Consider the following 113380-nt stretch of genomic DNA (forward strand, 5'->3'; position numbering starts at 1 on the left):
AGGTCACTGACGTTGCGCCGCAGCGTATGCTCGGCGTAGGCGCCACCGTCGATGTAATGGAACAGAAAGGGCGGCAGGCGGCGCTGGGCTACAGCGCGATAGTCGGTGCAGGCCGAAATGATCATCTGGGGGCATTCTCTGGGGTCATTAACTGCTTCACTTGGCCCAGTCTAGCGGCAACGACCCATGTCGGACCAATCCGGCTTTTTGAGGCGGCGATACCTTTTGGTTATGCCACTGCCCGGCAATCACCGCAGGTGAATGCCGGGCCGCAAGGCTCAGGGTTTTGCCGGGGGCTGATCGCGAGCTTCCTGGCCACGGTCTTGTTCGCGGAGGATTTTCTGCCGTGCATCACGGTCTTTGCTCTCTTGCTCGTCAATGTCCGGGCTGATCCGGGTCGGTGGCCGTACGCTGCTGCCTGAAGCGTCCATGCCGTTGCCCATCACCGGATCGGTGGGCAGCGAACTGCCTGGCGGCAAGGCGCTGCCCGCCGGTGCGGTTTCGGTGTGGGGAATCGACGATGACTGACCGTCGCCTGGGGACGCAGGTGATGCAGCAAGGGCCGGCACGCTCAGCATGCAGGCCAGCCCGGCAATTGCGAACAGGTTGCTCAGTGAAGTTTTCATGAGACACCTCTTGTTATCAAAAAACAGGGTTAGCAAAAGCAAGGGGTGATCGAAAGCGCGCAGCGCTCAATCTTCGCCCATTACAGGTACGGCACGTGAACGCCGGGAGAAGTTTGTCGGGCGCGACGAACGGCCACTCAGTCGCTGAACAACTCGAACATCAAATCCCGAAACCACTGGTTGGCCGGCTCTTTGTGAAAGCGTGCATGCCAGAACAGGTTGATGGTGATTTCCGGCAGCGGCACCGGCAATGGCAGCGCAACCAGGCCGAACGGTTGCAGGCAGGTCGAGGCAAAGCGCTCCGGTACGGTGGCGACCAGGTCACTGCGCTGGAGGATATGCCCGACGGCCACAAAGTGCGGCACTTCCAGGCGGATATCACGCTGCAGGCCGGCGCGGCGCAGATACTGTTCGACTTCACCGTGGCCGGTGCTGGCGGCGGCCACGTGGACGTGACTCTGCCGGGCAAATGCTTGCGCGGTCATCGCTTGCCCGGCCAGCGGGTGGTCGTGACGGCACAGCACCACATAGCGATGCACAAACAGCCTTCGCTGGTAAAAGCCGCTCTGCAGGTTGGGTTGCAGACCCACAGCCAGATCGATCGCGCCGCTGGCCAGTGCTTCGGACAGCTGAGCGTCGCTGCGCACGGTCGTCACCGACAGCCCCGGCGCACGTTGCAGCAGGGTGTCGATCAACTGCGGCATGAAGTAGATCTCACCAATATCGGTCATCGCCAGGGTAAAGCGCCGCCGGCTGCTGGCCGGGTCGAACGCCGCAGGTCGTTGCAGCGCCTGGTGGAGCAGGGCGATGGCCTGGGCCACGGGTTGTGCCAGCTGTTCGGCGTAGGGCGTGGGTTGCATGCTGCGTCCGCTGCGCACGAACAGCTCGTCGTTCAAGGTGCTGCGCAAGCGTTTCAGAGCGTTACTCATTGCCGGCTGGGTCAGCCCGAGATTGTCGGCGGCACTGGACACCTGACGGTCGATGAGTAGCTGGTGCAGCACCAGCAGCAGGTTCAGATCAAGGTCGCGCAGGTTCATGGGGGCTCCGTCGCCGTGGATGAAGCGCTATTCACAGTGGTGATAGATCCTATGCGATCTGCGTTATTTATCAATACAACCGTGCGCCGCAAGATACAGACATTCCAATAACAACCAGCCCGATGGGGTGTCTTACATGCAGAGCAAATCTCCCTTGCGTATCGCAATCGTCGGCGGCGGTATCGCCGGCGTCGCCCTGGCCCTGGACCTGTGCCGCCATGCTCATCTTCAGGTGCAACTGTTCGAATCCGCTGCTGCTTTCGGTGAGGTGGGCGCGGGCGTGTCGTTTGGCGCCAACGCGGTGCGGGCCATTGCCGGCCTGGGGCTTGGCGAACCTTATCGGCAGATCGCCGACCAGACCCCGGCACCCTGGCAGGATGTCTGGTTCGAATGGCGCCGGGGAGTCGACGCCGGCTACCTGAGCGCCAGCGTCGCGCCGGGTGTGGGCCAGTCTTCGGTGCATCGTGCAGACTTTCTCGATGCCTTGGCCAGCCGCCTGCCAGACGGTATTGCCTGTTTCGGCAAGCGCGCCGTGCAGGTCACCCAGCAGGCTGAGCGGCTGCAGATCCGCTTCAGTGACGGCACTGAGCATGAATGCGATCTGCTGATCGGTGCCGACGGCATCAAGTCATCAATCCGTGATCACGTGCTCCAAGGGTTGGGCCAGCCGCCGGCCGCACCGCAGTTCAGCGGCACCTGTGCCTATCGCGGGCTGATCGACAGCGAAATCCTGCGCGGCGCCTACCGTGAGCGCGGTCTGGACGAGCATCTGATCGACGTGCCGCAGATGTATCTGGGCCTGGACGCCCATATCCTGACCTTCCCGGTCAAGCACGGCCGGTTGATCAATGTCGTGGCGTTCACGACCGACCGCAGCCGGCCCGATCCGCAATGGCCGGCCGACCAGCCTTGGGTGCGTCAGGCCAGTCAGGCCGAAATGCTCGACGCTTTCAGTGGCTGGAGCGAGGCGGCGCAGGTGCTGCTCGAATGCATCCCGACGCCGAGCCTGTGGGCCTTGCACGATCTGGCGGAGTTACCCGGTTACGTGCATGGCCGCGTGGCGCTGATCGGCGATGCCGCCCACGCGATGTTGCCGCACCAAGGCGCTGGCGCCGGCCAGGGGCTTGAAGATGCCTGGCTGTTGGCCAGGCTACTGGGCGACCCGCAACTGCTGGATGCTGAGGTGCCGCTTATGCTGGCCGCCTACGATGCAGTGCGTCGGCCCCGAGCCTGCCAGGTCCAGCGCACCTCGCGCCAGGCCGGCGAACTCTACGAGTTGCGTGATCCGGCAACGGCCGCCGATCAAGCACGCCTGGGCCAGACCCTGGCCCAGCGTTTCGACTGGCTGTGGAATCACGACCTTGCGGCCGATCTGCAGCAGGCCAAAAGTCGCCTGGGCTGGCTGCAACCAGCCTGAGCTGCCTTGAACGACAATAACGACAATAAAAAGAGTCATGCCATGCACAAGACTAACGTTACCGCCCTGCTGGACGGGGCCCGTTTCAATGCCTTTCATGCCCGCGTGCTGCTGTGGTGCGCGCTGATCATCATCTTCGACGGCTACGACCTGGTGATCTACGGCGTGGTGCTGCCCTCGCTGATGGCCGAGTGGGGGCTCAGTGCCCTGCAGGCCGGCGCGCTGGGCAGTTGCGCACTGGTGGGGATGATGATTGGCGCGCTGTTTTTCGGGTCGATTTCCGATCGCATCGGGCGGCGCAAGACCATTGCCTTCTGTGTGACGCTGTTCAGCGGTGTCACAGCGCTCAACGGCTTGGCCAGCAGCCCGGAAATGTTCGGCCTGTGCCGCTTCATTGCCGGATTGGGCATCGGCGGAGTGATGCCCAACGTGGTGGCGCTGATGAACGAATACTCGCCGCAGCGCTCGCGCAGCACCCTGGTGGCGGTGATGTTCAGCGGCTATTCACTGGGCGGCATGCTCTCGGCGGGCCTGGGTATTGTGCTGATTCCACAATGGGGCTGGCAGTCGGTGTTCTATGTCGCGGCGATTCCTTTGCTGCTGTTGCCGCTGCTGATTCGCCAATTGCCCGAGTCGATGGACTACCTGCTGCGCAGCGGCCAGACCGCACGGGCGCAGCGCATCCTCGCCCAGGCCGCGCCCGGTTATCGTCCGGCTGCCGACGAGCAACTGCAGCAGGGTGGTGCGGCGCGGGCCAGCGTGTCGATTGCCGAGCTGTTTCGCGAAGGCCGTACGCTCAGCACCTTGATGCTGTGGCTGGCGTTTTTTTGCTGCCTGCTGATGGTCTATGCCTTGAGTTCCTGGCTGCCGAAACTGATGAACAGTGCCGGTTACGGCCTGGATTCGAGCCTGAGCTTCTTGCTGGTGCTCAACGCCGGAGCGATTATCGGCGCTATTGGCGGCGGTTGGCTGGGGGACCGGGTGGGCCTGGGCAAGGTGCTGTTCGGCTTCTTCATCTGTGGCGCGTTGGCCTTGAGCCTGTTGGCTTTCAAGGCGCCGCTGGCGGTGTTGTACCTGCTGGTGGCAATGGCTGGTGCCTGCACCATCGGCACCCAGATCCTGGCCAACGCCTGCGCGGTGCAGTATTACCCGGCCCAGGTGCGCTCCACGGGCCTCGGCTGGGCGATGGGCATCGGCCGGACCGGGGCGATTATCGGCCCGCTGTTGGGCGGGGCGCTGCATGCTTCGGGGTTACCCTTGCAGGCCAGCTTCCTGGCGTTCGCCTTGCCGGGCCTGGTTGGCGCTCTGGCGGTGCTGGTGTTTTTGTGGCGAGGCTCGCGAGCTGCTCAGCTTGTGGCGCTCAGCCCAAAACCTTAGGGTGCAATAAGGCTGAATCCATCAGCGATGGGCGTCGATCGGCTTTCGGTAGACCATATTCGATGATGGCCTCGATCTCGTCGATAAAGCCTTCGAAGACCTTGACCACGTTCGGGTCGAAGTGTCGGCCGCTTTGTTCGCGTACATGCCCCAGTGCGCGTTGGCGATCCCATGCCTGCTTGTATGGGCGCCTTTGGCGCAGCGCATCGTAGACATCGCACAGGGCCACGATACGTGCTGCCAAGGGAATGGCTTCGGCAGCAAGGCCGTTGGGGTAGCCGCTGCCATCCCACTTTTCATGGTGCGCCAGGGCAATTTGTGCCGCCATGTCAGTCAGTTCGTTGTTGGCCGGGTCTTGCAGGATGGCGTGGCCAATGTGTGCATGGGCTTGCATGCGGGTACGCTCTTCAGGGGTCAGGGCGCCAGGTTTGAGCAGGATTTCGTCGGGGATGCCGATTTTGCCGACATCATGCATAGGTGCTGCCTGGCGGATCAGGTCGCACCACTCTGGTGGCATCCCCATACCATGAGCCAGCATGCCGGCAAATGTACCGATGCGGTAGATATGCTCGCCGGTGTCATCGTCGCGATAAGACGCGGCGCGACCCAGCGCGCGAATCAGCGCTGTGTAGCTTTCAGCCAGTTGCTCGGTGCGTTCCCGGACCCTGGCTTCGAGTTGGCTGTTGACCTGCTTCAACTGCTCGGTGGCTTGTTTGAGAAGCAGGCAGTTCTGGACCCGCAGCATCACCTCGGCCAAGTCAATGGGCTTGCAGATGTAATCATTGGCCCCCAGTTCCAGCCCTTGGCGGCGGCTCTGCGGGTCATTCAGGGCAGTGACGATGATCACTGGCTGTTCGATTCTGTTGCGCTGCCCCAATGCCTGGAGAATGTCATAACCATTGGGCGCAGGCATGTCCAGGTCCAGCAGCAGAATGCCCCAAGGGTTGTGTTCAAGCCAGTGCAGGCCAGCCTGCGGGTCGGTAAAGGTGACAATCTGCTTGATACCGAATGCCTTGAGAGTCGAGCCGAGCAAACGGACATTGGCCGCAACGTCATCGATGATGACGATCGGCGCTTTTAGCTGAAGGTTACGGAACACGTTGGATATCCTCGCACAGGAAAACGGCAGCCAGTTCTCTGAGTTCGTCTGGATCGACAGGCTTGCTCAACAGGCCTTGGCAGTTGAGGTTCAACAGGTAACGCGGAATCTCTTGGGAACTCATCACGATCACGGGTGGACAGCGCGCTTCATAGAGCTCCTGCAGGCTGACCAGCAGTGCCTGAATAGCTGAGCCGATGCAGTCCAGATCAATAAGCAGCAGTTGCACCGGTGCCTGACTCATTTGTTCAAGCACCAGGCGGTCCTCGTCCACTATGCGCACACTGGCGATGTTCTTGAATGCCTGCCTGATCAGCGCGCGCTCGGCGTTGTCCTGTTGCAGGCACAGCACGCTGGCCTGGCGATTGCTGGCAGCAGCAGTTGGCTCGCTTTGCGCGCAAGGCAGTTCAATCCAGAACAGGCTGCCGCTACCCAAGGTACTGGTGACTCCGATTTCGCCGTTCATCCGTTGCGCCAGTTCCTTGCACAGCGCAAGTCCGATGCCGGTGCCGGGGATCGCGGTATTTTCCTGGCCCAGGCGCTGAAAGGGCTCGAACAGCCGTGTACGGGCCTGGCTGTCGATGCCGAGCCCGCTGTCCTCGACATAGATGCGAGCACGGCCGTGCTCATGGCGGCAACTCACGGTGACCGCGCCGCCAGGCCGGTTGTATTTGATGGCATTCGATAGCAGGTTGAGTATCACCTGACGCAGCCGCCGTGCATCGGCAATGATCCCGGGGCCGACCTGAATTTCTCCCAGACTTAACGTCAGCTCTGCCTCTTGAGCATCGCGGCTGACCATGTCAACGCATTCGCGTAGCAGTTGCGTGGTATCGATAGGTGCCAGTTGCAAGCGCGCCTGCTCGGCCTGTACGCTCGACCAGCTCAGCAGATCGTTGACCAATTGGCACAGGTGATTGCTGGCGCGGATGATTTCATCGACCGGCCCGGCGCTACCTGGGTTGTTGTAGCTGAGCAACTGGGCGAAGCCATGAATGGCATTGAGCGGTGTCTTGAGCTCATGGGTCATGCTGGAAATGAAGCGTGACTTGGCCAGGCTGGCGGTCTCAGCCTCCAGCGTCTTGAGCCGCAGGTCGGTTTCGACGTTCTTCAGACCGTTGATGTCCATGCAGGTGCCGGCCAGCAACAGTGGCTTGCCGTTGTCTGGATCACGTGCCAACACTCGCCCGCGGCACTGCAGCCATACGGTTTTGCCGTGATGATCGACAAGGCGCAACTCGCATCCGTTGTGATATCGGCCCTTTTCCAGGTCCTTGATAAAACGGATCAAGGCCTCGCTGTCGGCTGGCTGCAGGCGATCATGCAGCAGCCGGTGGTCGCTGATTTTTTCCGGCAGGTTAAAGCGATGACACAGGCTGCCGCGCAGGTTCAGTTCGCGCTTTGCAACATCGAACTCCCACAGCCCTTCAGTGGAACTTTCCATTACCACCGTTAGACGTTGCTGGGCCACGTGACGTGAGTCTTGTGCTTCATTGAGCTGCTCACCCATCGAGCTGGCGCTTCGCGCCATACTGGCCAGTTCGTCGATGTCGGTCTGCGGCCTGTCGGGTTGCCAGTGCCCCTGGCCGATCTGCGCCATCATCTGCGAAACCCCGGCCAGGGGGTGAACCAGGGCCTGGCTGAGGTGCTTGACCCGCCACCAGATGAACAGGAAAAAACCCAGATAAAAGATCACCAGACCGCCAATGAGCCAATAACCCACTTGGCGATAATGGGTGGCCAAGGTATCGGTGGTGGCCGTAATCGCAGCTTCATCTACCACTGCCAGCAAATGCCAGCCTGTGTTGGCCACCGTATCCCAGGCCACCAGATGCGCACGCCCCTCGAAGCGGGTGGTCAGCACGCCACGTGGTTGGCTTTCGATAGCGTTGGCCAGGGCGTCATGGGCGTCGTTATAACGCAGGTTGAAGGTCTGCGGCTTGAGCATCTCGTTGGACACGGCCTGGGTGTAGGCATGCGCGGTCAACTCAATGAGTTTGAAATCATGCTCACCGGCCTCAGGCATGACCATGATGGTCAGGTCCGGGGCCACAAGCATCAGGTAGCCATCCCAAGGCACCTTGAGTTCGCCGATCTGCTTGAGGATGCCGCTGACCGTGATGTCCAGACCGACCACACCCTCGAGAAAATCGCCGCTATACACCGGGGCGATGGCCGACATCATCCAGCCGTTACCGGCCGGGTCCAGATAAACCTCGGTCCAGCGGCTACTGCGCTGCGGGTTATTGCTGGCATCGGCCAGGTAATAGAAGTTGTACTCCGGGATATTCATGTTGTGGGGGTACTGTTGCAGGATATCGAAGCCCGGATAGATTCTGTTGTAGCTGTCCCAACTGTTGAAGTAAACGCTGGCGATCAGCGGGTTGCGGTCTTTGAGTTGCTTGATCAATGGGTCCAGTGTCGCCAGGCGTGTGACCTTGCCAAGGTCTTGGCTGGCCAGCGGGGTATGGCTGGAATAGAACGATGCCACCTGATCATCAGCACCGTTGTCATAGCGCACACCGTCTGCCGAGGTGGCGAGGATTGCAGGGGCGTGCTGCTCGCCCTGCAGGGCGTGCTCGGTCAGCCGGGCAAACAGGTTGGCGTCGTTGCCCAGCTGGCTGAGTTCGGTATTGATAATGTGGGTATTTTGCCCGACTGATTCGGTCAGGTCGCTAACGGCGGTTTCATGCAGGTAGTCGATCTGCGTGTTGCGGATCGACTGGTTGGTAAACAGATAGATGCCGATCAATACCAGCTCCACGGCGATCAATGGGATCAGGGCAGTACTGGCCAATGCCTTCCACATCCAATGCCGCAGGCTGATAGTCTTGTCGTTCATGGCCGACCTCGTCAGGCGACGAATTGAGGCTGAAGGTGTGGGGGGGCAGAAGTGCTGACAATAGGTGATGTCACTTTGACATCAATCTACACATATTAGTAGGGTTTTACGAAGTATGGCAGGCGCCAATGTTCATGCTTTGGTCGTAGGGGATCGTCGGGTATCAGCGTAGTGCAGGGTATCGTCTTGCGCACAGTAGTAAGCCAGCGGGCCCGCACCACCCCCCGTACAGTCCAGAGCCAGCACGTTGCCCAGTCGCTGCGGCGTGTCGACCCGGGTATGCCCGGTGCACACCCGCCAGACCCCGGTCACGCCATGGTGGTTGCCACGGCGGATGCGCTCGCGGCCCCACAGCGCGGTCTCGCTGACCCGTGGTGCATGCAGGGCGCCGGTAAAGGCTTGCCAGCTCAGTTGCGCCGGCACGTCGGCATGCAGGACGCCGACCATCCCGTTGACGGTGTCGATCTCGATCACAATCGGCAGGCTTTGCAGCTTGCGCACGATCATTGCTTTTGAGTCGTCATCGATATACAGCCACCACTCGGCACCGTGGGCCGAGTAGGGCGCGTGGGGGTTGCGCAGCCAGGCGTCGATGAGCATGCGCTCATGGTTGCCTTGCACCATGTAGAACCAGGGCTCGCCCAGCAGCCTGAGTCCTTGCAGCACGCCAGGGCCGCGGTCGATCAGGTCGCCCACACTGATCAGGCGGTCGCGCTCTGGATTGAAGTCCAGCGCTTCAAGACCTTCGAACAATTCCTGCAGTTTGAAGTGGATATCGCCGACCACCAGGTCTCGGCCCTTTGTGTTGCGGGGCAGTCTGAGAAGTTTCTGATCCATGAACGCGAGCGATCTGCAACTGAGGGGCCCTGAGGGTGCGCCATGTGCTGGCACAGGTCAAACAAGACCGCTCAGTCGGCCTGGAGCAGGGTGATGCGGGTATCGGCCTCGAACTCCAGCAGTGCTTCACGGCGTGCGGTGGTGATCAAGGTCCAGTGCGTGTTGAGCGGTGTCCAGTGTTGCTGCTGATCGCGACCGATCTTGCTGGCGTCGGCCAGCACGAACACTTCGGCAGCCTGCTGCAGCATTTTTTCTTTCAGCCAGGCCTGGTCGGCATTGGCTTCGCACAAACCGCGCCCGGCGACCACGCCGTCGGCGCTGACGAACACCTTGTTGGCAGTCAAACGCTCCAGAGCGGCGAGGGCCGCGGCGCCGAAGGTGGCCATGCTGCCGGGGCGCAGGTCGCCGCCGAGCAGGGTAACCCGCCCTTCGGGCAGCTCGCGCAAGGCCGGCAGGGCAAGAATGTTGTTGGTGATCACATGCAGGCCGCGCCGCTCCTTGAGCAGTTGCGCCAGGGTCGCGGTGGTGGTGCCGCTGTCCAGTACGATGGTGTCGTTATCCTGAATGTGCGCCAGTGCGGTGCGGGCAATCCGGCTTTTTTCCGGGCCGGACTGGATGCTGCGCTCTTCCAGCGAGGTCTCTGGCGCCTGCTTGCCGATATGCGTTGCACCGCCATAGGTACGCATGATCATGCCTTGCCCGGCCAGCGCGGTGAGGTCACGGCGTACCGTGGCTTCGGAGACCTGCATGATCGAGCACAGACTCTCGACGTTCATATTGCCGTGGTTGGCAAGCACCAGCTCCAGAATGGCCTGGCGGCGTTTGGCGACTTTCATGGCGATCCTTCAGGGGGTGAGGCGACACTTTAGCATTTGTTGCCGGGGGCCCATTGAATCATCTTTGGGCGCTCGGCAACGGCTTACAACGACGCCCCTCCACAGATCACCAGGCTCTGGCCGGTAATGGCCCCGGCCTGCGGGCCGAGCAAGAACGCGGTCATCGCGGCGACTTCCTCGGGTTGAATGAAGCGGCCGATCGGTGGTTTGCGCGGCGGCGTGCCTTGCCGGCCGGGGGCGCTGAGCATCGGTGTCGCGGTGGCGCCGGGGGCGACCAGATTGACGGTGATGCCTTGCGGTGCCAGTTCGATGGCCCAGGAACGCACCAGCCCGACCAGCGCGGCCTTGGTCGCTGCGTATTGGCTACGCCCACTGGCGCCGTTCATGGTTCGGCTGCCGATCAGCACAATGCGTCCGGGCACCCGCAGGCGTCCGAGCAGGCTGTCGACCAGTTGCGTGGCGGCGGCGACATGCACCTGCCACATGGCCGCGCCGTCTTTGGCCAGTAGCTCACCCAGCGGTGCAGTGCGCATGAAACCTGCAGCATGCACGATGGCGTCCAGTTCACCGACCTGTTCAAGGGCGTGCTCAAGTGCTTGATTGTCAGCCATGTCAGCAGCGACCCAGCGCAGTTGCGGATGCTCCAGTGCAGGACGGCTACGGCTCAGACCGATGACCTGCCAGCCATCGTCCAGCAGACGGCTGGCAATGGCCTCACCGATACCGGAGCTGACCCCGGTGACCAGGGCGATGGGGGAATTTTCAGGCATTGAAGGGTTCTCCATAAAGTTGGCCTGACGCACTGCCCCGTAGGAGCAATGCCGATCAGTTAAGCGATTAGTGGGTCTGGTTGGGCCCCGTGGGAGGGGCCGGCCGGCGCCCCGGTCTGCTCGCGACAGGGCCAGTAAAACCGGCACATCTGTTGTGGATGTACTTCTGTATTCGCCAGCAGAGCTGCCTCCCACAAAGATCTCAATGCTCTTAACTGATCGGCATTACCCCGTAGGAGCGGCTTTAGCCGCGAAAAGCATCGCTGCTGAAGCAGCTCCTACGGCGGTTTAGACCTCCAGGTCTGCTTCAGCGGATCGCCGCCAGCGGGATGTGCACGTGCTTGATCTTCTGCCGGAAGTAAGTGAACGCGACATGCAGACTGCCGTCACGGGCCTGGATGATGCTCGGGTAGGAGTACTCGCGATTGAGCTTCTCTTTGGAGTTGTTGGTCATGCAAAAGCCGTCTCCCAGCTCGATATCCAGGCGCAGCGGCCAGCTACGGCCTTCATCGCGAGAAATCGCCAGGCTCATCGGCGCCCTGGGGATGCCCCACACCGCGCTGCGCCCGTCGGCGTTGGCGCCGGGGGTGACACGCTCATCACCCTCGTCCTCGATTTCGTCGTACAACGACAGCCGCCGCTGCTCGATGCCTTCGGCGTTGATCGGGTTGTAGACCAGCGCCAATTCACCGCTGGCCAGGCGCACGTACTGGATCGATGAGTTGTTGTTGGGTAGCTCGGTCGGCGCAGGTGCGCTCCAGGTCCGGCCCTGATCGGTGGAGCGGCTGGAATAAACATGATCGGCCCAGCGGCTGCGGAACAGCCCCAGCAGGCTGCCGTCGGCCAGTTCATGGACGTTCATGTGCACGCAGCCGGTGCTGTGCGGCACGTCGTGACGGCTCCAGGTGCGGCCATGGTCGCTGCTGATCATCACCGCGCTGATGTCATGGGTGCCGACCCATTTTTCGCCAGGCAGGGTGATGCAATACCAGACCGGCAATACCCAGTCGCCGTTGCTAAGCACTTCGGGCGGATGGCGCACGAAAGTACCGGCCTCTTCAAATAGGTCAGCGATTGGCCCCCAGGTCTTGCCGCCATCCTCAGACAGGCGGCGGCGTACCACGGCGGTTTCCTGATTACCGGAAATCTGCGCGGTCCAGATCAGCCACAGTGGGCCATCGGGGGCCTGGAACAGGATCGGGTTCTGCTCGGAGCGGGCAGGGTCATCCGACAGTTGCTCGGCCTCGCTCCAGACACCGCTGTGCGGGTCGCGGCGTGACAGCAGCACGAAGATGTCGGCCATGCCTTCCTGGGTGCCGGCAAACCAGGTGCACAGCAACGTGCCATCAGCCAGTTCATGCAGGTTGGCGGCGTGATTCTGCGCGTAAGGGGTCGGCAGGTAGGCGTCCTGGCGTTGCTCAATTGTTGACATTGCTGGCCTCCGAAGACTGGGTAGCGGGCTTGTTGCTGCGTGGCAGCAGACGTTCGATGCAGATGACCAGGGCAGGGGTCACCAAGGCGATGTACATGTTGTCGATACCGTACGGGTTACCCAGTACATACCACAGGCTGGTGGTCACGGTCGCCGCGCCCAGCCCCCAGGTGGCACCGCGACCGGTGGCGAACAGCGGCAGGTAGATGGCGACCAGGGCAATCACGGTGATCGACAGGCGCAGGGCGCGGGTGAAGAACGACAGGCTGAGGATTTCCGGCACGGCGAAGACGAACACCAGCGGCAGGAAACCGATCACCAGGCTGATGAGCTTGGTCATCTTGAATTCGCGTTCAGCCGACGGTTTGCACAGCGGTACATAGAAGTCGCGCACCACCAGCGAGGTGATCGCCAGGGCCACCGCGCTGACGCCGACGAACACCGAAGCCACCAGCGAGATGGTCACGACACCGGCCAGCCAAGGGCTCATCGAATGCAGGAACACCGGCATCGCATACAGGCTGTTCATATCGGGGTGCAGGTACTTGGCGACGACGCCGATCAGCCCCAGAGCAATCGAGATCGGCAGGCACAGCAGGCCCGCCCACAGTGCTGAATTGCGCGCCGCGTTGGGGTTTTTGGTCGAACTGATCGCCTGCATGATGTACTGGGTGGAGAAGATCGCGCCCACCGTACCGATGATCCAGGCCATGACCTTGGAGCCGCCGATGGCGCCGGTCCAGGTGAAGTAGTGCTCTGGCAGGCCCTGATGGACCTTGTCGAAACCGCCGGCGAGCTTGACTGCCACCCACAGTACGATCATCACCCCGGCATACTTGACCACGGTGTGCAGGACACTGATGTAAGCCACGCTCTTGAGGCCGCCAAAGGCGTAGTAAAGGGTACTGACGACGGCAGTGATAAAGGCTGCGGTGGGCAGGTTGATGTGCATCACCGTGGAGATCGCCGCCGCGCCGCTGATGTAGTTGCCGACGTTCACCAGCAGCAGGGCATAGATCATGATGATCGACACCATCAGTTTGGCCGAGTAGCCGTATTTGCGCTCAATGAACCCGGAGATGGTGTATTCGCCTGAGCTGTAGAGCTTTCTCGCCATCAGGATGCCGAACAACGGAAAGCCGATCGCCGCCGCCACCACTGCCCAGGCAGCGGCCATGCTACTTTCGAAGGCGGCCTGCGCGGTGCCGATGGTGGACTTGGCACCGATGTATTCGGACATCATCAGCACGCCAACGATAAACGCCGGCATGCTGCGCGCCGCCACCATGTACTGCTCGCTGTTCTTGCTGCGCATGCGCAGGGTCAGCCAGGTGGTGAACAGGACGTAGACGACAACCATCCCGACGATGATTAACGTCGCTTGAGAGTCAAAAGTTTCCATCATTCGCTCCAATTGTTGTTATTCAGGGCTTGCTTGAGGAAAAGATGCATTGAGGTTCAGGCGTGCGCGGGTTGCTCCAGGGTGCGTTTGCGGGTCGCCAGCTCGACCGCCTGACGCAGTGCCTCGATCAGGCTGCGCTCGTCGGCGATGCCCTTGCCGGCGATATCGAAAGCGGTGCCGTGGTCCACGGAGGTGCGGATCACCGGCAGGCCGACCGTGACGTTGACCCCGGCTTCCAGCCCCATGACCTTGACCGGGCCGTGGCCCTGGTCGTGATACATGGCCACCACCGCATCGAAGTCGCCGCGCCCGGCGCGGAAAAACAGCGTGTCGGCCGGCAGCGGGCCTTCGACGCGCCAGCCACGGGCGCGCAGCTCGTCAATCGCCGGCTGGATCTTGGTCGCCTCTTCGCCGTAGCCGAACAGGCCGTTTTCACCGGCATGCGGGTTGATGCCGCACACCGCGATCAACGGGTTGTCGATCCCGGCGCGGCTCAGGGTTTCATGGGCACGTTCGATGGTGCGGCGCACCAGACCTGGCTCGATGCGCGCAATGGCGTCGATGATGCCGATGTGGGTCGTGACATGAATGACCCGCAGCGTCGGGGTCATGAGCATCATCGACACCTCTTCGATGCCGGTCAGGTGCGCGAGCATTTCGGTGTGGCCGGGGAAGATATGCCCGCCGGCGTGCAGTGCTTCCTTGTTCAGTGGCGCGGTGCATATCGCGTCCAGGGCACCGGCCTCGGTCAGTTGCACGGTGCGCTCGATATAACGAAAGGCCGCATCACCGGCCACCGCCGACAACTGGCCGTAGGGCAGGTCATGGGGGATCAGCCCCAGATCGATACAATCCACCACGCCTGGCTGAAAGCGGGCCTGCTCGGGCTGTTCGATGGCGTTGACTTGCAGCGTGCCAGCGACGATCCGATTGGCATCGACCAGCCGCTTGGCATCGCCAATCACCAGCGGCCGGCACATGGCATAGACGCTGTCGTGTTGCAGGGATTTCATGATGATTTCCGGACCGACGCCGGCCGCATCACCCATGGTGATGCCGATCACAGGACGCTCAGACATGCTGGGGTTCCTCGTTATTAGGTGGTGTGGGCTCAGAGCGTGAGTCGCGGGCCTGGCACAGATGCGCCCAGGCCTGATAGAGGGTGTCGGGCTGGCCGAAGCCGCCGGCCTTGGTGACGACAGGTAACGTGCGGCCCTGATGGGGGGCGCTGGACAACACCACCCCAGGCGCCAGTTCGCCATGCAGTTGCAGCGCATTGAGCTCAGCGACAGTCAGCAGGGCGCGGGCGGTTTCACCGCCGGTGGCGATCAGCGCAGCGGCCTTGGCGGGCAGGGCAGCCAACAGCCCGGCCAGCGCCTGGCTGAGCTGCGCGGCCTGTTCAGGGGCACGCTGCGCCTGATCAAGGCTGACCAGCAGGTCGCTGCCGCTGTCCAGCACACTGGCCAGATGAATTGCCAGCGCCTGCCGTTCACTGTGGGCACTGCCATCGAGCAGCAGCCGTGGTTCGACCCGCGCCCAGCGTTGCCCGGTACGCTCGGCCAGCAAAGCTGCCTGGGCCTGGGAGTGACGCGACATGCTGCCGACCACGGTCAGGATCGGCCCGCCTCGTGCTGCCTGCGGCCGGCAAGGCTCGCCTGCGGCGGGTAACCCGAGGGCGGCAGGCAGGTGCAGGGCCAGCCCGGCCGAGCCGACCCAGAACAACCGGTCGGCGAAAGCGGCCGAAGCCAGTGCCAGGCTGTGCAGGTCAGCATCCTGCTCGGCATCGCAGATCAGCACCTGGGTACCGTCGAGCAAGTGCTGGTGCAGCTGCCCGGCCAGATTACCGCCACGCACCTGCAGCAAATCCAGAGCCGCACAGTTCAGACCCTCGCCGCTGAACAGCTCCAGCAGGTTGGCGGTGCCGGTCAGACCCTCGTTGCGCCACACATCACTATCGTTGACCGGTACACCGTCGAGGTACTGAATACTGTCGCGGGTGGTCCTGCGCAGCGCCGGGAACGCCGGTGCTACCAGAGCCAGGCCATGTTCCAGCAGGGCGCTGACCTCGCTCGGCAGGTTGCCGCGCAGGGTCGAGTCAATTTTCTTGTAAAGGTAACGACCGCGCAGGGCCGGGTTGCCGAGTACCGAGCGATTGAGCCGGGCAGCGGGCTGCGGCGCCAGGCGGCGGGTGTCGAGGTCCAGCGCAATGACCGGGCAGCCTGAATGATCGGCGGTCTGCTCGAGCAACACGCGGGTCGGCAGGTGGCGGGCGAAGCCGGCGGCGCAATCGGCCGCACCGGACAGATCGTCGGCGATGACCAATAGCCCGGCCTGGCGAGCTTCGGTACTCATGGCAGCAGGCACCGGTACAACTGCTCAATATCATCCAGGCTCAGGGCCTTGGGGTTATTGATCATCAACCGGGTGACTTTTGAGGCAGCGACCGCCATGTCGGCCAGATGCTCTTCGGCCACCCCGAAGTCGCGCAGGTTCTGCGGAATCTCCAGGACCCGGGTCCATTGCTTGATCTGCTCGATCAGCTTGCCGGCCGCGAGCGTGTCGCTGTCGCCGGGGTGCGCGATGTCGCACACGCAGGCCGCCCGCTTCAGGCGTGCTGCGCAGCTGTCCATGTTGAACGCCATGACATGCGGCAACAGCATGGCATTGGCCACCCCGTGGGTGACATGGAACTTGCCGCCCAGCGGATAGGCCAGTGCATGCACCGCTGCAGTGCCGGCCGCGGTCAACGCCAGGCCGCCGTACATCGAGCCAAGCAGCATGTCGCTGCGCGCCTGCACCGAGCCAGGCTGCTGATAGGCCTCGACGATGCTGCCGGCGATCAGCCGCATCGACTCCAGAGCAAAGGCGTCGCTGATCGGGTTGGCCTTGGTCGAGATAAACGACTCCAGCGCATGGGTAAAAGCGTCCATACCGGTCGCAGCGGTAATCGGCTTGGGCAGGCCCAGGGTCAGGTTGGCATCGAGAATCACCAGGGTTGGCAGCAGATGACGGCTGACCACGCCGATTTTCAGTTCTTCGTCGGGCAGGGTGACGATGGCATTAGGGGTGACTTCCGAGCCGGTCCCGGAGGTGGTGGGGACCAGCACGGTCGGCCTGCCGGGGTGGGCAACCTTGTCGATGCCGAGCATGTCCTTGAGCGGGGTGTCGTTGCTGAGCATCACTGAAAACAGCTTGGCGGCATCCAGCACACTGCCGCCGCCAATGGCGATCAGCGCATCCGGCGCGGCAGGGGCGATGGCGCTGCGGAACACCCCTTCGATATTCTCCAGGGTCGGCTCAATCTCGACGTTATCGATCACGGTGACCGCAATCGACTGCGCTTGCAGTTGCGCGACCACCTGTTCGGTGACGCCCAGGCGATGCATGGCGTCTTGGGTGACCAGCACCACACGCTTGAGCGGGGTGTCGAGCAGGTGCAGGCGCTCGCCCAGGCTGGCCAGGCTGTCGGGGCCGTGGATGACATGCTTGACGGTTTGAAAGTGGTACATGGTGATCCTCCGGCTCAGGCGCGGTAGACAGACAGCAGACCTTCGAGCTTGTGTACGGTCTGCGCATCGAGTTCGGCAGTCGGGGCGCGGCATGGGCCGACGCGCACGTTGAGCAGGTCGGTGGCCTTTTTCAGCACCGAAGGCATGGTCCCCAGCGCAAAAGCATCGCGCAGTGGCCGCAGGGCTTCCTGGGCCGCGCGGGCGCCATCGTGGTCGCCGGCCTGGAAGCGATTCCAGATATCCATCACCACCTGCGGTACCGCGTTGGCGGTGGCTGCCACCGCACCGTCGCCACCGGCCAGCAGGTTCCAGTAGATCAGTGAGTCGGTGCCGGCAAACACCGCGAAGTCGTCACTGCGGTAGCGCAGCATCTGCACCAGGCTGTCGAAGTTGCCGGCGCTGTCTTTGATGCCCTTGATTTGCGGATGCTGCGACAGGGTGGCGACTGCCGGGATGCCGATCGACATGCCGGTTTTGGCCGGGATGTTGTAAAGCATGATCGGCAGTGGCGAAGCATCACCAATCGCGCTGTAGTGGTTGATCAGTTCGGCCTGGCTGACCGCATTGAAAAACGGCGTAATGACCGACAGGGCCTGAACGCCCACATCAGTCATTTTTTTGTTCAGTTCAATCACATCGCGGGTGGCGAAGGCGCCGGTTCCGGCAATCACCGGTACCCGGCCGCGGGCCGCTTCCACGGTGAGCCGGGCGATGCGGACTTTCTCGGCCTCGCTCAGGGCAAAGAACTCACCATTGGTGCCCAGCACAAAAAGCCCGTGAACACCGGCGTCAATCAGGCTTTCGATCAGGTTGCCCAAGGCCTGCTCGTCGATTTGCTGACGGGCATCGAAGGGGGTCACGAGGGCTGGAACGATTCCAGTGAACTTCATCGGTGATCTCCATGTTATTGGTCTTGTCATCATCATTGAATGATTGAATCGATCATTAATGGCGATCCTATACGCAAAATTCAGCGCTTAAAAGTATTTTTTCAATCAAAATATCGCTTTGGTCGTGACTGATTCGTTCATTTTGCGGGTGCAGGGCAAGCGCGGTTGCGGGTCAACCGGTACAAGCCCTAGCATGAACGCCTTTTCAAGGAGGAACCCTTCATGCTCGCTTCGCTGTTTGCGGTATTGGCCCCAGTGTTTATCGTTGCGGCCATCGGCTATGGTTGGGCGCGCAAAGGGCATAGCTATCCGACCGACTTTATCGCCCGGGTGGTGATGACCATCGGCACGCCAGCGCTGGTGCTCTCGACCCTGAGCCGGACCCAGCTTGACCCGGCAGCCTTTACCAGCATGGCGCTGGCCTGCGTATTGAGCATGTTTGCCATGGCCATGATCGGTCTGCTGCTGAGCAAGGTGTTTCGCCAGCATTGGCGCGTACTGGTCCCGGCGTTCATGTTTCCCAACACCGGCAACATGGGCCTGCCGATCAGCCTGTATGCGTTTGGCGACCAGGGCCTGGCGCTGGCAGTGGCGTTCTTCCTGACCCTGTCGTTGTTTCAGTTCACGTTGGGGCTGGCGCTATCAGGGGGCGCCGCTTCATTCAAAGACCTGCTGCGCAATCCGATCATCATCAGCCTGGCGCTGGCCATGCCGATCATTTTCTTTGGCCTGCAACTGCCGCGCTGGCTGATCAACACCGTCGATCTGCTCGGCGGCATGACCATCCCGTTGATGCTGCTGACCCTGGGGGTGTCGCTGGCCAGTATCCGCTTGCATCACGTAGCCAGTGGCATGCTGCAGGGTGGTCTACGAATTGTGCTGGGTGCGGCGGTGGGCTGGCTGATCGGTCTGGCATTGGGCATGCAACCACTGGCCCACGCGGTGCTGGTCGCCCAATGCTCGATGCCGGTGGCGGTATTCAATTACCTGTTGGCCATGCGCGCCAATCAGTCGCCGGAGAAGGTGGCGAACCTGGTGATGTGTTCGACCGCGCTGTCATTTGCATGGTTGCCGGTGGTGCTGGCGGCGTTGATGTGACTAACTGCGCAGGCGCAATATTTTTTGCCAGCTAGATAAGCGACGCCGGATGATGCATTCCCAGATCTGCGCAGCGGCCAAGCCCTATGGTGTCCGTCACCATTTCCAGACTTCTTCCCGGTACGTTGTTACCTCAGGCAGTACAGTGCGCAAGAACGCCAGGTACTGCTCGAACAGCGCCTTGTTTGGCAGGCGGGCTTCGAAGCCTATGGTCAGGTCTGTTCTGTGGATCACGATGATGCGGTAACGGCGGTCTACGGTGACGGCGTTGTATTTCTCCCAAACCATACTGGTTTCCAGTTCGCAGGGCGGTGGCTTCCATTCCATGATGTTCAGGGCAGATATGATCATGAGGGCCACTGGCCCCAGTAGAAATAGTAATGAGCCGACGAAGGCTGCCAATCCGAGTAGAACGATGATGGCTATTATCGCAACGCCGTTAAATACGTGTTTTGTGTATTTTGCGTAGTAAGGCTGAACGTCTACTTCTCCGCATTCTGGATAGATACGGTAATTGAATATTGAGGGGCGTAGCATGAAGTATAGATAGTAAAACTCTGCTGTAAGTGCACCTCCTAAAACGCAGTAAAAAGTAATTGGGTCAGTATGAAAGGAATCCCGGGCAAGAACTCCTAAAGAAACGGGCCATATTGACAAGATGAGCGGGATTAGCCATATATTTTTTCTGCGAAGGTTGATGCGCTTCACTACCCATTGAAAAATTGGCTCGCTGTTTCCCTGTCGTGCAGCGGGTGCAGTATCCAGTATCGGGGCGTAATCGTCGGTTTTTGAAGGCATATTATCGGGCGTCCGAGCAAGAAGGCTAGTACAAGACAGAGGCGGCTTGGGTTTGCGCTGGCGTCATTCTTAGGATGTAAAAAATATTTGCCTGGCTTTGTCACGGTCTGAATTTTTCACCAGCAACTCGGTTTCGCTTAGCCCATCAGAACTCTCGGTGCCGGATACCTTGAGATCAATTTGATAAAGATATCCGGTGTCAGTCGGTGATGGATGTGCAACATCAGCTGGATACCAAATTTGTAACTCTAGATAGGCCGCCTCTTTATCCAGAGGTATCCAGGTGTGCCAAATAATATCCTGGCCCTCTTTTATTTCTGGAATGAACGCCAGGGGTGCGCTTTGGGAAGGACGCTGATTGTCAATTTTTCCCCACTCGCTGATGGGTTGATAAGTTCCATTTTTGACAAAATCTTCTTGGATTGACGTGTCTACTTTTACCGTTGTGAAGAGCTGTAGCCGTTTTCGGCTACTGATGATATCAAAGAGGACGCTATTGCCTCTGACCCTCTCGGGAAACCGAATCTGTACCCACGCACCGTTTTGCGTGACGTGTGGAATATAGTTTCTGCCCATCTGGATGAATTTGAAGGTTCGTGTGCTCTTCACCAGTATGTGTGGGCATAACTGAATTTCCATAAAGCTGCGTAATTCCTCCTGTTGCCCCTCGAAGGTATCAGGGTAGCGGTTCTCTAAGGTGACAGACCAGTAGCAGCGACGTAGCCAGATGCCGATATTGTCTTGCTTTCGGTAATTAATAAGTTTGCTGGCCAGCAAGTAGATCAAACCTCCTATTACGGTAATGACGGCAGCCCAGCCGCCGAGTGCCAAGGTGGCTGTGCCTATTGCAAGACTGCCGGTAAGCAATGCAGATAGGATTGGTGCTGCTGCAACAAACCCCATAAGACTTGCACCGAAGGTCTTGATTCGCAGAAGTGTTCTATCTGTCGGCGTCTTGGTTTTTTCTATTTCATCTATTAGCTCCCATACTTCTAATGCGGCTCCCAGTCCCCCAGCCACACCCGCTGCAAAAGCCCTAATGCGAAAACCACGAACTGCAGTAGCCCAATCGGGTTTTCCCTGCGCTTTCCAATACGCAGCCGATCTGCCCATTATGGATATGCTTTTCGTATTGATAACGACCGGCTTGGCATTCCTCACCACCTCCCAAGGCGCTTCCAGATACAGCACCATCATCAGGTTGAGGCTGTACCCCATGTTGTAACCCAGCTTCCTCAGGTCTTTACCGTCAATCTTCCCGTCACGAGTGATATCGCTCCAGACAAAGGCGGTGTTGAAGAGGTTGAGGGTGATCACCGTCCAACTGATACCGGCGCCATGAATGCCCAGGCGCTGGCTCCACTGGCGTACGTGCTGGCTCCAGTCTTTGGCCACGTTTTTGCCGGCCTGGAAGAAGTTGTACATCTCGCGCTTGAACTGCTCGGCATAGCGTTGGTGTCTGAAGTCCAGAAGATCAGGCAAGACCATGGCATGAGCACTAATGCGGTCGGCGTGTGCCTGTAGCTGGATCCCCAGGCTGTGCCGATCATGGCGGTTGGCAGCGTAGTACCAGGCTTGTTGCAGGCTGCGCAGTTGCTGGTCATACAAGGCCGTAAGGCGTTTCCATTCGTTGATGCGCACCATGAACTGGCGGTCGATGGCCAGTCCTTCGGGCGTATTGCCCAACAGCTGGCCGATCAGCAGGTTGCGCAACAGAATCGGCAGGGTCTGGGGCTCTGTTCTGGATAGCTGGGTGTTGGTGATCATGGCGGCGCTGAGCATGCCTTGAGCGATGGCTTTGCCAGCGCCACTGGCCAACTCTTGCATGGCCTTGAGCGTCGCCTGGGCAGTGGCATCGAGCGCTTTGTACCAGGCGCTGTTGGCAAAATCCCGGTGGTTGAGGGCGTTGTTGAGTTCGCCAATGCGCGTACCGAGGTTGGTCACATCGCCCATGCCGGCGAGCAGCTTGTTGGCCTCGGTGTCCAGAGCCGCCTTGATAGCGGGGGAGAAGCCGTAGCGCTGGGTGCCAAACAGGGTGGTGGCTTTATTTTCCTGTGCGGTAAGCCATTTGAGGGTCTCCTTGTCTTGCTCCAGGATGGTGGTGAGGTTTTCCTTGATGGTTTGCAGGTACAGCAGGGTCTTTGGATAACCGGTATCTATGAACAGGGCGTCTGGCTCAAGGCCAATGTGTAGTGCCCAGTTTTGAATATCCGTGCGTGTGTCGCGCACTCGCTGCAGCAATTGCTCATGCACAGGCTGCTGCTGTTGCAGGCACTGCCGCGCTGCCTTGAGGTCAATCTCGCGGCGCCACTTGCTGCGCTCCAGCCAGGTATCAATATCTGCCTGATTCGGTGCCTTGCCGTATTTCTCTATCAGGCCCTGAAGCAGTGTGGCGCTGCGTCGGTTTCGGTGGTGGGGGCCTCTGAACATCTCCACGGCTTCAGGGGCCACGGTGGCGTTCTCTTCGTAGATACGCTCTTCCAGCTCGTATTGTTCCAGGTAGCCTTCGGCGTCTATCAGGTATTGCTGCGCGAGATAAGGATCTGCCTCTTCGGCTTTCGACAAGGCAGCTGTATTACCGCACAGGTGTATAACGTCCCCGGCAATCTTCAACCGATGCTCATACTCAGCCTCCCAGTGCTGCAAGGCGGCGATGTCGCCTGCCATCTGCATGCCCAGATCACGGACCAGTGTCAGCGGATCGTCCAGGGCAATCAGCAGGGCGCTGTCCTTGTCCGGCACGCTGCCCAGCCAATGCACGTCCGCGCCCAGCGTCACCCACTCGTCCTGGGGCGGTTCTTCAGGTGTGCGGTCGGGTTCTCGGGAAGGAATGGCCGTGTCGTCGAAGCGCCCGTCATCGGTGACCTGGCCGGCATCAATATCGGCCACGGCGGTGGCCAACTCGCCCAGCGGCAGGGTACCCGGCTCATTCATGGTGAGGCTGTAACTGCCCAGGTCCAGGCGCTTCATCCAGCGCTTGCGGCTGTCCTCGTGCGAGCGCAGATGTTCGCAGATGCGCCAGGTCCATTGGATTGGCGCAAAGGCAATGTGCAGCACATGGTCGCGCGGGTAGGAGAGGTAGGGCTGCCCGGCATCGCTGCCGCTGCGCTCGTTCTGGCCTATGTGGGCGCTGCTCCACTTGATGCGTTGCAGGTGTGCATTGTGTGCGCTGTAGGCGTACTCGTGCAGCGTGCGTGCGGTCTCGTCGAACACGTAGACAAAACCCTCGTGCAACTGGCGCAAGGTGTAACTGCGGCTTTTCAGCGGCGGCAGGCGTGCCCATCGAGCGTTCCGGGCCAGCGGTTTAAGCACATTGGGATTGACGTCATAGCGCGAGCGATCCAGGGCATAGCGCACCGGCACAATGGCAATTTCCGGCCCCTTGAACGGGCAGAGGCTGGTGCCGCTGAGCGGGGTTCTGGAAAATTCGTTGGCGCAGCGCTGGCGTGGGGTGCCGAGTTTCTGATTCATCTGTCCGGTCCTTGGCCCGGCGAATCGCGCCAGGCAGTGGGGCAGACAAACCAAAGAATGTGCCGTAAATAATATTTTTCTTATTTATCAGGTAGATAGATCATTAACGCTGGGGCTTTACAGAATTTTTGTGCAAAAAATCCGCAACAATCGCGCAGCTTGTTGCGTTCTGCCGTGCAGGCGGTTGCGCACCGGGTGGCGTCACGTGATATGGCCTTTAGCAGGGTAAAAGCAGAAATTTTTACGTAAGGGCCGGTCATTCGTTGCGCAGTTTACGATCCGCTGTACCCAAGCGCGGTTTACTCATGAAGGGACAATGAATTTCAATATGCTGATTAGAATCAAGCGTTATGTAGCGCTTCTTTGAGGGACGCGTCATTTCTTCCAAGTACCCGGATCCTGCCGTTGTACGCCCCCTGAGTTACCCGCCTTTGATAGTCATTGGGTGTGGTGCTGACCAGTGCCTTGAAGTCGCGCATAAAGTGCGACTGATCGGTAAACCCCAACTCCAGCGCCAGCTCCGAACACGGCAATGTGCCGTCCGCTGTCAGGCTGCTTAGCGCCGCCTGGCAGCGAATGATGCGGCAGAAGGTCTTCGGGGCAATGCCGGTGTCTTCACGGAACTGACGCTGCAAGGTCCGGCTTGTGTAGCCACTCATGGCTTCAAGCTGGTGGACGCGGATATCGCCGCGTCGGGCGATGATGAACTCGACCAGCTTGCCGCTCAGCCCTGAGGTTCGCCGGGCCAGGGACTGGCCGGCGAGGCGGCTGAAGACGTCGGCCTGGTTGCCCAATGCCGTGGCCTGGGCAATCTGCTCGATCAGTTGTTGGGCGCAGGGCAACACATCACACAGATCCACTTCCTGCTCCGCCAGTTCCCCGGTCAGATTGGCGACGAAGCCGGGAATCACACCGGGCTGAAAACGCACGCCGAAGTAACGATGCCGGTTCAATAACTCGACCCGCTTGGCGCGCAGTGGCGTGCCGCAGACCCTTGCGGTGGGCCGATGGCTGTCGCAATCAAAGAGGATATCGACGCAGCCGTCGGGCACCGCGTAGGTCAGGTCGGCCGGCTGGTCCACCTCCAGCGCATAAAAGTGCGAGATCGCCGAATGCGCGTCATGCATCACCCAATAGCCCGATGAGTTGAGGACGAACCAGGGTTGCTCGCAGGTGCTGGTGGTGGTCGTCATTGATGCTACTCAGACAAGTCTGCTGTCAGGACCGGGCCTGTCCGATTTTTACAATACGCCCTTGAACCCGCTCCCTAGACTCGAAGCCACTTTGTCGCCGTGCTTCGAGATCAACATGACCAATAATACGAAGATCGATTTCATTTACTTGTCTGAGCCGGACATGATTCGCGCTGGCGTCACCGACATGCCGTCTTGCGTCGATACCATGGAAGAGATGTTCGGCCTGCTATACCAGGGCGACTATCGGATGGCCGGGCCGAACAACGACTCCCATGGCGCCATGGTGACCTTCCCGGAAAACTCGCCCTTTCCGAACATGCCCAAGCCCACCGCCGACCGACGCATGATGGCCATGCCGGCCTATCTGGGTGGCAACTTCTGCACCGCCGGGGTCAAGTGGTACGGCTCCAACATCGCCAACCGCGACAAGGGCCTGCCGCGTTCGATCCTGATGTTCACCCTCAACGACGCCGACACCGGTGCCCCTTTGGCCCACATGTCGGCCAACCTGCTGTCGGCCTACCGCACCGGGGCGATTCCCGGCGTCGGCGCACGGCACCTGGCGCGTAAAGACTCGAAGGTTATTGGGCTGCTCGGGCCAGGGGTGATGGGCAAGACTTCTGTCGCCGCGTTCATGGCCGTGTGTCCGCAGATTGACACGATCAAGATCAAGGGCCGTGGGCAAAAGAGCCTGGATGACTTCATCACCTGGGTGCAAGTGACCTTCCCGCAGATCGTCAACATCCAGGTGGTCGAGACCCTCGAAGAGGTGGTGCGCGGTTCGGACCTGGTGACCTATTGCAGTTCGGGCGAGGTGGGCGACCCGGCGCTGTACCCGATGGTCAAGCGCGAGTGGGTCAAACCGGGTGCATTTCTGGCCATGCCGGCGGCCTGCAATATCGATGCAGGCATGGAGCAGGCCGATGTGCGCAAGGTCGTCGACAACACCGGCTTGTACCAGGCCTGGTTCCACGAGTTGCCTAAACCTGCGCACCACTGCGTGCCGGTAATCGGCGTGCGGTTTATGGACATGATCGCCGAGGGGCTGCTCAGGCCTGAGCAGGTCGAGGACATCGGCAAGATCATCGCCGGTGACGCGCCTGGCCGCCTCGATGATGCAGAGATCATCCTGATGTCGGTGGGCGGCATGCCGGTCGAAGACGTGGCCTGGGGCACCGTGGTGTACCGCAACGCCATCGCGCGCGGCATCGGCGTGAAGCTCAACCTGTGGGATACCCCGGTGCTGAGCTGAAAACCGGCTAACGAATATTCGCAGCTAAAGCTGCTCCTGCCGGGATTTCCCGTACCCGGTTCATTAAGGAATACCCATGACACAAATCATCAAGCTCAAAACCGGTTCGAAATTCGAAGAAATGGGCAGCTACTCGCGACTGGTCGCGGTAGACAACTGGATCTACGTGTCCAATACCGCCGGCCGCAATCCGCAGACCAAGCTGATTGCCGAAGACCTGACCGAGCAGACCCACCAAGTGTTCGCCAACATCGAAGCAGCCCTGGCGGCGGTCGACTCCAGCCTGGCCGACGTGGTGTTCTCGCGCGTTTACGTGCAGGAGCCCAAGGATGTCGAAACGGTGATGGGCATCGTCGGTGAGAAATTCCGCGGTATCGACCCGGCAACCACCGTGACCTGCCCGCCGTTGGGCTCCACGGTCTATAAGGTGGAGCTGGAAGTGACTGCGTTTCGCGGCGCAGCCAGTGCACAACAGCAACGCATTACCCAGTCCCGGTGACCGGTGTCTTTCACTTCAAGCGAATTTCTTGCCATGGCTCCCACTATTGCACCCGTGCGTACTTTCACTGAGCTTCCAGCATCGACCACGGTGGTGATCATCGGCGCCGGCATCATTGGCCTGACCGCCGCCCTGACCCTGGCGGAGCGCAAGATTCCGGTGGTGGTGCTGGAAAAGGGCCGGGTTGGCGGCGAGCAGTCGTCACGTAATCTTGGCTGGATTCGCAAGACCAATCGGCACGCCGCCGATTTGCCGATGGCCCAGGCCGCCGACCGGCTGTGGGCGCAAATGGCTGAGCGGGTTGGCGTGGATGTGGGTTACCGGCAGGCCGGGATCATGTTCATTGCTCGCACTGAAGCGCAACTGGCGATGCACGAGAACTGGCTGAAAAGCGTCGAGTCTGTGGGGCTGGATTCGCAGCTGCTGAGCAAGCAGCAGATTGCCCGCCATGTGCCGCACGGGCAGGGCGACTGGCAGGGCGGCATCTATACCCCATCGGACGGTCGTGCCGAGCCGACGCTGGCCTGTAGCGCGATTGCCAATGCCGCCATCGCCAAGGGCGCGGTGATCCTGGAGAACTGCGCCGTGCGTGGCCTGGCCACCAGCGCCGGGCGGGTCAGCGGGGTGGTGACCGAGCGCGGCGAGCTGCGCTGTGAGCAGGTGCTGTTGGCTGGCGGGCTGTGGTCACGGCGCTTGCTTGGCAACCATGGCGTCAACCTGCCGACATTGCCGCTGACCTGTTCGGTGCTGCGCACCACGCCGATGGTGGGGCCCACCGATATCGCGGTAGGCGCGCCGGACTTTTCGTTTCGCAAGCACATCGATGGCGGGTTCATCATCACCCAGCGCGGCAAGCTCGATGCCTTCCTGACCCTGGATCATGCGCTGCTGGGCACCCGGTTCTTGCCGCAGCTCAAGGCGCAGCGGGACTTTTTGCGCATTTCGCTGGGCAAGCACTTCTTCGATGACCTGAAGCTGGGGCGTCGCTGGCGCGCCGACTCGGTCAGCCCGTTCGAGAAGGTGCGGGTCCAGGACCCGGCGGCCAACAACGAGCTCAATAACGATGCGTTGCGTAATCTGAGCGCTGCCTGGCCGATGTTCAAAGACGCGCAAATCGCCCAGGCCTGGGCCGGTACTATTGATGTGACACCGGACTCCAACCCGGTGATCGGTCCGGTGGCCAGGCTTCCCGGCCTGACCCTGGCCAGCGGCTTTTCCGGGCATGGCTTCGGTACCTCACCGGCGGCGGGGCAACTGGCGGCGGATCTGCTGTCGGGGCACACACCGATCATCGACCCGGCGCCGTACCGCTTCGAGCGTTTGGCCTGAGCGCTGAAGAGATGCCGGTATGGCAGGATACTGGCCCCCTGAACGGATAACGCTCCCTATGATGCTCGCCATTTTGAGCCTGGAAGCTGAGCGTTATGCGGTGTGCCCCTTTGTTGATGATGGTTGGAGTACTGATGGGATTGGCCACAACGGCGCAGGCCAGGCCGGTGACCCAGAACCAGGCGCAGATGTGCCGCTGGGGTTCGGAGGTGGCGAAGAATGCCCAGCAGTTCAAGCTTTCCGGCAAGACCCTGTACAGCACGCGCAAAGCAATCGAGAACCGCCAGTATTCCAGACCCTGGATGAAGAAAATGGCGGTGGGCATCACCGAACAGACCTTCGCCAGCCGCAGCCGGATGAACCCCAAGGAAATCAAGGACACCTACTATCAGGGCTGTCTGCGCCATGAAATGGCCCGGCGTTGAGTCTGGGCGATAACGACCGCGCTCGGTGATGCAGCGTTGAATACAGGCTCCGTCAGGCCAATCGGTTGTTCTTGAAGTGCTGCTGGATGCCCTCGTAGATGGCCTGGGCCACCCGGTTCTGATGACGCGGGTCACACAACTGGCGGCAGTCGTTGGGGTTGGAGATAAATCCGGTCTCTACCAGAATCGACGGAATGTCCGGTGACTTGAGCACGGCAAAGCCGGCCTGTTCAACGCGTTTCTGATGAGTACCGGCTACCTGGCCAACGTTATCGAGGATGGTTTTGCCCAGGCTCAGGCTGCTGGTAATGGTTGAGGTCAGCGACATATCCAGGATCACCCCGGCGAGCATCGGGTCTTTGTCCTTGAGGCTCAGCAGGTCGCGGGCGCCGATCAGGTCAGCCTGGTTTTCCCGGTCGGCCAGCCACCGCGCGGTGGTCGAGGTGGCGCCGTTTTGCGACAGGGCAAATACCGAAGCGCCTGAGGCGGTCTTGCGCGGCGCGGCGTCGGCATGCACCGAAATGAACATGTCGGCATTGCGTTTGCGCGCGACCTCGACACGTTTGCGCAGCGGGATGAACACATCGTCATTGCGCACCAGATGGGCTTTGAAGCCGGCCTGGCGATTGAGCTTTTGCGCCAGTAACCGGGCGATGGCCAGCGCCACCTGCTTTTCCTGCTCGCCTTTGGGTCCCAGTGCGCCGGGGTCTTTGCCGCCGTGCCCAGGATCGATCACCACCACAATGTCGCGGCTGACTGATTTGCCAGCCATGGCCGGTTGCTTGAGGCCTGGCACTGCCAGGCTGCGCAGTTCCAGTTGCAGCGACTGACGATTACCCGGCCCTGGTTGCAAGGTGATGCTGTGCAGTTCAACGGCGTCCTGCAGGTCCAGCACCAGACGCATGCCTTGGCCCTGTGCACCACTGCGTATGGCTTTGAGCAAGGTGTTGGGCAGCGGCAAGTCATCGAGCCGGGTCGCCAGTTGCGTCTGCTCCAGGTCGATGATCAGCCGCTGCGGCGCTTGCAGGCTGAAGGTCCGATAGCGACTCGGGCCGCTGAGTTCGAATGCCAGGCGCAGACTGTCCAGACCCGATTCGACGCGGGCGGCCAACAGTTGTTGCGAGGCTTGCGCGCTCAGACTCAAGGGCAGGGTGATGCTGGCCAGCAGCAGTTGCAGGAGGTGGCGTCGTTGCATGGCGTGGGGCCTGGGTAAAAAGGACTAGTGACATTGAATTGTTATAGTGTAACACTTTGGTTCATTGTCCAGGCCATGACTCGCACATGAAATTTGCTCCTGCGCTGTCCACCGTAATCTGTTGTCGAGCCTTGCAATGGGGGCCACAGGGTCGCCCGTTGACGGCGCCGCTTGACCTGGAGGTTGCTTACGGCTCGCTGACCGCCATTGTGGGCGGCAACGGCGTGGGTAAAACCAGCCTGCTACGGGTAATTGCCGGTGTGCAAAAGCCATTGTCGGGAACGGTCACCGTCAACCTGCCGCGGCGCACGCCGGTCGGGTTTGTTCAACAGCAACAGGCGATCGACCGGCAGTTTCCGATCAACCTCGCGCAGTTGGTGCAGACCGGTTGTTGGGGCGGGCGCTTGTCAGGTACTGCGCGGCGGGAACGGCTCGACGCGGCATTGGCGACCTGGCACCTGGAAAGCCTGGCCGGTTACAGCCTCAGTGAGCTGTCAGGCGGACAACTGCAACGGGCGCTGCTGGCGCGCCTGAGTCTGCTGGATGCACCGCTGTTGCTGCTCGACGAGCCGGACGCTTCGCTGGATCAGGCCGGCCAACAGCTGCTCTGGCAGCAGATCCGCGGCTGGCAAACCGCCGGCAAAACCCTGTTGCTGGTCTGCCATGACCTGGCGAAAGTGCGCGACCACACTGACCGCTGCCTGATCATCAATCCTCAGGGCTGTAGCTGGCAGGCAGATACCGATGCTCAGGTTGCTCAGCGGAGGCTGGCATGCTAGATCTGCTGTGGCAGCCTTTTATCGAGTTCGCTTTCATGCGCCGCGCCTTGCTCGGCGGCATGCTGCTGGCGGCCAGTGCCGCGCCGCTGGGGGTATTTCTGATTCTGCGGCGCATGAGCCTGATTGGTGATGCGATCGCCCATGGCATTTTGCCTGGCGCAGCCGTGGGCTTCTGGATCGCCGGTTTGTCGCTGCCGGCATTGACCCTCGGTGGCCTGAGCGCCGGGCTCGGCGTCGCTGGCTTATCGGCGTGGATCACCCGCAAGACCGGCCTGCGCGAAGACGCCAGCCTGGCGGCGTTGTATCCGATTTCTCTGGCGTGTGGGGTGTTGCTGCTGGGGTTGGCGGGGCGGCGTCTGGACCTGCTGGGGTTGTTGTTCGGTTCAGCACTGGCGGTGGACCAGACCACCCTCAACGCCATGCTCGGCGTGGCCTTGCTCAGTACCGTGCTGCTGGCGGTGATTTACCGGGCACTGTGGCTCGACTGCCTGGACGCTGCCTTTTTGCGCAGCGTCAGCCGCGTCGGCCCGTTGGCCCACGGTGTGTTTCTGGCCTTGGTGGTGCTCAATCTGGTGGTCGGCTTTCAGGCTATAGGCGCACTGATGATGGTCGGCCTGATGATGTTGCCGGCCGCTGCAGCACGCTTCTGGAGTCGCCGACTGCTCAGCCAGTTGCTCTGCGCCGCCGCCATCGGCGCGGCAGCGGTGTACAGCGGGCTACTGGTTTCCTATTACGCCGCACTGCCCAGCGGGCCGGCCATCGTTGCCGCCGCCGGTGTGGCTTATCTGTTTTCTGTGGTCGTCGGGCCGGTTCATGGCCTGCTACGGCATTCCACCTCGCCTGTGCCTGTTTAAAGGAGATGTTCGTGCGCCTGATTCTCTGGCTCTGCCTGTTTTTACCTCTGACCCTCAATGCCGCTGAGCCAATCAAGGTGGTGACCAGCTTCAGTATCCTGGCTGATATGACCCGGCAGATCGGCGGTCAGCATATTGAGTTGAGCAATATCGTCGGCCCGGATGCCGATGCGCATACCTTCGAACCCACGCCTGAAGATGCGCGGCACATCCAGCGCGCGGCACTGGTAATCAGTAACGGTCTGCATTTTGAGCCCTGGCTTGACCGGCTGATTAGCAGCACACAGACCAAGGCACTGGTTATCCGCGCCAGTGACGGGGTGATCCCGCGCAGCATGGACGAAGACGGGCAGTTGATTGCCGACCCGCACGCCTGGAACAATCTGGCCAATGCCAAGATCTACGCGTCCAACATCAAGCGTGCCTTGTTACAGGCCGACCCGGACAACAGCGTGGCCTACGAGCGTAACTACCAGGCGTACATCGGCAAGATCGAAGCGCTGCTGGTCGTGGCCCGCCAGACCTTCGACAAGCTGCCGCCCGGCAGCCGCCATGTAGTGACCTCTCATGACGCTTTCGCTTATCTGGGCCAGGCCTATGGCATTCGCTTCTCGGCGCCGCAAGGGCTGTCGACCGAGCGTGAACCGTCGGCGGCAGAAGTGGCCACGCTGATCCGTCAGATTCGCGCCGAAAACATCAAGGCGCTATTTGTCGAGAACATCAAGGATGGCCGGCTGCTCAAGCAGATCGCCGAAGAGAGCGGGGCGCGGATCGGCGGTATTCTGTATTCCGATGCACTGGCTGCCCATGGCCCGGCGTCGACCTATCTGGGCATGTACCAACACAACATCGAAACCCTCGGCAAGGCATTGGGTAACTGATGCATGAGCTGTCGACTCATAATGCCCTTTGTAGAGGCAATCTTGAGCGCCGGATCAATCAAACCTGCAATGACGCAGCAAACCCCAGCATCAGTTCCGCCAGTGCCTGGGGTGTCTGCAAAGGCATCAGATGCCCGGCGCCGGGCATCACCTCAATACGGCTGTCAGGAAAATGCGCGAGGGTGGTCCGTGCCTGTTCCTGCGGCCCCGGCACCTGCTGGTCATCAGCACCGCATACCAGCAGCACCGGGTAGGCCAGGTTGCCGATCAGGTCGCTCCAGTCTTCGCGGCTGCCATGGTCGACCCAGGCGCGCCAGGCGTCCAGGTTGACCTGCCGGGCGTCGGCAATTGCCACCTCGCGCAAGGCATCGGGTAACCGGTGCGCGCTGGACTCATCGATGAAGGCTTCTGCCTGCTGGCGTGTGCACTGATAGCCACGCTGGCGATCGCGGTCCTGCTCGCTCATTGGCTGCGGGCCGGGCGGTGAGGGCGCGACCAGGATCAGCCCGGCGAGATACGCCGGCCGCCGTGAAGCCAGCACCACCGCCACTTTACCAGTCATCGAATGGCCGACCAGAATGCAGCGTTGCAACCCCAGGCTGCGTATCGTGGCATCCAGATGATCGGCCATCTCGCTCACGCTGTAGCCGCTGACCTCGGCGGCATCACCAAAGCCTGGGGTATCGAGGGCAACACAATGATGGTGACGGTCGAGAAACGGTAAAGCCGCTGACCAGGTACGGTGTGAGCCACCGAGAAAATGCATGAGAACCAGAGCAGGAGAGCCCTGACCTTGTCGGCTATGTGGAAGCATATCAATGGCCTTGTCCGGATTATTCATCACAACTGTCTGGATGCTTCAAGGTTCCTGGCGCCAGACCAGTTCGCGGGTGTCATAGCCCTGTTGGCGGGCGATCTCCAGCAAATGATTGCGGGTCTCGTCAGTCACTGCCGGGGTACGTGACAACAGCCACAGGTAGTCGCGGTCGGGATGGCCCACCAGCGCCACGCGATAGTCCTTGTCGTGGTACAGCACCCAATACTGGCCGCGGCTTACGCTGGGGAACAGCCGGCTGAACCAGTTATCGAAAGTCACCCAGAGTTTGTCGGTCTTGCCGGCAACCTGCGGCTCGGCAACGCCTTGGACCTGTTGCGACTGGCCATCGGCGTCGGTGCAGCTATTGGTGACGTCGATCTTGCCATCGGCCCGCAAGCCATACTGGGCTTGGGACTGTACGCAGTTGCGCTGGAAGAACATCGGCAGGCGCGCCAGTTCATACCAGGTGCCCTGGTAGCGCTGCAGATCAACCTGCATGGTCGCAGGCGCATTGTGCTGTTCATCGCCGGACCCCGCGCAACCGGTCAGGGTCAGCAACAGGCAGGAGCAGAGCAGGGTGGTGCGCAGGGTCATGGGAATCTCCTTGATTGATCAGAGCGGGTCTAACAGGCTGTTGCAAAACTATCTGCTGGCTGGGCGCCTTCGGCGCTACGCGCGCCATTGCTGCGTTAAAAACAGGCTGGAACGCCAGCCCGGTCAAAATGCTCATTTACAACTTGTAAAGTCGAGCGCGACTCCGACCGTTTTTCGCCTGTTTTTGCCTTGCACTGGCTGCCTCGCCAACGTTTTTCAACGGCCTGTTAAGTATCGGAGTCGCTAATCGGCCAAAAGTTAGCGCGAACTTGAGTATGGAATTAAAATTCCTGTACAAGCTCTATTGGCTGTACAACTTTGCGGAGCTTTCTCCATGAACCTGAACACGTTGGTCAGCCTGGCCAAGGCTGGCGAGGTCGATGAACTGGAGCTGTACTCGCTGGAGGGTGGCATTTACATGTTGCGGGTCAAATCGCAGTTGGGCAGTCACGACTTGCTCGACGGCCGGGGCCGGGTCATGCATTTGCGTTCCACCACGCATTTGCGTGATTTGTTGCATGACCACCAGTTACCGCCGCTGCCCTGTGTGCTGATCCAGCATGTGGTGCATGACGAAATGTGTGGACGCCGCGACGGTCCGGTCGAGCCCTTGCGCCTGCCATTGAACCTGGAGCGCCAGTGGTAGAGGCGCCTCATACCACGGCGCACCCGAAGCTGGGTCTGATTCTGGGCGATCAGTTGTCCTTCGAGCTTGATCTGTTGCAGACCCTGGACCGGCGCCGTGACGTGCTGCTGATGGCTGAAGTGCGTGACGAGACCCGTTACGTGCCGCATCACCCGCAAAAGATCGTGCTGATTTTCAGCGCCATGCGCCATTTTGCCGAAGCGCTGCGTCAGCGCGGCTGGCAACTGATGTACGTGAAGCTGGACGATGCCGGCAACAGCGGCAGCATTGCCGGCGAACTGCTGCGCTGGCAGGCGCACCTCAATGCCAGCCAGGTGCATGTCACCGAGTGCGGTGAATGGCGGCTGGAACAGGCGCTGCACGACAGCGGCCTGCCGCTGGTCTGGCACAAGGACCGGCGTTTTCTCTGCTCGCGGCACTACTTCGCCGGTTGGGCGGCAGGCCGCAGCCAGTTGCGCATGGAGTCGTTCTACCGGCTGATGCGTCAGCGTGGCGGCTGGTTGCTGGAACCCGACGGCAGCCCGACAGGCGGGGCGTGGAATTTCGACAGCGACAATCGCAAGTCGCTCCCCCGAGGGCTACGCGGCCCCTTTGCCGCGCGGTTTGCCCACGACCGCATGACCGCTGAGGTCATTGGCCTGGTGCGCGAGCATTTCACTGACCACTACGGCAGCGTCGAGGGGTTCGATTATCCCGTCACTCACGGCCAGGCGCAGGAACTGTGGCAGCACTTCATGGATTTTGCCCTGGCCGCTTTCGGCGACTACCAGGACGCCATGGCCGAAGGCGAGCCGTTTCTGTTTCATGCGCGGATCAGCGCGGCGCTGAACATCGGCCTGCTCGATGTGCGCCAGTTGTGCGATGACGTCGAACAGGCCTACCGCCAGGGCCGGGTACCGCTCAACGCCGCCGAGGGCTTCATTCGCCAGTTGATCGGCTGGCGTGAATACGTGCGCGGCATCTACTGGCTGCGCATGCCCGAATACGCCGGGCTCAATGCGCTGGGCAATCAGCGCGGTTTGCCAGACTTCTACTGGACTGCCACCACCGGCATGCGCTGCATGGCCCAGACCATCGGCCAGACCCTGGAGCTGGGTTACGCGCATCACATCCAGCGGCTGATGATTACCGGCAACTTCGCGTTACTGGCCGGCATTGCCCCGTCAGCCATCTGCCAGTGGTATCTGGCGGTGTACATGGACGCCTTCGACTGGGTGGAACTGCCCAACACGCTGGGCATGGTGATGCACGCCGACGGCGGTTATCTGGGCTCCAAACCGTACTGCGCCAGTGGCCGCTATATTCAGCGCATGTCTGACTACTGCGGGGCTTGCCAGTACTCGGTAGAGCGCAGCGTTGAAGAGGATGGCTGTCCGTTCAATGCGCTGTACTGGCATTTTCTGATGCGTCATCAGGCGCAGTTCGCCAGCAATCCGCGCATGGCGGTCATCTACCGCAATCTCGATGACATGGACGAGACACGCAAGCAGCGGCTCTGGCAGCGCGGCGAAAATCTGCTGGCCAGGCTGGATGCCGGGGAGGCGTTATGAAAGGGGTCAGCAAAGCTGACCTGCCGCACAAAATCTGTGTCGTGTGCGGCAGACCGTTCAGTTGGCGCAAGCGCTGGGAGCGTTGCTGGGATGATGTGAAGTATTGCTCCGAGCGCTGTCGGCGGCATGCAAAACCCCGATAACCAGAACTCAATAGCTCTGATACATACAGCGTAAGTCGACTTTTCCTACAGACTTGGCCAGAATTGGCGATTCATTTTGATATTACGCACGAAACGGCCGAGTTATTGCTGCAAAGGTTGCTCCATCGCCTTATGCGTCAAACCTATCTCGCTGATTTTGCATAGCCAGGCAGGCGCTATGACCCACCAGGATTGGTTGAAAAAACACGAAGCGGCATTCGGCGGGCAATTTGAACAATTGTTCGCGCACAGCGTTCTTCCCTTGGTTCCCGGCATTGATTTCTCGACCATCAACGTTCAGTTCCCGTTCAAAGACAGCAACGGCAAGCCGCGATTTTGCGATTTCGTGATCGAGGAAGATGGCGATGTTCGCATCGCGATTGAAGTGGACGGTTATGACAAGCGCGGCACCGGTTCGGGGATGTCGCATGCTGAGTTTGTGGACTGGCAGCGACGCCAGTCATCCCTGACGTCGCAGGGCTGGTTCGTCTTGCGATTCGCCAATCGGGATGTCCGTGACCAGCCAGGCCGCTGTGCCGAGCACATTGGTCTCTTGCTCAAGCGCCAGCGGGCAAAGGCCAGGGACGAAACATTGAACGCTGAGGAACACCGCAGGCTTGAAACCCTGGCGGCGGCTCAGAAAAGTGAAATAGACACGCTTGCAAGGGAAACCTCGATCATGAAGTACTCAATCACGTCGCTCACGGTCCTGGTGGTTGTGTTCATGTTGGCGTTTTTTTTCAAGGACAGCGGCTCCGAAGCTCGTGCCGTAGCGGTCAGTCAGGCAGCTCCTGCGCTGGGCTCGCCCTCAGGGGCTACCTGTGATAGCCCGTTAGACTGGCGAGCGGCTTCCGACAATATCGGTCAGGTCGCCGCCATCACCGGGCCGGTCATCCGCGTTACTCAAAAGGACAACGTGAAAGGCCAGCCAACCTGGATTGAAGTGGGGGCCGCCTACCCGAACAGCTCGCGGTTGGTGCTGATTGTCTGGGGTCCGGACCGCGAAGCATTCGGTTCACAGTTGTCCTCGACACTCGAAGGCAAGGTGGTTTGCGCGATTGGCATGCTTGAGCGTTACAAGGGCGTGTCGCAGATCGAGCTTAAACACGCCAGCCAGCTTCAGCAGCGCTAGAGTTCCCAGCGTTACTTGCAGTTGCCGGCTTTCTTGTAACCCGCGGCCAAGGCTTGCGCTTCGGTTTCGAAATAGACCCGATTTTTTTCCTTGATCGCGCTATAGCTTGGGCAGCCTTCGGGCAAGTGATAGCTATTGCCGTTCTTGCTGGCGATGATCGCGCCTGAAGTGCTGGCTGTTGCCGCAGCCGGCTCACTGACAGTGGCAGGCTTTGCAGCAATAGCACTGACCACGCCATCACCCACCGGTTTGTAGCCGTCTGTCCAGACACGCTCGCCGGTCACGAATGGATTGCTGTGGCCCATGATCGCTGCGATGCGTTGATCACGCAGCTTTTCCCAAGGTTTGACCGGGTGCTCTTTGTTCCAGGCCATCAGCAGTTGCTGCTGCTGGCGCGACATGTTCAGGTTGTAGCGATCGAACATATAGAAAGTGGTCCGGGCTACCAGCCCCTTGACCTCATCACGGGGTTCGGCGACTTTCTGGGCGAAGTCCACTTTGGTCTGGCACTGGCCGTACTGCGGTTTTTTCGAGGTGACCATACCGTAGCTGAAGTTGCCGCGGTCGCCGTTCACTTCACCCACTGCGGGGTAGAGGTTGAACAGGTTGGCTTCCATGACACGGAACACCGGGTCGTCCTTTTCACAAAACTCGCGGCCGCCTTTCTGCCAGCACTGGCGCTGATGGCCGAAGGTCCAGGCGGGGACGATGTGCTCCCACTCGGTGCGTTCGGCACGTTCGTTCTGGTTGCGTGGCTGGTAGCCGCACGCTTTCGGATTGAGTTTGCCACCGGACTTGCCTTCCCACTCCCACTGGCAACCGCAATACAGTTCGCCAAGGGCGCTATTGGCCTGGTCGTTGTAGATCTTTTCCTTGGCCACGACTTTGGCCTCGGAGAAGTTCGAAGGTGGCGCGGCCAGGGCGGGCGCATTGCAGGACAGGACAAGACTCAACAGCAGAAGCAGTTTTTTCATGGGCGTTTATCGGCACCGGGCAGAAGAATGGGCGCGCGATTATACGCAGCTCGCGGCGCCAGGGTGACCGTCAATGCGATTTCCTTGCGCCAAAGCGTCAGAACCCGGTATCCAGAGTCAGGACACCGGGCTGTGCGGGTGGATCATTGCTGCAAATAACGCCACAGCGCATCACTCACGTCGCTCGGCTGGCCGTTACCGAACAGGGTTTGGCCGATCTGCAGGCCCAGTTGCCGATAGCTTTCGAACTGCGCTTCGTTGAAGAACTGGTCCGCAGTGCTTTCGTTGGGAAAGGTCGGATGCGCGTTGGCGTAATTGAACACATCCACCGGCAGGCCAGTAATGACTCTGGGTTTGAGCAGCAGGATGCGTGCGCTGGTAACGCCCTTTTGGTCGAGCACATTGAACAGCATCGCGCAGCGGCGGCTGTCTTCAGGTGCCGTGCTGGCGAAGCTGCCGGCATGGCCGAAGTAGGGCGCCAGCGCAGCGACCCCGTGCACGCCTTGGTCCTCGACGATCTCCAGCGCCTGATCGATGCGGGCCAGGCGGATCAGGTTGGCCAGGTCATTGAACGCGAAGTCCGGATCGGCGCCGCAGTCGCAGGTGACGATCAGCTCGATATCACGCCCTTCGCGGATCAGCTCGTAGGTTGCAGTGTTCTCAAAATGGCCGCCGTCAGACAGATACTGGTAATCGCGACGTACGCCATGAAAATGCGCGCTCAGCTCGTAGAACAGGTAGGTCTGGGTCGCAAACACGCGGCTCCAGCCCTTGTCACGCCAGACGCGGTCATCCCTGGGCTGTTCGCCGGGTTCAAGGAAGTTGCTCGGCCACCAGGTGCCCAGCCGCAGGTTGCTCAAGCCCAGACACAACGAGGTGCCCAGTGTCGTGGCCCGGCCCAGGCCGGTGGAGACCGCCGCCCCCGAGGTCGCCACCCAGTGCGCCAGGCCCAACGGCTGCTGGATCTCGCTGCCCCAACGGCTCTGCTGCGAGCGGGCACGCGGGTAGCCGTCGAGCACATAACTGACACTGTCGGCACCTGCGCGCCCGCTCGGCGCCAGGCACAGGGGCATGCCTTTGCGGTCACGCTGTACCAACTGCTCGGCCGGGTCGACAGTGAGGTTCATGGTCACGTTGATCAGGTGCACCGGCGCGCAGGTGGTGGCGCTGTAATAGTCCTCGATAGCGATATCGTCACCGGGCAGTGCTTCGGCAACACTGAGGCGCTGGCGGCGAATCTTGCCGCTTGCGCCGGCAAAACGCAGGCCGTTGGAGGCGCCAAGGTAGGCCCGCGCCAGGCGGCTGCTATAGAACGACTGCAACGAAGACTGGTTGAGAAAACCGACAAACCGCCCGGCCACCAGGCTCAAGACCAAGGCGACGGCGGCCAGCCCGGTCAGGCGCAGCAGAGTCCCGGACGCTGGACCTTCGGCTCGTACGAACTCCACCAGCAAGCCCCAGATCAGCGCTACCAGTAGAAAAATCGCAAGGCCGGCCACGCTCGCGATCAGCCCCAGTGGCAGACGGCTCAGCCAGCCCAGCACGGCTTTGCCGTCCAACAGCCCGGCCAACCCGCGAACGGCGGCAATCAGTGCCGGCAACACCACCAACGAGGCGCGGTACTCGCTGTCATACAGCGCCTGAGCCAGCCACGGCACCAGCGCGAGAAAGCCCAGCGCCAGGGTCAGGATCAAGGCTTGAGCCAGGTAACGGGTGACCATCACCCGATAGGTGCCCACGCTGCCCCAGACCGGTAAAGCCGGGTCTTTGTTGCGCTTGCAGCGCAGATGCAGTGCGACTGCAACACACATCACGACACCCAGCCAGGACAGCCCGCCACTGCCGAGCAGAACCGCCGACAACGGCGGCGCAAGGCCTGGCGCGAGCAATCCCAGGCCCAGCAGCAACGCACCGGCACCCAGCGTGGCGAGAACCGCCCAATTGCACAGATTTACCGGGTCGTTTTGATTGTCGCGGGCGTAGACCATCCAGAACGCCAGCATCAGCGGTATCACCGCAAGCAGCACGGACCCGGCCGGCAACCACCAGAGCGAATTGCACAGCACTGCGCTCAAGACGCTATTGGCAGCGCACAACGAACTTCCGGCTACGGCGACCTGTAGCAGCGTCGCCATGGCCAGGGCAAACAGCAACGGCATGCCGATGACCAGATGCACGGCCATCAGGTTGCGCAGCGAGATGCCCAGCAAATAGAACAGGTCACCGGCCCCGGTAGGGGTCAGGTAACGGCCGTTTTCCCGCAGCCAGGCCAGCGGCGCTGCACCTGCCGGCGCACGGGCATAATCGGTGCTGGTATGAATACGCCCTGGCGGTTCGTAGTCCAGTACCTCATAAGCCTGTTCGGCCGCTGTGACTGGCGGGTTGGCAGAGGCTTCAGGCGCCTCGTTGCCACGCAGGCGGCCCGGCACGAACAGACTGCCAAAGAACGAGCCCAGATAGCCGCCGCCGCTGACCGTCGACAAGTAATCGAAGCGGCTCAGCAGGCGTTTGCCAGCGCCTGGTTGGCCTGGCGAAGCATCGGGCGCCTTGGCCCTGGCCAGGGCTTGCAGCACGCCAAGGTTGAATGTCGCGCTACGGATCCCGCCACCGGACAGGGCCAGCGCCCAGTAGCGGCCGTTTTTCGGCGCCAGGCCCAGCAGGCGGCGGCGCTCGGTGATGCGCGCGTGCTCGGCGTTGAATTGCGCTTGCTGCTCAGGCGAAGCCGATTGTTGCGCGTCCATGTGCCGTCCCGTTGAATATGAGTGGTGGTCCTTGTTGAGCCGGAAGATAATGCATGGCGGCAGCCATTTGCCAGCATCGAACGGCACGATTCTTCATCGTTCCTGTCAAAGGCACTTGTTGTACCCGTGCCCGAACGGTGCCTGATCGTCTAAACACCCTGCATAGGTAGTTGCAATCCTGAAAGATCTTGACCGTACAGCGCTGGAAGCCGAGGTGATGCGCCTGCGGGCGGCCCTGGCCGAAGCTGGCCTTCACGCCCCGGGTGCTTGCGCAGGCGCGCGCAAGTCCGAAAGCTGCGCGACCGCGCGTGCCATCGAAGAGACTCAGGAGCGCTACCGGCTGGTGGCCAAGGCGACCAACGACGCAATCTGGGACTGGGACCTGCAGGGCAACCACGTGCAGTGGAACGACGCACTGCAACAAGCCTATGGCCATTGCCCTGGGCCTGACGACATGACCGGCGAGTGGTGGATCGCGCAGATCCACCCCGATGACCGCCAGCGCATTGATCACTCGATCCATGCGGTGATCGACGGCAGCGCAACCTCCTGGACCGATGAATACCGTTTTGTCCGCGCCGATGGCTCGTACGCCGAAGTGCTCGATCGTGGTCATGTGATCCGGAATGCTGACGGCCAGGCCACGCGGATGATTGGCGCGATGCTCGACCTGAGCCATATGCGCAGCGCCGAAACCGCCTTGCGCGAGAGCGAAGAGCGCTACCGGACCATTCTGGAAACCATCGAAGCGGCCTTTGCCATCGTCCAGGTGAAGTTCAACGAGCAGGACCAACCGGTGGACTATCGCTTCGTCGAGGTCAACGCGGCCTTCGAACGTCAGGCCGGCGTCAACCTGCGCGGCAAGTGGGTGACCGAATTCGCGCCGAACCTTGAGCCGTTCTGGTTTCAAACCTACGGCCATGTGGCCAAAACCGGTGAGCCGGCCAACTTCGAGAACTTCGCCGAAGCCTTCCAGCGTTGGTTCGACGTACGTGCGGTGCGGGTCGGTGACCCTGCGCAGCGCCAGATCGGGATCTTTTTCAGCGATGTCACCGCGCGCCGCACTGCCCAGGAACGGCTGCGGCTCAGTGAAGCGGTGGCACGGGAAAACGTCGAGCGCGTGCAACTGGCTCTGGCTGCCGGGGCCATCATTGGCACCTGGCACTGGGACTTGCCCACCGATCGGTTCACGGTCGACGAAGGGTTTGCCAAGGGCTTTGGCCTTGATCCGGCGCTGGGCCGGGTCGGGCTGAGCCTGCGTCAGATAATCGACACCGTGCACCCGGACGACACTGACGGGCTGATCGAGGCAATCAACGAAGTGGTCGCTCGCGGCGGGGCTTATGCCCATCAGTACCGGGTGCGCCGCGCTGACGGCAAATATTACTGGATCGAAGCCAATGGCCGGGTCGACCATGCAGCGGACGGCACGCCGCTGAGTTTCCCCGGTGTGCTTATCGACGTGCAGGAGCGGCGCACGGTAGAGGCCGAGCGTGATCGCGCCACCGCCGCTTTGCGGGCCATCAACGACACGCTGGAATTGCGCGTGGCCGAACGCACCGCAGAACTGATGCAAGCCGAAGAAAAGCTGCGTCAGTCGCAGAAGATGGAGGCGGTCGGTCAATTGACCGGTGGCCTGGCTCACGACTTCAATAACCTGCTGGCCGGTATCTCCGGCGCGCTGGAGCTGATGGACATGCGCATCGCCCAGGGGCGGCTCAAGGATGTCAGCAAGTACATCAGCGCCGCTCAGGGTGCAGCCAAGCGTGCGGCCTCACTGACCCACCGGCTGCTTGCCTTCTCGCGGCGTCAAACCCTCGACCCGCGGCCTACCGATATCAACACGCTGGTGGCCGGTATGACCGAGATGATCCAGCGCACCGTCGGGCCGGGCATCGAGATCGAAGCCTTGGGCCAGGATGAACTTTGGCCGACCCTGGTGGATATCAGTCAGCTTGAGAATGCCTTGCTCAATCTGTGCATCAACGCCCGCGATGCGATGCCCGATGGCGGGCGGATTACCATCGAAACGGCCAACCGTGAGCTTGATGCCGTCACGGCCGCTGCCTATGAGGTTGGCGCAGGCGACTATGTCGCCCTCAGCGTCACCGACACCGGTACCGGCATGCCGCCGGAAGTGATCGCCAAGGCTTTCGATCCATTCTTTACCACCAAGCCGATTGGCCAGGGCACCGGCCTTGGCCTGTCGATGATCTACGGCTTTGCCAGGCAGTCTGGCGGCCAGGCGCGGATTTACTCGGTACCCGGACAAGGCGCCACGGTGCGCTTGTACCTGCCCAGGCATCTGGGCGAGGCGCAAAAGGAGGAGGGCGATGCCGAACGCGAGTTCACGGCCACTGCCTCATCCGACGAGGCGATTCTGATCGTCGATGACGAACCCACCGTGCGCATGCTGCTGGCCGATGTGCTTGGCGAACTGGGCTATACGGTCATTGAAGCCAACGACAGCATGGCCGGGCTGAAACTGCTGCGCTCGGATATGCGCATCGATCTGTTGATTACCGACGTGGGCCTGCCCGGCGGGATGAACGGCCGGCAAATGGCCGACGCCGGGCAGGAAGTACGTCCAGGCCTCAAGACCTTGTTCATCACCGGCTACGCCGAAAGCGCCGCGATTGGCTGCGGGGATTTGGGCGAAGGCCGGCTGGTCCTGACCAAACCCTTCACCACCGAAGCCCTGGCCACACGGGTACGCGAGTTGATTGGCTCCTAGCGGCAGCTTTAGCTTTCAATACATTCCCAGCAGATGCTGTGACTTTCCTGGCCCTTTCGCGACCAAGGTCGCTCCCACCGGGGACATACAGTACCTAAGTGACCCGTATTGGCTTTAGCTGCGAACGGTTTCGCATACGCTTCGCCGCTAAAGCGGCTCCTACAGATGCCGTGGCGATGCCTGAGCGACCGATCAGTCCAAAAAGCTGCGATCAAACAGGTACAGACTCTCGGGCCTGAGATTGTCCAGGGTCGCCTGCGGCCGGCCGCCGTCGCCGTTCTTTTTGCGCCCTGATTCACGCAGGTAACCGGCCTCAGTCATTTTCAGCAAACGCTGGCGGATGCTGGTCTTGAGCACCGGGCGTTGCAGCACCAGCGAGAAAATGTTCACCGCCTCCGGCGCGCTGAATTCCGCCCCCAGAAACATCAGCGGCAGGCTGCTGTACATCGATTTGGACAACAGCCGCTCATGACAGCCGGCAACCAGCCTGTTGTGGTCAAAAGGCAGTTTGAAGACCCCGGAGGCAGCCTCTTGCAACGACACAAAGCGTTGCCCTTCGCCCGGTTCAACGCTGCTGCTGACAATCGCCAGATAGTAAGTCGATGAAGACCAGCAACGCGGATCACGAAACGCATCGCCCACGGTGCCGACCTGTTCACTCCAGGCCAGCGGCATGGCGACCTTGCTGGAGCTGCGCAGACGCTCGAGCGCATCGTCCAGAGTGCGGTCTTCGACATCGCCATTGACCACGATACCGGGCAGCGCCCAGTGCCCGGCGTAGGGTTCGTTGTCGCGCTGATTGAGCAGGATCTGCAAGGTCTGGCTGGTGCGACAGTAGCGCAGCACACACAGGTCGATGGTGTGCAGGTAAGCGGCTCTTGGGGGGGTAGGGGCTTGCATGTCAATGTCCGGCAACGGCGTAGTGGCGATAGTTTAACGGATTGAGGCCGGGGGCCAGCCAGTGTTCAGGCAATGCTTCTCCTTGCAACAGGCGTTCACGCAGAAGGCTGCTGCGCACCGGGGCCTGCTCGGCAATGCTGATCACTGCAAACCTGCGCAGTAAGGCTTCGCCCTGGTAGAAACGGGGCAGTTGTTGCAGCACATCCGGGCCGACCACCAGGGCCAGTTGCCGGTCAGCGACGCCCAGGCTGGCGGCCAGGTGGTCGAGTAACGCATAGCTGTAGACCGGCCCTGGTTGATCGGCTGCCAGTTGCTGCTCCACGTCGCTGACGCTGATTGCCGCTGCCTGCAAATGCGTGACGATGCGCTGCAGCCAGTCCACGCGCAATGCGTGATCGGCCATCTGCTTGCCATCCGGGTGCCTGAAGCTGGGCACCACCAACACCCGGCGCGCCAGACGCGCGGCTTCCAGCATGACGTTTACATGGCCGATGTGAGGCGGGTTGAAGGCGCCGCCATAGACTGCGATCTCGTACATGCCTGGTTACCTTTTATGAGTACACGTCATATACCTTATAGCAGTTTCACGCGCTGCGTAAGCCACGCGGATGAAATGAGAACCCTGCCTCAGAATGGAGTTTTTCGCACGCCAAGACTGTGGTGGATGAAAAAACGGATTGCATCAAGAGTACATGACGTGTACCTTTGGCTTCACGAACAGGAGGTACACGACATGAACCGCTCCTTCAGCACTACCGCTTCTTTCGATGTTGACGCCCAGAAGGGCTTCACGCCGCTTTGCCCCGCTGAACTACCGGTAGCCGGTGGTGATCAGATCGCCAGCGATCTGAACTTCATCGCAACCCTGGCCAGCGTGCGGGTCGGCAGCAAGGATGCACACAGCCCCAACGCCCCTTGGGTGGTTAGCGGCCATGAGCAGATGCTGCAACCCACGGGGCTTGCGCATGCCGACCTGACTTGGGTCAGCCACTGCGTACCGGGCACTGAAGGTTTTGACTTGCTCGACGAACTGCCCGCGCCCTATGACTACGACTACTTCGTCTGGAAGGGCGTGGAGCCGGACTTTCACCCGTACGGCGCGCTGTACCACGACCTGCACGGCAAACTGTCCACCGGGGTGGCGCAGTACCTGGACAGCCGGGGGATCAAACAAGTGATTGTCGGTGGCCTGGCTCTGGACTTCTGCGTCAAGACCACCGCGCTGCAACTGGTCGCTGCCGGCTTCAAGGTGATCATTCACCTGCCGGCCTGCCGCGCTATCAGTGAGGCGGGTGCTGCGCAAGCGATCCACGAGATGCAACAAGCGGGCATTGCCATCGGCACCACCCGGGAACAGACCGCCAGACTGGCCAGCGAATAAGGAGCACGATCATGGACAGCGCATTTGACCGCGACACCGGTGTCATCCAGAGCCTGCTGGACACTGACTACTACACCTTCACCATGATGCAGGCGGTGCTGCACCAGCACCCCAATGTGGATGTGGAATACCTGTTTATTGTTCGCTCGCAGGAAAAACTCGGCCACCTGATCCCCGAGATCCGCGTCGAACTGGAGCGTCTGGCCGATCTGCAGATGCGTGAGGGCGAGCAGCGCTTTCTGTTCAACCGGCGCTTTCGTGAATACCTGACCCCGGACTTCGAGCAGTTCCTGGGCCTGTTTCGCTTCAACCTGCGCTACATCCATGTCTCGGAGGTTGATGGCCAACTGAATATCCGGGTTCGCGGGCCGATGCTGCACTGCATCATGTTCGAGCAACCGGTGCTGGCGATGGTCAGCGAACTGCGCAACCGCGACAAATACCCGGATGTCGAGCTGGAAGACGTTACCCGTCGGCTCTATCAGAAATTCGAGTGGCTGGAGAAAAATGCCAGCGCCGATGAGCTGGCCGAACTTCGGGTTTCAGACTTTTCGACCCGGCGGCGCTTGTCGTTCCGTGCCCAGCGAGAAATGGTCGACATCATGCGCCGCGACTTTCCAGGGGTATTTGTCGGGACCAGCAACGCGCACCTGGCTTATGAATTCGACCTGCCGCTGATCGGCACCATGGCTCACCAGTGGCTGATGGTCCACCAGCAAATGGGCCGGTTGCGCGAGAGCCAGAGCGCGGCGCTGGAAAACTGGGTGCGTGAATACCGTGGCCGGTTGGGGATCGCGCTGACTGACTGCATCAGCACCGACTTTTTCCTCAAGGACTTCGACCTGTACTTCGCCAAGCTGTACGACGGCCTGCGCCAGGACTCCGGCAACCCCATCGTCTGGGCCGACAAGGTGCTGGCGCGCTACCAGGAACTGGGCATCGACCCGCGCAGCAAAGACCTGATGTTCTCCGACGGGCTGAATTTCGAAAAATGCCTGCCGATCCTGCGCCACGTGCGGGGCAAGGCCAAAGTCGGCTTCGGCATGGGCACCAGCCTGGCGTGTGATGTTGGAGGCGTAGAGCCGCTGAGCATTGTCATGAAACTGGTGCGGGTGCATGGCGAACCGGTGGTGAAGTTTTCCGACGACCCGGTGAAGAACGTCTGCGAAGACGCCTCGTTCCTGCAATACGCAGCGCAGGTGTTCAACGTCGACCTGAACAATCAGTCAAAGCAGGAGAATCTTTGATGAGCACGCAACTGCAACGCGACATTGCCCTGCAACTGGGTATCGACCGGCAATGGCAGCCTGGCACCGAAGCCAGTGAGATCACCCGGCGCACCGGATTCATCAAGCAGGTGCTGCGCGAGTCGGGCTGCAAGACTCTGGTGCTGGGGATCAGTGGCGGTGTCGACTCGCTGACCGCCGGGCGCTTGTGCCAGTTGGCGGTGGAGCAACTGCGCGAGGAGGGCGTTGACGCCCGGTTTATCGCCGTGCGCCTGCCATACCGCAGCCAGGCCGACGAGCGTGATGCTCAGGCCGCGCTGGACTTCATCCGTCCGGATCAGATCACCACCAGCAATATCGCTGCTGCGGTCGATGGCCTGATGGACTCGATCAGCATTGAAGGCTTGCAGCCGACCCCGGAGCAGACCGACTTCACCAAAGGCAACGTCAAGGCTCGAACACGGATGGTGGCGCAATACGCGATTGCCAACTTCTGCAACGGTCTGGTGGTCGGCACGGATCACGCCGCCGAGGCACTGATGGGCTTTTTCACCAAGTTCGGCGATGGTGCCTGCGACCTGGCGCCGCTGTCTGGCCTGACCAAAGGCCAGGTCAGACAAGTAGCCAAAGCACTGGGAGCGCCAGAGGCACTGGTGTTCAAGGCGCCGACAGCGGATCTGGAAGACTTGCAGCCGGGCAGGCTGGATGAAGCGGCGTATGGCTGTAGCTATGCCGAGATTGATGCTTATTTGATGGGCGAAGAGGTCAGTGCTGACACCCGTGGGATTATCGAGACAGCCTTCAGGCGTACCGCGCACAAGCGAGCGTTGCCGAGGGTGCCTTGACCTTCTCTTGCAGCCATGATGGCTACTGCATCATCGTGGGTGCGAACCGGCTGGTTTTCAGGTCGCCGTGCTGATCCTGAAGACTGAAGCCGGATTACTTCAAGACACTTTGGCATCTGGCTTGCGTTTACGAGGCTTGCCTGCAAGCACCGGGCTTTCCACCTCGCTGAAAGCCTCGATGGCTGCTGCATCGAAGAAATCGCGGAAATTGCCAGAGCGCTGGATGCGCTCAAGTCTGGCAAGCGCTTCGTCCCTGATTTTGAGATTGACATTATTGCTCATATGAATCTGCCTCCCGGTTGTGGCCATCGTATTCCCGGGTCAGGTCGTAGGCAAGACCTATGCCCGGGATGAAGTGAAAGCCCTCTGTCTGATAAGCCCGACGTGCTCCAGGATCGGGATCGTTGACCACGATATACCGCATATCCAGCAGCAGGCCATAACTGCAAACTGCCCGTAGTCCTAATGGAGCAATATAGCCCTTGGTAGGTAATGCGTTATCTGGATTGCGCTCCAGATACAGTACAAAGACTTTTTCTCGGCTTTGTTTAGGTGTCGCCCAGCACAACCCTGCCAGGCGGCCGTCATACCAGATGGCGACGTCAATGGCGGCGAAGTGGGCACTACGCTGCTTCCATTTCAGAACACGTTCCCAGCCGAAGTCATATTGGGTAAGCCAGGTTTCGTATTGGGATATAGCGCATTCATTGATTTCAGTGATATTTAGAAGGTGAGGGTTGTACTGAGCATCTTTACCAATGAATGCCCTGACGGCATGCAAACGAGCTGCCTCCTGTAAGCTTCTGAGTGTTTCAAGATCCATGTGTGATTCCAGTCAGCCGGAGCAGGCTGTTTCCCGAGCGCTATGTTCTGAGTTGATGGTCAGTGACCACCAACAGCGAACTTAGCCATGCCATTTCTCGCTTACAAGCAGGCCAAGGAATATCGGGGAAATTCAGATTTGCCCTACAAGCTGGCGGGAATCTTGAGCATTAAAGCTTCATTAGATCATCTACGAGTAGACTCGAGAGGGCGCTGCCGGTGCCCATTTCAATGGAAGTCGCGGCTGCGGACATCGAGTCCTTCGAGCAAATCGCTCCGGTCCAGCAAATGCCCGGCAATCAGATGCCGAACTCCGGATTCCACTTCAAGCCTGCCCTTGACCTGCAGCAACCGCGAATGGACCAGCGCGGTCCGGTAGCGCTCGGCCAGGTCGCGCCAGACCAGCACATTGATCATGCCGAACTCGTCTTCCAGGGTCACGAAAGTCACCCCCGAAGCGGTGCCGGGGCGTTGGCGGCCGGTGACGATGCCGATCACGGTGACATGGCTGCTGGGCTCTGTGTGGCTCAGGTCGCGGGAGCTTCTGGCCCGCAGGCTACGCAAGGTATCGCGCAGCAGCGCCAGTGGGTGTGGGCCAAGGGTGGTGCCGGTGCGGGCGTAGTCGGCGTACATGTTCTGCACCACACTGGGGGCCGGAATGACCACAGGGTCCTCCGGCACCGGACTGTCGAACAGCGGCAGTGAGGGTTGCACGGCGGCAATAGCCCAGAGCGCCAGGTGGCGGTTGTCGGCCAACTGGCGCAAGGCGTTGGCTTCGGCCAGGCAGTGGCGGGCCTTGTGATCCAGCTGGGCGCGCAGGCACAGGTCGCTGATATCCCTGAAGGCGCTGGCCTTGCGAGCCTGTTCGATCTGCCGGGCGACGGGTTCTGGCAGGCCGCGCACCATACGCAAGCCCAGCCGAATTGCGGGTTGCGGCTGGTCAAGTTGTTCAAGGCTGCAATCCCAACTGCTGACCGTGACATCCACCGGACGTACTTCAATGCCGTGGCGGCGGGCGTCTTGCAGCACTTGGTCAGGTGAATAAAACCCCATCGGCCAGCTATTGATCAGGGCGCAGGCGTAGGCCGCCGGTTCATGACACTTGAGCCAGCAACTGGCGTAGGTAAGCAGGGCAAAGCTGGCGGCATGGGATTCGGGAAAGCCGTAACTGCCAAAGCCCTTGATCTGCTCGAAGATGCGTGCGGCGAATTCTTCGGTATAGCCATTGTTGAGCATCCCTTCACGCAACCGTATCTGGTGCGGCTCCAGCCCGCCGTGGCGCTTCCAGGCGGCCATGGAACGGCGCAGTTCATCGGCCTCGCCGGGGGTGTAGCCGGCGGCAACGATAGCCAGCTTCATCACCTGCTCCTGAAATAGCGGTACACCCAAGGTGCGTGCAAAGACCTCTTTGAGTTCTTCTTTCGGGTAAGTGACCTTCTCCTTATCGTGGCGGCGACGCAGGTAGGGATGCACCATATCGCCCTGAATGGGGCCGGGTCGCACGATAGCGACCTGAATCACCAAGTCATAGAATTCGCGTGGCCGCAAGCGCGGCAGCATGGCCATCTGCGCCCGGGATTCGATCTGAAACACGCCCAGAGTATCGGCCCGGCAAATCATGTCGTAGGTGGCGCTGTCATCGGGCGGGATCTTCGCCACGGTCAGATCGCGACGGCCACTTTCCTTCAACAACGCCAGGCAACGGCGAATCGCACTGAGCATACCCAGCGCCAGCACATCGACTTTCATCAGCCCCAGGGCGTCGATGTCATCCTTGTCCCACTGGATGATGGTCCGGTCGGGCATTGCCGCATTTTCCACCGGCACCAGCGTCGAGAGTGGCTGCTGCGAGATCACAAAGCCGCCCGGATGCTGCGACAGGTGCCGAGGAAAACCGATCAGTTGTTCGGTCAATGCCAGGACCATGCGCACCTGGCGGTTCTGCGGGTCGAAGCCGGCCTCAATGAAGCGCTCCAGCGGCGGCAGGCTGTCACTCCAGCGGCTGCAGCATTTAGCCAGGGCGGCGATCTGATCGGCAGGCCAGCCCAGCGCCTTGGCCACATCCCGAATGGCTCCGGTGACATGGTAAGTGCTGGCCACGGCGGTGAGGGCGGCGCGTTCGCGGCCGTAGCGATTGAACACGTACTGGATCACCTCTTCGCGGCGTTCGTGCTCGAAATCCACGTCGATATCCGGCGGTTCATTGCGCTCGCGGGAGATGAACCGCTCGAACAGCATCTCCATGCGCGTGGGGTCCAGTTCGGTGATGCCCAAGGCGTAACAGACCGCCGAGTTGGCCGCCGAGCCACGCCCCTGGCAGAGAATGTTCTGGCCACGGGCAAAGTGAACAATGTCGTGCACCGTGAGAAAGTAACTCTCGTATTGCAGTTCGATGATCAGCTCGAGTTCTTTGTCGATCTGTTGACTGATCGGTTCAGGTACGCCGGCTGGCCAACGCCATTGACAGCCGTTCCAGGTCAGCTCGCGTAACCAACTGGCAGCGGTCTTGCCCTGCGGCACCACTTCATGGGGATACTCGTAACGCAGCTCATCGAGCTGAAAAGTGCACTGCGCGGCGATTTTGACCGACTCGTCCAATAATGCCTGAGGGTAAAGACTCTGCAGCACCGGTACTGCCCGCAGGTGGCGTTCGCCATTCGGGAACAGCCGATAGCCGGCCTCGCTGACCGTACAGTGCTGGCCGATGGCAGTCAGGGTGTCTTGCAGCGCCCGCCGGCCGCGGGCATGCATATGCACATCGCCGCTGGCCACCAGCGGCAGTTGCAGTCGCGCCCCCAACTGCTGCAGGTCGGCCAGTTGCCGCGCATCATCTGCGCCGTGGTGCAGTTGCACACTGATCCAGCAAGCGTCAGGAAACATCGACGCGACCCATCGTCCGTGTGCCTCACAGGCCCGCGGGCCTGGCACCCACAGCGCAATGATGCCCTCAGTGGTCGCGGCAAAATCGGCCTGGCCCAGTGCATAGCAGCCCTTGCGGCTACGCCGCCGGGCCAGCGTGACCAGCTTGCAGATGTTCTGGTAACCGGTCAGGTCACGGGCCAGCAGCACAAGCTTGATGCCTTCGCTGAGTTGCACTTCGATGCCGGTGATCAACTGCACGCCACTGGCTTTGGCCGCCTGCCAGGCGCGCACAATACCGGCCAGTGAACACTCATCGGTAATGGCCAGGGCCTGGTAACCAAGCTGGGCAGCCCGCTCGAACAGCTCTTTGGCAGTGGAAGCGCCACGCTGAAAGCTGAAGTTGGACAGGCAGTGCAGCTCGGCATAGCGGCTCATGAAAACCAGCCGTGCAGTTGCAGCGGCCCCTCACAGCCTGCGTCACGAAAAGCCCAGCCACGCTGGCCATCGCGGGTTTGCACCACGTAATAGTCGCGGCGCACATCGCCGCCGTCCCACCAGCCGGACTCGATACGTTCAGGGCCGGCCAGGATCTGCACGCTGTCATCGTTCAGGGTTGAGGGTTCGCTAAGCAGCCAGCCAGGACGCGGCGCATCAATGGCTGAGGGCAGGGCGCCCGGTTCGACAGACCAGGCATGCTCGGGACGATGATCGGCGCGCGGGTGCAGCTCCCGTACCGAGCCGTCGCCAAGCCGCGCCCGTAGCCGCTCGCGCAAGGGCTCCCAGGCTTGCAACTGCTGGGGCCGCTCGTTGAACAGCGGCTGATGTTGCGGGGTAAATGTCGGCAATTGTTCGGCCAGCAAACGCACCGCCAGCACCGCGGCGGGTAGCCGTTGCTGCTCCAGCCGGCCACGGGTCAGCTCGAAGAGCATGCCTGCGTCGCGTTCGGCACTGAGCAAACCGACCGGCACCGGTGTAGCCGGGTGGCTGCGATGCTCAAGATGCAGTACGAAGCGCTGCACGCCACAGTCGCGACCGGCAAGATAGGCCGCCAGGTCACCGGTCAGGCGGCGTAACGGGAACAGCAAGGCCTGATGGGAGTCGACCTCGAAATTCAACTCGATGCGCGCATCGAACACATCCGGGGGGCTATAGAAGGTCAAAGCCAGGGCGCGCCGACCGCTTAGCCGGTCGAGTTGCAGCAGCACCTCGGGGGCAAAACGGCGGGCCAGGCCGTCACGCGGCAAGGCCAGCACCTGACAAAGCTGGCGCAACCCCATGCGCGCGAGGGTATTGGCGGCATCAATGGGCAGGCCGACGCGCTCTATGGGCAGCGGGTCGAGGGTCTGCGCCAGCCGTTGTGCGTCCAAAACCGCCAGACCGTCTCGGCCATTGGCCAGTACTCGGGCGGCGGCCGGGTTGGGCGCGGCACTTATGCGATGGACAAAACCCAACGCAGCCAGCTCTTCACGCAGGCGCGCTTGCAGTTTTGGCCAGGGGCCGAACAGACCCAGGCTCGACTGCACTTCCAGCAGCAGGCAACGCGGATAATGCAGGCTGACCTGCGCACTGAAACCATAGGCCCAGGCCGCCAGAAATTGCTGCGAAGCTTCAATCTGTGACACATCGTAATCGGCCATGGCAAAGCCGCTGGCCAGGCTTTGCGCGGCGGTCAGTGACTGGCCCGCTCGCAAGCCCAGAGCCCGCGCTGCCGGGTTGACCGCTTGCAGCACCCGGCGCTGCGCAGGCCCACTGAGCAGCACCAGCGGCTGATCGCTATCGGCACGCTGGCGTAGCACGCCGTCCATGGCCAGTTGCGGGAACAGAATGCAGGCCCAGAGCATGACCGCTTACTGCCAGGCCAATGCTAGAGCACTCAACGGGATCGGCTTGGGTGGCGCGATACCCCCACGGCACTTGAGCACCCGCAGTTGATCAGGCGCAGCCTCTACCGCCAGGCGCAAGGCCGCCGGGGAGGGATTGATGGCCTCTTCCAGTGGCCGATAGGCAAACGCCAGGGTCTGTCCGGTTTCTGCCGCCACCTGCAAGCGCCGCAATGAGCGGTCGTCGGCCTGACGCAACCAGCACACAACCGCACCACAACTGCCCGAGCGCAGGCTTTGCTCGGCAGCCCACAACGCGTCACGCCCCTGGGCCTGCACCAGGCTCAGGTAACCCAGCTCGATACCGGCCGCCGCCCAGGCGCGGGGGTAAGGCAAATGTGGCGGGCCAACCAGCACCACCCGTTCAGCGCGTTGGGTCAGCCGGGCGAGGGTGGGCCAGAGCAGGCGCAACTCACCGATGCCCTGGGCCGCCACCAGCAGTTCACTCAACGCCGCGACCGGCCAGCCGCCGCCGGGCAACAAGTTGTCCAGCGCCGCATGGCCAGTCGATGGACAAGCTGACGCCGCACTGTCGCTGGCCTGCCCGCGCCAGATACGACGGCTGTCGAAGAGACTTTCAAGTGAGACAACTGAGGGCATGGTGGTGGAAACCCAGGATACTGTATTTACATACAGTATTTGTCTCAGCCCCGGTCCAGGTCAAGCCGCAAGCGACAGATTGCCATGATGGCGACTGTGAAGCCGCGGCCGTGATCTTGTTATAGTGCGCGACTTACCCTGCTGGAGCCACGCATGCTGACGGTCCGCGATCTGCTATTGAACGAATCCCTTGGCATCAGCGCACTGGCCGGCTTCGCGGGCGTAGACCGCACGATCACCTGGGCACATACGGTCGATCTGTGCGATCCCTGGAAATGGGTGGCCGCTGGCAATCTGGTGATGACCACCGGCATCGGCCTGCCCACAGATGCCGGGCAACAGGTGCGCTGGCTGGAGCAACTGGCCGACAGCCAGGCCTGTGCGTTACTGGTGGCCCCGCGTGCGGATTCTCCGGCGCTCACCCCAGAGTTGCTCGAATGTGCCGAGCAGCTGGGTTTTGCGCTGCTCTCGGCCAGCTTCGAACTGGCCTTCGTCAAGCTGTCTCAGTTGATTATCGAGAGCGTGCTGCATACCCAGCGTGAGCGCCTGAGCACCAGTGAGCGCTTGTTTCAGACTTATGCCCAGGTGCTGCGCAAGAAACCGGATTTCGAGGGCCGCCTGACGCTGCTGGCCGATAGCCTGGGTCTTGATCTGCTGGTCGAGGATGCGGCCAGCGGGGTCCCCATCGTCGCATCGCGGCAAGTGGCAGTCTCGAGGTTGCTGGAGCGGGTCGCCATTCCAGGCATTGTGTCGGCCAATCTGGTCATCATTGCTCATGGCAAAAAGGTCTGGGGTGACCCTTTGCTGGTGCGCTCACTGGTCGGCCTGCTGAGTATCGAACTGGAGCGTCTGGCGATTGCGCGTGACGAACAGCGCGAAGCTGGCGCCACTCTGTTGCGCAATTTGATCACTGGCCAGATCGAACTGTCAGCAGCCCGGCCAATGCTGGAACGCCGTGGCCTGAGCGGGACGCTGGTGTGTATCGCACTGGAGCCGGGGCAGCAGGGGGTCTGGCATACAGAGACACTGCATCATGCGCCTGGTTTGCATCAGCCGGCGCCCTTACTGCTGGCTGACGAGGGGCTATTGCTGATGCTGGCCAATGATTCACCGGCACTGTTCGAGCAATGCCTGGCAAATCTGGGTGCGGGTACCCGGATAGGCATCAGCGGGCCGGCCAGTGTCGCGGCCGGAGTCACTGAAAGCCTTCGCCAGGCACGTCTGGCACTGGCTCAGGCACGTGAGTCAGGCCAGAGCATGCAGCGCTATGGTGAGGCGCAGCGTGTCACCGGCATGGCGCCCAAATCCCTCGCCGAAGCCCGCGCCTTGCTGGGGCATTACCTGGGGGCGTTGATCGAGCATGACCGCAGCCAGGACGGTGAACTGCTCAAGACCCTGGCCGCATTTCTTGGCAACGATGGCAACTGGAAAGCCAGCGCCTTTGAGCTGGGCATTCATCGCCAGACACTGGTCTACCGGATCAAACGGATCGAACAGCTCAGCGGTTTCTCAGCTACGACCACCCATGGCAGTGCGCAGCTGTGGATTGCCTTGCAGGCCGGGATCAGCACCGGCCTGCTGGAAGGTCTCAGTAAATGGCATAGACCTTCCTGACTGTTTCGATAACATCCCAGCGGCCGGTCCAGCCTGGCGGCAGGATGATCAGGTCTCCGGCGCCGACCTCCTTGACTTCACCGCTGGCGTCGTCGGTCAGCGTGGCGCGGCCGGCCAGGATGTATGTGAATTCGGTATCGGGACGATCAATCACCGGCCAGCCACCGGGCCGGCACTCCCAGATGCCGAGGTTGCCGGTGGCCAGTGGCGCCAGGGTCTGGATGGCGATCTGCGGATCGCCCCGGTCAGCGCCGCCCCGTTGTCCTTTGGGTTCCAGCGCGGCGGTAGACAGTTCGGCGGCCTTGAGAATGGTAAAAACAGGCATGGTGCGTTCCTTTTTCAATGAGCGCCCGTCAGCCGTTCCAGCAGCATGGCGGTACGCGAGGGTTTACGGGTCCAGCGCTCTTCGAGGTCACTGAAGTTGGCGGCGGCCAGGCCGCTGTTGATGCCCAACCAGCGCAAGGGCTCAGGCTCCCAGGCCGGCGAGCGATGGTTAACAAGGGGCAGGCGGTTAAGTTCATGGTCCTCGCCGAGGATCAGGTTGCGCAGCAGGCGACCAGCCAGGTTGCTGGTGGCCACGCCATCACCGACATAGTTGCCGGCCCAGGCCATACGGGTTTGAGGGTCAAGGCTGACGGTTGGACACCAGTCACGGGCCACGCCCAAAGCGCCGCCCCAGCGGTGAGTGATTCGTGCATCGACCAGGGCCGGGAAGAACTCCAGCAACGCGGCATGAATCTTCTGGTGGGTACTGTCTACCAGATCGGCGCTCTCGGGCATTTTCGAGCCCCATTGATAAGGCGCGCCGCGCCCGCCGAAAACCAGGCGCCCCTCGGCGGTGACCTGGCCATACACACGCAGGTGGCGCATGTCATTGAAGGCCCGGCGCACATCCAGACCCAGTTGCTGACGCAAGCCGAGCGGCAGCGGCTCGGTGGCCAGTACCAGCGAATACAGCGGGATCACCGAACGTTGCAGGCCCGGCTGTTGGGCGCTGAACGCCTCGGTTGCCCGTACCACGGTCTCGGCCTTGACCTCGCCTGCGATCGTTTGTACCCGGCCGGGATGGATCTGCAGGACTTCGCTGTGCTCATAAATCTTCGCCCCCATGCGTTCGACCAGACTGGCCAGGCCGCGCACCAGCTTGCCGGGATGGATCAGTGCGCAATGCTCGGTGAAAAGGCCGCCTTGTACGTTTTCGACGTCCAGTAGCGCACGGGCTTTGGCGGTATTCAGGGCGTGCCATTGTTCGGGCAGGCCGAACTCTTTTGAAGCCTGCACCGCACTATTGGCCCTGGCCCACTGCGCCGGGCTGCGTGCCACGGACAGAAAACCCTGTTTGCTGTAATCAGCCTCGATCCCTTCTGCAGCCAGCACCCGGCCGATTTCATCGACCGTGTCATTCATTGCCATCTGTAAGGCCAGCGCTGCTGCATGGCTGGACATCTGCGCCAGATGGTTCAGCGAGATCGGGAAGATCGCCGAAGCCCAGCCGCCATTGCGCCCCGAAGCGCCGAAGCCGACGGTTTTGCGCTCCAACAGCACCACACGTAATGTCGGTGCGCTTTTGAGCAGGTAGTAGGCCGTCCACAGGCCGGTGTAGCCGGCGCCGACAATCACCACGTCGGCGTTGATGGCGTGCTCCAGCCGCTCACGAGCCGGGGTTGGCTCGTACCAGAGCGGCCGATTGGGCAATTGGGTCAGGTCCATGGTTATCTCTATACAGGTTGGGTCGGGGAAGATGCAGCGGCCGCCTGACGGGCACGCACCCGGCCCAGCACGGCATACGACAGAAGGATCACGGCGATTGCCACCAGACATTGCAGCAGGCTGGCCCGGCTGGTGGCGTCAAGCGCCATGCTGACCAGCACGGCGATAATGGCGGCGGTCACTAGCAACGGCAGCCAAGGGTGGCCCCACATGCGGAATTTGAGGCTGCCTGCGGCAACCCAGCGCGGGCGCAGTTTGATTTGCGACAGGCAAATCATCAGGTAAACGAACAGAAACACCGCGCCGGAAGAGTTGAGCAGGAACTGGAATACGGTGTCTGGCCAGATTGCTGCAATCACCACACAGCCGTAACCCACCAGCGTTGAAGTGATGACGCCCCGTGCTGGTACACCGCGTTTACTCACGCTGGCGATACTGGCCGGAGCCTCGCCATTACTGGCCAGCACGAATAGCAAGCGTGAGGAGGTGTACAGCCCGGCATTGAGCACCGACAGTACGGCGATCAGGATCACCACCTTGAGCACCAGCGCTGCACCGGGAATACCGATGTGTTCCAGAGTAGTCACGAACGGCGACTTGCCCGGCACGATGTCGGTCCACGGTTGGGCCACGACAATGAACAGGGTTGAAAGCGCAAAGAACACCAGAATCCGGGCCATTACAGTGTTGACTGCACGGCGTATATTCTGCGCCGGGTGTTCAGACTCAGCCGCTGCGATGGTCGCCACCTCGACCCCGGTCATCGAGAAAATCACTACCACCACGCCGGAAAACAGCGAAGCAATGCCGTTCGGGAACAGGCCGCCGTGGTCTGTGAGATGGTTGAAACTTGCCTGGGAGTCAGGCCAGCCACCGCTGATGTAAGCGCCGGTGACCACCAGAAAGGCAACGATGGCAGCGACCTTGACCCCAGCGAACCAGTATTCTGCCTCACCGAAGGAATGCACTGACATCAGGTTGAGCAGGGTCATGATAACCATCAACCCCAAGGCGATGGCCCACACAGGAAAGCCCGGCAGCCACTCATTGATGATCTGCCCTCCGACTACGGCTTCGAAGCCGACGACAATGACCCAGAAGTACCAGTACAGCCAGCCCGTGGCGTAGCCGGCGGCGTTGCCATAGGCCATGCGCGCGTAATCGACGAAGGAGCCTTTGCTCTGGGATGGGCGGCGGCCATTTCGCCGAGCATGCGCATGACCAGCGCAACGATGATGCCGGTCACGATATAGGTCAGAAAGGCGCCAGGGCCTGTGGACGCAATCACTGCGCTGGAGCCGACGAACAGTCCGGCACCGATGACTCCGCCAAGGGCCAGCATGCTGATATGGCGGGTTTTCAAGGATTTCTTCAACCGCGGGTCGTGCTCGTGTTGAACAGGCATGGGGCGTCTCCGTTGTTGTTATTGGTGCTTGCCTGGAACAGGAGACTAGGGCGGTTGCAACGAGGGGAATAGCGTAAAAATGCGCAGTGCGGGGAGAGGACTTGTACAAATGTATGAATGTATACGTGCAGGTGGTGCTTGAGAGTCGAACGGGGTGCCATCCTTGGCACTCATCGCCCATGGGCTGCAATCATTACCAGGCCAGTAGCCCTCGACATTGGAGAAAGTCCACGACCGGCCGTCGGTCCCAGCAGGGGCAGGCGCACCGATTCACGTGCTGCCTCTTCCTGCGAACCGATGAGGTCGAAAGATTGACGATGCGCCCGGCGGCAGAGCGCAGTTGGCCGAGGACGGTTTAACGCCCCCGTGCCGCCGTCCATTGCACCGCAAACACACTGGCCAGCACGATGACCAGGCCGATCAGGGCGCTGCCGGTCATTGACTGGCCAAGCAGTGCCCAGCCCAGCAACACTGCCGACAATGGGCTCAGCAGGCCCAGTGATGCCACCGCCACGGTCGGCAGGCGGATTACCCCGCGAAACCACAGCACATAACCGAGCAGACTACCGGCCAGGCTGAGGTAGGCGTAGGCCGCGTATTGCGCGAGGGTCAACGGCGGCAGAGGGGCATCGGCCAGCCAGGCGACCGGTGCCAGCAGTACGCCGCCAATCACCAGTTGCCAGCCGGTGAGGGCCAGGACTGGCATCTGCAACTGCCAGCGCCGCGTCAGCCATACACCCAGCGCCATACACGTGGCGCCCAGCAAGGCAGCGGCCATACCCACCGGTTCAAAGATCGTCTGCGGCGACAGCAGCAGTACAGCCATGCCCATGACGCCGAGCAGCGCCGAACACCAGGTCGCCAATGCGGGTGAACGGCGCTCCACCGCCCAGGCCAGCAGCATGACCAGTAACGGTTGGATCGCACCCAATACCGCCGCCAAACCACCCGGCAAGCGATAGGCTGCGACGAACAGCAGGGCCTGGAACACCCCGATATTCAGCGCACCCAGCACCAGCAGGCGCCAGACGTTTTGCCGGGAGGGCATTTGCCGGGTGTAGAGCAACAACAACAGACCCGCCGGCAATACCCGGATGAGCGCTGCGGTGAAGGGCCGGTCAGGCGGCAGGATTTCTGAAGTCACGATATAGGTCGAGCCCCAGATGGCGGGTGCCAGAGCGGTCAGCAGGATATCGCGCCATTGTGGGTGAGTATGGGTTGCGGTCATGATTTTATCTTCAACTCAAGGTAATATGATCGTTGCTCAACAACTACCTTGAAGTCAAGATAAATGACAGATTCGGCCAAGCAACGACCCCGCGATGCGGTGGACACCATCCTGGAACAGTGGCACCGCGAACGCCCCGAGCTGGATACCACGCCCATGGGGCCGATCGGGCGGATCAATCGCTGCGCAGCGCTGCTGACCCCGCGCCTGGAAGCAGGTTATGCCGCTTACGACCTGAGCGTCTGGGAGTTCGACATGCTCGCCACCCTGCGTCGCTCCGGCGCGCCGTATTGCCTGAGCCCCACGGCGTTGTTCTCGACCCTGATGGTGACCTCCGGAACCATGACCCACCGGTTAAAGCGTCTGGAAACCCGTCAGTTGATCGAGCGCGTGGCCAACCCCGATGACGCGCGCAGCCTGCTGGTGCAGTTGACGGCGCAGGGCCTGGCGTTGATTGATCGGGCAGTTGAAAGCCATGTGGAGAATGAGCGGCGCCTGCTGGAGACATTACCGGCTGACGTGCTGGCTGAGATGGATGCCAGCTTGTCGCGGTTGTTGCGGGTGTTGGAGGGGTAGAACAAGTTGCGGTTTTTCGCGGCTGAAGCGGTGATCCGCTTCAGCCGCGAAAGCAGATTACTTGGCAACCGGCATGGCGAACTCAGCGCCTTTTTCGATGCTTTCCGGCCAGCGCTGCATGATCGACTTCTGTTTGGTGTAGAAGCGTACGCCTTCGCTGCCATAGGCGTGCATGTCGCCAAACAGGCTCTTTTTCCAGCCGCCGAAACCGTGCCAGGCCATTGGTACTGGAATCGGTACGTTGATACCGACCATGCCGACTTCAATGCGGCGACCGAACTCACGGGCGATGTTGCCGTCGGCGGTGAACAGGCTGACGCCGTTGCCGAACTCGTGGTTGTTGACCAGTTCCACTGCCTGACCGAAGTCATCCACGCGCACGCAGCTCAACACCGGGCCGAAAATCTCTTCGCGGTAGATGGTCATTTCCGGGGTGACATGGTCGAACAGCGTCGCGCCCAGCCAGAAACCGTTTTCCAGACCGGCTTCGGCAGGTTTGAAGTCGCGGCCATCAAGCAGCAGCTTGGCACCGGCAGCCACACCTTGTTCGATGTAGCCGGTGATGCGCTTGCGGGCCACATCAGTGACGATCGGGCCCATTTCGGCTTTCAGGTCACGGCCATCGGTGACGCGCAGTTGCTTGGCGCGCTCGATCAGGGCCGGGACGATCTTGTCGGCCACATCACCGACCAATACGGCCACCGAGATCGCCATGCAGCGCTCACCCGCACTGCCGTAAGCGGCGCCCATCAAGGCATCGACGGTTTTCTCGATATCGGCGTCGGGCATCACCACCATGTGGTTCTTGGCACCGCCCAGGCCCTGGACACGCTTGCCATTGCGAGCGCCGGTCTCGTAGATGTACTGGGCAATCGGTGTCGAGCCGACGAAGCTCAGCGCCTTGACGTCCGGGTGTTCCAGCAGCGCGTCGACCGACTCCTTGTCGCCTTGCACCACGTTGAACACGCCTTTGGGCAGACCGGCCTCACGCAGCAGCTCAGCCATGAACAGCGACGCGCTCGGGTCGGTCGGGCTTGGCTTGAGGACGAAGGTGTTACCGGCCGCCAGGGCGATCGGGTACATCCACATCGGGACCATCACAGGGAAGTTGAACGGCGTTACACCGGCCACCACGCCCAGTGGTTGGCGTACGGTCCAGTTATCGATACCCCGGGAGACCTGGTCGGTATGGTCGCCCTTCATCAGGTGCGGAATACCACAGGCGAATTCGAGAATGTCGATACCGCGCTCGACTTCGCCCTGGGCATCAGTGAATACCTTGCCGTGCTCGGCGGTGATGATGCGCGCCAGATCATCTTTACGTTCCTGCAGCAATTGCAGGTAACGGAACAGGACCCGGGCGCGACGGATTGGCGGCGTCTCGCTCCATTCAGCGAATGCCGCCTTGGCCGCAGCAACGGCTTCGTCGACCGTCTTGCGGCTGCCGAGCGCGACTTTGCCGGTCACTTCACCGGTGGCCGGGTTGTAAACGTCCTGATAGCGGTCGTCGCGGCTGACACGGGCGTCATTGATGTAATGTTCGATGGTCTGGCTCATGAGTACCTCTTGGTTGTTGTTCGCAAGATGGATTCACGATAACCCTTGAATTTGTTCGCAACCAGACCAGAATAGCGAACTCATTGTTTTGAATGACGAACAATAGGCATCGTCGGATCCGGTTTTAACGCAGCGATGGCAACGAAGGTCGTTTTTAGAGGTGCTCAATGGAACATACAGAAATCGAAGGCCTCTGGACCCACATCCGCTGGCTGGCCGTACTGGAAGAGCAGGGCACTTATACCGCCGCGGCGACGCGCCTGGGGGTCAGCAAGTCGGTGGTCAGCCAGCGAATTGCGGAACTGGAAAAGGCCACCGGTACGCAACTGGTAAACCGTACCACCCGCAGTGTGCGTCTGACCCAGGCCGGTGAAGCCCTGACCCGCGAGGTGCGCGACGCCTACGCGCAGATCGCCCGCAGCTTCTCGGCGGTACGCGAATCATCCGGCACGCTGCGTGGCTTGCTGCGCCTCACCGCTCCAGTGGCCTTTGCCCGCCAGCAACTGGTACCGCTGCTGCCGGCGTTTCTCGAACGCTACCCGCAAGTGCGGGTGCAACTGGAAGTCTCCGACGCATTGACCTCTATCGCCGCCGAAGGCTTCGACCTGGCGATCCGCCACAGTTTTCAGATCCCCGATACCCATGTGGCCTGGAAGCTGTGCGACACCGCTTCAGTGCTGGTGGCCAGTCAGGGCTACATTGCACGCCATGGGGAACCACACAGCCCGGAGCAACTGGCCAGCCATAACTGCCTGTTTTACCCGCGTGGCGGCGATCAACCGGTGTGGACTTTCGAACGCGCCAAGCGGGGTAGCACCGAGCCAGAGCGCCTCAGCGTGCCGATCACCGGCAACTTCGCCACCAATAACAGTGAAGCCCTGCGCGATGCCGCTTTGCAGGACACCGGGATAGCCCTGTTACCCGACTTCAGCGCTCAGGCAGCGCTGGCCCAGGGCTCGCTGCAACGGGTGCTGCCAGACTGGACGCTCAAAGGGGCATTTGCGGGCGAAATTCACCTGATCCGCCCGTATTCACCGCACGTGCCCAAGGCGGTGGGGGCGCTGGTCAGTTACCTGCGTGAGCGGTTGGGGAATGGTTTTCACGCATAGACCGACCTGTACATCGCTGAGGATCTGGGCTAACGCCAATACTGGTCACTTAGGTACTGTGAGCCCCCAGTGGGAGCGAGCTTGCTCGCGAAGAGGCCAGTAAAAACACTACATCTGCTGCGACTGTGCCGCCGTCTTCGCTGGCAAGCCAGCTCCCACCGGTCTATGGGGGCTAACGACCATTCAGTTCTTGGGGCGTATCACAATACCGCTGTAAGCATCACGGCATTGCAGGTCGACAGAGTTACGCTCAGCACTTCTGATGCTCACCGGCCCCCGAACAAATAAGGATACCGTTTGACCGTCTTTTAGCTCGTTGAACAGGGAGTGCCCCTGTCTCACTCTGAAAATCAAGGGTTTCGCAGGTGTATGGTCTTTGAATTTGCACAGGCTTTTAATGTAGTAATCCCCTTTGAAAAGATTAACCTTCGCATCGCCGAATGCGATATGCAGCCCGGTTGTCAGTTTGTCAACGTCGTCTGTCAATGCACTGAAAGCTGCAAAGGCACTGAAATAATTGAGCGCCTGCCCACCAATATCCAATGATGTGGAGTGACGCTTGTTGATGCTCATCCTGTGCCAAGCATCAATCACTTCCTCTAGCGTACCTGGATGCTGGATTGGTGACGTACGCACCTGTATGGCTAACGTCCGCATTTGTTCGACTGACGGCCTGGATTTTTTGTCTTGCTTCGGTAGCTTCCCCAGATGACTAGGAACAACTGAAACTGGCTCATCTGCTGCAAACTGCTTACGCACACCAGAGAGAGAGCCTGATTCGGTCTTCTTCTTTTCGTTCTGGCATCCTGATACATGAGACTGGGGAGCGCGAAAGAAATAGTTCTTTTTCTTTGCCGGTATGACTTCTGCAAGACAACGCTGATCGGGGCAGAAAAAATACAAGTCATTCTCGTGAGCAAACTCAACAGACACATTACCCTGCAGTTCCCAGCAAATAGCAGAAATCATAAGCTCTTCGGTCATCGGAATTTTCTCCCCCTCTGATGAATACCTATATTTGATTGGTCGACAATACGCTTTTGATGCTCTTGAGACGGCCTTGATCCACCCTCTCTTCCTTTCAAAAAAATCACCTGAACCCTGGAAAGCACACGCGCAAAGATATTGACATCCTCCCCGCCCTTTAGGGCGGGGAGAATGTCAAGAAAGGGGGTGTCATTGATGGTATAAAAACAATTCGAAACACAAGGAAAGAATTCATGACAACCCCGCTTCACGATCACCCCGCGCAAGAACCTGACGAACACGCCCTCAAACGCAACCTTTCCAATCGCCATATCCAGTTGATAGCCATTGGCGGCGCCATTGGTACCGGCCTGTTCATGGGCTCGGGCAAGACCATCAGCCTGGCCGGCCCGTCGATCATTTTCGTCTACATGATCATCGGCTTCATGCTGTTCTTCGTCATGCGCGCAATGGGCGAGTTGCTGCTGTCGAACCTCAACTACAAGTCCTTCATCGACTTTTCTACCGACCTGCTCGGTCCGTGGGCGGGCTTTTTCACTGGCTGGACTTACTGGTTCTGCTGGATCGTGACCGGCATCGCCGATGTCATCGCCATTGCCGCCTATACCCAGTTCTGGTTCCCGGAGGTGCAGCCTTGGATACCGGCGCTGGCCTGCGTAGCCCTGTTGCTGTCGCTGAACCTGCTGACAGTGAAAATGTTCGGCGAGCTGGAGTTCTGGTTCGCGATGATCAAGATCGTCGCCATTTGCGCGCTGATCTGCACCGGCCTGTACATGGTGATTGCCAGCTACCAGTCGCCGAGTGGCGATGTGGCGTCGTTGAGCAACCTGTGGAACGACGGCGGCATGTTCCCGCATGGTTTGATGGGCTTTTTCGCCGGTTTCCAGATCGCGGTGTTTGCTTTTGTCGGTATCGAACTGGTGGGCACCACCGCCGCCGAAACCCGCAACCCGGAGCGCAACCTGCCACGGGCGATCAACTCGATCCCGATCCGGATCATCGTGTTTTACGTGCTGGCGCTGATCACCATCATGGCGGTGACGCCGTGGCGTGACGTGGTGCCCAACAAGAGCCCGTTCGTTGAATTGTTCGTGTTGGCCGGGCTGCCGGCGGCCGCTGCTGTGATCAACTTCGTGGTTCTGACTTCCGCTGCGTCGTCGGCCAACAGTGGGGTATTTTCCACCAGCCGCATGCTCTACGGCCTGGCCATGGAAGGTGATGCGCCGAAGCGCTTCGGTACGCTATCGCGCAGCGCCGTGCCGTCCAACGGCCTGATCTTCTCCTGCATCTGCCTGACCTTTGGCGCAGTGGTGATCTACCTGATGCCGAGCATGATCGAAGCGTTCACCCTGATCACTACGGTCTCGGCGCTGCTGTTCATGTTTGTCTGGTCGATGATCCTGCTGTCGTACATGGCCTACCGCAACCAGCGGGGGCATCTGCATCAAGCCTCGAAATTCCGCATGCCTGGTGGCGTGTTCATGTGCTGGGTGTGCCTGGCATTTTTTGCCTTCATCCTGGTGTTGCTGGCGCTGCAAGCCGACACCCGTCAGGCGCTGCTGGTGACGCCGGTGTGGTTTGTGGTGCTGGGCGTGGCGTACCGGGTGCGTCGTCAGAATACAGCGCACGCAAAGGTTGGGTATAAGGCGGACTGAGGTTTGCCGTTGTTGTAACGCGGGGCAATAGCCAGCGCCCCGCGGGCTGCTACACAAGGACAGCATATGCTCACCGTACTCAAGCAGTACCCCTCAGGCGTTAACCTGCTGCTGGCCAGTGCCTTCGTACTGACTCTGGGGCGGGCGATCACGCTACCGTATCTGGTGCTCTACCTGAGCAAACACTACCAGTTGAGTATCGCTGCGGTAGGCACCACGGTGGGTTGCGCGCTGGTGGCCGGGTCCTTGCTGAGCCTGTATGGCGGTTATTTGACCGACCGTCTCAAACCCTATCCGCTGATTCTGGGTTTTACCGGCTGCTTTGTCGCTGCATTCATCGGCATGTGTGTGACCTCGAACCTGATCCTGTTCTTTCTGGCGCTGGTGCTGTTCAACTTTGCCTATTCGGTGATCGACATTACTGCCAAGGCTGCTTTTGGGCGGCTGCTGCCCAGCCATGAGCAGAGCCGGGTATTTTCGTTGCGCTATACCCTGATCAACATGGCCTACGCCGTCGGTCCATTCATCGGTGCGGCGTTGGCGGGGGTTAACATGAGCCTGCCGTTTGTGCTGTCGGCAGCGCTCGGCGCGGGGTTCTTCTGGCTGTACATCCGCTACGGCGACCGCGAGCTGGGCTGCGCGCCGGCCCAGACCACGCCATTTTCCTTCGCCCAGGTCGGCAAGGTGCTGCTCAACGACCGGCGCCTGGTGTGCTTCACCCTGGGCGGCATTCTCAGCGCCGTGGTGTTCGGTCAGTTCAGTGCCTATTTGTCGCAATACCTGGTGGTGACCAGCGACCCGCAGCGGGTTTATTCGGTGATCACCACCTTGCTGGCGGTCAATGCGTGCGGGGTGATTACCTTGCAATACTGGGTCGGCAAACGCATCGACTCGCAACACCTGACCCGTTGGCTGATGGCCGGGCTGGCGCTGTTTCTCGCAGGTTTGGCCGGTTTCTCCATGGCCCAGAGCCTGACCGCCTGGGCCTTTGCCATGCTGCTGTTTACCCTTGGCGAAATCATTGTGTTCCCTGCCGAGTACATGTTCATCGACCGTATCGCCCCGGCGTCGCTGCGCGGCATGTACTTCGCGGCACAGAACCTGTCCAACCTTGGCGGGGCACTGGGGCCGATTGTCTGCGGTCTGGTGCTCGCCGTCTGGCCGGCGCCGATGATGTTCTATGTGCTGGCAGGTTTTCTTATTGTCGGGGGCGGGTTGTACCTGCTGGGCGGGTCTTTGAGTGAAACGCGTCGGTAAAAGATAACGATCAGTCAGGCAATACACAGCTGTAGCGCACAATCCAGGCGCCAACCGCGCTGATTGCACCTTACTGACTGCGCTCTACCAGACCACGAGCGGCCTCGGCGGACTCGCGCAACAGCTGCGGCATATCCACCCCCTCCAGCCGGCCGTGTTGCTTGATCACGCGGCCATCTACCAACACCGTGCTGACGTTTTCAGGCCGCGCCGAGTAGACCAGCAACGCGGAGGGATCACCGCCTGCAAAACCGGCCAGGTTCAGCGCCGTCAGGTCGATGATCTGTACATCAGCCCGTTTGCCCGGTGTCAGGGTACCGGTCTGCTTCTCCAGCCCGAGGGATTCAGCACCACCGCGGGTCGCCATTGCCAGCAGGCTGCGCGGGTCCGGGGCGCGCTCGTCGCGCTGGCTGCCGCTCCAGGTCAGAGCGGCCAGGCGCAGGGTGGCGAACATGTCGGCACTGCCCGCCAACGAGTTGCCATCAATGCCCAGGCCCTGACGCCGCACGGCAGCGAACCGGTCCAGCGCGGTCAGGCCATAGCCGACACGGTGTTCGCTCAAAGGCGTCAGGGCCAGACTGCCGCCGGCTTTTTCCAGCGCCTGCAATTGTGCGGCAGTGGCGTCGGTGGCATGCACGATTGTCAGGCCGGGATACAGATAACCGCGCTTGATCAACGCGTCGAACATCGGCCCTGGCTCGCCGCTGACATGCACCTGGATCGGCAGCCTCAGGCGTCGCGCGGTGTCGTATTCGGCCTGGCGCATGGTCCAGTTAGCCGCATCGCCACGGTCACGCGGCAGACGCCAGGCGAGGCCAAGCTGTACCCGTGCTTCGCTGCCTTGGCGTCTGGCCAGGTTTTGTAGTTGTTGCAGGTCGATGGGCTGTCTGGTGGTCTTGTCCGGCCCGCCGTAGAACATCGTCGCCCGGATACCTGCATCCTGCAGCGCCCTTAACCCGGCTTCGCCATGGGCCGGCGAGCGCACGTTATCGAAAAAATCCCCTGTGGTGGTAATGCCGCCGTGGAGCAGCTCCAGCGCACCCAGACGCATCGCAGCATAGGTATCCTCAGGCGTCATCGCAGCTGCCAGTCGGGAGCTGACCGGAAAAAACTGCCCCTGCTGGTTGCGAAACTGCCCACGCATCAGCGTTACATAAAGATGGTTATGCGCATCGACAAAGCCTGGCAGTACCACTTGCCCGCGGGCATCGATACGCCGGGCATTTCCGGCTTGCAGGTCACGGCCTACGGCAACGATACGACCGTCACGGATCAGCACTTCACCGTTATCAAGATCACCCAGTGCCGGATCCATGGTCATCACCCGACCGCCGTGAATCAGCACGGCCTCGGGTGAGTCCTGAGCCATAGCGGACTGGCACAACGTAAACAACAGCAACAGCACGGCGGCGATCGGTGATTTCACAGGCACGGTCCTTGTTCAGCAAAAAAGAGAAGGGCAGCCTAAAAGTAGACAGGCCCCCGAAGCAGTACGTTCGCATGGGCTTTCATGCAAGGAGCAATCTGAGCGAAGGCTCTACCACGGGTGTCTGGGAACCGTAGCGAATGATCCGGATGAACGCCAACCGCAGCTGCACCCGATAACGGGCCATCACGCAATTGACAGCCTTGCCTGGCAACGCATAAATTCCTGCCATTGAGGCGTGTAACCGGTTACACGCGGAAACGGATTCCCTGCCACTCAAAAGGAAGTTGCGATGCGTTTGATCAAGAAACTGGCGCTGGCCACTGTGGTTGCCGGCAGCCTGCTCAATGGCAGCCCGCTTATGGCGTCACCAGGCAGATAGCAAAATTGCCCTGCAGATGTACACCCTGCGCAATGTCGGCACCCTCGACCAGCAGTTCCTGATGGCTCGTAATGCCGGGTTCACGGCAGTGGAGCTGGTTGGCGATCAAGGCGTCAGCAGTGCCGAGCTGAACCGGCTGCTGGCCCAGTACAACCTCTCAGTCACTTCCGCACACGTGCAACTGGACGCCTTGCGCAGCCAGATGGCTCAGACCATTGCTTTCAATCAGGCGATTGGCAACAAGGTGCTGGTGGTGCCTTATCTGCAACCGGCCGATCGCCCGACCGACGCGGCGGGCTGGAAGAGGCTCGGTAAAGAACTCAACGCGCTGGGCAGCACCTTGCGCAAAAGCGGCTTGCATCTGGCATATCACAACCACGATTTCGAGATGAAGACCTTTCGTGGCAAGACCGGCTTTGAACTGATGGTGGACGCCACCCGCGCAGAAAACCTGGCGCTGGAGATCGATGCCGCCTGAGTGTTCCGTGGTGGCCAGGACCCGGTCAGGCTGATCCACCGCTATGCCGACCGCCTGTTTGCCCTGCATGCCAAGGACAACTCCGGCATCGGCCTGCGCGACGACGAGATGAATTTTGCCCCTGTGGGGGAGGGCTTGCTGGCCTGGGACGAGATTGTCAGCGCGGCGCAGCAACGGGCCAGACCGGTGTATGTGGTCGAGCATGACTTGCCCAAGGACGCCGATGCGATTATCCGCGCCTCGAAACTGAGCCTGGAGCGGGAACTGGCCCAGGCGTGGCGCGGCAGGAAACTCGACTAAGGCGGGGCAAATCAGGAGCAATGTGCGACCTCTCACCGCCAGCGCATTGTTCCTGACTGTGCTTGCTACTCAGTCCTTGGCGGCCACTGATGCTGGCTGGGACAGCATCGCCAGCGTTGCTTCTATCAGTTCCCGTGCCATATCCAGTTGATTGACCACCGAGCGCGCCAGCGGACGAAACTCAGGAGACTGGTGATCAGCGACTTCATAGGCCGTGGCAGCTGCGCAGTGCAGATAGTCTGCCGCAGCGATCAGCGCGTCTTCGATATGGGTACCGGGTTTGACCGTGAGTAGACTGGGAGCGGTGAGGGCGACAGACAGGTGTTGCGGTGGATGAGGTGTAGACAAGATCATTTCGATTACCTGACAGTGATGCCAGCACCCAACGCGACTAAACGAAAGGTGGCAGCTGTGTACAGGTTAGTCGACCGGTGTCAGGCAACCCGGCGCACCCGAAGGCGCCCCGTACACAACCGCCATAGAAACCGCATTGTCTGAACTGGGCAGACAATTACAATTGCGGAAGTTTGTGCCAAACATTCGGGCGACTAAACCCGGTCGCTGGAATCAACGACGAGCAGGAAAGGTAGTCGTCTCGGATGGATGGTACAAGCGGGGGCAGAGCATAGCGTGAAAATTCAGAAGAGTCCTACGACCTGCGGGATTTACGGGCGTAGGATGTTTCCAGGTTTGTCCCATCTGGGCCTCGATCAGGCCAGAGACACCCGGCGCTCAGCCACAGACGCCATGGTCGTTATAGGCATTTTGATGTGCTTGCTCATGCGTTTGTGCAGTTGCAGGCACAAAGTCGCAATGCGCTAAGGGCCTTCTGGTGTAGGGTGTGTCCGATTCTGGCCGTCAATCTACTAACAACCTGGAGGCAACCTGCGTGAGCAGCCATGAACTCGGACAATTAAGAGCAGAGATCGATGATCTGGATGAGCAGATCATCAAACTTCTGGGGCAGCGTTTCATCGCCACTGGCAAGGTGGGCGTGATCAAGGCAGCACAGAGCCTGGAGGCAATAGACCCGGCCCGTGAAGCCGCGCAAGCGCAGCGTTACAGCGCATTGGCCGAACGTTATGGCGTTGATGTAGACCTTACGCAAAAACTGTTCAGAGGCGTGATCGACGAAGTCGTGGCCAATCACCGGGTCATTCGCGAAAACGCCTCGTGAATGCCAGGCGCTCTCTGAATTGATCCGCGACCTGAGCCTTGCACAATGAACCGCTCGCTGTTTATTTCAATGGACGGCCCCAAGGGCACCGGCAAGACCACCTTGCTGGAAGCTGTGACCAAAGCCCTGCGGGCTGACGGTAAAAAAGTCATTCGCCTGTCTGAAAGAAACCTCGATCCGCATCGGGGCGAAATCATGGCGCTGGTGAACACGCTGGCCAGAAACCCGTGCCCGGACCTGGAATGGCAGGTCTGTGAGCGCTTGGCCGACAGCCGCGCCTGGATTTCGCGTAACGTGCTGCCAGAGCAACCCGCAAACAGCATCATCCTGATTGATCGCTGGTACCCGTCCGATGCCGCATTTCGCCGCAGCGTGCCGTTTGATCAGATTCTGCGGTTGAATATCGAACGCGGCGTGCAAATCCCGGACCTGCATATCGGGGTGCTTACCGCGCCGGAAATTTCATGGGCGAGGGCGGCGGCACGTACACGGGGGCTGAGCAGCACGGTGATTCATCGGCTGGACGAGCATGTGGCCTGCACCGAAGCGTTCGAGCGGGCGGTTGACGAGCATGGCTGGGTGTTGTGCCGTAATGAGGGGACAATCGAGGAGGCGACCAGGCAGGTGGTTGCACACATCATCAGGAGCGCTCGAACATGAATGAACTCGCCGCCTACATCGAGGACATTTTCGCTCTGTTCGGGCCTGTGTCTCTGCGCCGGATGTTCGGCGGGCACGGGATTTTTCGCGATGGGGTGATGTTCGGCCTGGTATTTGACGGCACGCTGTACCTGAAGGCTGATGCAGAAAACATTGCAGCCTTCGAACAGCAAGGGCTTGAGCAGTTTACTTATGCCCGGCAAGGCAAACTCGTCGGGCTGTCTTACTACCGGGCGCCGGATCATCTGATGGAAGATCCCCATGACGCGGTGCGCTGGGCACAAGGCTCATTTGCCGCAGCGCTGCGCGCCGATCGTAAACGTGCACAGCGAACTAAACGCCACCCGGCGTTTTAACACTCAAGCTGCTGGTGAAGTGCCAGGCGCAATCTGCCGGGCCAGCGCTTCAATCTGCTCGGCCAGAATCATTACCGGCTCGTTCATGTTGCGATTGTGGTGATGCACCAGGCCGATGTTTCGGTAGAACGTGTGTTCGCCCAGATCCAGGCCGCGTACACCTTGCGGCCAGGCCACATGCCCGAGTGTTTCCGGAACCAGGGCCACACCGACGCCATTGGCCACCAGTTTCACGATCGCATCGAGTTCATCCAGTTCGCTCACTTCACGCGGGGTGAAATGCATCTTGCGCAGGAAGCGATCCACTTGCCGCCCACCGAAAGAGGTGCGGTCGTAGCGGATGAAAGCCTGCGAGGTGATCAACTCGGCCCAGTCATCGTTAGGCGTATTTTCCGGCACCAGCAGACGGTAGGGCTCCTTGGCCAACGGTACCCATTTCAGGTCACTCTGCAATGAGAACGCCGGTTGGATGATCACCGCCAGGTCGATCTCGCCGGCATCGACCTGGTCGAGCAGTTCCATCGACAGCCCAGGCAGGATTCGGCTGCGGAAATTCGGCCATTGATGATGAAAACTGGCCAGGGCACTGGGCAGCAGCATGCGTTGTATCGAGGCGATGGCGCCCATGGTCACCCGCTGCGGCGCCTGGGTTTCCGGGGCAGGGGAGCCGAGGTTGTTGTACATGCGGATCAGCTCGTGCGCCTGTTGCAGGGTTTGGTAACCCACTGCGTTGAGCTGGGCGCTACGCCCGCTGCGATCGAATAACTCCAGGCCCAGCTCAGACTCCAGACGCGCAATCTGGGCGCTTACGGCAGCCTGGGTGAGGCCGATCTTGTGCGCCGCAGCGGCGAATGTGCCTTCACGGGATACGGCAATCAGGGTCTTGAGCTCGCGGATCATTGATAAATATTCTTTGTTTATTTCCAAAAAATATATTGTTTTTTTTGTTCCTCGGCTAGCCCTATGATGAATTCACGGCATGCAGTCGGGCGCCAGGCCCGCGCGGCCTGAAGCGTCCAATAAAACGATAAAGTCCGGAGTCACTGATGAGCCTTTCTCCTTTCCACCTCGCGATTCCTGTTTACGACCTTCCTGCGGCACGCGCGTTTTATGGCGAAACATTTGGCTTGCCTGAAGGCCGTTCGGCGGCGACCTGGGTCGACTTCGATTTCTATGGTCACCAACTGGTGATTCACGAGCACCCCAAGACGGCCGGCCAGGAGTCCGCACACACCAACCCGGTCGATGGCCATGACGTACCGGTGCCGCACTTCGGCATCATCCTGAGCTGGGATGAATGGGAGGCGCTGGCTGACCGCCTCAAAGCGCGCGAAACCCAATTCGTGATCGAACCTTACGTGCGCTTCAAAGGCCAGGTCGGCGAGCAGGCCACCATGTTCCTGTTTGACCCGTGCGGTAATGCCCTGGAGTTCAAAGCGTTCAAGGACATGAGCCTGCTGTTCGCCAAGTAAGTGTCTCTAAGAACGTAGGCGAGGCAGCCAACGCACGGTGAACGAACCTTCAGCCGACAAAGTAATTCAGGGTCAGGGTCGCCAACAAGGCCACCAGCGAGGCGACCAGAGTTGCACCGGTAAATTTCTTCAGTGCCTCTCCAAGCGAAACGTTGAGGTATTCCTTGACCACCCAGAACGCGGAGTCCGTGACATGGGCCCAGCCAATGGAGCCGGCACCGATTGCAATCACCAGGATCTCCGGTTTCAGATTCGGGTCAGCGGCCAACATCGGGCTGATCATGCTGGCAGCACTGACCATGGCGACGGTGGCCGAGCCGACAGCGAAGTGCATCAGCCAGGCGATAAACCAGGCCAGGATAACCAGGTTGATGTCAGTGCCGGCCAACAAGCCGGATATGGCTTTGCCTACACCGCTTTCGATCAGCACGGCATTGAAGGCACCGCCGGCACCGATGACGAAGATGATATTGGCCAGCGCCGGAAAGCTGCGCTGTGTGGTATCGAGCAGCTCAGCCATGCTGCGCGACTGGCGCAAACCCAGCGACCAGTAGGCGAATGCTACGGAGATCATCAGTGCGGTAAGTGGATTGCCCACGAACTGCGCCACATGTTGCACGGGCGAGTCGTTTGGTAAACCAGCGGCTGCGGTTTTACCGACCATCAGCAGCAAGGGCAGGGCGATGGTGAACAGAGTGATGCCCATGCCGGGCAGCACGCGCTGCACTTGCGCGGATGCGCCGTGGGAGGCAAGAAAGGCTTGCTGATGATCACTGGCGCTGCGGCTACAGAACAGCCTGACCCAGACGGGGCCCGCGATGATAATGGTTGGCACAGCGACCAGCAGGCCGTAAAGAATCACCTTGCCCACGTCGGCATGCAGCATTCCGGTAATCGCCATGGCGGCGGGGTGGGGCGGCAGAATGCAGTGGATGGTGAGCAGCGAGATGGCCAGCGGGATACCCAGGTACATCAAGTTGATCCGGGTTTCACGGGCGACCACATACACCAGCGCAATCAGCAGCACGAAGCCGACTTCGAAGAACACCGGAATACCGGCAACCGCCCCGACAATGGCCATGACCCAGTGGGCGCGTTGCGGCCCGAGGTTGTCCAGCAGGGTCTTGGCCAGGCGCTCGGCACCGCCGGACTCCTCCAGCATTTTGCCGAGGATCCCGCCCAGGCCGATAATCGCAATAAGAAAGCCCAGCGTCCCGCCGATACCGGCTTCCAGCGAAGCGACGATCCTGGCTGCTGGCATCCCCGAGCCGAACCCGACCACGAAACAGGCAATGATCAACGCGATGAACGCATGCAGTCGCACTTTCATGATCAGGAAAATGATCAGCGCAATGGAGGCGAACAAAACCCCTAACAACCAGCTAGTTTCTTGCATTGTATGTCTCGCATCTTGTTGTTTTATCGGTGCCGCGAATGGCCCGGCCACCGCAGATTGCAGGCAGCCGGGATCCACACCGGGCCGTTGGCAACGGGGCCCCAGGCACAGAGGGTGTAGCGCTGCCAGCGGCAGCCGGGAGGTTTGAAAGGGGCTATCAGCCGATGTGCTCAGCGCTGTAGGAGTCAGCCGAAGGCGCAAACACGATGGTCTTGTTCCGGTTCAGAAATACCCGGCCATGCACGTAGGCGTGAATAGCCCGGGCCAGCACCTGGCTCTCAACGTCGCGGCCCAGTGAGACGTAATCGTCAGGGCTCATCGCATGGTTGATACGTACGATGTCCTGCTCGATGATCGGCCCTTCATCAAGGTCGGCAGTGACGAAATGCGAGGTGGCGCCAATCAGCTTCACACCACGGTCAAACGCCTGCTTGTACGGGCTTGCACCTTTGAACGAAGGCAGGAACGAGTGGTGGATATTGATGATGCGCCCTGACATCTGCTGGCACATCTGATCCGAAAGGATCTGCATGTAGCGCGCCAGCACGATCAGTTCCGCCCCGGTTTCCCGCACGATGCGCATCTGCTCGGCTTCGGCCTGGGCCTTGTTTTGCGGGGTCACCTTGATGTGGTGATAGGGAATGCCATGACCTTCGACGACTTTCTGGAAGTCCAGGTGATTGGAGATCACCCCGACAATGTCGATTGGCAGTGCACCGATGCCCCAGCGGTACAACAGGTCGTTCAGGCAGTGGCCGAAGCGCGAGACCATGAGAATGACTTTGCGCTTGGTGCGCTCATCGAAGAATTCGTGGTGCATCTTGTACTTCTCAACCAGCGGCTGAAATTCCTTCTCCAGATCCTGCAACGAGCGACCTTCTTCGGAGCGGAAAGTCAGGCGCATGAAATAGCGGTTGGTGCTTTCGTCGTCGAACTGGGCGCTGTCGCGAATGTTGCAGCCGCGGCTCGACAGAAAAGCAGTGAGGTCCGCCGTCACGCCGCGGATCGACGGGCAGGTAACGCAAAGTACGTAATTGTTTTTGATCGTGTTCATCTGAAATCACCTTAAACGGCAACGACGGCCTTTGTTGTTACGTGATGATGTTGGCGTTTGAACGCAGTGACCGTATTGGCCAGCAGGCAAGCGATGGTCATCGGTCCGACACCGCCAGGCACCGGCGTGATGGCGGCCGCGTGGCCGGCTTCGTCGAAGGCGACATCACCGACGATTCTTGAACGCCCATCGCGCTCGATACGGTTGATGCCCACATCGATGACCACTGCGCCGGGCTTGATCCAGTCCCCCTTGACCAGCTCCGGACAACCTGCCGCGACCACCAGAATATCGGCGCTACGGCACAGCGCAGGCACGTCCCGGCTCTTGGAGTGAGCCACTGACACGGTGCAGTTCTCGGCCATCAGCAATTGGGCCATGGGTTTGCCGACAATGTTGGACTTGCCAACCACCACGGCATTGAGGCCCTCCAGGTTGCCCAGCCGATCCTTGAGCATCATCAGGCAACCCAACGGGGTGCAAGGCACCAGAGCGTCCTGCCCGGTCGCCAGGCGACCGGCATTGAGGATATGGAAGCCATCGACATCTTTGTCGGGGTCAATGGCATTGATCACGGCATGCGTGTCCAGATGCGCAGGCAATGGCAACTGGACCAGAATGCCGTTGACTTCATTGGCCGCATTGAGCGCGTCAAGCAGTGTCATCAGGTCTGCCTGGGCCGTATCGGCAGGCAATCTGTGCACGAAAGACTGCATACCGATTGCCAGGGTCTGGCGGTGTTTGGCACTTACGTAGACCGAACTGGCCGGGTCTTCACCGACCAGCACGACCGCAAGGCCTGGGGTCAGTCCGGTAGCTGCCTTGATGTCATTCACCTCATCGGTGAGTTGATTGACAAGGGTGGCTGCAAACCCTTTCCCGTCTATGCGCTCTGCCAGGAGTGCTGTGTTCATGGCGCTATTACCTCTGAAACTGGGCGTGGGGTATTGGCGGCGTCAAACCGCAACCGCCAGGCGTGTGGCGGCGCTTGTCTGCGCAGGTTCTGGCGCTCCTACGCTCAACTGGCTGCGACCAGCGAGGCGCCGTGCGCCATGAACTGCCCGAATTGCGCTTCAGGCACAAAGGCACCGCCAGTGGTCCAGATCACGTGGGTGGCTTGGGCCAGTCTGTCGCCAAGGCCATGAACGTGCTGGTAGGCACGGCCCTGTTCGCTGTCGACAATGAAGGCCGGCCCCGCAAAACCGGCGGTGGCCGATGGCTCAAGGCGAATGCCCTGGGTGGTCTGGGCCTGCCACAGCCAGCGAAACAGATCGTCATCGGCCACGGTGAACACACCGGACAACAGCGGTTTCATCACCTGGGCAACAAACTCGGACATACGTGCCACGGCCATGCCGTCCGCTTCGGTCTTGTTGGTCAGGCCCACGTCATAGACCGACACCAAGTCCTTGGAGCCGCTCATCATGTGCACCAGCGCGCAAGGCGACTGCACCGGCTCGACGAAAAACGGGTGGGCGGCGTCGCCGAAGATCGCTTTCAGCCCGTAAGCCACGCCACCGGGTGCACCACCGATGCCACAAGGCAGGTAGATGAAAAGCGGGTGTTCAGCATCAACGCTCACACCGGCTGCCTGCAGTTGAGCGGCCAGTTCACTGGCAGCAGCGCTATAGCCGAAAAACAGCACTTGCGAGCGCTCGTCGTCGACGAAGTAGATGCTCGGGTCGGCCTCGGCATCAATACGGGCGTGCTCCACCGCAGTGGTGTAATCCGCCTGGTGCTGAACCACTTCCACGCCCAGCCGGGTCAGGCGTTCAACCTTCCATTGCTTGGCGTCTGCCGACATGTGCACCACGGCGCGAAAACCCAGGGCCCTGGCGGCTATACCGACGCTCAGGCCCAGGTTACCGGTGCTGCCTACGGCAATCGTGTGCTGCGCGAACAGGCGGCGGGCCTGCTCGCCGGCCAATACGGTGATGTCGCCCCCCGGCGTGAGAATCCCACGCTGTTCGGCCATCTTTTTGGCGTGCATGAACACTTCATACACGCCGCCACGGGCCTTGATCGAGCCGGCCACCGGCAGGTCGCCATCGGCCTTGACGAACAGCCGGCCGTACTTGGCGGCTGAGTAGCCGATTGCAGCGCGCAAGTCTTTGGCTTCGATCAACTGCGATTGAATACGGCCCTGGGCCTGGGCCAGTTCGGGAAAACAGTGTTGCAGCAGCGGCGCCAACAGTCGCCAGTTGGCCTCGGCATCCTTGACCTGACTGGCACGCACCGGCAGCTGTGCCTGAGCGATACCATCGGCTGTCAGGTCCGGGTTGAGCCACAGCGCTGGACGGCCAGCCAGCACATCGTCGCGTGCCGGATCATAGGGAAGCTGGATTGTCATTGTTGTATTCCTGCGACTTGAAGTATTTGCGGGCCAGAAGGCACCTGGCCCGCCAAGTGATGCTCAAGGGTAGATAGGGAACTCGGCGCACAGGCCGGTCACTACCTGTTTGCTCTTTTCGATCAGCGCTGCGCGGGTGGCTTCGTCGGCACTCTGGGCCTCGAAAATGTCGGCGATCAAATGGCCGATGGCTTCGAACTCCTTGGCACCAAAACCGCGAGTGGTGCCGGCGGAAGAGCCAAGGCGCAGGCCTTTCCACTCCGATGGCTTGGCACTGTCGAAGGGGATCGGGTTCTTGTTGGAGGTGATGTTGATGCTCGACAGCGCATCCTGAGCGGCCTGGCCAGTCAGGTCCTTGGAAGAAACATCGACCAGCACCACATGGGTATCGGTGCCGCCGCTGACAATGCGCACGCCGCGTTTTTGCAACACCTCAGCCAACAGCCGGGCATTGGCCTTGACGTTGGCGCCGTAGGTCTTGAACTCATCCGTCAAGGCTTCCCCCAGGCAGACCGCCTTGCCTGCGATGGTCGCCAGGTGGGCGCTGCCCTGTACACCTGGGAACACGGCCGGCTGGATCTTCTTGAACAGGTCTTCGCGATTGGTCATCACCAGCCCGCCACGCGCACCGCGCAGGGTCTTGGTGGTGGTGCAGGTGACGATGTCGGCATGCGGAATTGGCGAAGGGTGCACACCGGCCGCCACCAGACCGGCGAAGTGGGCCATGTCGACCAGATAGGTCGCGCCTGCCTTGTCGGCAATCTGGCGCATACGGGCAAAATCGATTTCCCGTGGATATGAAGAACCGCCGCAGATGATCAGTTTGGGCTTGTGCTCCAGCGCCAGGGCTTCGACGTTGTCGTAGTCAATGCGGCCGCTTTCACGGTCCACACCGTACGACACAATGCTGAACCAACGGCCCGACTGGTTAGGCTTGGCGCCGTGGCTCAGGTGGCCGCCGGATGCCAGATCCAGGCTCAGCACCACATCACCCGGTTGCAGCAGGGCAAAAAATACCGCCTGGTTGGCCTGAGTACCCGAGTGCGGCTGGACATTCACATAGCCCACGTCGAACAACTGCCTGGCACGGTCGATCGCGGCCTGCTCGATAACGTCGGCAAACTCGGCGCCGCCGTGGAAACGCTTGCCTGGGTAGCCTTCGACGGTCTTGTTGGTAATCACCGAACCCAGCGCTTCAAGCGAAGCCAGGCTGACCGAGTTCTCCGAAGCGATCAGTTCGATCTGGCCCTGCTGGCGTTTCTTTTCATCGGCCAGAGCTTTGAATACCAGTGGATCGCGTTTGGCGAGAGTGTCATTGAAGTAGGAATGGGTCATTACGGCGGCACCTTTTTTGTTTAAAGGATCGGGGTGTTTTCCAGCCTACAAGCGGTGCATAATCAAAAAAAGCGAATAATATTTCAGTGATACATAAGCAGAACTTAATGATCTGCTGCCTGTATCTGACAGGGTGGAAGGTTCATGGACATCAACAAACTGGGTGCACTTCGCGAACTGGCCGTGCGTAAGACCATGGCCGCCGTGGCCGAAGCCCTGCATGTTTCGCCCTCAGCGGTTTCGCAACAAATCTCGATGCTTGAACAAGAATTAAGTATCGATCTTATTGAGCGGCGCGGGCGCGGTGTGGAACTGACCATCGCCGGCAGGAAGTTGGTCGAAACGGCCAACCGGATTTTCGAAGAGCTTGAATCGGCGCGGGCTGACATGGCCGAGTTGAAGAAAGTCGTTGCTGGCGATATCCGGGTAGCGGCTTTTCCTTCGGTAGCGGCAGCCCTGATGCCCAAAGCGATCAAGCGGCTGCACGCAAGCTATCCGATGCTTGAAGTGCTGTTCGAGGAGATGGAGCCGGAAGAGGGGATGAATGCCCTGCGCAGCTGGCAAACCGACATCGCGATAATCGACGATTTGAACGTGCCTGCCGGCTTGCTGGACCCCGGTATCGAGATTACCCCGCTGATCGAAGACGTGTTCGACGTGATGATGTCGCCGGACCATCGGCTGGCCGGGCTGGAGCAGGTGACCTGGGCGGACCTTGAACACGAACTCTGGGTCATGGACACCGCCTCGTCGACCTATACGCGGATGCTCACCGATGCCTGCCAGCGCTCGGGCTACAGCCCCAAGATCATGGCCCGCTGCAAAGGTTACGAGGTTACCAGTGCGCTGATTCGCGAGGGCTGCGCCATTGCGATCGTTCCTGGGCTGCGCGCCCGCTTCGATATGCAAGGGGTACGGGTCTGCCGGCTGGTTCCGGAGATTCGCCGGCGGATTTCCATCGCCTACCGGCGCGGCGAAAAGAAAAGCCCGGCACTGCAGGTGTTCATCCGCTGCCTCAAGGAACACGCCCAGGCGTTCCAATGAGCACCAATCGGTAAGCCCTGCTTATGTACCCCTGAAGAATTATTCGCTTTTTATCTGATTCAACTAACGCTAGGGTTTTAGCAGGTCCGTTATTCAGCCCGTTGTTTGTCCGGTCGGGCAACTAACGACACTGGATGCAGGACGGACCGTTAAGTAACACGTGTTGCTGAAAATAATAATAGGGCCCCAGATGCCACATTCATTGTCCGTTCGTAATGTTGTCTTCGGGCCATAACAGCCTGTCTATTGTTTTCTGCCGCTGCAAATGAGTTTGGGTTTCTATCTGCCGGGTGGTTTAGCGCCGGGCTGGAAGCATCATGCTGTTTTCAAACAGGGCACTAAAAATGAAAAAACACTACAAGATCTTGAAACGCGCTTCGTCACTGGCAGGTATTGGCCTGCTGTCGATATTGTCGCTGGCCGCCATAGCGGGCGTCACTCTGGACAACATCAAGAAAAAGGGCTTTGTGCAGTGTGGTATCAGTGACGGGCTGCCCGGTTTTTCTGCCGCTGACAGCAAAGGCAACTTCCAGGGTTTTGATGTGGATGTATGCCGGGCCGTGGCGGCGGCGGTTTTTGGTGATGCAAACAAGGTCAAGTACACCCAGTTGACGGCCAAGGAGCGTTTTACGGCCTTGCAATCGGGTGAGGTGGACATGCTGTCGCGCAGCACCACCTGGACATCCTCGCGAGACGGCTCGATGGGCATCCTGTTTGCCGGCGTGGCTTACTACGATGGCCAGGGTTTTCTGGTCAACAAGAAGCTCGGCGTAAAAAGTGCCAAGGAGCTGGATGGCGCGACCTTCTGTATTCAGGCCGGCACTGTGACGGAACTCAATCTGGCTGATTACTTTCGCGCCAACGGCTTGAAATACACGCCCATCTCTTTCGACACCTCCGATGAGTCGTTTAAAGCCCTGGAGTCCGGGCGCTGCGATGTACTCACTGCCGACCAGTCACAGCTCTATGGTCAGCGTCTGAAACTCGCTGCGCCTGATGATTTCGTGGTCCTGCCTGAAGTCATCTCCAAAGAGCCACTGACCACCGCTGTGCGGCGTGGTGACGAAGAGTGGTACTCGGTCGTGCGCTGGACCCAGATTGCCTGGCTGAACGCCGAGGAGCTGGGTGTCACTTCGAAGAATGTCAATGAACTGGCCAGGACCACCAAGAACCCTGACGTGGCGCGCCTGCTGGGCGTCGAAGGGGCGCTGGGCAAGGATTTGAATTTGCCGAATGACTGGGTGGTGAAAATCGTTGCCCAGGTGGGTAACTACGGCGAGTCATTCGAGCGAAGCCTGGGGCAGGGCAGTGAGCTTAAAATCAAGCGTGGGCTCAATGCGCTATGGACCCAGGGCGGCCTGCAGTACGGTCCGCCGGTTCGCTGATCATTTATTCTCGTCAAACAAACCGCTTGGGCGCTTTGGTGACCCTGCTACAGCGCCAAGCGTGTTATGAACAGTTTGCCGCCAGGCGTTATCAGCCCGGTGTGATTGATGACACGCTAATCGAAATTCCGTGTGCGCTGGCAGTTGAACACCAGATTGCTGATCTGACCGTGAGATGTACTGGCCCGTACCACAAGGCCATTAGCCTCCAGACTGCCAGCCGGAACGCTAATAGTGATCTGATGCGGTGTGCTGCTGTTGGTGTGGGCAGCGTTGTACGTCTGGAAACCGGAAAAATTGTAGCGGGCAAGACTGACGCTGTCGGCATTCACCGGGTCCCCGCCGTGGGCTTGTCCACTGTCAGTGAACGTTAAGGTCAGAGTATCTCCAGCTAAAAAATCCGATGCCGGGTATCTATTTTTAGCAAGTGACAATGAGGTGGCGCCCGATAAATCGTTAACAGCCGCACAGCCGTCTGACAACGCGAATGCCGGAGACACAGAAAACACGGTGCAGAGACCAACAGCCAACCCGATACAGAGTTGCCTGGAAAATACATTGCTCATCGTTCACCTACACATTGTGAATATCCTTGTAGGCATCGGCGCGGTATTGCTGGACTTTAAAATCTATCGTGTAGGTCGATTGGCATGTACTGAAGCCAGGCCCGAGGCTTATGGGCACGTTTAAATTGCAGGAGCGAGCTGGCTCGCGAAAGGGCCGGAAAAATCAGCACATCGCGGTGGGTCTCAGCGCCGCCTTCGCGACCAAGGTCGCTCCCACCGGGGCATACCACCGGACCGCGCGCGCCTTGATTGTTGTGGGTGTTCGAAAAGTCCAAGGCGACCTACAGGCTAAAAAATCAGTCAACCATTGCCTCAAACACCTTGGACAATCGCCCGGCCACAGGGCAAAAAAGCTTTAGAAAAACTAAAGCATCCCTTAATTTTTTAACGCTCATCTACTGATAGGGTGGCAGTTGCCATAACCGTAAAGATGAGGGCTTATCCATGTTTCTGCGTAATGCCTGGTATGTAGCGGCCAGCGAAACGGAGCTGGGCGAGCAATTGCTGGCACTGACCATTCTGGGCGAACCGGTGGTGCTGTATCGCAAGAGCGATGGCACTCCCGTCGCCCTTGAAGATGCCTGTCCGCATCGCAAGTTGCCGTTGTCCATGGGCCGGCGCATCGGGGACCAGCTTGAGTGCGGCTACCACGGCCTGACCTTCGACTGCTCTGGCAGTTGCGTAAAGGCGCCCGGCAGCACGCACATTCCCAAAGGTGCGCGGGTTCACAGCTACCCGCTGGCGCTGCGCTACGGGCTGATCTGGATCTGGATGGGCGATATCGAGCAGGCCGACCAGGCGAAGATCTGCGACGTGCCGGAATGGGGCGATCCGCAATGGGGGCTCAACCGCGGCGATAGCATGGTGGTGTCGTGCAACTATCTGTACGTGACTGACAACCTGCTTGATCCTGCGCATGTTGCCTGGGTGCATCAGAGTTCGTTCGGCAACGCTGCCTGCGCCAGCGAGCCGCTCAAAACCACGGTCACTGATGACGGGGTGATCGTGTCGCGCTGGATGCGTGATGTCGAGGTCGCGCCGTTCTACGCCAAGTTCGTCAAATTCAGCGGCAACTGTGATCGCAAGCAGCACTATGAAGTCCGCTATCCGTCGCAGGCCATTATCAAGGCGGTGTTCACGCCGGCAGGAACCGGGACTGATGACGGCGTCCTGCATGAGCAGGTATTTCTGATGAACTCCTATAACTTCATGACCCCGATCGACGAGGCGAACACCCGTTATTACTGGTTTCAGGTGCGCAACTTCGATACCGACAATGCCGAGGTCTCGCGGCAGTTTGATGAGGATGTGCGGCATGCCTTTGCCGAAGACCGAGTGGTTCTGACGGCTGTTCACCAGGGCATGACCAACAAGCGCAGCCCGAACATTGACCTGGCCAGTGATGCTGGGCCGCTACGGTTTCGCCGCAATCTGGCCAAGCTGATTGCCCAGGAACAGGACAACGGCTTGATTGCGCATCAGCCACCTGTGGTCAGCGCAGTGGGGGGCTGAGATGGAACAATCCAAGGGATTCAGTGGTTACCGGGTGGTTGCCAAAACGCAGGAAAGTGCGGTCATCACCTCGTTTGGTTTGCAACCCGTCGAACAGGGCGCCGCTGCGGTTTTCATTCCGGGCCAATTTCTGACCCTTCGTCTGGCCGACCACGAAGGCGTCAGCGTGATACGCAACTACAGCCTGTCAGGCGACCCTGGGAACACCTCGCAGTGGCGGATCTCGGTCAAGCGAGAGTCGGCCCCCGTAGACCGACCCGATTTACCGCATGGCTATGCTTCGGGCTTCTTGCATGAGCAGACCCAAGTTGGTGATGTCCTGCAGCTCGCCGGCCCCATGGGTGCTTTTACTCTTGACCAGAACAGCACTCGACCGGTGCTGCTGTTCAGTGGCGGCGTCGGGCTGACGCCGATGGTCAGCATGTTGCACTGGCTCAGCCACAACACTGCGCAGCCGGTGTATTTCATCCATGCCTGCGAAAACGGCAGCGTACATGCCATGCGTGATGAAGTGCTGGAGCTGGCTAACCGGCGGCCGGGGATTGACGTGCATTTCTGCTACCGAAATCCGTCGGACCAAGACCTTGAGCGCGGCGCTTGCCACAGCCAGGGATTGATCGGCCGGCAGACCTTGCAGGCGTTGTTGCCGCTGGATGACTATCGGGGCGCTATCCTTCCCCGCCGTTCAGGGCGGGGAAGGATAGCGCGGACGGCGTAGCCGTCCCTGGTTGCCGTGGGGTGTCTGCTGCTGTTCGGTGTACTCACCGCCACAGGATGATTCGCAGTAACACGGCGACACAGATGCCCTTCTACGGCGGTATTTCGTTACAAAGACCCCATGGGCATGCATCTTGAAAACACCGTGCCGTCCGCGCCTAATGGCGTCTTCATTGCTCATGGCTCAAGAGCAGCATGCAACGACTTCAAGCCTTCAAGTACGAACTCATGCCAGACGGCCAGCAGGAGCGGCAAATGCGCCGCTTTGCGGGCTCCTGTCGCTTCGTCTTCAACAAGGCGCTGGCGTTGCAGAAGGAGCGCCACGAGCAAGGCGAGAAGAAGCTCGGCTATGCGGGCCTGTGCAAGTTGCTGACCGAGTGGCGCCATAGCCCGCAAACCGCATGGCTGGCCGATGCGCCTGTTCACCCGTTGCAACAGAGCCTCAAGGATCTGGAGCGGGCCTACACCAACTTCTTCGCCAAGCGAGCCGACTTTCCCCGGTTCAAGAAGAAGGGGCAGCGCTATAGTTTCCGCTATCCCGACCCGAAACAGATCAAGCTCGACCAGACCAACAGCCGCCTGTTTCTGCCCAAGCTGGGCTGGTTGCGCTACCGCAACAGCCGCGAGACGCTGGGTACTGTGAAGAACATCACCGTGAGCCAGTCGTGTGGCAAGTGGTTCGTAAGCATCCAGACCGAACGCGAGATCGATGAGCAGCCCACGGCACAGGGGGCGGCAGTCGGCATCGACATGGGCATTGCCCGGTTCGCCACGCTTTCGGATGGTTCGTTCTACGCACCCCTCAACAGCTTCAAACGCCATGAGACCGCGCTGTGCAAAGCGCAGCAGGCGATGAGCCGCAAGGTCAGATTCAGCCGCAACTGGAAGAAAGCGAAAGCCCGCGTCCAGCGCATTCACTCGCGCATCGGCAATGCCCGCCGCGACTACCTGCACAAGTGCTCCACCACGATCAGCCAAAACCACGCGATGGTGTGTATCGAGGACTTGCAGGTACGGAATATGTCCAGGTCGGCGGCAGGCACGGCCGAGGCACCGGGAAGAAACGTTCGGGCCAAGTCTGGCCTGAACAGGGCCATCCTCGATCAGGGCTGGTTCGAGTTCCGTCGCCAACTGGACTACAAGCTGGCGTGGCGCGGCGGCTGGCTGATTGCCGTGCCGCCGCAGAATACCAGCCGCACGTGCCCTTGTTGCGGCCATGTGTCGGCGGCCAACCGCCAGACGCAAGCGCTGTTCAGGTGTCTGGGATGTGGTTTCGAAGGCAACGCCGATGTGGTCGGGGCGATCAATGTACTAAGGGCGGGACACGCCCGGTTAGCCTGTGAAGTGAGCGCAGAGGTCATGGCGCCAGCAGCAGGAACCCACCGAAGCGACTCGGGGGCGGCTCGGTGCCGCGCCTGAGCGCCGTAGGAATCTCTGGCCTTCAGGCCGGGCAGGATGTCAATACGAGGTCTACCTCTGTGGACCGCCGCAATTCATGCAGGCCAACTGGCGACTGTTGCGTGAGCTGGGAATAAGCGCAGAGCGCATTCACTACGAGTTCTTTGGGCCGGCGACGGTTCTGCGCGATGAGCAGCAACACCTGTCCCAGCCGACAGTGGCCGAGCCTGCAACGCCGCTACACGTCGATGATTCAGCCGCACAGGCATCAACCGTGAAGTTTTTGCCCTCCGGGATCAGCATCGCCTGGAACCCTGACTGTCACTCGTTGCTGGATCTCGCCGAGCAAGCCGGCCTGGCCCCGGTATTCGATTGCCGGGCCGGGATATGCGGCACATGCCAGGTGGGTCTGAGACAAGGGCAGGTGGAGTACTTCGAAGAGCCGCTTGAGCCGTCGGCCCAGGGTGCGATGCTGCTGTGCTGTTCACGCCCGCTGGGTTCAGTGGTCGTGGACCTGGGCTGAGCCGCGCGCTCAAGAAACAACGACGCTGGAGCTTGCAGCCAGCAACGCCTCAATGCCATGACTCTGCTCTTTGCCACGAGCCAATAGCCAGCGGTGGAATCGGCGGCAATGCTCTTTGTCGAAGGCGCTTTTGGTCCAGGTCAGGTAATAGGCGGCCGGCAGCGGCAGGGCATGCCTGACAGGCATGAGCAGACGGCCAGCCTCCAGGTCTTTGGCGACCATGGAGTACTGCGCCAGAACAAAGCCTTGGCCTGCAAGCGCTGCTTCGATGGCCATGGCTGAAAGCGAGAAGACCCGGCGAGCATCCTGCAAACGGGCCAGGTCAACCCCGGTGCTTTCGAACCAGTCTCGCCAGGACGGTGGCGAGGCGAACTTGGGCAGCCAGTCGATGGCAAGCAGCGGATAGTTCAGCAACACATTTGGCTGCAGGCTTGACCTGTCACCGCCCAACAGTTCCGGGCTGCAGACCGGTACTACGCAGTCGCGCAACAGCTCGATGCTGTTCTCGGCATCAATGGCCCGATCACTATAAGTGACGCGAAAGTCGATCTCGTAACCGTTGGCCAGCGGCTCGGCATGACTACCATCGAGGTAGACATTGACAGCCTGGTTCGCTTGCTGCCATTCGAAGACCAGCGGCGCCAGCCATCTGGACATCAATGAGGGCAGGGCGCTGACGCGCAAATGGCTGGTGTCGCGCGACAATACAACTTCCGCATGGGCAATGCGCAGGCGCTCGAATGCATCAGAGCACTGCTCATGAAAGCGACTTCCTGCGGCGGTCAGGCGGTTACGTTTGCCTTCCTTGACCAGTAGGGTAATACCAAGCGTATCTTCCAGAAGCCTCATTTGCTGACTCACCGCGCCAGCGGAAATACCCAGTCGTTTCGCCGCTTCGGCAATGCTGCCGCACCGGCCGAGCGTGTCGAAGACTTGTAGGGCGCGCAAGGGCGGCAGGTTGTCCATGATGGTCCTTGGGCATTGGTGTGGCAGCCAGTTTGCCACTGATCCGGTCAGTGCCGAAATCAGCAGCGTAGCCCCATAGCAACTCATCGCTAACCGATGCAACCAGACATGCTGGTAGAATCTCCCCAGCTGACTACGGCCCCCTCCGAGAGAATGCATGACCCCTGATCTGACTGAAGAAGAAATGCGCCTGGCATTGTTTGGTACTCCTGCCCCCGCTGAGCACCTCAACGCCCCCGTTGCACCGCAACCGGCCCCAGAGGTCGTACTCGCCAAGCCGCCAGCGCCCGCCCCGAAGAAGAAGGCTGCCAAAGCGTTCACGCCTCGCATGCGGGTAATACTGCGGGTGGGCAATGAGTTTGAAGGAGAAATGCACGAGATCACTCACGAAGCCGATACGCTGAGCACGCTGCTGGCTGAACAAGAGGCCACCAAGGCTGCCCGCAAGAAATTTCGCTATGTGGAAGTCGTGTCGGTCAAGTCAATGTAACTGGCCGTCCTGATCTTCAAGCATCTACTCCAACTCAAGAAACACTTTCCCAAGGACCTGGCTCATGCAGTCGGCACTGGAAACAGTCGCTCTTTTTTGCCACAAGCTGGCTTACGAAACGGAAGATCAAAGCCCGATTCTGCGCGATGACCTGATGATGAGTGACTATCAGCGGGACATCTTCGAACTCTTGATCGCCAGAGGCGATGTGGCGATGATCCAGCACAAGATCAACGAGTGCCTGCTGCTGGCCCTTGACGCCATGGGCGGAGCTGAAAAGCCGCTCGGACGTGAGCTGCAGCGTGTATCCACCGAGTTTCATGCGGCGCAGACACTTGACTCGCTGGAGCCACCGTTGCAGGTGATCAAGGGCTACCTTCGAGCGGTGGTGTAGTCGATCAGCCGCCGTCTCGGCGCCGCGCTGTCACACAGCACAGACTCGCTTTGGCAGAAGCAAGGACGTACCGATGACCCCGTTTCTCCGTAACCTGTCCGCCTTACTGATCGCGGCACTGGCCACTGGCGCTGCTGCCTCGCTGGTACAGACTCAGATCGTCCTCACAGAGGTGATGCAACTGGGTGTACCGGTCGCAGCCAGCCTGCGCTGGCTGAGCGCCGCTGAAGACCTCGCGCGTTACGGGCCGGTTTCGTTGGTCATGGCATTTTTGGTATTGCTGCCCGCATTTTCATGCGCGCATTGGCTGGCCAGGCGTATGTCAGCGACGGCCAGGTTGCCGCTGCTGATGATTGCCGCGGTGGTGGGCATGGGCACTGCGTTCTGGCTGATGCGCTCGGTGATTCCGATGCCGGCTTTGGCCGGCACCCGAACCCTGTCGGGCTATGCGCTCATGACACTGACCGGCGTATTGGGCGCCGCGGTCTTTCACTGGCTAACCCGACGCACCGCTAACAGGCCGGCCCCACAGTGGCAGTACGCTGCACTGGTGTTTGCCTGCCTGGCGATCCCGACAAGCTCTTTTATTGCCATGCTGCCGCCTGCCGATCCCCGGCCGCCCTCGATGCCTGCGGAGCACCTGCAAGTACAAACCATTGCCAGCGGCCTGAATAGACCCTGGTCAGTGGCAGTGCTGCCTGATGGTCGGCTGCTGGTCACCGAAATGGGCGGGCGTCTGTTGTCTGTGGCCGTTAAAGGCGTCGTGCAGCCGGTTGCCATGAATGATGTACCGCCAGTGCTGCATAGCGGCGGGATCATCGGCTTGATGGAAGTGGCGGTGGACCCCGACTTCGAACGCAACCAGACGCTATTTCTGTCGATGGGTTATGGCGAGCCCGATGCCAACGGCACCCGGCTGGTGCGCGCTCGCCTGGTAGACAACCGGCTTGAAGACATCCGGGTCCTATTCAGTTCCAGCCCCAAACCTGGCCTGGGCAACAACGGCGGCAGAATAGCGTTTCTGGCGGACGGGACGCTGGTGCTGACGGTGGGCGACGGCAACACTCGGCGCGAAGAAGCGCAGAATCCTGGCAACCACCTGGGCACGGTGGTCAGGCTGGATCGCGACGGCAGAGTGCCGTCCGACAACCCGTTGGTTAACCGGCCCGGTGCCGCACCGCAGGTCTACAGCCTGGGGCATCGCAATGCGCAAGGCATCGCTGTGGACCCCGCCAACAATGAGCTGTATGTAACCGAACACGGCCCGCGCGGCGGTGATGAAATCAATCGTGTGGTGCCGGCCGGTAACTATGGCTGGCCGCTGGTGACCCGTGGCATCGACTACCCCTTTGCCAGCGTCTCGCCTTTTCGCCAGTTGCCAGGCTTTGAGGACCCGGTGCTGGTCTGGACGCCGTCAATCGCTCCGGCGGGCCTGGCGATCTATCGCGGCGCTGCGTTCCCCGAATGGCAAGGCGACATGCTGGTGCCCGCCCTCAAGGAACGCTCGCTCAGACGGGTGATTCGCGAGCAGGGCAAAATCGTCGGCCAGCAACTGTTGCTGTCAGATCGCAACGAGCGGGTGCGCGATGTAAAAGTAGGCCCTGACGGCCTGATTTATGTATTGACCGATGGTCCGGATGGGAGCCTGTTACGTTTGGCGCCTGCTGGCCGGCCGGGGTAGGGGAACAACCTCAACCTGCCGCGGTATTTCTCATCCCCTCGAAAATCAGCCGCGTTTTCGACTGCCGATGACCTCGACATAGGATTAAATGGTACAACGTTGCCTCAGCAGCAGCGCTGCACATACTCAGGCGCTTTTTACTGCTTGCGATACATGCCGGTCAGCATGTCTTGCGAGTCCGTGGCGTAGTTATAGTCGAGGACGACGAAGTCTTTCACCAGGCGCAGGTGATAGGGCCCATTTTTGGCCGGTGCCTGCGGTTCACGGACGATGATCAGGTTGGCGGTTTCCATGGGCACGACGTGATGCTCGGTAACAATGACCTGTTTGCTCTTGGCATCCTTGAGCGTCACGGTCAGTTCTGCGATTTCCCGGCCTTGGGCATCTCGCTCGGGCAGGATTTTCAAGTCCAGGTCGCCGTCACGATCAAGGAAATCACGGCGCATCTGATAATGGCCGCGGCGCTGGTCACGGGAAACATCATCGAGTTTGCGCAGGTCGATTTCACGATCTTCATGGCGCAACCGAATGGGCAGTTCACGCTTGTCGCCCACCGCGCCGGATACCCAAGTGCCGGTGTAGCCATACGGCTCGGCGCGCTCTCGGGTCATCCGCCAGATGCCGGTCCGACTACCGTCATTGGCATATTCGTGAAGGTAGACGTGGCTTTGCTCGTCATAATCCTCACGGGAACCGATCAGTTTGATCGGTTCAACGTTGCCACTTTTGATATAGCGCAGTTCGCCGATCAGGACCGAGCCTTGTTCCTGAAACCAGATCTCTACCGCAATCTTGCCGCTGAGGGTTCCGGCGAGTAACTCCGGGTCTTCATGGACCGGTCCTTCCAGACTCGGTGTTTCTTGCCAGACGCCATCTTGCCAATCGCCCGTGGTACGCAGCATGTACCCGCGGGGCATGCTGTTGTTCTCGCCAAACGGGGTCGCCGGAACCTGTTCCTGGGTGTAAGAGTGCAGCAATACCAGCTCGCCATCGCGCACTTTCCATTGCGACATACGCGTCCAGCAACAGCCGCGATCGGTTTGCGTGTGCAACGTACCATCGGCAGGATTGAGCGAGAACATGCCTGTAAAAGCGTCTCTGGCCAGATCCGTCAAGGCACGGTTCAAGGTCCATTGAGGCTTATCCGGGCCTTGCACGTAGATATCGAACTGCGACTTATCAGTGACGGTGTCCGTGCCATTACGAATCGTCACATCAAGGCGACCATCGGAATTGAAGTCGGCGATGTACACCAGCCCTGACGGACCGAGCAGCCATGCATCGCGGTTGGGCGGTACATTTCCTGCCGGGGTCTGAAATTGCTGCAGGGGTTCGAGGCTGTTCTTGTCACGCAAGGTGATCAGCGCGTGCGCAAGTTCACCCTGACGCTGCGGCACCTCCGGAAACAGGGCCTCAACCAGATACTGGCCACTGGGGTCGGTAACTGCATACGAGAGCGGTGCGGCCAGCGCCGGAGTGGCCAGACTCATGGCGAGGAGCGCGCCGTTAAGGAGCGAACGCATGCAAAGCTTCCTTGCTGAATTTTTCGGGGCGCGCAGTTTAACGGTACGGCTGACCAAACGGAACGCGATCCGTAGTCAGATCGCGCTCCGCTATACCCATTGTCAGAAGTCTTGAGAGGTCGGCCGCAGTACGATTTCGTTGATATCGACATCTGCAGGCTGCTCGATGGCGAATGCGATGGCACGCGCAACCGACTCGGCCGGGATGGCGCTCTTATAGAACTCTTGCACCGCCTGCGAGCTGGCCTCATGGCCGCTGCCAAACTTCAACTCTGAATCCACGGCACCCGGTTCAATCGTCGTGGTGCGAATGCTTTTGCCGACCTCGTGACGCAAACCATCGGAAATCGCCCGTACGGCGTACTTGGTGCCGCTGTAGACCGAGCCTCCCGGGCTGAACACTTTGATGCCGGCGACCGAAGAAATATTGATGAAGTGACCGGAGTTCTGTTTCTGGAACACCGGCAGAGCAGCGGCAATGCCGTACATCACGCCTTTAATGTTGATGTCGATCATCCGGTCCCATTCGTCCACCCGCAATTCGGCGATCGGCGAGATCGCCATAAGGCCCGCGTTGTTGATCATCACGTCCACCCGGCCAAAGCTGGCCACGGCGTGCTGGATCAAGTTCTCCAGGTCCTCGCGGCGGGTGACGTCCGCAGCACGGGCTGTGGCCTTGCCGCCTGCGGCAGTGATGTCTTGCACAATCGCATTCAAGCGATCTTCCCGGCGTGCAGCCAGTACCACTGATGCACCCAGGCTCGCCAGGTGCCGTGCAGTCGACTCGCCAAGACCGCTGCTGGCGCCAGTGATCACAACAACTTTACCTTCGATATTCTTGCTCATTTCGTTTACCTCAGTGGGTGGTGATGGGATCGATTATGAGTTGTGATTTTGTTTCGGAGAATGGAATATTCAGGATTTGAAAATTCCATAAATCGGAACAAGGCGATGTTGAACCGGCTTGAAATGGTCCGTGTCTTTCTCACGGTTGCTGACTGCGCTTCGTTTAGAGAGGCGGCGAACCAGATCGGCACTTCGCCGCAGAAAGTCACCCGGGCGGTACAAGAGCTTGAACGGCTCATCGGCGAGCCGCTGTTTCATCGCAGCACCCGACAGATGAAGATCACCGATTTCGGCGCACAACTTGCCCTCGATGCCCGCCTGGCGGTAGAGCGCTTCGACCAGCTGTTCGACAGGGCGGATCAAGCCAGCGGGGAGGGCATCACGGGCCGGGTAGGGCTGACGGCACCGCAGGCGATCGGCAAGTTGTATCTGGCGGGTTATCTGGCCGAGTTTCGCAAGCAGTATCCGAAACTCATCATCGATTTATGCCTGGACGATGAGCTGACCGACGCGGTGGTATCCAGGATTGATATCGGCATTCGGGTAGGTACGGTGCGCGACCGCCGGTTTATCGCCAGAACGGTTGCCAGTGTTCCGTTGGTCGTCGTTGCCGCGCCGGCGCTGATTGCCAGCCTGGGTACACCTGCAAATGTGGCCGAACTGAAAGAGCTGCCGCTGTCATTGTTGCTGGATCGCCGCTCCGGTCGCGGCTGGCCGTGGATGTTTGCCGATGATCAGAGTTTCATACCCGAGCAGCCGGGTTTTATCTGCGACGACCCGGAAACCGAGCTGGAGATGGTGTTGCAGGGCGCTGTGATTGCTCAGGTGCCGTTGTATCTGGCGCAGGCGCATTTAGCGCGGGGGGCGCTGGTGGAAGTGCTGCCTGAATGGGCGCCGCCAGCGCTGGAGCTGGTGTTGTACCGGACGCGATCCGGAGCGGTGCCAAAGCGAATCAGGCTGGTGTATGACTTTTTATTGGAAAGGTTTGGGGATACGAACCTGTTTCCGGGGGGTGGGCATTGATGGGGTAGTGGTGCAGCGTAAGGTCTTTGTCATTACCCAAGCCCGACAGTCGCGGGCTTGAGCAAGGCAGCAGGCCGGCTGAACTCAGGTTCCCGACTTGATCCGCGTCCAGGTGCGGGTTCGGGTCCGTTCACCTTCGCGGTTGAGCGGCTTGAGCGTATACAGCGTGGTCATCGCAGCTTCGGTGGGGTACAGGTCCGGGTTGTTGCGAATCTCTGGGGCGACCTTGTCGGTGGCGTCCTTGTTCGGGTTCGGATAACCCACGAAGTCGCTGATCGGGGCGATCACTTCCGGGCGCAGCAGGTAGTTGATGAAGGCATGGGCATCTTCCGGGTTGGCCGCGCCCTTGGGAATGGCCAACATATCGAACCAGATCGGCGCACCTTCCTTGGGCAGGCGCATCTCGACCACGACGCCATTGTTGGCTTCTTTGGCACGGTTGGCGGCCTGGGAGAAGCTGCCCGAGTAACCCACCGCGACGCAGATATCGCCGTTGGCGATGTCAGCCATGTACTTGGAGGAGTGAAAGTAAGTGATGTTCGGCCGAATCTTCAGCATCAATTGTTCGGCTTTCTGATAGTCGGCCGACTTGCTGGAGTTTGGGTCCAGGCCCAAGTACTGCAGGGCCAGCGGCATGATTTCCGAGGGCGAGTCGAGCATCGCCACGCCGCACTGCTTGAGCTTGCTGAGGTTCTCGGGCTTGAAGATCAGGTCCCAGCTGTTGACCGGAGCGTTGTCACCAAGTGCAGCCTTGACTTTGGCCGGGTTGAAACCGATCAGGATGGTGCCGTACATGTAAGGCACCGCAAACTTGTTACCGGGGTCGTTGGCATCCAGCAGCTTCATCAGTTTTGGGTCTAGATGCTGCCAGTTCGGCAGTTTGCTGCGATCCAGCGGCTGGAACACACCCGCTTCGATCTGCTTGGCAAGAAACATGTTCGACGGCACCACCACGTCGTAGCCTGAGTGACCGGTCAGCAGCTTGGCTTCCAGCGCCTCGTTGGTATCGAAGATGTCGTAGATCAGATTCACCTTGGCCTGTTGTTTGAAGTCGGTGAGGGTCTGTGGGGTGATGTAGTCAAACCAGTTGTACACCTTGAGTGTGCGCGGCTCGTCGGCCCGCACCAGACCAGCGGCCAGACTACAGGCCAGGCCCGCGCATAGGGCGGCGGCCAGCGTGTGCTTGAGCGATTTGACCATCATGACTTCTCCTTGCGGGCGGTTTCGTAGCCTTCCAGCACATTGACGGCATTGATGCCGATTTCTTCGACGGCATAACCGCCTTCCATCACAAACAGCGTGGGCAAGCCGAGCGCCGCGATGCGCGCGCCCATGGCCAGGTAGTCGCCACTGTCGAGGGTGAACTGCGAGATCGGGTCTTGCTTGAAGGTGTCCACCCCCAGCGACACCACCAGTACCTCAGCGGCGTAGCTGTCGATGGCCGCGCAGGCGGTTTCCAGCGCCTGGCTCCATTGCGCCCAGCCGCTGCCGTGGGGCAAGGGCAGGTTGAGGTTGCAACCCTCACCCTGGCCTTCGCCGGTTTCATCGGCATAACCCAGGAAGAACGGAAACTCGTTGGCCGGGTCGCCATGGATGGAGGTGAAAAACACATCACTGCGGTCGTAGAAAATCGCCTGGGTGCCGTTGCCATGGTGATAGTCGACATCGAGGATCGCCACGCGCTGGCGGCCCTGGTCGAGAAACGCCTGGCTGGCAATGGCCGCATTGTTCAGGTAGCAATAGCCGCCCATGAGGTCGCTGGCGGCATGGTGCCCTGGCGGCCGGCACAGCGCAAAGGCGCTGTCGGCACCGCTCTGTATCTCGGCCTGGGCGGTGAGCGCCACTTGTGCTGCGCTGTAGGCGGCCTGCCAGGTGCCGGCGGTGATGGGGGCGCCCGCGTCGAAGCTGTAGTAGCCCAGCTCACCGTGCAACCCTTGGGGCTTCAAGCGGCGCAGCGTGCGCGCCGGCCAAGTGAAGGGCAACAGGTCACCGTCCTGGCCCATGGTTTGCCAACGCGCCCAGGCGCCTTTGAAGAACGCCAGGTAGTCAGCGCTGTGCACTCGGGCAATGGGGGCCAAGCCATGATCACGTGGCGGCTGCACTGGCCCAAGCTCACGAGCCTCGACCCTGGCCAGGACGTGATCAGCGCGCGAGGGCATCTCAAAACAGGGCATGAGTTGCCCGTTGATCAGCTCGCAGCGGCCGTGGTGCAGGTGATGGTCATCGGTATAGACAGTCAGCATGGTCGTGCTCCGTGTGGCGTGACGACGAGCATTGTTTCGCCAGAAACGCCTGCTGGAGAACGTTATGAACGGCCAGAAGGGGATAGATATGGCCAATAGATTTGACCGAATTTCGCCCTTTTTAAGGGCGCGCTGCACGCTTCAGGTGCGGTACTGGCTGGGCGCAACCCCGCTCCAGCGAATAAATGCATGGCGAAAGCTGGCGGTTTCGCTATAACCCAGGGCTTCGGCAACCTGCTGGACCGGCCACTGTTGTTCGACCAACAGCACCTTGGCCCGCTCGAAACGCAGGGCATCAAGCAACTGCTGATAACTGCTGCCCATGTCATGCAGGTGCCGGCGCAGGCTGCGCGCTGAGCAGTTCATCTGCCGGGCCAGCCCTTCAAGCCCCGGAGGATTGGCCAGATGCTCGGCCAGGTATTGGCGAATACGCCCCAGCCAGGCCTGGCGGCCGCTGAACTCGGCGTTTTGCTGACGGCAGCGCTCGGCCATGATCCGGTGCGTCAGCCGGTCGGCCAGCGGCAGGGGCTGCTCCAGCATGTGCGCAGCAAAGGCAACGCCGTGTTCCAGCGCCTCGAAACGCACCGGGCACGGAAAGTTGCGCCGATAGCGCTTGCTGTAGGTGGGCGCCGGATGGGCGAAGCAGGCTTGCAGCAAGGGCAGGGGACGGCCCAGCAGGTCGTCGCAGATCACCTTCAATGATCCCAGGCACAGCTCGGCATTGAACACGGCCAGCTCGGGGCGCGAATGGTACTGCGTGGCCAGCAGCCAGGCGACGTCGCCACGCACCTCCAGGCGCAGATCGAAGAGGGTGCCAAGCAACGCCGGGTAACGCAGCGCCAGCTCCAGGGCAGCCCCCAGCGTATCGCTGAGCAACATGGCGTAACCGAGCAGGCCATACGCGGATACGTGCATCCGCTGGCCCAATTGCAGACCGAACGTCTCGCGCAATGCCAGGGCATTGGCGCACACCCGTGCCTCCTGGGCTGTGGTAATGCGTGGGTCGGGACGAATCAGGTCGGCTTCCTCGATGCCACTGCCGGCCAGAAGCTCGCTGGCAGCAATACCCTCCTCACGCAAGGTTTCGAGGATCAGCGACACCGCGTTCAGGGTAGTGAGGGTGGAGTGCAGCATCGGGCAGACCTGTGGGTTTACAAAGCCTGGACGATGGTGCCGCGCCAGCGGCTAAAAACCAAGTCATGAAAAAAGGCCCATGAACTTCATGGGCCTTTTGCCTTGCGTGGGTCTGAGCCTCAGGGGATCAGCCGATCAGCCCGCAATTTGTCGAACACATCGAAAAACGCCTGATCGCTGGCCTGATAGGCGTTAAAGCCCATGAGCCGGCTTTTCGACATGTCGGTGACCACTTCGATGGGACGCCCGAGATCGGCGTCGGTATGCCATGGCGAAATCAGCCGATCAATGTCCGCCTCTTGCAGGCCGTGCTCGGCCACGATCTGGCTCCAGACCTTCTGGTCGTCGGCCATCTGTGACTCCAGTGGTGCGGGCGAAACGGGGAAGTCAGCGGCTTCAAGGCCGAAGTACTCGGCAATCCGCCCCCACATCCACTTCCAGCGAAAGATATCGCCGTTGGTGATGTTGAACGCCTGGTTGGCCGCCGCTGGCGTCGTGGCCGCCCACAGTTGCTGCCTGGCCAACTGCCGGGCATCGGTCATGTCGGTGAGGCTGTCCCACTGCACCCTGGAACCGGGAAATACGAATGGCCGACCGGTGTGTTTGCAAACCGTGGCGTAAACCGCAAGCGTGGTGGCCATGTTCATCGCGTTACCCACCGCAACGCCGGTGACCGTATGCGGGCGGTGGACGCTCCAGGTGAAGCCGTCTTTGTCCGCCGCGGCGAACACTTCGTCTTCCTGCGCGTAATAGAAGTTCTCGACGTCCAGACGACCCTGTTGCTCACGGAACGGCGTCTGCGGCAGGCTGCCTTTGCCATAGGCCTCGAACGGGCCCAGGTAGTGCTTCAGGCCTGTCACCAGGGCCACGTGGTTTACGCTGCCAGCCGGGCGCAGGGCATCCAGCACATTGCGCACCATCGCCGAATTGACCTTGATGTTTTCGGCCTCGGTGGCCTGCCGTGACCAGGTGGTGATGAACACGTGCGTGGGTTTGAGGTCTTTCAGCGCGGCCGTGACGGACGCCGGATCCTGCAGATCGGCCGCCACGGGTATCACCCCTTCCTGCCTGGCGGGGTTACGGGAAAGGGCGGCGACCTGCCAGCCGTTCTCCAGCAGAAGCTGGGTGGTTGCGCTGCCGACGATGCCGCTGGCGCCGACGATCAATGCCAGATGAGTCATGGGCTTCTCCAAAATGGTGTGCTTCTAGGAAAGCGACAGGGAGGAAAGGTTCATGGTTTACGAAGGCAGCGGCACTGACAGGTCGCTTCCTGCCAGTGCTGCAATAAATGCCTCTGGGTAGCGGTATCCCGGTTCAAGTCACCGGGATGACGGCGTTCAGAATCAACACCATGATCAAACCCACCAAGGAGACGATGGATTGCACCACCGAGATGGTTTTGGTGGCTTCGCCCATGGTCATACCGAACGACTCTTTAACCATCCAGAAGCCCGCATGGTTGGCATAGTTGAAAAACAGCGAACCGCAGCCGATGGACAGCGCCAGCAACGGCAGGTTTAGAGTAGGGTCAGCACCGGCAAGGGGCGCCAGCAGGCCGGCAGCGCCGACGATACCGACAGTAGCCGAACCAGTTGACACCGACAGCAGCATCGCGATCAACCAGCCGAGCAACAGCGGCGGGATGGCCGACTGCTGGGTCAGGTGAACAATGGCGTCGCCGACCTTGGCACTGGTCAGCAGCTCCTGGAAAGCACCGCCGCCGGCAATGATCATGATGATCGAGGCGATGGGCATGAGGCTCTTGCCCAGCGCCGCGCGCAGCTTGTCGGTGTCGCCGCCGCGCAACAGCACCAGGCTGGTACCGGCGAACAGCACGCCCAGCAGCATGGCAATCAGCGGGTTGCCCACAAACGCCGCCATCTGCAACATTGCATTACCCTTGGGCAACAGCATCTCGGCGACCGCGTGCACCAGCATCAAAATCGCCGGCAGCAAGGCCGCCAGCACGCCGATCCAGACACTGGGCAGAGGCTTGCCATCGGTTTTTTCCGTGAGGGTGAACTGGTCGAGCAACGCCTGATCTGGCCGGGTGGTCATACGCGGTGCGATGAACATGCCATACAGCGGGCCGCCCAGAATCATCGCCGGGACAGCGGCAAGGAAACCGTAGAGCATGGTCGGCCCGACCGAGGTCTTGAGCGCGGCGATAGCGGTCAGCGGGCCGGGGTGCGGCGGCACCATACCGTGCATGGCGGCCAGCGCGGAAATCACCGGCACGCCCACGTAGACATAGGCAGAGCCCTTGAAGCGAGCCTGGCCTTCGAGCTTGCGGGCCACACTGAAAATCAGCGGCAGCATGATCACCAGGCCGACCTCGAAGAACATCGGGATGCCAATGACGAACGCCACCAGCATCATCGCCCAGGGAATCAGGCGATCCGGGGTGCGTTTGAGGATGACCCCGGCGACCTGCTCGGTAACGCCTGCGTCAGCCAGGATCTTGCCCAGCATTGCCCCCAGCGCGATCACCACACCTACGGCACCCAGGGTTTTGCCAGCACCGGCAACCACATGTGACACGATCGAGCCGGGCTCCATGCCGGTGGCAAATCCAACACCCACGGACACCACCAGCAGAGCCAGCAGCGGATGCATCTTCAGGCGCGAAACAATGAGTGCCACCAGCACCAGAACACTGACCAGTGCGGTCATCAAGAGCTGAATATCTAACGGGGTCATGAAAAGATCTCGGTTGGGCTGGTGCGCAAGCTGCACTCAGCATCAATAGGCAGGGGGAGGGCGTCGCAGCCTGCAAAAGAGCATCGCCCTTGTGGCAAGGCCACCGGCCTGGTCATGTGCAGGGACGCAAGAGCGGGGATAGAAACGGTTACCGCAACAGCCCGGATTGCTCCGGACGGATGGAGGAAAAAGGACATACAAGCGCGCGAGTACCGCTGGGTTGAGCATTCATCTACCGACTGACCTTGTTACAGGGTCATGCACATAAATTCTTACAAATTATTTGTTGCGCACGGAGAGGCTGTCAAGGTTTGGCGGGAGGAATTCATGTGGGCTGCGAACGGCGGCTTCGTCAGCCGTATCGGCATAGCTGAAATGCCGCGATTCTATAGCGGCGTTGACACTGGCTCTTTAGACTTTCGCGCAGCCGCAAAACCATCCTTGATACGGGGCTTGCCGCAATACTGTTCAGTTAAGTTTTCAGAAGGGGCAGCCATGTCAGACAGCGAACGCAAGCAAATCCTTATCGATGGTCCGGTGGGGCACATCCAGTTGACGATCGATCATCCCTGCAAAACGCCCAAGGGTGTGGTTCTGCTCAGCCATCCTCAGCCACTGCTGGGCGGTAGCCCGCGGCATATTGTGCCGCTGACCCTGGCCCGTCATCTGAGTGCCGCCGGCTGGTTAGTGGTACGGCCGAGTTTTCGCGGTGTTGACCAGACGGAGGGGGTACATGATCACGGCATCGGTGAGGCCCAGGACACCCTGGCTGTGATTCGCTATATCTCGCAGGAGTTGCCACAGCTGTCTGTAGCACTGGTCGGGTTTTCGTTCGGGGCGCATGTTTTTGCCAGAGTCGCCTGCACGCTCCGGGAGCAGTTGCGGGCTGTCGCGCTGCTTGGGCTTCCGGTCGGGGACGTGCCGGGCAAGCGCTACTACGAGCCGTTGCCCTTGCCCCAAGACTGTCTGCTATTGCACGGGGAGCGCGATGAAATGGCGCCGTTGGCCAACCTGATGAACTGGGCTGCTGCTGATCACCGCGCTGTTTCGGTATTTGCAGGGGCGGATCACTTTTTCAAAGGGTGCCTGGACGCTGCTGCGGGTCAGGTGGCGGCGTACCTTGAGCAAAGTCGGGCGCAGACATTCGAGGTTCTAGACATGCCGGACGGGCATAACTGATAGATCGCTGGCGGGGCTTCCGCGAAAATCACGCTGTGCAAAGCTGTACCCGAGTCAGTAAAACAATAACAACAGGGTACTAACATGAATGCAGATATGGGCACGGCACAGCCGTTGACTCGCAAAGAGCGCACCACCGCAATCGTCGGCGTCTGTTCCGGCAATCTGGTGGAGTGGTATGACTTTTTCATCTACGCCTACACCTCGATTTACTTCGCTTCACTGTTTTTCCCCTCCGGCGACCAGACCAGCCAGTTGCTTGCCACGGCAGGCATATTTGCTGTCGGCTTCTTCATGCGTCCGCTTGGCGGCTGGATCTTCGGCTATATCGCCGATACCCGTGGACGCAAGATCTCGATGATCATCTCGGTGTTCATGATGTGCGGCGGCTCGTTGATGATCGCCGTCATGCCGACCTATGCGTCGATCGGGGTCGCCGCGCCGACATTGCTGATCATTGCGCGGCTGATGCAAGGGCTGTCGGTCGGGGCTGAATACGGCACCGGCGCGACCTACATCAGCGAGGTGTCCAGGGCAGGGCGGCGCTCGTTCTATGGCTCGTTCCAGTACATGACCATCATTGCCGGCCAACTGCTGGCGTTGCTGACCGTCGCGCTGTTGCAGTTGCTGCTCAGCGAGCAGGATCTGAAGGAGTGGGGCTGGCGTGTGCCGTTCATGATCGGTGCGCTGGCATCAATCGTGGTTGTTTACCTGCGCCGCACCATGCGTGAAACCGCCACTGAAGCGGATATGAAGCGCAAGGAGTCCGGGTCGATCAAGGCATTGATGCAACACAAGAAAGCGGTGCTGCTGACCTTCACCATTACCATTGGTTGCTCGCTTTACTTCTACACCTTCACGGCTTACATGCAGAAATTCCTGGTCGTCAGCGTAGGTCTGCCAGCGCCGACGGTGAGCATCCTGATGGCTTCGGCCTTGGTGATCTTCATGCTGTGTCAGCCGATTTTCGGTCTGCTTGCTGACAGGATTGGCGTACGCCGTAACATGATCATCTTTGGTTTGCTCTCGACGTTTCTGGTCATTCCGTTGCTGTCTGCCATCAAAGCCGTGCACGATCCCTATAGCGCTTTCGCGCTGGTAGTGGCCGGGCTGATCATTGCGGCGTTCTATACCCCGGTTACCGGTGTGCTGAAGGCCGATTTCTACCCACCGACCGTACGTGCCTTGGGTGTCGGCCTGCCATACGCCGTCGGAGCGGCGATGTTCGGTGGCTCGGCTGAGTACGTGGCGCTGACCTTCCGCTCGATGGGCATGGAAGAGCACTTCTACGTCTATGTATCGCTGATTGGCGCGATTACCTTGATCTCCGCTTTGCTGATGCCGGATTTGACCAAGCATGGTTATCTCGATGGCGACGGCAAGGTTGAAGAAAACATCGGCATACGCAAGTTCATCGGCCGCAGGTCGGTACCCAACCAGGTTGGTCACTGAACCGGAGTGTTTGAATGAATGCCGAGATAAAAACGATCACGCGGTTTGACGTCTGGTACCACCCGATCATGGCGCAGACGTTTGCCGAGGCGGGTGGGGTGGCGTTGCAGACGGTGGCGCGCAGCGCCAGTCACCACGTTATTCTGAACGCGTTGCAGGCCAGTCATGTCTATCAGGTGCCGTCTGCCCGAGATGAGCTGCCGTCGCCCTGGCACGTTACCGGGCAGCTGTTGGAGCAGTTGCCCAGGCTGTTATGTGTGTCGACCAATGGGGCCGGCTACGACACGGTGGATGTCGATGCCTGCACCCGGGCCGGGGTGCTGGTGGTCAACCAATCCGGTGCCAATGCGCAGTCGGTGGCAGAGGCAACCATTGGCCTGATGCTTGACTGCGCCCGGCGCATCAGTGAGTCCGACCGCAGACTGCGTTCGGTACGCGGTTTTTCCCGTGAAGACCTGATGGGCACCGAAGTCTATGAGAAAACCCTTGGCATCATCGGCCTGGGTCAAATCGGTACGCGGGTTGCGCGCATTGCCCAGGCGTTGGGTATGCGCGTGATTGCTCATGATCCGTTGCTCGACGCCGGGGAGGTACAACGTCGGGGCGCCTCTGCGGTGCCGCTGATGCAACTGCTGGAACAAAGCGATGTGGTGTCGCTGCATTGCCCACGCAGCGCTGCCACCCGCAACCTGATGAATGCCGAGCGCTTCGCGGGTATGCGTAAAGGCGCTGTGTTCATCAACACCGCACGGGGTGGTTTGCATGATGAGTCTGCGTTGTACGCAGCTCTGGCGAGCGGCCATCTCGGTGGCGCAGGCCTGGATGTCTGGGACGAAGAACCGCCTGCGCTCGATCACCCGTTGCTCAGCCTGGCTAACGTGGTGGGCCTCTATCACACTGCCGGGGTGACCCTTGAGGCGCGCTGGCGTATGGGGCGCTGGGCCGCCGAGCAGATCTTGCAGGTACTGGCCGGCCAAGAGGCTGCGCGCATGGTCAACCCCGAAGTGTTCGCACGTTTCTCGCAACGGTTGCGTGCCACCGACCACGGCCTTGCCTGAGCTGTTTTCCCTCGTTTATGACCGGGCCTTAAGGCCCGGTTTTGCATTGTGGATCTTCGCGCCTGCTCGTTGTTTGTGCCGAGCCACTCAGCTGAGTGCGCAGGCATCGGTGAGTCACGACAAAGCCTTGCACGGGGAGGCGAGCAGCACGCTGCACATATGATGGGTTCGCGTCTCGATCCAGGCTTCATCGATACCGCGCTGCCGCAGGCTGTCGGCCGCTTCGACCACGGCAAAAATGGCGGCACAGACTCTGCTGGCATCGTGCGCGGCGACACCTGTTCCTGAATGACTCTGTTGGATGATGTGCAGCAAGGGCTGTTCAAACCGGGCGAGCGACTTGTTCAGCCAACTGCGTTGGCAGGGGTCAAGGTGGCGTAGCTCATGGCGCAGCAGCAACTCTTCGTCAGGATGCGCACGCTGACGCTGGAGTAAATATCCGATGAAGCCTTTCAGGTCATTGCTAAAGCTTCCCTGTTCCCAACCTGCGATGCGTTGCTCGACGATCTCGAGCAATACGCTCAGCAGAAGATCCTGTTTGCAGCTGACATGGTGGTAGAGACTGCCGGGCAGCAGCCCTATCCGGCCTGCCAGTTGGCGCATGGTCATCGCTGTATAGCCGTTTTCTGCGATCAGATGGCGGGCTGCTTGTAGCAGCACAGAAGAACCCGAACCGCTAGCTTCAGCCATAAGCCGGCATCCTGGATAAGGCGCGCAGTACGCTACAGATCGCACGCTTGCAGCGGCGTCTGCATTCAGACGAGTTAATGAGCATGTGTGATATCAACTCAGAGATGCCCCGATGTCACCTGACCGGTCTGTCAGAACAGACAGGGTCGGTGACATCAAGGCAGGGATGTGAACAGCGTCAGCCTGCCTGCTGCACAGTGACGCGGGCCCGCAGGATTACCGGTGCGTCGACCATCTGACCGTCGAGGGTGAAGACTCCGGTACTGGTCTCGGCCATGGCCAGCACCCGCCTGGCCCAGTCCAGCTCTTGCGCGGAAGGTTTCAGCGCGTCATGAATGATCTGCACCTGGCCAGGATGGATACAGAGCGCACCGCCAAAACCCATGTCCCGCGCAAATTGGGTGTGGCGCTGCAGCCCCTGAATGTCCTGAATTGCCGGATAGACACCGTCCAGCGGCGCCGCCAGACCTGCCACACGACTGTGCAGCAGCACCGCATAGCGAGCATGACCGAGAACCAGATCGGCTGCTTCGCTGCCTGTTCTGAGGCCCATATCCAGCCCCAGATCGAGGCTGCCGAACGATAGACGATCAACACCTCCGGCTGCTGCCAGTTCGGCTAGAGCGGCCAGGCCCTTGGCACTTTCGATGATCGGCCATACCGCTTTGCCGGTGGCGTAGGCCCGTGTGATCTGGGCAACGGTTTCGGCCTTGGGTAGCAGAATACCGATGACTCCTGGCCAGCGCTTGCACGTTGCGAGGTCCGCTTCATGCGCCCAATGCTCTGCAGCGTTGACCCGTACCAGAACCCGGGCCTCGGGTTGTTCTCGCAGGAACTGCTCAAGGTTGTCGCGGGCTTGCTCCTTGAGTGACTCTTCGACCGCGTCCTCAAGATCAACGATTACCCGGTCCGCGCCACTGGCGAGTGCCTTGGGGATCCGCTCCGGCCGGGTGGCTGGCACGAACAGGGCACTGCGCACGACGCCGGGGTTCATGAGCGAGCCTCCTGGATAAACTGAATTTCACCGATCTGCGCCTGCCCAGCCTGGTTGCCGGCCCAGACCCTGGCCGTGGTTGCGTCAACCAATTGGCCGCCGACCAGAAATGCATCCGGGCAGATCAACGGCCGCAGGCCACGAAAGCCGAAGCGCTGCACCTTGGCGTGCGGGTTGGCCCGCATGAAGGCGCGCAGGTTGAGCGTTGCGATCAGCGGCCCGTGCACCACCAGCCCCGGATAGCCTTCAGTCTCGGTCGCATAAGGCCAGTCGTAGTGGATGCGGTGGCCATTGAAGGTCACTGCCGAGTAGCGAAACAACAGGGTAGAGGTCGGCTGCACCGGTTCCTGCCAGTGGGCTTCGGGCAGCGCCTCAGTACCGCCGAGCTTCGGTGGTGTGGGCTCGCGGTAGACAATATCCTGCTCTTCAAGCAGAACCCGCTCGCCGTCCTGCTGGTAGTCGTGCTGTACGGTAACGAACAACAGCGAGCCGGTTCGTCCGTGTTTTTCCTCAACGTTGAGGATGGTCGAGCTGCGCGACACCCTGGCGTCGACGCGCAGTGAGCCGATGAACTGCAGACGGCTACCGGCCCACATGCGATTACGGTTGTCCGCCGGGGGCAGGAAGCCACCGCGGGCAGGGTGGCCGTCGGCACCCAGGCCGTTTGCTTGCAGGGGGTCCTGAAAAAATGCCCAGTGCCACAGCAGTGGCAGGGCGTCACCGGATGCCGGTGTCGGTTCGCTCAAGGTGGCGGCGATCCGTTTGACCAGGTTATGGCTGAGCTGGTCATGAGTGGTCTCGCTACGGCCGATCCAGGTACTGAGGGCAGGGCTTGTCATTGGGCTGATCCTCGTCTTAAAGGGCGCTGGTCAGCGCAGGTACGGTCTCGAACAGGTCAGCGACAATCCCGTAGTCGGCCACCTGGAAAATCGGCGCGTCTTCATCCTTATTGATGGCAACGATCACTTTGGAGTCCTTCATGCCGGCCAGGTGCTGAATGGCACCAGAGATACCGACGGCAATGTACAGCTGCGGGGCAACGATCTTGCCGGTCTGACCAACTTGCATGTCGTTGGGTACGAAACCTGCGTCGACGGCTGCGCGCGAGGCTCCGACGCCGGCACCGAGCTTGTCAGCCAACTCGTACAGGTGGCTGAAGTTTTCACCATTGCCCATCCCACGACCGCCGGATACGACGATGCTGGCGGCGGTCAGTTCGGGGCGTTCGGAGCTGGCCAGCTCTTCGCTGATGAATGCCGAAACCCCGGCAATTCGGGACGCTGCCAGGTGTTCGATGGTCGCCGAGCCACCTTCGGCAGCCACGGGGTCGAAGCCGGTGGATCGCACCGTGATGACCTTGACCGCCGCACTTGACTGTACCGTGGCGATGGCATTGCCGGCATAGATCGGGCGCTTGAACGTATCTGCCGACTCAACCGCGATGATCTCGGAGATCTGGTCGACGTCCAGCAGCGCGGCAACCCGCGGCAGGATGTTCTTGCCGTTGCTGGTGGCTGGCGCCAGGACATGACTGAAGTCGCGGCCCAGCTCAGCGATCAGCGGCGCTACGTTCTCAGGCAACGGGTGCGCGTAGGCTGGGTCATCGGCGACCAGCACCTTGCTCACGCCGATGATCTGCGCGGCCGCCTGGGCGAGCTGTGCAACATCATGACCGGCCACCAGCAGCACGGTTTCGCCGCCGATCTGCCGGGCCGCAGATAAGGTATTCAGGGTCGCCAGGGCGAGGGAGTGATTGTTGTGATCTGCAAGTACCAGAATGCTCATCAGATGACCTTCGCCTCGTTTTTGAGTTTTTCGACCAGTTCGGCCACCGAGCCGACCTTGATACCGGCGCTGCGGGCTGTCGGCGCTTCTACCCTGATGGTTGTATTCGTGGCGGTGAGGGACACACCCAGCGCCTGCGGGGTGATGGTCTGCAGCGGCTTTTTCTTGGCCTTCATGATGTTCGGCAACGATGCGTAGCGGGGTTCGTTCAGGCGCAGATCGGTAGTGACGATGGCGGGCAGATTCAGAGCGACGGTCTGCAGGCCGCCATCTATTTCGCGGGTGACCCGAGCCGTATCGCCAGCCACCTCAAGCCTGGAAGCGAAAGTGCCCTGTGCGTAGCCGGTCAGCGCGGCGAGCATTTGGCCAGTCTGGTTGTTGTCGCTGTCGATGGCCTGCTTGCCGAGGATAATCAGTTGCGGCTGCTCTCTCTCGACCACACCTTGCAGGGCTTTGGCCACCGCCAGCGAACCCAGCCCGTCGGCGGCTTCGACCAGGATGGCACGGTCGGCACCCAGGGCCATGGCGGTACGCAGTTGCTCCTGGGCCGCAGCCAGCCCTACGCAGACCACCACGACTTCGCTGGCAATGCCTTGCTCTTTCAGGCGTACGGCTTCTTCCACGGCTATTTCGCAAAAGGGGTTGATGGACATCTTGACGTTTGCAAGGTCGACCCCGGAGCCGTCCGCCTTGACGCGAACTTTGACGTTGTAGTCGATTACACGTTTGATAGCGACAAGCACTTTCATGGCAGTTTCACTCATTGGTTATGCGTGACAGCGCGTGATATCAGGGTTCAGATAGTCCCTGATGCGCGCAGTTGCTCGATACGTTCGCTCGATAGCCCCAATTGGCCGAGGATCTGTTCACTGTGCTCGCCCAAGGCCGGTACCGGGTCCATGCGCGGCGTGTAGGCATTGCTGCTGGCAGGCGGCAGCAGGCCGGGGATGCTACCGGCAGCGGTTTGCACCGTTCTGAAGCGGTCGCGGGCCTTGAGTTGCGGGTGCTGCCATACCCCCTGCATATTGTTGACCCTGGCGTTAGCGATATTGGCACTCTCCAGGCGCCGGATGACGGTGTCAAAGTCCAGCCTTGCGAAGGACGCTACGATCAGCTCACGCAAGCTGTCGCGGTTGGCGACCCGCTTGAAATTCGCCGAGAAACGCTCATCGTCGGCCAACTCGGGCTGCTGCAAAACTCGTTCACAGAACAGACGCCATTCGCGGTCATTCTGTAATCCCAGCATCACCGTGTTGCCGTCGCCGACCGGAAACGGGCCATAGGGGTAAATGGTCGCATGGGCGGCACCGGCGCGCGGCGGCGGGGGAGCGCCTTCATAGGCGTAATACAGCGGGTAATTCATCCACTCGACCAGGCTTTCGAGCATCGATACCTCGACGTGGCTGCCAATGCCGGTTCTTTCCCGCAGCAATAGCGCCGAGAGGATGCCCGTGTAGGCGTACATGCCGGCCGCAATGTCGGCGATGGAGTTGCCGGCCTTGGCCATCTGTTCATCGCCGGGGCCACCGGTCACCGAAAGAAAGCCGCCTTCGCTCTGGATAAGCAGGTCGTAGGCTTTTTTCTGCTCGTAAGGGCCGCCGGCACCGTAGCCGGAGATATCGCACACGATCAGCCGCGGAAAACGCTCGTGCAGCGCTTTAAAACTCAAGCCCAGGCGGGCGGCGGCACCGGGCGCCAGGTTCTGCACCAGCACATCGGCCTGCTCAAGCAGTTGTTCGAGAACAGTCCCTGCGACCTCTTGCTTGAGGTCCAGGGTAAGGCTTTCCTTGGAGCGGTTGGTCCATACGAAGTGGGAGGCGAGGCCGTTGACCCGCTGATCGTAGCCGCGGGCGAAGTCTCCGACGCCCGGCCTTTCGACCTTGATCACCCGCGCGCCGAGATCAGCGAGCTGGCGGGTGCAGAACGGTGCGGCAATCGCGTGTTCCAGACTGATGACGGTGATACCGTCGAGGGGACGAACAGCCGTGGACTGGCTCATGGTTGTTATCTCTCTTGTCATGGCAAGCCCCCGATCTGGCGCTTCGAGGGACAAGCTGGATCAGAACGAACGCGGCAGTTCCAGCAGGTGTTCAGCCACGTAGGACAGGATCAGGTTGGTGGAGATAGGCGCCACCTGGTACAGCCGGGTTTCGCGAAACTTGCGCTCCACGTCGTATTCATTGGCGAAGCCGAAGCCGCCATGGGTTTGCAGGCAGGCGTTGGCTGCTTCCCAGCTGGCTTTGGCCGCCAGGTACTTGGCCATGTTGGCTGCCGCACCGGCATTACGGCCGCTGTCGTATTCGGCGCAGGCGCGCCAGCGCATCAGGTCGGCGGCTTCGATTTCGATGTGGGCTTCAGCGATCGGGAATTGCACGCCCTGGTTCTGGCCGATCGGGCGGCCAAACACGACGCGGTCGCGGGCATACTGGCTGGATTTCTCGATGAACCAGCGACCGTCACCGATGCACTCGGCTGCGATCAGGGTGCGCTCGGCGTTCAAGCCGTCGAGAATGTAGCGAAAACCTTTGCCTTCCTCGCCGATCAGGCTGCTGGCCGGGATTTCCAGGTTGTCGAAGAACAACTCATTGGTTTCATGGTTGACCATGTTGGCAATCGGCTGGACCGTCAGGCCATTGCCGATGGCTTCGCGCAGGTCGACCAGGAAGATCGACATGCCTTCGGACTTTTTCTTGACCTCGGCCAGAGGCGTGGTGCGCGCCAGCAGAATCATCAGGTCCGAATGCTGGACTCGCGAAATCCAGACCTTCTGGCCATTGATCACATACTTGTCGCCCCGGCGCACGGCAGTGGTCTTGATCTTGGTAGTGTCGGTGCCGGTGGTCGGCTCGGTCACGCCCATCGATTGCAGCCGCAGCTCACCGCTGGCCAGCTTCGGCAGGTAGTAGCGTTTTTGCTCGTCAGTGCCGTTACGCAGCAGGGTGAACATGTTGTACATCTGGCCATGAATAGTGCCCGAGTTGCCGCCGCAGGCGTTCACTTCTTCGAGAATCACCGATGCTTCGGCAAGCCCAAGTCCAGACCCGCCAAACGCCTCGGGGATCATCGCCGACAGCCAACCGGCGTCGGTCATGGCTTTGACGAAGGTTTCGGGGAAGCCCTTTTCTTCGTCGATCTTGCGCCAGTATTCGGCAGGAAAATCGCTGCAAAGGGCGCGAACGCCTTCACGAATGGCACTGAGTTCCTGGTTGTTGTAATCGTCAGTCATTACTGGTCTCCTGGGCGAGCGGGACCCGTGGCGTCATCGTGGGTTCGCCACCAGCCCCACCCAAACACTCGGTCAGAGAGGCTTGAAGCCCAAAGCGGCTCGGAAGCGGTTCTTGATGTAAGGGCCGTCGCGTGGCGGCAGCACTCTTGGCGGGTTTTCTGCCTTGATTTTCACAGTGGCCAGCTTGACGCCGTCGCGATTGGCGAACCGTTCGCGCAGGCTGTGGACGCCGTCCATGTCGCGAATTTCATCGGTCCAGGCGAAGCCGCAGGTGTTGGCGACCTGATCAAGCTTGATGCCAAAGCCTGCGTGGCTGACCTGCATGCCAGTCTCACCGAAGTGACCGTTGTCGAGCACAACGATCGTCATGTTCCTGGGCTGTTGCAGCGACACGGTCGCCAAGGCGCCAAAGCCCATCAGCAATTCGCCATCACCGGTGATCACAACGACGCTCTTATCGGGCTGGGCGTTGGCCAGGCCGAGGCCGACGGTGATGGCGCTGCCCATCGCCGCCCAGAGGTAGTAATTGCCGTCATGGTCGCCAGCGGCCATCACGTCATAGGACGCGGAGCCCAGGCCGGTGACCACCAGCACGTCCTGGCGGTCGGCGAGCAGGGTACGTACCACTTCGCGGCGGCACAGCACGTGGTTTGCGCTTACTTGACCCATTTCTTTTCTCCGATCAGGCGCTGACCGAGCAGCAAGGCAGTGGCGGCATCACCATTAAAAGCCATGGTGGCGGCACCATGGAGCAGGGGCGCAACGTCTTCAGGCTTGTCGGCACGCCAGGTCATGACTTTCATCAGATTCAGCGACGCTTCGGTGGCCTGGCCCATAGGATTCTGCCAGGCGTTGAACTCCGCCCAGTCGCCACGCATGGTCACGACCATCAGCAAAGGAAAGGCTGCGCAATTCTGCAGGGCCAGCGTGTTGATGCAGTTGCCTACACCACTGGACTGCATCAGCAGGGCACCGCGCTCGCCCCCCAGCCAGGCGCCGGCCAGATAACCGATGCCTTCTTCTTCAGTCGTGAGGACCACCGCCTTGATATCGGGGTCTGCATAGGACATGCGGATCGCGGCCGAATGGCCCGCATCCGGTACGAATACAACGTGTTTGACATCGTGGGCCTTGAGAACGCGAAACACGTCCTCTTGCCAGTGTTGTTCGGCTTCTTGCGACGACATGGGTATCTCCCGGGACAATGCTGCTTTTGTTTTCCCACATCATGGAGTGGGTTAGCCCGCAGGACGACTACCGTTTTTCTCTTTGAGATATGCCCAAAAAGCATAGCTTGCGCTTGACGTTGAACCTGGCTTTCGGTGCGGCCCACGGATACCGGATTTAACTCATCAATAGAGTAACGGTCTGCTGTTATAGCGAGCGGGCATAACCCTGGCGTGGCGTATCGAATAGCCTAATGGTGCGTAAATGCACTATCTGATATGCCCAAATTCTATAGATGATGCTCGACAGCGCTGTTTAAACTGTTCGCAGACGTTTGTTTTCAAACCCCTTTCCTTTCTCAGTGGGCCGTCAATGGACGTAGTGCAGCTTAAAACCCTCATTCATGTGGCCGAGCTCGGTAGCCTGAGCAAAGCCTCGGACCGATTACACGTGGCGCAACCCGCGTTGAGCCGCCAGATCCGCCAACTTGAGAAGGAGCTTGGGGTTTATTTATTCGAGCGGCATGGACGCGGTATGGAGATCACCGCTGCCGGGCTAGAGGTGCTGGAGCGCGCCACCCGGATCATGGACGAGATCGAGTCTATCCGTACCTCCGTCGCCGGCGGGCGGGCAGAGTTCAGAGGCATGGTCGCCATCGGCACCACCCCCACGATTGCCGAAATTGTCACCGTGCCGCTGGTCAAGCGCATCCGCGACACCCACGCCGATCTGTCCATCCGTTTCTCATCCGCTTTCAGTGGTTACCTGCTCGACTGGTTGCAGCGTGGCGAGTTGGAAATGGCGATTTCCTATGACCCGCAGCCGTTACCCACTTTGCGCATCGAGCCGGTCATGATGGAGAATCTGGTGCTGGTCGGCCCCCCCGAAGCGGGCCTTGATGCCGACACAGCAGTGCCTTTCATCGAACTCGCCCAGCGCCAGATGGTGTTGCCCAGCCCGCGCCACGGGCTGCGCAAGATCATGGACCAGTGTGCCCTGGAGCGCGGTTTCAAGATAACCACCAGCGTCGAGGCCGATTCCTTCGGCGCGATGATCGACCTGGTACGAAATGGTTTCGGCTTCACTGCGCTGCCGCTGGCGTCGATCTATGCCCATTTGAAAAGCGGTGCTTTGTGCGCAGCACCGCTGAATGATCCGACGCCCATGCGCAAGTTGGTGCTGGTGACGCCTGCGGACCGCCACGTGAGTCCTGCAACCCGCTACGTGGGGCAGACTTTCATCGATATAGCAGCCGAACTGGTGGGTGAAGGAATCTGGGCAGGGCACATGCTTTGAAGAGTCTGGCGACCGGTATTGAATTGATCGCGCCGGTAAACCCGCTACCGTGCGTTCTCGCAGAAACTGCCAACTGCCTGACAAGCCTGACGCAGCGATTGGTCATCAAGTGCGTAGGCAATCCGCAGGTATCCGGCCAGGCCGAACGCACTGCCATGTACCACGGCCACATTGGCCTCTTCCAGTAGCGCGAGCGCTACCGCTTCATCATCGACCAACTCACGCCCGCCCTGCGAGCGTTTGCCAATCAGCCCTGTGCAGTCGGCGAACGCGTAAAAAGCACCGCCTGGAGATTGGCAACGGATACCCGGTATCTGATTGAGCAGATCCACCATGAAGTCGCGGCGACGCTGAAAGACTTTCTGGCTGTGGGCGATGAACTCCTTCGGCCCGTCCAGTGCAGCGATGGCGGCGTGCTGGGAGATAGAGCAGGCACCGGAGGTTTGCTGGCCCTGCAGTTTTTCCATTGCTTCAAGTAGCCAGCGCGGGCCGGTGGCGAAGCCGATGCGCCAGCCAGTCATGGCGTAGGCTTTGGAGACCCCGTTCATGGTCAGCGTACGTGCGGCAAGACGTGGCTCGACTTGAGCCAGCGTCTGAAACTGGCGACCATCGAATATCAGGTGCTCATAGATGTCATCAGCCAGCACCAGTACCTGCGGATGGGCCAGCAGCACCTCAGCCAAACCCTGCAACTCATGTTGGTCATAGACTGCGCCAGTAGGGTTGGACGGCGAATTGAGGATCAGCCAGCGAGTGTTCGGTCCGATGGACTGCGCCAGCGCCTGCGGGGTCAGCTTGAAGCCGGACTCTGCACCGCAAGCGACGACTCGTGATTCACCACCGCACAGCTGAACCATCTCCGGGTAACTGACCCAGTAAGGTGCGGGAATGATGACTTCATCACCCTCGTTCAGGGTCGCAGCCAAGGCATTGAAGATGACCTGCTTGCCGCCACTGCACACCAGAGTATCGTTCCACTCGACGGCCAGGCCATTTTCGCACCGGTATTTGCGTGCAATCGCTTCGCGAAGGGCACGCAGTCCTGCGACCTGCGTATAGCGAGTGTGGCCGTCGTTGATGGCGTTGATCGCAGCAGCACGAATGTGCTCGGGCGTATCGAAGTCCGGCTCACCGGCACACAGTGAAATGATTGTGGCGCCTTCGCCACGGCGTTCGGCCACACGGTCGATGATCTTATAGGTGGCC

General features: G+C 60.5%; 106 protein-coding genes (2 of these 106 cut by a window edge). 43 read left to right on the plus strand and 63 right to left on the minus strand.

Annotation, left to right across the window (positions count from 1 at the left end):
* The 3 genes from lldD to NRB16_RS05205 form a co-directional block, all read right to left on the minus strand.
* Positions 1–125 carry the 5' end (the start) of an FMN-dependent L-lactate dehydrogenase LldD gene (lldD, locus tag NRB16_RS05195; protein WP_045491426.1) on the minus strand. Its footprint begins 1012 nt before the window's first position, so the window shows 125 of its 1137 coding nt (coding positions 1–125); the start codon lies at positions 123–125; the stop codon falls past the left edge of the window.
* 153 nt (positions 126–278) lie between these two features.
* Positions 279–626, minus strand: a complete 348-nt coding sequence (locus NRB16_RS05200; protein ID WP_045491423.1) for a hypothetical protein — start codon at positions 624–626, stop codon at positions 279–281.
* A gap of 137 nt (positions 627–763) precedes the next feature.
* Entirely contained in the window at positions 764–1663 is a 900-nt protein-coding gene (locus NRB16_RS05205; protein ID WP_045491420.1) for a LysR family transcriptional regulator, read from the minus strand.
* A gap of 136 nt (positions 1664–1799) precedes the next feature.
* Between NRB16_RS05205 and salA the strand changes: the two genes are divergently transcribed.
* Together salA and NRB16_RS05215 are read left to right on the plus strand one after the other, a co-directional pair.
* On the plus strand, positions 1800–3080 hold the full coding sequence (gene salA, locus NRB16_RS05210) for a salicylate 1-monooxygenase (protein WP_253141319.1): 1281 nt from the start codon (positions 1800–1802) through the stop codon (positions 3078–3080).
* A gap of 42 nt (positions 3081–3122) precedes the next feature.
* Positions 3123–4457, plus strand: a complete 1335-nt coding sequence (locus tag NRB16_RS05215; protein WP_257105612.1) for an aromatic acid/H+ symport family MFS transporter — start codon at positions 3123–3125, stop codon at positions 4455–4457.
* Here NRB16_RS05215 and NRB16_RS05220 read toward each other — a convergent pair.
* From NRB16_RS05220 to dapA, 11 genes are all read right to left on the minus strand, one after another.
* Positions 4441–5556: an HD domain-containing phosphohydrolase gene (locus NRB16_RS05220; protein WP_257105613.1), complete on the minus strand. Its 1116-nt coding sequence runs from the start codon at positions 5554–5556 to the stop codon at positions 4441–4443. The genes NRB16_RS05215 and NRB16_RS05220 overlap by 17 nt on opposite strands.
* Positions 5546–8398 carry an ATP-binding protein gene (locus NRB16_RS05225; protein WP_045491412.1) on the minus strand — a complete coding sequence of 951 codons (2853 nt, stop codon included), beginning with the start codon at positions 8396–8398 and terminating at the stop codon, positions 5546–5548. Before NRB16_RS05225 ends, NRB16_RS05220 begins: the two co-directional genes overlap by 11 nt.
* A 132-nt stretch (positions 8399–8530) precedes the next feature.
* Positions 8531–9235 (minus strand): metallophosphoesterase, encoded by a 705-nt coding sequence (locus NRB16_RS05230; RefSeq protein ID WP_257105614.1) that lies wholly within the window; start codon positions 9233–9235, stop codon positions 8531–8533.
* A gap of 71 nt (positions 9236–9306) precedes the next feature.
* Positions 9307–10071 (minus strand): DeoR/GlpR family DNA-binding transcription regulator, encoded by a 765-nt coding sequence (locus tag NRB16_RS05235; RefSeq protein ID WP_253117199.1) that lies wholly within the window; start codon positions 10069–10071, stop codon positions 9307–9309.
* An 83-nt stretch (positions 10072–10154) separates the two neighbouring features.
* Positions 10155–10841: an SDR family NAD(P)-dependent oxidoreductase gene (locus NRB16_RS05240; protein ID WP_084710082.1), complete on the minus strand. Its 687-nt coding sequence runs from the start codon at positions 10839–10841 to the stop codon at positions 10155–10157.
* A 307-nt stretch (positions 10842–11148) separates the two neighbouring features.
* Positions 11149–12273 carry an exo-alpha-sialidase gene (locus NRB16_RS05245; protein WP_045491406.1) on the minus strand — a complete coding sequence of 375 codons (1125 nt, stop codon included), beginning with the start codon at positions 12271–12273 and terminating at the stop codon, positions 11149–11151.
* Positions 12260–13675: a sodium:solute symporter family protein gene (locus NRB16_RS05250; protein WP_257105615.1), complete on the minus strand. Its 1416-nt coding sequence runs from the start codon at positions 13673–13675 to the stop codon at positions 12260–12262. The genes NRB16_RS05245 and NRB16_RS05250 overlap by 14 nt, the downstream gene beginning before the upstream one ends.
* Positions 13676–13731: 56 nt before the next feature.
* Positions 13732–14754: a 4-hydroxythreonine-4-phosphate dehydrogenase PdxA gene (pdxA, locus tag NRB16_RS05255; RefSeq protein ID WP_045491401.1), complete on the minus strand. Its 1023-nt coding sequence runs from the start codon at positions 14752–14754 to the stop codon at positions 13732–13734.
* Positions 14747–16027: a four-carbon acid sugar kinase family protein gene (locus NRB16_RS05260; RefSeq protein ID WP_257105616.1), complete on the minus strand. Its 1281-nt coding sequence runs from the start codon at positions 16025–16027 to the stop codon at positions 14747–14749. Before NRB16_RS05260 ends, pdxA begins: the two co-directional genes overlap by 8 nt.
* Positions 16024–17184: an iron-containing alcohol dehydrogenase gene (locus NRB16_RS05265; protein ID WP_257105617.1), complete on the minus strand. Its 1161-nt coding sequence runs from the start codon at positions 17182–17184 to the stop codon at positions 16024–16026. The genes NRB16_RS05260 and NRB16_RS05265 overlap by 4 nt, the downstream gene beginning before the upstream one ends.
* 14 nt (positions 17185–17198) lie before the next feature.
* On the minus strand, positions 17199–18074 hold the full coding sequence (gene dapA / locus NRB16_RS05270; protein WP_253141303.1) for a 4-hydroxy-tetrahydrodipicolinate synthase: 876 nt from the start codon (positions 18072–18074) through the stop codon (positions 17199–17201).
* A gap of 222 nt (positions 18075–18296) precedes the next feature.
* Between dapA and NRB16_RS05275 the strand changes: the two genes are divergently transcribed.
* Positions 18297–19172 (plus strand): AEC family transporter, encoded by an 876-nt coding sequence (locus NRB16_RS05275; RefSeq protein ID WP_257105618.1) that lies wholly within the window; start codon positions 18297–18299, stop codon positions 19170–19172.
* A 96-nt stretch (positions 19173–19268) separates the two neighbouring features.
* On the opposite strand, the gene NRB16_RS05280 is transcribed toward NRB16_RS05275, so the two are convergent.
* The 3 genes from NRB16_RS05280 to NRB16_RS05290 all read right to left on the minus strand — a co-directional run bounded on the left by NRB16_RS05280 (position 19269) and on the right by NRB16_RS05290 (position 24634).
* Positions 19269–19970 carry a permease gene (locus tag NRB16_RS05280; protein WP_257105619.1) on the minus strand — a complete coding sequence of 234 codons (702 nt, stop codon included), beginning with the start codon at positions 19968–19970 and terminating at the stop codon, positions 19269–19271.
* A gap of 69 nt (positions 19971–20039) precedes the next feature.
* A complete protein-coding gene (locus tag NRB16_RS05285) occupies positions 20040–23441 on the minus strand; it encodes a T6SS effector BTH_I2691 family protein (protein ID WP_257105620.1) in 3402 nt (1133 codons plus the stop codon).
* A 341-nt stretch (positions 23442–23782) separates the two neighbouring features.
* Positions 23783–24634 (minus strand): helix-turn-helix domain-containing protein, encoded by an 852-nt coding sequence (locus NRB16_RS05290; RefSeq protein ID WP_257105621.1) that lies wholly within the window; start codon positions 24632–24634, stop codon positions 23783–23785.
* A 115-nt stretch (positions 24635–24749) separates the two neighbouring features.
* Between NRB16_RS05290 and NRB16_RS05295 the strand changes: the two genes are divergently transcribed.
* From NRB16_RS05295 to NRB16_RS05310, 4 genes are all read left to right on the plus strand, one after another.
* On the plus strand, positions 24750–25889 hold the full coding sequence (locus NRB16_RS05295) for a tyramine oxidase subunit B (protein WP_045494774.1): 1140 nt from the start codon (positions 24750–24752) through the stop codon (positions 25887–25889).
* Between the two features lie 76 nt (positions 25890–25965).
* Entirely contained in the window at positions 25966–26388 is a 423-nt protein-coding gene (locus NRB16_RS05300; RefSeq protein WP_045491384.1) for a RidA family protein, read from the plus strand.
* Positions 26389–26421: 33 nt separating this feature from the next.
* Positions 26422–27717, plus strand: a complete 1296-nt coding sequence (locus NRB16_RS05305; protein WP_257105622.1) for an FAD-binding oxidoreductase — start codon at positions 26422–26424, stop codon at positions 27715–27717.
* Positions 27718–27851: 134 nt separating this feature from the next.
* Complete coding sequence (locus tag NRB16_RS05310) at positions 27852–28142, plus strand: hypothetical protein (RefSeq protein WP_231906477.1); 291 nt, start codon at positions 27852–27854, stop codon at positions 28140–28142.
* 52 nt (positions 28143–28194) lie between these two features.
* Here NRB16_RS05310 and NRB16_RS05315 read toward each other — a convergent pair whose 3' ends face one another.
* Entirely contained in the window at positions 28195–29337 is a 1143-nt protein-coding gene (locus tag NRB16_RS05315; RefSeq protein ID WP_045491375.1) for an N-acetylmuramoyl-L-alanine amidase, read from the minus strand.
* Between the two features lie 86 nt (positions 29338–29423).
* Between NRB16_RS05315 and NRB16_RS05320 the strand changes: the two genes are divergently transcribed.
* From NRB16_RS05320 to NRB16_RS05330, 3 genes are read left to right on the plus strand one after another with little or no spacing between them, the layout of a single operon-like run.
* The gene (locus tag NRB16_RS05320; RefSeq protein ID WP_257105623.1) at positions 29424–30116 is read left to right on the plus strand and encodes a metal ABC transporter ATP-binding protein; all 693 of its coding nucleotides are present in this window, start codon (positions 29424–29426) and stop codon (positions 30114–30116) included.
* Positions 30110–30970 carry a metal ABC transporter permease gene (locus NRB16_RS05325; RefSeq protein ID WP_257105624.1) on the plus strand — a complete coding sequence of 287 codons (861 nt, stop codon included), beginning with the start codon at positions 30110–30112 and terminating at the stop codon, positions 30968–30970. Before NRB16_RS05320 ends, NRB16_RS05325 begins: the two co-directional genes overlap by 7 nt.
* A gap of 5 nt (positions 30971–30975) precedes the next feature.
* Complete coding sequence (locus tag NRB16_RS05330; RefSeq protein ID WP_373568432.1) at positions 30976–31851, plus strand: metal ABC transporter substrate-binding protein; 876 nt, start codon at positions 30976–30978, stop codon at positions 31849–31851.
* 58 nt (positions 31852–31909) lie between these two features.
* Here NRB16_RS05330 and NRB16_RS05335 read toward each other — a convergent pair whose 3' ends face one another.
* Positions 31910–32665 carry an alpha/beta fold hydrolase gene (locus NRB16_RS05335; protein WP_257105626.1) on the minus strand — a complete coding sequence of 252 codons (756 nt, stop codon included), beginning with the start codon at positions 32663–32665 and terminating at the stop codon, positions 31910–31912.
* A 45-nt stretch (positions 32666–32710) separates the two neighbouring features.
* The gene (locus NRB16_RS05340; RefSeq protein ID WP_045491362.1) at positions 32711–33262 is read right to left on the minus strand and encodes a lipocalin family protein; all 552 of its coding nucleotides are present in this window, start codon (positions 33260–33262) and stop codon (positions 32711–32713) included.
* 334 nt (positions 33263–33596) lie between these two features.
* Here NRB16_RS05340 and NRB16_RS05345 point away from each other — a divergent pair, with 334 nt between their 5' ends.
* The 4 genes from NRB16_RS05345 to NRB16_RS05360 all read left to right on the plus strand — a co-directional run bounded on the left by NRB16_RS05345 (position 33597) and on the right by NRB16_RS05360 (position 36733).
* Complete coding sequence (locus NRB16_RS05345) at positions 33597–33908, plus strand: DUF6482 family protein (RefSeq protein WP_045491359.1); 312 nt, start codon at positions 33597–33599, stop codon at positions 33906–33908.
* Entirely contained in the window at positions 33902–35458 is a 1557-nt protein-coding gene (locus tag NRB16_RS05350) for a cryptochrome/photolyase family protein (protein WP_257105627.1), read from the plus strand. The genes NRB16_RS05345 and NRB16_RS05350 overlap by 7 nt, the downstream gene beginning before the upstream one ends.
* The gene (locus tag NRB16_RS05355; protein WP_084710080.1) at positions 35455–35601 is read left to right on the plus strand and encodes a DUF2256 domain-containing protein; all 147 of its coding nucleotides are present in this window, start codon (positions 35455–35457) and stop codon (positions 35599–35601) included. The genes NRB16_RS05350 and NRB16_RS05355 overlap by 4 nt, the downstream gene beginning before the upstream one ends.
* 178 nt (positions 35602–35779) lie before the next feature.
* Complete coding sequence (locus NRB16_RS05360; protein ID WP_257105628.1) at positions 35780–36733, plus strand: DUF559 domain-containing protein; 954 nt, start codon at positions 35780–35782, stop codon at positions 36731–36733.
* 11 nt (positions 36734–36744) lie between these two features.
* Here NRB16_RS05360 and NRB16_RS05365 read toward each other — a convergent pair whose 3' ends face one another.
* Positions 36745–37707: an endonuclease gene (locus NRB16_RS05365; RefSeq protein ID WP_045491353.1), complete on the minus strand. Its 963-nt coding sequence runs from the start codon at positions 37705–37707 to the stop codon at positions 36745–36747.
* A gap of 143 nt (positions 37708–37850) precedes the next feature.
* Entirely contained in the window at positions 37851–40448 is a 2598-nt protein-coding gene (locus NRB16_RS05370) for a patatin-like phospholipase family protein (RefSeq protein WP_257105629.1), read from the minus strand.
* A gap of 217 nt (positions 40449–40665) precedes the next feature.
* Between NRB16_RS05370 and NRB16_RS05375 the strand changes: the two genes are divergently transcribed.
* Positions 40666–43182: a PAS domain-containing protein gene (locus tag NRB16_RS05375; protein ID WP_257105630.1), complete on the plus strand. Its 2517-nt coding sequence runs from the start codon at positions 40666–40668 to the stop codon at positions 43180–43182.
* A gap of 192 nt (positions 43183–43374) precedes the next feature.
* On the opposite strand, the gene NRB16_RS05380 is transcribed toward NRB16_RS05375, so the two are convergent.
* Together NRB16_RS05380 and NRB16_RS05385 are read right to left on the minus strand one after the other, a co-directional pair.
* The gene (locus NRB16_RS05380; protein WP_045491346.1) at positions 43375–44082 is read right to left on the minus strand and encodes an NUDIX hydrolase; all 708 of its coding nucleotides are present in this window, start codon (positions 44080–44082) and stop codon (positions 43375–43377) included.
* 1 nt (position 44083) lies between these two features.
* Positions 44084–44620 carry an adenylyltransferase/cytidyltransferase family protein gene (locus NRB16_RS05385; protein ID WP_045491344.1) on the minus strand — a complete coding sequence of 179 codons (537 nt, stop codon included), beginning with the start codon at positions 44618–44620 and terminating at the stop codon, positions 44084–44086.
* A gap of 195 nt (positions 44621–44815) precedes the next feature.
* Here NRB16_RS05385 and NRB16_RS05390 point away from each other — a divergent pair, with 195 nt between their 5' ends.
* Genes NRB16_RS05390 through nadE form a run of 3 tightly spaced genes read left to right on the plus strand, consistent with a single transcriptional unit; the run spans position 44816 to position 47534 of the window.
* Positions 44816–45463 (plus strand): nicotinamidase, encoded by a 648-nt coding sequence (locus NRB16_RS05390; protein WP_045491342.1) that lies wholly within the window; start codon positions 44816–44818, stop codon positions 45461–45463.
* 11 nt (positions 45464–45474) lie between these two features.
* Entirely contained in the window at positions 45475–46710 is a 1236-nt protein-coding gene (pncB, locus tag NRB16_RS05395; protein WP_257105631.1) for a nicotinate phosphoribosyltransferase, read from the plus strand.
* Positions 46710–47534: an ammonia-dependent NAD(+) synthetase gene (nadE, locus tag NRB16_RS05400; RefSeq protein WP_045491338.1), complete on the plus strand. Its 825-nt coding sequence runs from the start codon at positions 46710–46712 to the stop codon at positions 47532–47534. Before pncB ends, nadE begins: the two co-directional genes overlap by 1 nt.
* 99 nt (positions 47535–47633) lie before the next feature.
* Here nadE and NRB16_RS05405 read toward each other — a convergent pair whose 3' ends face one another.
* The 5 genes from NRB16_RS05405 to imuA form a co-directional block, all read right to left on the minus strand.
* Positions 47634–47816, minus strand: a complete 183-nt coding sequence (locus NRB16_RS05405; protein WP_045491336.1) for a hypothetical protein — start codon at positions 47814–47816, stop codon at positions 47634–47636.
* Positions 47806–48357 (minus strand): hypothetical protein, encoded by a 552-nt coding sequence (locus tag NRB16_RS05410; RefSeq protein WP_257105632.1) that lies wholly within the window; start codon positions 48355–48357, stop codon positions 47806–47808. The genes NRB16_RS05405 and NRB16_RS05410 overlap by 11 nt, the downstream gene beginning before the upstream one ends.
* A 227-nt stretch (positions 48358–48584) precedes the next feature.
* Positions 48585–51653 (minus strand): error-prone DNA polymerase, encoded by a 3069-nt coding sequence (locus tag NRB16_RS05415; RefSeq protein WP_257105633.1) that lies wholly within the window; start codon positions 51651–51653, stop codon positions 48585–48587.
* Positions 51650–53059, minus strand: a complete 1410-nt coding sequence (locus tag NRB16_RS05420) for a DNA polymerase Y family protein (protein WP_257105634.1) — start codon at positions 53057–53059, stop codon at positions 51650–51652. The genes NRB16_RS05415 and NRB16_RS05420 overlap by 4 nt, the downstream gene beginning before the upstream one ends.
* Positions 53060–53065: 6 nt before the next feature.
* On the minus strand, positions 53066–53698 hold the full coding sequence (gene imuA / locus NRB16_RS05425) for a translesion DNA synthesis-associated protein ImuA (protein WP_045491328.1): 633 nt from the start codon (positions 53696–53698) through the stop codon (positions 53066–53068).
* A gap of 153 nt (positions 53699–53851) precedes the next feature.
* On the opposite strand from imuA, the gene NRB16_RS05430 reads away from it, so the two are divergent.
* Positions 53852–55312: a PucR family transcriptional regulator ligand-binding domain-containing protein gene (locus NRB16_RS05430; RefSeq protein WP_253117228.1), complete on the plus strand. Its 1461-nt coding sequence runs from the start codon at positions 53852–53854 to the stop codon at positions 55310–55312.
* Here the strand turns inward: NRB16_RS05430 and NRB16_RS05435 are convergent.
* The 5 genes from NRB16_RS05435 to NRB16_RS05455 all read right to left on the minus strand — a co-directional run bounded on the left by NRB16_RS05435 (position 55287) and on the right by NRB16_RS05455 (position 59655).
* Entirely contained in the window at positions 55287–55637 is a 351-nt protein-coding gene (locus NRB16_RS05435; protein ID WP_045491324.1) for a cupin domain-containing protein, read from the minus strand. The two genes, NRB16_RS05430 and NRB16_RS05435, sit on opposite strands and share 26 nt — an antisense overlap.
* A 14-nt stretch (positions 55638–55651) precedes the next feature.
* Positions 55652–57022, minus strand: coding sequence for an FAD-binding oxidoreductase (locus tag NRB16_RS05440; RefSeq protein ID WP_253117229.1), 1371 nt, complete (start codon positions 57020–57022; stop codon positions 55652–55654).
* An 8-nt stretch (positions 57023–57030) separates the two neighbouring features.
* Positions 57031–58173: an amino acid permease gene (locus tag NRB16_RS05445; RefSeq protein ID WP_257105635.1), complete on the minus strand. Its 1143-nt coding sequence runs from the start codon at positions 58171–58173 to the stop codon at positions 57031–57033.
* Positions 58089–58427 carry a hypothetical protein gene (locus NRB16_RS05450; RefSeq protein WP_257105636.1) on the minus strand — a complete coding sequence of 113 codons (339 nt, stop codon included), beginning with the start codon at positions 58425–58427 and terminating at the stop codon, positions 58089–58091. The genes NRB16_RS05445 and NRB16_RS05450 overlap by 85 nt, the downstream gene beginning before the upstream one ends.
* 355 nt (positions 58428–58782) lie before the next feature.
* Positions 58783–59655, minus strand: a complete 873-nt coding sequence (locus NRB16_RS05455) for an EamA family transporter (protein WP_045491318.1) — start codon at positions 59653–59655, stop codon at positions 58783–58785.
* A gap of 63 nt (positions 59656–59718) precedes the next feature.
* Here NRB16_RS05455 and NRB16_RS05460 point away from each other — a divergent pair, with 63 nt between their 5' ends.
* Positions 59719–60231, plus strand: a complete 513-nt coding sequence (locus NRB16_RS05460) for a MarR family winged helix-turn-helix transcriptional regulator (RefSeq protein WP_257105637.1) — start codon at positions 59719–59721, stop codon at positions 60229–60231.
* Between the two features lie 57 nt (positions 60232–60288).
* Here NRB16_RS05460 and NRB16_RS05465 read toward each other — a convergent pair whose 3' ends face one another.
* A complete protein-coding gene (locus NRB16_RS05465; protein ID WP_253141259.1) occupies positions 60289–61788 on the minus strand; it encodes a CoA-acylating methylmalonate-semialdehyde dehydrogenase in 1500 nt (499 codons plus the stop codon).
* A 167-nt stretch (positions 61789–61955) separates the two neighbouring features.
* Here NRB16_RS05465 and NRB16_RS05470 point away from each other — a divergent pair, with 167 nt between their 5' ends.
* A complete protein-coding gene (locus NRB16_RS05470) occupies positions 61956–62897 on the plus strand; it encodes a LysR family transcriptional regulator (protein WP_257105638.1) in 942 nt (313 codons plus the stop codon).
* A 183-nt stretch (positions 62898–63080) separates the two neighbouring features.
* Here NRB16_RS05470 and NRB16_RS05475 read toward each other — a convergent pair whose 3' ends face one another.
* The gene (locus NRB16_RS05475) at positions 63081–63881 is read right to left on the minus strand and encodes a hypothetical protein (protein WP_257105639.1); all 801 of its coding nucleotides are present in this window, start codon (positions 63879–63881) and stop codon (positions 63081–63083) included.
* Positions 63882–64117: 236 nt separating this feature from the next.
* Between NRB16_RS05475 and cycA the strand changes: the two genes are divergently transcribed.
* Positions 64118–65539, plus strand: a complete 1422-nt coding sequence (gene cycA, locus NRB16_RS05480) for a D-serine/D-alanine/glycine transporter (RefSeq protein WP_253117235.1) — start codon at positions 64118–64120, stop codon at positions 65537–65539.
* Between the two features lie 66 nt (positions 65540–65605).
* Positions 65606–66796, plus strand: a complete 1191-nt coding sequence (locus tag NRB16_RS05485) for an MFS transporter (protein ID WP_257105640.1) — start codon at positions 65606–65608, stop codon at positions 66794–66796.
* Between the two features lie 70 nt (positions 66797–66866).
* Here the strand turns inward: NRB16_RS05485 and NRB16_RS05490 are convergent, their stop codons facing one another.
* Positions 66867–68222 (minus strand): amidohydrolase family protein, encoded by a 1356-nt coding sequence (locus NRB16_RS05490; RefSeq protein ID WP_257105641.1) that lies wholly within the window; start codon positions 68220–68222, stop codon positions 66867–66869.
* Between the two features lie 347 nt (positions 68223–68569).
* Here NRB16_RS05490 and NRB16_RS05495 point away from each other — a divergent pair, with 347 nt between their 5' ends.
* Complete coding sequence (locus tag NRB16_RS05495) at positions 68570–69082, plus strand: sugar phosphate isomerase/epimerase (protein ID WP_257105642.1); 513 nt, start codon at positions 68570–68572, stop codon at positions 69080–69082.
* Positions 69083–69382, plus strand: a complete 300-nt coding sequence (locus tag NRB16_RS05500) for a hypothetical protein (protein ID WP_257105643.1) — start codon at positions 69083–69085, stop codon at positions 69380–69382.
* 69 nt (positions 69383–69451) lie between these two features.
* Here NRB16_RS05500 and NRB16_RS05505 read toward each other — a convergent pair whose 3' ends face one another.
* Positions 69452–69736, minus strand: a complete 285-nt coding sequence (locus NRB16_RS05505; protein WP_253118019.1) for a hypothetical protein — start codon at positions 69734–69736, stop codon at positions 69452–69454.
* Positions 69737–70271: 535 nt separating this feature from the next.
* On the opposite strand from NRB16_RS05505, the gene NRB16_RS05510 reads away from it, so the two are divergent.
* From NRB16_RS05510 to NRB16_RS05520, 3 genes are read left to right on the plus strand one after another with little or no spacing between them, the layout of a single operon-like run.
* Positions 70272–70559 carry a chorismate mutase gene (locus NRB16_RS05510; protein WP_253118018.1) on the plus strand — a complete coding sequence of 96 codons (288 nt, stop codon included), beginning with the start codon at positions 70272–70274 and terminating at the stop codon, positions 70557–70559.
* 45 nt (positions 70560–70604) lie between these two features.
* Entirely contained in the window at positions 70605–71219 is a 615-nt protein-coding gene (locus NRB16_RS05515; protein WP_257105644.1) for a dTMP kinase, read from the plus strand.
* The gene (locus tag NRB16_RS05520; protein ID WP_257105645.1) at positions 71216–71575 is read left to right on the plus strand and encodes a TfoX/Sxy family protein; all 360 of its coding nucleotides are present in this window, start codon (positions 71216–71218) and stop codon (positions 71573–71575) included. The genes NRB16_RS05515 and NRB16_RS05520 overlap by 4 nt, the downstream gene beginning before the upstream one ends.
* A gap of 3 nt (positions 71576–71578) precedes the next feature.
* Here the strand turns inward: NRB16_RS05520 and NRB16_RS05525 are convergent, their stop codons facing one another.
* Positions 71579–72475: a LysR family transcriptional regulator gene (locus NRB16_RS05525; RefSeq protein ID WP_257105646.1), complete on the minus strand. Its 897-nt coding sequence runs from the start codon at positions 72473–72475 to the stop codon at positions 71579–71581.
* A 146-nt stretch (positions 72476–72621) separates the two neighbouring features.
* On the opposite strand from NRB16_RS05525, the gene NRB16_RS05530 reads away from it, so the two are divergent.
* On the plus strand, positions 72622–73047 hold the full coding sequence (locus tag NRB16_RS05530; RefSeq protein WP_253118008.1) for a VOC family protein: 426 nt from the start codon (positions 72622–72624) through the stop codon (positions 73045–73047).
* 49 nt (positions 73048–73096) lie between these two features.
* On the opposite strand, the gene NRB16_RS05535 is transcribed toward NRB16_RS05530, so the two are convergent.
* From NRB16_RS05535 to glyA, 5 genes are all read right to left on the minus strand, one after another.
* A complete protein-coding gene (locus tag NRB16_RS05535) occupies positions 73097–74443 on the minus strand; it encodes a gluconate:H+ symporter (protein ID WP_253118001.1) in 1347 nt (448 codons plus the stop codon).
* Between the two features lie 157 nt (positions 74444–74600).
* Positions 74601–75497: a formyltetrahydrofolate deformylase gene (purU, locus tag NRB16_RS05540; RefSeq protein WP_045491287.1), complete on the minus strand. Its 897-nt coding sequence runs from the start codon at positions 75495–75497 to the stop codon at positions 74601–74603.
* An 11-nt stretch (positions 75498–75508) separates the two neighbouring features.
* Positions 75509–76411, minus strand: coding sequence for a bifunctional methylenetetrahydrofolate dehydrogenase/methenyltetrahydrofolate cyclohydrolase FolD (gene folD, locus NRB16_RS05545; protein ID WP_257105647.1), 903 nt, complete (start codon positions 76409–76411; stop codon positions 75509–75511).
* Between the two features lie 104 nt (positions 76412–76515).
* The gene (locus tag NRB16_RS05550) at positions 76516–77847 is read right to left on the minus strand and encodes a D-serine ammonia-lyase (RefSeq protein WP_257105648.1); all 1332 of its coding nucleotides are present in this window, start codon (positions 77845–77847) and stop codon (positions 76516–76518) included.
* Between the two features lie 63 nt (positions 77848–77910).
* A complete protein-coding gene (glyA, locus tag NRB16_RS05555) occupies positions 77911–79182 on the minus strand; it encodes a serine hydroxymethyltransferase (protein WP_045491278.1) in 1272 nt (423 codons plus the stop codon).
* Between the two features lie 144 nt (positions 79183–79326).
* On the opposite strand from glyA, the gene NRB16_RS05560 reads away from it, so the two are divergent.
* Together NRB16_RS05560 and NRB16_RS05565 are read left to right on the plus strand one after the other, a co-directional pair.
* Positions 79327–80226 (plus strand): LysR family transcriptional regulator, encoded by a 900-nt coding sequence (locus tag NRB16_RS05560; RefSeq protein WP_045491275.1) that lies wholly within the window; start codon positions 79327–79329, stop codon positions 80224–80226.
* A gap of 344 nt (positions 80227–80570) precedes the next feature.
* Complete coding sequence (locus NRB16_RS05565; RefSeq protein WP_257105649.1) at positions 80571–81611, plus strand: amino acid ABC transporter substrate-binding protein; 1041 nt, start codon at positions 80571–80573, stop codon at positions 81609–81611.
* Positions 81612–81727: 116 nt separating this feature from the next.
* On the opposite strand, the gene NRB16_RS05570 is transcribed toward NRB16_RS05565, so the two are convergent.
* A complete protein-coding gene (locus NRB16_RS05570; RefSeq protein WP_253141225.1) occupies positions 81728–82177 on the minus strand; it encodes a hypothetical protein in 450 nt (149 codons plus the stop codon).
* A gap of 444 nt (positions 82178–82621) precedes the next feature.
* Here NRB16_RS05570 and NRB16_RS05575 point away from each other — a divergent pair, with 444 nt between their 5' ends.
* The 4 genes from NRB16_RS05575 to NRB16_RS05595 all read left to right on the plus strand — a co-directional run bounded on the left by NRB16_RS05575 (position 82622) and on the right by NRB16_RS05595 (position 86327).
* The gene (locus tag NRB16_RS05575) at positions 82622–83689 is read left to right on the plus strand and encodes an aromatic ring-hydroxylating dioxygenase subunit alpha (RefSeq protein WP_257105650.1); all 1068 of its coding nucleotides are present in this window, start codon (positions 82622–82624) and stop codon (positions 83687–83689) included.
* A gap of 1 nt (position 83690) precedes the next feature.
* Positions 83691–84407, plus strand: a complete 717-nt coding sequence (locus NRB16_RS05580; RefSeq protein ID WP_257105651.1) for an FAD-binding oxidoreductase — start codon at positions 83691–83693, stop codon at positions 84405–84407.
* A gap of 194 nt (positions 84408–84601) precedes the next feature.
* Positions 84602–85825, plus strand: coding sequence for a transposase (locus NRB16_RS05590; protein WP_257105652.1), 1224 nt, complete (start codon positions 84602–84604; stop codon positions 85823–85825).
* A gap of 76 nt (positions 85826–85901) precedes the next feature.
* Positions 85902–86327: a 2Fe-2S iron-sulfur cluster-binding protein gene (locus tag NRB16_RS05595; RefSeq protein ID WP_257105653.1), complete on the plus strand. Its 426-nt coding sequence runs from the start codon at positions 85902–85904 to the stop codon at positions 86325–86327.
* Positions 86328–86336: 9 nt separating this feature from the next.
* Here the strand turns inward: NRB16_RS05595 and NRB16_RS05600 are convergent, their stop codons facing one another.
* Complete coding sequence (locus tag NRB16_RS05600) at positions 86337–87293, minus strand: LysR substrate-binding domain-containing protein (RefSeq protein ID WP_257105654.1); 957 nt, start codon at positions 87291–87293, stop codon at positions 86337–86339.
* A gap of 157 nt (positions 87294–87450) precedes the next feature.
* On the opposite strand from NRB16_RS05600, the gene NRB16_RS05605 reads away from it, so the two are divergent.
* The 3 genes from NRB16_RS05605 (at position 87451) to NRB16_RS05615 (ending at position 89858) form a co-directional block, all read left to right on the plus strand.
* Positions 87451–87783, plus strand: coding sequence for a hypothetical protein (locus NRB16_RS05605; RefSeq protein WP_257105655.1), 333 nt, complete (start codon positions 87451–87453; stop codon positions 87781–87783).
* Positions 87784–87847: 64 nt separating this feature from the next.
* The gene (locus NRB16_RS05610; RefSeq protein ID WP_257105656.1) at positions 87848–88177 is read left to right on the plus strand and encodes a hypothetical protein; all 330 of its coding nucleotides are present in this window, start codon (positions 87848–87850) and stop codon (positions 88175–88177) included.
* A gap of 73 nt (positions 88178–88250) precedes the next feature.
* The gene (locus tag NRB16_RS05615) at positions 88251–89858 is read left to right on the plus strand and encodes a PQQ-dependent sugar dehydrogenase (RefSeq protein ID WP_257105657.1); all 1608 of its coding nucleotides are present in this window, start codon (positions 88251–88253) and stop codon (positions 89856–89858) included.
* A 137-nt stretch (positions 89859–89995) separates the two neighbouring features.
* Here the strand turns inward: NRB16_RS05615 and NRB16_RS05620 are convergent, their stop codons facing one another.
* Entirely contained in the window at positions 89996–91381 is a 1386-nt protein-coding gene (locus NRB16_RS05620) for a hypothetical protein (RefSeq protein ID WP_257105658.1), read from the minus strand.
* A 102-nt stretch (positions 91382–91483) separates the two neighbouring features.
* Positions 91484–92227, minus strand: a complete 744-nt coding sequence (locus NRB16_RS05625) for an SDR family oxidoreductase (protein ID WP_257105659.1) — start codon at positions 92225–92227, stop codon at positions 91484–91486.
* Positions 92228–92287: 60 nt separating this feature from the next.
* Here NRB16_RS05625 and NRB16_RS05630 point away from each other — a divergent pair, with 60 nt between their 5' ends.
* On the plus strand, positions 92288–93250 hold the full coding sequence (locus NRB16_RS05630) for a LysR family transcriptional regulator (protein ID WP_257105660.1): 963 nt from the start codon (positions 92288–92290) through the stop codon (positions 93248–93250).
* Positions 93251–93334: 84 nt separating this feature from the next.
* Here NRB16_RS05630 and NRB16_RS05635 read toward each other — a convergent pair whose 3' ends face one another.
* The 5 genes from NRB16_RS05635 to NRB16_RS05655 form a co-directional block, all read right to left on the minus strand.
* A complete protein-coding gene (locus tag NRB16_RS05635) occupies positions 93335–94450 on the minus strand; it encodes a polyamine ABC transporter substrate-binding protein (protein WP_257105734.1) in 1116 nt (371 codons plus the stop codon).
* A complete protein-coding gene (locus NRB16_RS05640; protein ID WP_257105661.1) occupies positions 94450–95493 on the minus strand; it encodes a histone deacetylase family protein in 1044 nt (347 codons plus the stop codon). Before NRB16_RS05640 ends, NRB16_RS05635 begins: the two co-directional genes overlap by 1 nt.
* Before the next feature lie 141 nt (positions 95494–95634).
* Positions 95635–96627, minus strand: coding sequence for an AraC family transcriptional regulator (locus tag NRB16_RS05645; protein ID WP_257105662.1), 993 nt, complete (start codon positions 96625–96627; stop codon positions 95635–95637).
* 119 nt (positions 96628–96746) lie between these two features.
* Positions 96747–97808 carry an SDR family oxidoreductase gene (locus NRB16_RS05650; RefSeq protein ID WP_257105663.1) on the minus strand — a complete coding sequence of 354 codons (1062 nt, stop codon included), beginning with the start codon at positions 97806–97808 and terminating at the stop codon, positions 96747–96749.
* 133 nt (positions 97809–97941) lie between these two features.
* A complete protein-coding gene (locus NRB16_RS05655; protein WP_045494758.1) occupies positions 97942–99327 on the minus strand; it encodes a GntP family permease in 1386 nt (461 codons plus the stop codon).
* 495 nt (positions 99328–99822) lie between these two features.
* On the opposite strand from NRB16_RS05655, the gene NRB16_RS05660 reads away from it, so the two are divergent.
* The 3 genes from NRB16_RS05660 to NRB16_RS05670 all read left to right on the plus strand — a co-directional run bounded on the left by NRB16_RS05660 (position 99823) and on the right by NRB16_RS05670 (position 103016).
* Positions 99823–100506, plus strand: a complete 684-nt coding sequence (locus NRB16_RS05660; RefSeq protein ID WP_306456373.1) for an alpha/beta hydrolase — start codon at positions 99823–99825, stop codon at positions 100504–100506.
* A 96-nt stretch (positions 100507–100602) separates the two neighbouring features.
* Entirely contained in the window at positions 100603–101958 is a 1356-nt protein-coding gene (locus NRB16_RS05665; RefSeq protein WP_306456374.1) for an MFS family transporter, read from the plus strand.
* Positions 101959–101972: 14 nt separating this feature from the next.
* Positions 101973–103016: a hydroxyacid dehydrogenase gene (locus NRB16_RS05670; protein WP_257105666.1), complete on the plus strand. Its 1044-nt coding sequence runs from the start codon at positions 101973–101975 to the stop codon at positions 103014–103016.
* A 114-nt stretch (positions 103017–103130) separates the two neighbouring features.
* On the opposite strand, the gene NRB16_RS05675 is transcribed toward NRB16_RS05670, so the two are convergent.
* From NRB16_RS05675 to NRB16_RS05715, 9 genes are all read right to left on the minus strand, one after another.
* Positions 103131–103706 (minus strand): TetR/AcrR family transcriptional regulator, encoded by a 576-nt coding sequence (locus NRB16_RS05675; protein WP_257105667.1) that lies wholly within the window; start codon positions 103704–103706, stop codon positions 103131–103133.
* Between the two features lie 178 nt (positions 103707–103884).
* Positions 103885–104700 (minus strand): CoA ester lyase, encoded by an 816-nt coding sequence (locus tag NRB16_RS05680; protein ID WP_257105668.1) that lies wholly within the window; start codon positions 104698–104700, stop codon positions 103885–103887.
* Complete coding sequence (locus NRB16_RS05685; RefSeq protein WP_257105669.1) at positions 104697–105539, minus strand: MaoC family dehydratase N-terminal domain-containing protein; 843 nt, start codon at positions 105537–105539, stop codon at positions 104697–104699. Before NRB16_RS05685 ends, NRB16_RS05680 begins: the two co-directional genes overlap by 4 nt.
* 16 nt (positions 105540–105555) lie before the next feature.
* Positions 105556–106485, minus strand: coding sequence for an electron transfer flavoprotein subunit alpha/FixB family protein (locus NRB16_RS05690; RefSeq protein WP_257105670.1), 930 nt, complete (start codon positions 106483–106485; stop codon positions 105556–105558).
* Positions 106485–107234: an electron transfer flavoprotein subunit beta/FixA family protein gene (locus tag NRB16_RS05695; RefSeq protein WP_257105671.1), complete on the minus strand. Its 750-nt coding sequence runs from the start codon at positions 107232–107234 to the stop codon at positions 106485–106487. The genes NRB16_RS05690 and NRB16_RS05695 overlap by 1 nt, the downstream gene beginning before the upstream one ends.
* Positions 107235–107281: 47 nt before the next feature.
* On the minus strand, positions 107282–108484 hold the full coding sequence (locus NRB16_RS05700; RefSeq protein ID WP_257105672.1) for a CaiB/BaiF CoA-transferase family protein: 1203 nt from the start codon (positions 108482–108484) through the stop codon (positions 107282–107284).
* 60 nt (positions 108485–108544) lie between these two features.
* Positions 108545–109711, minus strand: a complete 1167-nt coding sequence (locus NRB16_RS05705) for an acyl-CoA dehydrogenase family protein (RefSeq protein ID WP_045491209.1) — start codon at positions 109709–109711, stop codon at positions 108545–108547.
* Positions 109712–109783: 72 nt separating this feature from the next.
* The gene (locus tag NRB16_RS05710) at positions 109784–110380 is read right to left on the minus strand and encodes a thiamine pyrophosphate-dependent enzyme (RefSeq protein WP_257105673.1); all 597 of its coding nucleotides are present in this window, start codon (positions 110378–110380) and stop codon (positions 109784–109786) included.
* Entirely contained in the window at positions 110368–110898 is a 531-nt protein-coding gene (locus NRB16_RS05715) for a thiamine pyrophosphate-binding protein (RefSeq protein ID WP_045491203.1), read from the minus strand. The genes NRB16_RS05710 and NRB16_RS05715 overlap by 13 nt, the downstream gene beginning before the upstream one ends.
* A gap of 352 nt (positions 110899–111250) precedes the next feature.
* Between NRB16_RS05715 and NRB16_RS05720 the strand changes: the two genes are divergently transcribed.
* On the plus strand, positions 111251–112174 hold the full coding sequence (locus NRB16_RS05720) for a LysR family transcriptional regulator (protein WP_045491200.1): 924 nt from the start codon (positions 111251–111253) through the stop codon (positions 112172–112174).
* 44 nt (positions 112175–112218) lie between these two features.
* On the opposite strand, the gene NRB16_RS05725 is transcribed toward NRB16_RS05720, so the two are convergent.
* A protein-coding gene (locus NRB16_RS05725) for a pyridoxal phosphate-dependent aminotransferase (protein ID WP_257105674.1) crosses the window boundary here: on the minus strand, positions 112219–113380 show its 3' portion. Its footprint extends 47 nt past the window's final position; only the last 1162 of its 1209 coding nucleotides appear in the window; the start codon falls outside the window, past its right edge — the gene reads right to left on this strand; the stop codon is at positions 112219–112221.

The sequence above is a fragment of the Pseudomonas sp. LJDD11 genome (genome assembly GCF_024584215.1).
Taxonomy (GTDB): domain Bacteria; phylum Pseudomonadota; class Gammaproteobacteria; order Pseudomonadales; family Pseudomonadaceae; genus Aquipseudomonas.

Coding starts and splice junctions, on each gene's coding strand:
- NRB16_RS05550 (WP_257105648.1), bottom strand. CDS start 77,847: ATGACAATCCAGCTTCCCTATGATCCGGCACGCGACGATGTGCTGGCT.
- NRB16_RS05475 (WP_257105639.1), bottom strand. CDS start 63,881: ATGACCGAAGAGCTTATGATTTCTGCTATTTGCTGGGAACTGCAGGGT.
- NRB16_RS05290 (WP_257105621.1), bottom strand. CDS start 24,634: ATGACGACCACCACCAGCACCTGCGAGCAACCCTGGTTCGTCCTCAAC.
- NRB16_RS05430 (WP_253117228.1), top strand. CDS start 53,852: ATGCTGACGGTCCGCGATCTGCTATTGAACGAATCCCTTGGCATCAGC.
- NRB16_RS05200 (WP_045491423.1), bottom strand. CDS start 626: ATGAAAACTTCACTGAGCAACCTGTTCGCAATTGCCGGGCTGGCCTGC.
- NRB16_RS05525 (WP_257105646.1), bottom strand. CDS start 72,475: ATGATCCGCGAGCTCAAGACCCTGATTGCCGTATCCCGTGAAGGCACA.
- NRB16_RS05435 (WP_045491324.1), bottom strand. CDS start 55,637: ATGCCTGTTTTTACCATTCTCAAGGCCGCCGAACTGTCTACCGCCGCG.
- NRB16_RS05700 (WP_257105672.1), bottom strand. CDS start 108,484: ATGAGCCAGTCCACGGCTGTTCGTCCCCTCGACGGTATCACCGTCATC.
- NRB16_RS05380 (WP_045491346.1), bottom strand. CDS start 44,082: ATGCAAGCCCCTACCCCCCCAAGAGCCGCTTACCTGCACACCATCGAC.
- NRB16_RS05375 (WP_257105630.1), top strand. CDS start 40,666: ATGCGCCTGCGGGCGGCCCTGGCCGAAGCTGGCCTTCACGCCCCGGGT.
- NRB16_RS05620 (WP_257105658.1), bottom strand. CDS start 91,381: ATGCGTTCGCTCCTTAACGGCGCGCTCCTCGCCATGAGTCTGGCCACT.
- NRB16_RS05570 (WP_253141225.1), bottom strand. CDS start 82,177: ATGAGCAATGTATTTTCCAGGCAACTCTGTATCGGGTTGGCTGTTGGT.
- NRB16_RS05675 (WP_257105667.1), bottom strand. CDS start 103,706: ATGGCTGAAGCTAGCGGTTCGGGTTCTTCTGTGCTGCTACAAGCAGCC.
- NRB16_RS05370 (WP_257105629.1), bottom strand. CDS start 40,448: ATGGACGCGCAACAATCGGCTTCGCCTGAGCAGCAAGCGCAATTCAAC.
- NRB16_RS05610 (WP_257105656.1), top strand. CDS start 87,848: ATGCAGTCGGCACTGGAAACAGTCGCTCTTTTTTGCCACAAGCTGGCT.
- NRB16_RS05515 (WP_257105644.1), top strand. CDS start 70,605: ATGAACCGCTCGCTGTTTATTTCAATGGACGGCCCCAAGGGCACCGGC.
- NRB16_RS05330 (WP_373568432.1), top strand. CDS start 30,976: ATGTTCGTGCGCCTGATTCTCTGGCTCTGCCTGTTTTTACCTCTGACC.
- NRB16_RS05720 (WP_045491200.1), top strand. CDS start 111,251: ATGGACGTAGTGCAGCTTAAAACCCTCATTCATGTGGCCGAGCTCGGT.
- NRB16_RS05420 (WP_257105634.1), bottom strand. CDS start 53,059: ATGCTCTGGGCCTGCATTCTGTTCCCGCAACTGGCCATGGACGGCGTG.
- NRB16_RS05600 (WP_257105654.1), bottom strand. CDS start 87,293: ATGGACAACCTGCCGCCCTTGCGCGCCCTACAAGTCTTCGACACGCTC.
- NRB16_RS05715 (WP_045491203.1), bottom strand. CDS start 110,898: ATGTCGTCGCAAGAAGCCGAACAACACTGGCAAGAGGACGTGTTTCGC.
- NRB16_RS05405 (WP_045491336.1), bottom strand. CDS start 47,816: ATGAGCAATAATGTCAATCTCAAAATCAGGGACGAAGCGCTTGCCAGA.
- NRB16_RS05385 (WP_045491344.1), bottom strand. CDS start 44,620: ATGTACGAGATCGCAGTCTATGGCGGCGCCTTCAACCCGCCTCACATC.
- dapA (WP_253141303.1), bottom strand. CDS start 18,074: ATGAAGTTCACTGGAATCGTTCCAGCCCTCGTGACCCCCTTCGATGCC.
- pncB (WP_257105631.1), top strand. CDS start 45,475: ATGGACAGCGCATTTGACCGCGACACCGGTGTCATCCAGAGCCTGCTG.
- NRB16_RS05235 (WP_253117199.1), bottom strand. CDS start 10,071: ATGAAAGTCGCCAAACGCCGCCAGGCCATTCTGGAGCTGGTGCTTGCC.
- NRB16_RS05310 (WP_231906477.1), top strand. CDS start 27,852: ATGGGATTGGCCACAACGGCGCAGGCCAGGCCGGTGACCCAGAACCAG.
- NRB16_RS05615 (WP_257105657.1), top strand. CDS start 88,251: ATGACCCCGTTTCTCCGTAACCTGTCCGCCTTACTGATCGCGGCACTG.
- NRB16_RS05445 (WP_257105635.1), bottom strand. CDS start 58,173: ATGGCCTATGGCAACGCCGCCGGCTACGCCACGGGCTGGCTGTACTGG.
- NRB16_RS05655 (WP_045494758.1), bottom strand. CDS start 99,327: ATGACCCCGTTAGATATTCAGCTCTTGATGACCGCACTGGTCAGTGTT.
- NRB16_RS05215 (WP_257105612.1), top strand. CDS start 3,123: ATGCACAAGACTAACGTTACCGCCCTGCTGGACGGGGCCCGTTTCAAT.
- NRB16_RS05520 (WP_257105645.1), top strand. CDS start 71,216: ATGAATGAACTCGCCGCCTACATCGAGGACATTTTCGCTCTGTTCGGG.
- NRB16_RS05260 (WP_257105616.1), bottom strand. CDS start 16,027: ATGAGTACCGAAGCTCGCCAGGCCGGGCTATTGGTCATCGCCGACGAT.
- NRB16_RS05645 (WP_257105662.1), bottom strand. CDS start 96,627: ATGCTGCACTCCACCCTCACTACCCTGAACGCGGTGTCGCTGATCCTC.
- NRB16_RS05660 (WP_306456373.1), top strand. CDS start 99,823: ATGTCAGACAGCGAACGCAAGCAAATCCTTATCGATGGTCCGGTGGGG.
- glyA (WP_045491278.1), bottom strand. CDS start 79,182: ATGACCCATTCCTACTTCAATGACACTCTCGCCAAACGCGATCCACTG.
- NRB16_RS05650 (WP_257105663.1), bottom strand. CDS start 97,808: ATGACTCATCTGGCATTGATCGTCGGCGCCAGCGGCATCGTCGGCAGC.
- NRB16_RS05580 (WP_257105651.1), top strand. CDS start 83,691: ATGGAACAATCCAAGGGATTCAGTGGTTACCGGGTGGTTGCCAAAACG.
- NRB16_RS05605 (WP_257105655.1), top strand. CDS start 87,451: ATGACCCCTGATCTGACTGAAGAAGAAATGCGCCTGGCATTGTTTGGT.
- NRB16_RS05670 (WP_257105666.1), top strand. CDS start 101,973: ATGAATGCCGAGATAAAAACGATCACGCGGTTTGACGTCTGGTACCAC.
- NRB16_RS05305 (WP_257105622.1), top strand. CDS start 26,422: ATGGCTCCCACTATTGCACCCGTGCGTACTTTCACTGAGCTTCCAGCA.
- NRB16_RS05230 (WP_257105614.1), bottom strand. CDS start 9,235: ATGGATCAGAAACTTCTCAGACTGCCCCGCAACACAAAGGGCCGAGAC.
- NRB16_RS05530 (WP_253118008.1), top strand. CDS start 72,622: ATGAGCCTTTCTCCTTTCCACCTCGCGATTCCTGTTTACGACCTTCCT.
- NRB16_RS05575 (WP_257105650.1), top strand. CDS start 82,622: ATGTTTCTGCGTAATGCCTGGTATGTAGCGGCCAGCGAAACGGAGCTG.
- NRB16_RS05595 (WP_257105653.1), top strand. CDS start 85,902: ATGCAGGCCAACTGGCGACTGTTGCGTGAGCTGGGAATAAGCGCAGAG.
- NRB16_RS05325 (WP_257105624.1), top strand. CDS start 30,110: ATGCTAGATCTGCTGTGGCAGCCTTTTATCGAGTTCGCTTTCATGCGC.
- folD (WP_257105647.1), bottom strand. CDS start 76,411: ATGAACACAGCACTCCTGGCAGAGCGCATAGACGGGAAAGGGTTTGCA.
- cycA (WP_253117235.1), top strand. CDS start 64,118: ATGACAACCCCGCTTCACGATCACCCCGCGCAAGAACCTGACGAACAC.
- NRB16_RS05455 (WP_045491318.1), bottom strand. CDS start 59,655: ATGACCGCAACCCATACTCACCCACAATGGCGCGATATCCTGCTGACC.
- nadE (WP_045491338.1), top strand. CDS start 46,710: ATGAGCACGCAACTGCAACGCGACATTGCCCTGCAACTGGGTATCGAC.
- NRB16_RS05690 (WP_257105670.1), bottom strand. CDS start 106,485: ATGAGCATTCTGGTACTTGCAGATCACAACAATCACTCCCTCGCCCTG.
- NRB16_RS05635 (WP_257105734.1), bottom strand. CDS start 94,450: ATGGTCAAATCGCTCAAGCACACGCTGGCCGCCGCCCTATGCGCGGGC.
- NRB16_RS05275 (WP_257105618.1), top strand. CDS start 18,297: ATGCTCGCTTCGCTGTTTGCGGTATTGGCCCCAGTGTTTATCGTTGCG.
- NRB16_RS05625 (WP_257105659.1), bottom strand. CDS start 92,227: ATGAGCAAGAATATCGAAGGTAAAGTTGTTGTGATCACTGGCGCCAGC.
- NRB16_RS05315 (WP_045491375.1), bottom strand. CDS start 29,337: ATGCAACGACGCCACCTCCTGCAACTGCTGCTGGCCAGCATCACCCTG.
- NRB16_RS05665 (WP_306456374.1), top strand. CDS start 100,603: ATGGGCACGGCACAGCCGTTGACTCGCAAAGAGCGCACCACCGCAATC.
- NRB16_RS05205 (WP_045491420.1), bottom strand. CDS start 1,663: ATGAACCTGCGCGACCTTGATCTGAACCTGCTGCTGGTGCTGCACCAG.
- NRB16_RS05245 (WP_045491406.1), bottom strand. CDS start 12,273: ATGTCAACAATTGAGCAACGCCAGGACGCCTACCTGCCGACCCCTTAC.
- NRB16_RS05465 (WP_253141259.1), bottom strand. CDS start 61,788: ATGAGCCAGACCATCGAACATTACATCAATGACGCCCGTGTCAGCCGC.
- NRB16_RS05265 (WP_257105617.1), bottom strand. CDS start 17,184: ATGTACCACTTTCAAACCGTCAAGCATGTCATCCACGGCCCCGACAGC.
- NRB16_RS05410 (WP_257105632.1), bottom strand. CDS start 48,357: ATGGATCTTGAAACACTCAGAAGCTTACAGGAGGCAGCTCGTTTGCAT.
- NRB16_RS05285 (WP_257105620.1), bottom strand. CDS start 23,441: ATGAATCAGAAACTCGGCACCCCACGCCAGCGCTGCGCCAACGAATTT.
- NRB16_RS05390 (WP_045491342.1), top strand. CDS start 44,816: ATGAACCGCTCCTTCAGCACTACCGCTTCTTTCGATGTTGACGCCCAG.
- NRB16_RS05495 (WP_257105642.1), top strand. CDS start 68,570: ATGGCAGCCCGCTTATGGCGTCACCAGGCAGATAGCAAAATTGCCCTG.
- NRB16_RS05505 (WP_253118019.1), bottom strand. CDS start 69,736: ATGATCTTGTCTACACCTCATCCACCGCAACACCTGTCTGTCGCCCTC.
- NRB16_RS05460 (WP_257105637.1), top strand. CDS start 59,719: ATGACAGATTCGGCCAAGCAACGACCCCGCGATGCGGTGGACACCATC.
- NRB16_RS05295 (WP_045494774.1), top strand. CDS start 24,750: ATGACCAATAATACGAAGATCGATTTCATTTACTTGTCTGAGCCGGAC.
- NRB16_RS05250 (WP_257105615.1), bottom strand. CDS start 13,675: ATGGAAACTTTTGACTCTCAAGCGACGTTAATCATCGTCGGGATGGTT.
- NRB16_RS05470 (WP_257105638.1), top strand. CDS start 61,956: ATGGAACATACAGAAATCGAAGGCCTCTGGACCCACATCCGCTGGCTG.
- imuA (WP_045491328.1), bottom strand. CDS start 53,698: ATGCCCTCAGTTGTCTCACTTGAAAGTCTCTTCGACAGCCGTCGTATC.
- NRB16_RS05225 (WP_045491412.1), bottom strand. CDS start 8,398: ATGAACGACAAGACTATCAGCCTGCGGCATTGGATGTGGAAGGCATTG.
- NRB16_RS05365 (WP_045491353.1), bottom strand. CDS start 37,707: ATGAAAAAACTGCTTCTGCTGTTGAGTCTTGTCCTGTCCTGCAATGCG.
- NRB16_RS05535 (WP_253118001.1), bottom strand. CDS start 74,443: ATGCAAGAAACTAGCTGGTTGTTAGGGGTTTTGTTCGCCTCCATTGCG.
- salA (WP_253141319.1), top strand. CDS start 1,800: ATGCAGAGCAAATCTCCCTTGCGTATCGCAATCGTCGGCGGCGGTATC.
- NRB16_RS05320 (WP_257105623.1), top strand. CDS start 29,424: ATGAAATTTGCTCCTGCGCTGTCCACCGTAATCTGTTGTCGAGCCTTG.
- NRB16_RS05300 (WP_045491384.1), top strand. CDS start 25,966: ATGACACAAATCATCAAGCTCAAAACCGGTTCGAAATTCGAAGAAATG.
- NRB16_RS05360 (WP_257105628.1), top strand. CDS start 35,780: ATGACCCACCAGGATTGGTTGAAAAAACACGAAGCGGCATTCGGCGGG.
- NRB16_RS05240 (WP_084710082.1), bottom strand. CDS start 10,841: ATGCCTGAAAATTCCCCCATCGCCCTGGTCACCGGGGTCAGCTCCGGT.
- pdxA (WP_045491401.1), bottom strand. CDS start 14,754: ATGTCTGAGCGTCCTGTGATCGGCATCACCATGGGTGATGCGGCCGGC.
- NRB16_RS05450 (WP_257105636.1), bottom strand. CDS start 58,427: ATGCCTGTTCAACACGAGCACGACCCGCGGTTGAAGAAATCCTTGAAA.
- NRB16_RS05415 (WP_257105633.1), bottom strand. CDS start 51,653: ATGAGCCGCTATGCCGAGCTGCACTGCCTGTCCAACTTCAGCTTTCAG.
- NRB16_RS05440 (WP_253117229.1), bottom strand. CDS start 57,022: ATGGACCTGACCCAATTGCCCAATCGGCCGCTCTGGTACGAGCCAACC.
- NRB16_RS05560 (WP_045491275.1), top strand. CDS start 79,327: ATGGACATCAACAAACTGGGTGCACTTCGCGAACTGGCCGTGCGTAAG.
- NRB16_RS05695 (WP_257105671.1), bottom strand. CDS start 107,234: ATGAAAGTGCTTGTCGCTATCAAACGTGTAATCGACTACAACGTCAAA.
- NRB16_RS05710 (WP_257105673.1), bottom strand. CDS start 110,380: ATGGGTCAAGTAAGCGCAAACCACGTGCTGTGCCGCCGCGAAGTGGTA.
- NRB16_RS05345 (WP_045491359.1), top strand. CDS start 33,597: ATGAACCTGAACACGTTGGTCAGCCTGGCCAAGGCTGGCGAGGTCGAT.
- NRB16_RS05335 (WP_257105626.1), bottom strand. CDS start 32,665: ATGCTTCCACATAGCCGACAAGGTCAGGGCTCTCCTGCTCTGGTTCTC.
- NRB16_RS05680 (WP_257105668.1), bottom strand. CDS start 104,700: ATGAACCCCGGCGTCGTGCGCAGTGCCCTGTTCGTGCCAGCCACCCGG.
- NRB16_RS05685 (WP_257105669.1), bottom strand. CDS start 105,539: ATGACAAGCCCTGCCCTCAGTACCTGGATCGGCCGTAGCGAGACCACT.
- NRB16_RS05640 (WP_257105661.1), bottom strand. CDS start 95,493: ATGCTGACTGTCTATACCGATGACCATCACCTGCACCACGGCCGCTGC.
- NRB16_RS05630 (WP_257105660.1), top strand. CDS start 92,288: ATGGAATATTCAGGATTTGAAAATTCCATAAATCGGAACAAGGCGATG.
- NRB16_RS05355 (WP_084710080.1), top strand. CDS start 35,455: ATGAAAGGGGTCAGCAAAGCTGACCTGCCGCACAAAATCTGTGTCGTG.
- NRB16_RS05485 (WP_257105640.1), top strand. CDS start 65,606: ATGCTCACCGTACTCAAGCAGTACCCCTCAGGCGTTAACCTGCTGCTG.
- NRB16_RS05565 (WP_257105649.1), top strand. CDS start 80,571: ATGAAAAAACACTACAAGATCTTGAAACGCGCTTCGTCACTGGCAGGT.
- NRB16_RS05705 (WP_045491209.1), bottom strand. CDS start 109,711: ATGACTGACGATTACAACAACCAGGAACTCAGTGCCATTCGTGAAGGC.
- purU (WP_045491287.1), bottom strand. CDS start 75,497: ATGAACACGATCAAAAACAATTACGTACTTTGCGTTACCTGCCCGTCG.
- NRB16_RS05280 (WP_257105619.1), bottom strand. CDS start 19,970: ATGCCTTCAAAAACCGACGATTACGCCCCGATACTGGATACTGCACCC.
- NRB16_RS05340 (WP_045491362.1), bottom strand. CDS start 33,262: ATGACCCTGCGCACCACCCTGCTCTGCTCCTGCCTGTTGCTGACCCTG.
- NRB16_RS05590 (WP_257105652.1), top strand. CDS start 84,602: ATGCAACGACTTCAAGCCTTCAAGTACGAACTCATGCCAGACGGCCAG.